At 74.5% G+C, this 112,461-nt stretch carries 113 protein-coding genes, 1 other RNA gene and 1 pseudogene (1 of these 115 only partly in view); 82 read left to right on the forward strand and 33 right to left on the reverse strand.

All coding sequences use genetic code 11. The features are described from left to right. Positions 1-1,038, forward strand: the 3' portion of a protein-coding gene (locus tag AC4OR8_RS07370; protein ID WP_492164890.1) for a transcriptional regulator. Its footprint begins 207 nt before the window's first position; only the last 1,038 of its 1,245 coding nucleotides appear in the window; its start codon lies beyond the left edge, outside the window; it ends in the stop codon at positions 1,036-1,038. Positions 1,039-1,388: 350 nt separating this feature from the next. Here AC4OR8_RS07370 and AC4OR8_RS07375 read toward each other — a convergent pair whose 3' ends face one another. Both AC4OR8_RS07375 and AC4OR8_RS07380 read right to left on the reverse strand, forming a co-directional pair. After that, complete coding sequence (locus AC4OR8_RS07375; RefSeq protein ID WP_492164891.1) at positions 1,389-1,883, reverse strand: HNH endonuclease signature motif containing protein; 495 nt, start codon at positions 1,881-1,883, stop codon at positions 1,389-1,391. Then, on the reverse strand, positions 1,793-2,710 hold the full coding sequence (locus tag AC4OR8_RS07380; protein ID WP_492164892.1) for a hypothetical protein: 918 nt from the start codon (positions 2,708-2,710) through the stop codon (positions 1,793-1,795). Before AC4OR8_RS07380 ends, AC4OR8_RS07375 begins: the two co-directional genes overlap by 91 nt. Positions 2,711-3,157: 447 nt before the next feature. On the opposite strand from AC4OR8_RS07380, the gene AC4OR8_RS07385 reads away from it, so the two are divergent. The 8 genes from AC4OR8_RS07385 to AC4OR8_RS07420 all read left to right on the forward strand — a co-directional run bounded on the left by AC4OR8_RS07385 (position 3,158) and on the right by AC4OR8_RS07420 (position 11,144). Next, complete coding sequence (locus tag AC4OR8_RS07385) at positions 3,158-3,679, forward strand: (2Fe-2S)-binding protein (protein ID WP_492164893.1); 522 nt, start codon at positions 3,158-3,160, stop codon at positions 3,677-3,679. Continuing rightward, positions 3,676-6,207 carry a xanthine dehydrogenase family protein molybdopterin-binding subunit gene (locus AC4OR8_RS07390; RefSeq protein ID WP_492164894.1) on the forward strand — a complete coding sequence of 844 codons (2,532 nt, stop codon included), beginning with the start codon at positions 3,676-3,678 and terminating at the stop codon, positions 6,205-6,207. Before AC4OR8_RS07385 ends, AC4OR8_RS07390 begins: the two co-directional genes overlap by 4 nt. Beyond that, positions 6,204-7,058, forward strand: coding sequence for an FAD binding domain-containing protein (locus tag AC4OR8_RS07395; RefSeq protein WP_492164895.1), 855 nt, complete (start codon positions 6,204-6,206; stop codon positions 7,056-7,058). Before AC4OR8_RS07390 ends, AC4OR8_RS07395 begins: the two co-directional genes overlap by 4 nt. Then, the gene (locus AC4OR8_RS07400; RefSeq protein ID WP_492164896.1) at positions 7,055-7,822 is read left to right on the forward strand and encodes an SRPBCC family protein; all 768 of its coding nucleotides are present in this window, start codon (positions 7,055-7,057) and stop codon (positions 7,820-7,822) included. Before AC4OR8_RS07395 ends, AC4OR8_RS07400 begins: the two co-directional genes overlap by 4 nt. A 137-nt stretch (positions 7,823-7,959) precedes the next feature. Further along, positions 7,960-8,382, forward strand: a complete 423-nt coding sequence (locus AC4OR8_RS07405) for a lycopene cyclase domain-containing protein (RefSeq protein ID WP_492164897.1) — start codon at positions 7,960-7,962, stop codon at positions 8,380-8,382. Beyond that, positions 8,382-8,714, forward strand: a complete 333-nt coding sequence (locus AC4OR8_RS07410; protein WP_492164898.1) for a lycopene cyclase domain-containing protein — start codon at positions 8,382-8,384, stop codon at positions 8,712-8,714. The genes AC4OR8_RS07405 and AC4OR8_RS07410 overlap by 1 nt, the downstream gene beginning before the upstream one ends. Continuing rightward, positions 8,711-9,505 carry a class I SAM-dependent methyltransferase gene (locus AC4OR8_RS07415; protein WP_492164899.1) on the forward strand — a complete coding sequence of 265 codons (795 nt, stop codon included), beginning with the start codon at positions 8,711-8,713 and terminating at the stop codon, positions 9,503-9,505. The genes AC4OR8_RS07410 and AC4OR8_RS07415 overlap by 4 nt, the downstream gene beginning before the upstream one ends. Position 9,506: 1 nt before the next feature. Next, on the forward strand, positions 9,507-11,144 hold the full coding sequence (locus AC4OR8_RS07420) for an FAD-dependent oxidoreductase (RefSeq protein WP_492164900.1): 1,638 nt from the start codon (positions 9,507-9,509) through the stop codon (positions 11,142-11,144). Between the two features lie 409 nt (positions 11,145-11,553). Here the strand turns inward: AC4OR8_RS07420 and AC4OR8_RS07425 are convergent, their stop codons facing one another. The 4 genes and pseudogenes from AC4OR8_RS07425 to idi form a co-directional block, all read right to left on the reverse strand. After that, on the reverse strand, positions 11,554-13,485 hold the full coding sequence (locus AC4OR8_RS07425) for a DUF5914 domain-containing protein (RefSeq protein WP_492164901.1): 1,932 nt from the start codon (positions 13,483-13,485) through the stop codon (positions 11,554-11,556). Next, positions 13,482-15,173 carry a phytoene desaturase family protein gene (locus AC4OR8_RS07430; protein WP_492165313.1) on the reverse strand — a complete coding sequence of 564 codons (1,692 nt, stop codon included), beginning with the start codon at positions 15,171-15,173 and terminating at the stop codon, positions 13,482-13,484. The genes AC4OR8_RS07425 and AC4OR8_RS07430 overlap by 4 nt, the downstream gene beginning before the upstream one ends. Next, positions 15,167-16,114: pseudogene (locus AC4OR8_RS07435) on the reverse strand (polyprenyl synthetase family protein); the annotation flags it as partial. The gene AC4OR8_RS07430 and the pseudogene AC4OR8_RS07435, both read right to left, overlap by 7 nt. Beyond that, positions 16,111-16,722, reverse strand: a complete 612-nt coding sequence (gene idi, locus AC4OR8_RS07440) for an isopentenyl-diphosphate Delta-isomerase (RefSeq protein WP_492164902.1) — start codon at positions 16,720-16,722, stop codon at positions 16,111-16,113. The gene idi and the pseudogene AC4OR8_RS07435, both read right to left, overlap by 4 nt. 230 nt (positions 16,723-16,952) lie before the next feature. Between idi and AC4OR8_RS07445 the strand changes: the two genes are divergently transcribed. Together AC4OR8_RS07445 and AC4OR8_RS07450 are read left to right on the forward strand one after the other, a co-directional pair. Beyond that, on the forward strand, positions 16,953-17,738 hold the full coding sequence (locus AC4OR8_RS07445; RefSeq protein ID WP_492164903.1) for an ABC transporter ATP-binding protein: 786 nt from the start codon (positions 16,953-16,955) through the stop codon (positions 17,736-17,738). Position 17,739: 1 nt separating this feature from the next. Further along, positions 17,740-20,352, forward strand: coding sequence for an ABC transporter permease (locus AC4OR8_RS07450; protein ID WP_492164904.1), 2,613 nt, complete (start codon positions 17,740-17,742; stop codon positions 20,350-20,352). A 31-nt stretch (positions 20,353-20,383) separates the two neighbouring features. Here the strand turns inward: AC4OR8_RS07450 and AC4OR8_RS07455 are convergent, their stop codons facing one another. The 6 genes from AC4OR8_RS07455 to AC4OR8_RS07480 all read right to left on the reverse strand — a co-directional run bounded on the left by AC4OR8_RS07455 (position 20,384) and on the right by AC4OR8_RS07480 (position 25,915). Continuing rightward, positions 20,384-21,715: an MFS transporter gene (locus tag AC4OR8_RS07455; RefSeq protein ID WP_492164905.1), complete on the reverse strand. Its 1,332-nt coding sequence runs from the start codon at positions 21,713-21,715 to the stop codon at positions 20,384-20,386. Positions 21,716-21,896: 181 nt separating this feature from the next. Then, positions 21,897-22,304 (reverse strand): LapA family protein, encoded by a 408-nt coding sequence (locus AC4OR8_RS07460; protein WP_492164906.1) that lies wholly within the window; start codon positions 22,302-22,304, stop codon positions 21,897-21,899. A gap of 82 nt (positions 22,305-22,386) precedes the next feature. Continuing rightward, entirely contained in the window at positions 22,387-23,268 is an 882-nt protein-coding gene (locus AC4OR8_RS07465; RefSeq protein WP_492164907.1) for an aldo/keto reductase, read from the reverse strand. Then, positions 23,265-24,707: an NADP-dependent phosphogluconate dehydrogenase gene (gene gnd, locus AC4OR8_RS07470; protein ID WP_492164908.1), complete on the reverse strand. Its 1,443-nt coding sequence runs from the start codon at positions 24,705-24,707 to the stop codon at positions 23,265-23,267. Before gnd ends, AC4OR8_RS07465 begins: the two co-directional genes overlap by 4 nt. Positions 24,708-24,789: 82 nt before the next feature. After that, positions 24,790-25,404 (reverse strand): alpha-ketoglutarate-dependent dioxygenase AlkB, encoded by a 615-nt coding sequence (locus AC4OR8_RS07475; protein ID WP_492164909.1) that lies wholly within the window; start codon positions 25,402-25,404, stop codon positions 24,790-24,792. A gap of 67 nt (positions 25,405-25,471) precedes the next feature. Next, positions 25,472-25,915, reverse strand: a complete 444-nt coding sequence (locus AC4OR8_RS07480; protein WP_492164910.1) for an SRPBCC family protein — start codon at positions 25,913-25,915, stop codon at positions 25,472-25,474. 135 nt (positions 25,916-26,050) lie between these two features. Between AC4OR8_RS07480 and AC4OR8_RS07485 the strand changes: the two genes are divergently transcribed. Further along, on the forward strand, positions 26,051-26,773 hold the full coding sequence (locus AC4OR8_RS07485) for a GntR family transcriptional regulator (protein WP_492164911.1): 723 nt from the start codon (positions 26,051-26,053) through the stop codon (positions 26,771-26,773). Between the two features lie 28 nt (positions 26,774-26,801). Here the strand turns inward: AC4OR8_RS07485 and AC4OR8_RS07490 are convergent, their stop codons facing one another. Beyond that, positions 26,802-27,161, reverse strand: coding sequence for a DUF8819 family protein (locus tag AC4OR8_RS07490; RefSeq protein WP_492164912.1), 360 nt, complete (start codon positions 27,159-27,161; stop codon positions 26,802-26,804). A 95-nt stretch (positions 27,162-27,256) separates the two neighbouring features. On the opposite strand from AC4OR8_RS07490, the gene AC4OR8_RS07495 reads away from it, so the two are divergent. The 8 genes from AC4OR8_RS07495 to AC4OR8_RS07530 all read left to right on the forward strand — a co-directional run bounded on the left by AC4OR8_RS07495 (position 27,257) and on the right by AC4OR8_RS07530 (position 39,353). Continuing rightward, positions 27,257-27,682 (forward strand): hypothetical protein, encoded by a 426-nt coding sequence (locus AC4OR8_RS07495; RefSeq protein WP_492164913.1) that lies wholly within the window; start codon positions 27,257-27,259, stop codon positions 27,680-27,682. After that, the gene (locus AC4OR8_RS07500) at positions 27,679-28,419 is read left to right on the forward strand and encodes a hypothetical protein (RefSeq protein ID WP_492164914.1); all 741 of its coding nucleotides are present in this window, start codon (positions 27,679-27,681) and stop codon (positions 28,417-28,419) included. Before AC4OR8_RS07495 ends, AC4OR8_RS07500 begins: the two co-directional genes overlap by 4 nt. Further along, positions 28,416-28,850 (forward strand): hypothetical protein, encoded by a 435-nt coding sequence (locus AC4OR8_RS07505; protein ID WP_492164915.1) that lies wholly within the window; start codon positions 28,416-28,418, stop codon positions 28,848-28,850. The genes AC4OR8_RS07500 and AC4OR8_RS07505 overlap by 4 nt, the downstream gene beginning before the upstream one ends. Before the next feature lie 113 nt (positions 28,851-28,963). Beyond that, the gene (locus AC4OR8_RS07510; protein WP_492164916.1) at positions 28,964-33,883 is read left to right on the forward strand and encodes an NAD-glutamate dehydrogenase; all 4,920 of its coding nucleotides are present in this window, start codon (positions 28,964-28,966) and stop codon (positions 33,881-33,883) included. 88 nt (positions 33,884-33,971) lie between these two features. After that, positions 33,972-34,541: a SigE family RNA polymerase sigma factor gene (locus AC4OR8_RS07515; RefSeq protein ID WP_492164917.1), complete on the forward strand. Its 570-nt coding sequence runs from the start codon at positions 33,972-33,974 to the stop codon at positions 34,539-34,541. After that, positions 34,538-35,614 carry a hypothetical protein gene (locus tag AC4OR8_RS07520; RefSeq protein ID WP_492164918.1) on the forward strand — a complete coding sequence of 359 codons (1,077 nt, stop codon included), beginning with the start codon at positions 34,538-34,540 and terminating at the stop codon, positions 35,612-35,614. The genes AC4OR8_RS07515 and AC4OR8_RS07520 overlap by 4 nt, the downstream gene beginning before the upstream one ends. 119 nt (positions 35,615-35,733) lie before the next feature. Next, positions 35,734-37,533: an ABC transporter ATP-binding protein gene (locus AC4OR8_RS07525; RefSeq protein ID WP_492164919.1), complete on the forward strand. Its 1,800-nt coding sequence runs from the start codon at positions 35,734-35,736 to the stop codon at positions 37,531-37,533. Further along, complete coding sequence (locus AC4OR8_RS07530; RefSeq protein ID WP_492164920.1) at positions 37,530-39,353, forward strand: ABC transporter ATP-binding protein; 1,824 nt, start codon at positions 37,530-37,532, stop codon at positions 39,351-39,353. Before AC4OR8_RS07525 ends, AC4OR8_RS07530 begins: the two co-directional genes overlap by 4 nt. Here the strand turns inward: AC4OR8_RS07530 and AC4OR8_RS07535 are convergent, their stop codons facing one another. Continuing rightward, the gene (locus AC4OR8_RS07535) at positions 39,354-40,115 is read right to left on the reverse strand and encodes a sulfite exporter TauE/SafE family protein (protein ID WP_492164921.1); all 762 of its coding nucleotides are present in this window, start codon (positions 40,113-40,115) and stop codon (positions 39,354-39,356) included. Positions 40,116-40,122: 7 nt separating this feature from the next. After that, positions 40,123-40,905 carry a FadR/GntR family transcriptional regulator gene (locus AC4OR8_RS07540; protein WP_492164922.1) on the reverse strand — a complete coding sequence of 261 codons (783 nt, stop codon included), beginning with the start codon at positions 40,903-40,905 and terminating at the stop codon, positions 40,123-40,125. 105 nt (positions 40,906-41,010) lie between these two features. Here AC4OR8_RS07540 and AC4OR8_RS07545 point away from each other — a divergent pair, with 105 nt between their 5' ends. From AC4OR8_RS07545 to AC4OR8_RS07555, 3 genes are read left to right on the forward strand one after another with little or no spacing between them, the layout of a single operon-like run. Continuing rightward, a complete protein-coding gene (locus AC4OR8_RS07545; protein WP_492164923.1) occupies positions 41,011-42,330 on the forward strand; it encodes an SLC13 family permease in 1,320 nt (439 codons plus the stop codon). Between the two features lie 13 nt (positions 42,331-42,343). Then, the gene (locus AC4OR8_RS07550) at positions 42,344-43,591 is read left to right on the forward strand and encodes a CaiB/BaiF CoA transferase family protein (protein WP_492164924.1); all 1,248 of its coding nucleotides are present in this window, start codon (positions 42,344-42,346) and stop codon (positions 43,589-43,591) included. After that, the gene (locus AC4OR8_RS07555) at positions 43,588-45,042 is read left to right on the forward strand and encodes a carboxyl transferase domain-containing protein (protein ID WP_492164925.1); all 1,455 of its coding nucleotides are present in this window, start codon (positions 43,588-43,590) and stop codon (positions 45,040-45,042) included. The genes AC4OR8_RS07550 and AC4OR8_RS07555 overlap by 4 nt, the downstream gene beginning before the upstream one ends. 110 nt (positions 45,043-45,152) lie before the next feature. Here AC4OR8_RS07555 and ku read toward each other — a convergent pair whose 3' ends face one another. Beyond that, complete coding sequence (gene ku / locus AC4OR8_RS07560) at positions 45,153-46,178, reverse strand: non-homologous end joining protein Ku (RefSeq protein WP_492164926.1); 1,026 nt, start codon at positions 46,176-46,178, stop codon at positions 45,153-45,155. 127 nt (positions 46,179-46,305) lie between these two features. On the opposite strand from ku, the gene ligD (AC4OR8_RS07565) reads away from it, so the two are divergent. The 4 genes from ligD (AC4OR8_RS07565) to AC4OR8_RS07580 all read left to right on the forward strand — a co-directional run bounded on the left by ligD (AC4OR8_RS07565) (position 46,306) and on the right by AC4OR8_RS07580 (position 49,747). Next, complete coding sequence (gene ligD, locus AC4OR8_RS07565; RefSeq protein WP_492164927.1) at positions 46,306-47,235, forward strand: non-homologous end-joining DNA ligase; 930 nt, start codon at positions 46,306-46,308, stop codon at positions 47,233-47,235. Next, entirely contained in the window at positions 47,232-48,152 is a 921-nt protein-coding gene (ligD, locus tag AC4OR8_RS07570; RefSeq protein WP_492164928.1) for a non-homologous end-joining DNA ligase, read from the forward strand. The genes ligD (AC4OR8_RS07565) and ligD (AC4OR8_RS07570) overlap by 4 nt, the downstream gene beginning before the upstream one ends. Positions 48,153-48,230: 78 nt before the next feature. Further along, on the forward strand, positions 48,231-48,917 hold the full coding sequence (locus AC4OR8_RS07575; RefSeq protein WP_492164929.1) for a response regulator transcription factor: 687 nt from the start codon (positions 48,231-48,233) through the stop codon (positions 48,915-48,917). Between the two features lie 44 nt (positions 48,918-48,961). Further along, positions 48,962-49,747: an HAD-IIA family hydrolase gene (locus AC4OR8_RS07580; RefSeq protein ID WP_492165314.1), complete on the forward strand. Its 786-nt coding sequence runs from the start codon at positions 48,962-48,964 to the stop codon at positions 49,745-49,747. 36 nt (positions 49,748-49,783) lie between these two features. Here AC4OR8_RS07580 and AC4OR8_RS07585 read toward each other — a convergent pair whose 3' ends face one another. Further along, positions 49,784-50,944, reverse strand: coding sequence for an alcohol dehydrogenase catalytic domain-containing protein (locus AC4OR8_RS07585; protein ID WP_492164930.1), 1,161 nt, complete (start codon positions 50,942-50,944; stop codon positions 49,784-49,786). Between the two features lie 115 nt (positions 50,945-51,059). Next, the gene (locus AC4OR8_RS07590; protein WP_492164931.1) at positions 51,060-51,656 is read right to left on the reverse strand and encodes a TetR/AcrR family transcriptional regulator; all 597 of its coding nucleotides are present in this window, start codon (positions 51,654-51,656) and stop codon (positions 51,060-51,062) included. Positions 51,657-51,702: 46 nt separating this feature from the next. Here AC4OR8_RS07590 and AC4OR8_RS07595 point away from each other — a divergent pair, with 46 nt between their 5' ends. Next, entirely contained in the window at positions 51,703-52,620 is a 918-nt protein-coding gene (locus AC4OR8_RS07595; protein ID WP_492164932.1) for an oxygenase MpaB family protein, read from the forward strand. A gap of 112 nt (positions 52,621-52,732) precedes the next feature. On the opposite strand, the gene AC4OR8_RS07600 is transcribed toward AC4OR8_RS07595, so the two are convergent. Continuing rightward, entirely contained in the window at positions 52,733-53,485 is a 753-nt protein-coding gene (locus AC4OR8_RS07600; protein WP_492164933.1) for a hypothetical protein, read from the reverse strand. A 345-nt stretch (positions 53,486-53,830) separates the two neighbouring features. Between AC4OR8_RS07600 and AC4OR8_RS07605 the strand changes: the two genes are divergently transcribed. The 13 genes from AC4OR8_RS07605 (at position 53,831) to AC4OR8_RS07665 (ending at position 63,630) form a co-directional block, all read left to right on the forward strand. Beyond that, on the forward strand, positions 53,831-55,096 hold the full coding sequence (locus AC4OR8_RS07605) for a TadA family conjugal transfer-associated ATPase (protein WP_492164934.1): 1,266 nt from the start codon (positions 53,831-53,833) through the stop codon (positions 55,094-55,096). Further along, positions 55,096-55,953, forward strand: coding sequence for a type II secretion system F family protein (locus AC4OR8_RS07610; RefSeq protein WP_492164935.1), 858 nt, complete (start codon positions 55,096-55,098; stop codon positions 55,951-55,953). Before AC4OR8_RS07605 ends, AC4OR8_RS07610 begins: the two co-directional genes overlap by 1 nt. Beyond that, positions 55,950-56,897: a type II secretion system F family protein gene (locus AC4OR8_RS07615; RefSeq protein WP_492164936.1), complete on the forward strand. Its 948-nt coding sequence runs from the start codon at positions 55,950-55,952 to the stop codon at positions 56,895-56,897. The genes AC4OR8_RS07610 and AC4OR8_RS07615 overlap by 4 nt, the downstream gene beginning before the upstream one ends. A gap of 41 nt (positions 56,898-56,938) precedes the next feature. After that, positions 56,939-57,154 (forward strand): hypothetical protein, encoded by a 216-nt coding sequence (locus AC4OR8_RS07620; RefSeq protein WP_492164937.1) that lies wholly within the window; start codon positions 56,939-56,941, stop codon positions 57,152-57,154. A gap of 65 nt (positions 57,155-57,219) precedes the next feature. Then, positions 57,220-57,591, forward strand: a complete 372-nt coding sequence (locus tag AC4OR8_RS07625) for a TadE/TadG family type IV pilus assembly protein (protein WP_492164938.1) — start codon at positions 57,220-57,222, stop codon at positions 57,589-57,591. Beyond that, complete coding sequence (locus AC4OR8_RS07630) at positions 57,588-58,067, forward strand: hypothetical protein (protein WP_492164939.1); 480 nt, start codon at positions 57,588-57,590, stop codon at positions 58,065-58,067. The genes AC4OR8_RS07625 and AC4OR8_RS07630 overlap by 4 nt, the downstream gene beginning before the upstream one ends. 20 nt (positions 58,068-58,087) lie before the next feature. Next, complete coding sequence (locus AC4OR8_RS07635; protein WP_492164940.1) at positions 58,088-58,501, forward strand: pilus assembly protein TadG-related protein; 414 nt, start codon at positions 58,088-58,090, stop codon at positions 58,499-58,501. 78 nt (positions 58,502-58,579) lie between these two features. Beyond that, a complete protein-coding gene (locus AC4OR8_RS07640) occupies positions 58,580-59,059 on the forward strand; it encodes a sigma-70 family RNA polymerase sigma factor (protein WP_492164941.1) in 480 nt (159 codons plus the stop codon). Beyond that, entirely contained in the window at positions 59,056-59,868 is an 813-nt protein-coding gene (locus tag AC4OR8_RS07645) for a hypothetical protein (RefSeq protein WP_492164942.1), read from the forward strand. The genes AC4OR8_RS07640 and AC4OR8_RS07645 overlap by 4 nt, the downstream gene beginning before the upstream one ends. Positions 59,869-59,952: 84 nt before the next feature. Further along, on the forward strand, positions 59,953-60,717 hold the full coding sequence (locus AC4OR8_RS07650; RefSeq protein ID WP_492164943.1) for an alpha/beta fold hydrolase: 765 nt from the start codon (positions 59,953-59,955) through the stop codon (positions 60,715-60,717). 478 nt (positions 60,718-61,195) lie between these two features. After that, positions 61,196-61,819, forward strand: coding sequence for a ScbR family autoregulator-binding transcription factor (locus tag AC4OR8_RS07655; protein WP_492164944.1), 624 nt, complete (start codon positions 61,196-61,198; stop codon positions 61,817-61,819). A gap of 214 nt (positions 61,820-62,033) precedes the next feature. Next, on the forward strand, positions 62,034-63,356 hold the full coding sequence (locus AC4OR8_RS07660) for an APC family permease (RefSeq protein ID WP_492164945.1): 1,323 nt from the start codon (positions 62,034-62,036) through the stop codon (positions 63,354-63,356). A gap of 61 nt (positions 63,357-63,417) precedes the next feature. Beyond that, positions 63,418-63,630, forward strand: coding sequence for a hypothetical protein (locus AC4OR8_RS07665; RefSeq protein ID WP_492164946.1), 213 nt, complete (start codon positions 63,418-63,420; stop codon positions 63,628-63,630). Positions 63,631-63,635: 5 nt separating this feature from the next. Here the strand turns inward: AC4OR8_RS07665 and AC4OR8_RS07670 are convergent, their stop codons facing one another. Then, a complete protein-coding gene (locus tag AC4OR8_RS07670) occupies positions 63,636-64,655 on the reverse strand; it encodes an App1 family protein phosphatidate phosphatase (protein WP_492164947.1) in 1,020 nt (339 codons plus the stop codon). Between the two features lie 62 nt (positions 64,656-64,717). Here AC4OR8_RS07670 and AC4OR8_RS07675 point away from each other — a divergent pair, with 62 nt between their 5' ends. Next, the gene (locus AC4OR8_RS07675) at positions 64,718-65,284 is read left to right on the forward strand and encodes a P-loop NTPase family protein (protein WP_492164948.1); all 567 of its coding nucleotides are present in this window, start codon (positions 64,718-64,720) and stop codon (positions 65,282-65,284) included. An 80-nt stretch (positions 65,285-65,364) separates the two neighbouring features. Continuing rightward, entirely contained in the window at positions 65,365-65,850 is a 486-nt protein-coding gene (locus AC4OR8_RS07680) for a CAP domain-containing protein (RefSeq protein ID WP_492164949.1), read from the forward strand. Positions 65,851-65,853: 3 nt separating this feature from the next. On the opposite strand, the gene AC4OR8_RS07685 is transcribed toward AC4OR8_RS07680, so the two are convergent. Both AC4OR8_RS07685 and AC4OR8_RS07690 read right to left on the reverse strand, forming a co-directional pair. Then, positions 65,854-67,020, reverse strand: coding sequence for a zinc-dependent alcohol dehydrogenase (locus tag AC4OR8_RS07685; protein WP_492164950.1), 1,167 nt, complete (start codon positions 67,018-67,020; stop codon positions 65,854-65,856). 9 nt (positions 67,021-67,029) lie between these two features. Further along, positions 67,030-67,659 (reverse strand): hypothetical protein, encoded by a 630-nt coding sequence (locus tag AC4OR8_RS07690; protein WP_492164951.1) that lies wholly within the window; start codon positions 67,657-67,659, stop codon positions 67,030-67,032. Between the two features lie 93 nt (positions 67,660-67,752). Here AC4OR8_RS07690 and prfB point away from each other — a divergent pair, with 93 nt between their 5' ends. Together prfB and AC4OR8_RS07700 are read left to right on the forward strand one after the other, a co-directional pair. Then, the gene (gene prfB, locus AC4OR8_RS07695) at positions 67,753-68,868 is read left to right on the forward strand and encodes a peptide chain release factor 2 (protein ID WP_492164952.1); all 1,116 of its coding nucleotides are present in this window, start codon (positions 67,753-67,755) and stop codon (positions 68,866-68,868) included. A gap of 47 nt (positions 68,869-68,915) precedes the next feature. Continuing rightward, entirely contained in the window at positions 68,916-70,172 is a 1,257-nt protein-coding gene (locus tag AC4OR8_RS07700; RefSeq protein ID WP_492164953.1) for a cation:proton antiporter, read from the forward strand. 13 nt (positions 70,173-70,185) lie between these two features. Here the strand turns inward: AC4OR8_RS07700 and AC4OR8_RS07705 are convergent, their stop codons facing one another. Next, positions 70,186-70,902 carry a hypothetical protein gene (locus tag AC4OR8_RS07705; protein WP_492164954.1) on the reverse strand — a complete coding sequence of 239 codons (717 nt, stop codon included), beginning with the start codon at positions 70,900-70,902 and terminating at the stop codon, positions 70,186-70,188. A gap of 77 nt (positions 70,903-70,979) precedes the next feature. Here AC4OR8_RS07705 and ftsE point away from each other — a divergent pair, with 77 nt between their 5' ends. The 9 genes from ftsE to AC4OR8_RS07750 all read left to right on the forward strand — a co-directional run bounded on the left by ftsE (position 70,980) and on the right by AC4OR8_RS07750 (position 78,036). After that, positions 70,980-71,669: a cell division ATP-binding protein FtsE gene (gene ftsE, locus AC4OR8_RS07710; protein WP_492164955.1), complete on the forward strand. Its 690-nt coding sequence runs from the start codon at positions 70,980-70,982 to the stop codon at positions 71,667-71,669. A gap of 129 nt (positions 71,670-71,798) precedes the next feature. After that, a complete protein-coding gene (gene ftsX / locus AC4OR8_RS07715) occupies positions 71,799-72,713 on the forward strand; it encodes a permease-like cell division protein FtsX (RefSeq protein ID WP_492164956.1) in 915 nt (304 codons plus the stop codon). Between the two features lie 53 nt (positions 72,714-72,766). Continuing rightward, positions 72,767-74,023, forward strand: coding sequence for a M23 family metallopeptidase (locus AC4OR8_RS07720; protein WP_492164957.1), 1,257 nt, complete (start codon positions 72,767-72,769; stop codon positions 74,021-74,023). A 77-nt stretch (positions 74,024-74,100) separates the two neighbouring features. Next, the gene (gene smpB / locus AC4OR8_RS07725; protein WP_492164958.1) at positions 74,101-74,580 is read left to right on the forward strand and encodes an SsrA-binding protein SmpB; all 480 of its coding nucleotides are present in this window, start codon (positions 74,101-74,103) and stop codon (positions 74,578-74,580) included. Positions 74,581-74,587: 7 nt separating this feature from the next. Continuing rightward, positions 74,588-75,496 carry an amidohydrolase family protein gene (locus AC4OR8_RS07730; protein WP_492164959.1) on the forward strand — a complete coding sequence of 303 codons (909 nt, stop codon included), beginning with the start codon at positions 74,588-74,590 and terminating at the stop codon, positions 75,494-75,496. Positions 75,497-75,505: 9 nt separating this feature from the next. Further along, complete coding sequence (locus AC4OR8_RS07735) at positions 75,506-76,150, forward strand: maleylpyruvate isomerase family mycothiol-dependent enzyme (RefSeq protein ID WP_492164960.1); 645 nt, start codon at positions 75,506-75,508, stop codon at positions 76,148-76,150. Continuing rightward, entirely contained in the window at positions 76,140-76,676 is a 537-nt protein-coding gene (locus AC4OR8_RS07740) for a hypothetical protein (protein ID WP_492164961.1), read from the forward strand. Before AC4OR8_RS07735 ends, AC4OR8_RS07740 begins: the two co-directional genes overlap by 11 nt. Further along, positions 76,669-77,039: a transfer-messenger RNA gene (gene ssrA / locus AC4OR8_RS07745) on the forward strand. The genes AC4OR8_RS07740 and ssrA overlap by 8 nt, the downstream gene beginning before the upstream one ends. A 139-nt stretch (positions 77,040-77,178) precedes the next feature. Next, positions 77,179-78,036: a hypothetical protein gene (locus AC4OR8_RS07750; protein ID WP_492165315.1), complete on the forward strand. Its 858-nt coding sequence runs from the start codon at positions 77,179-77,181 to the stop codon at positions 78,034-78,036. Positions 78,037-78,398: 362 nt separating this feature from the next. On the opposite strand, the gene AC4OR8_RS07755 is transcribed toward AC4OR8_RS07750, so the two are convergent. Beyond that, entirely contained in the window at positions 78,399-78,830 is a 432-nt protein-coding gene (locus AC4OR8_RS07755; RefSeq protein WP_492164962.1) for an organic hydroperoxide resistance protein, read from the reverse strand. Between the two features lie 117 nt (positions 78,831-78,947). On the opposite strand from AC4OR8_RS07755, the gene AC4OR8_RS07760 reads away from it, so the two are divergent. Beyond that, positions 78,948-79,562: a TetR/AcrR family transcriptional regulator gene (locus AC4OR8_RS07760; protein ID WP_492164963.1), complete on the forward strand. Its 615-nt coding sequence runs from the start codon at positions 78,948-78,950 to the stop codon at positions 79,560-79,562. Positions 79,563-79,618: 56 nt separating this feature from the next. Beyond that, complete coding sequence (locus tag AC4OR8_RS07765; RefSeq protein ID WP_492164964.1) at positions 79,619-80,734, forward strand: DNA glycosylase AlkZ-like family protein; 1,116 nt, start codon at positions 79,619-79,621, stop codon at positions 80,732-80,734. On the opposite strand, the gene AC4OR8_RS07770 is transcribed toward AC4OR8_RS07765, so the two are convergent. Beyond that, the gene (locus AC4OR8_RS07770) at positions 80,731-81,546 is read right to left on the reverse strand and encodes a hypothetical protein (RefSeq protein WP_492164965.1); all 816 of its coding nucleotides are present in this window, start codon (positions 81,544-81,546) and stop codon (positions 80,731-80,733) included. The two genes, AC4OR8_RS07765 and AC4OR8_RS07770, sit on opposite strands and share 4 nt — an antisense overlap. 54 nt (positions 81,547-81,600) lie before the next feature. On the opposite strand from AC4OR8_RS07770, the gene AC4OR8_RS07775 reads away from it, so the two are divergent. Then, complete coding sequence (locus AC4OR8_RS07775) at positions 81,601-82,461, forward strand: acyl-CoA thioester hydrolase/BAAT C-terminal domain-containing protein (RefSeq protein WP_492164966.1); 861 nt, start codon at positions 81,601-81,603, stop codon at positions 82,459-82,461. Between the two features lie 31 nt (positions 82,462-82,492). On the opposite strand, the gene AC4OR8_RS07780 is transcribed toward AC4OR8_RS07775, so the two are convergent. Continuing rightward, entirely contained in the window at positions 82,493-83,740 is a 1,248-nt protein-coding gene (locus tag AC4OR8_RS07780; protein ID WP_492164967.1) for an acyl-CoA dehydrogenase family protein, read from the reverse strand. Between the two features lie 164 nt (positions 83,741-83,904). Between AC4OR8_RS07780 and AC4OR8_RS07785 the strand changes: the two genes are divergently transcribed. The 5 genes from AC4OR8_RS07785 (at position 83,905) to AC4OR8_RS07805 (ending at position 89,177) form a co-directional block, all read left to right on the forward strand. After that, complete coding sequence (locus tag AC4OR8_RS07785; protein ID WP_492164968.1) at positions 83,905-85,104, forward strand: glycerophosphodiester phosphodiesterase; 1,200 nt, start codon at positions 83,905-83,907, stop codon at positions 85,102-85,104. Positions 85,105-85,229: 125 nt separating this feature from the next. Next, positions 85,230-86,636, forward strand: coding sequence for a M15 family metallopeptidase (locus AC4OR8_RS07790; RefSeq protein WP_492164969.1), 1,407 nt, complete (start codon positions 85,230-85,232; stop codon positions 86,634-86,636). Beyond that, entirely contained in the window at positions 86,629-87,075 is a 447-nt protein-coding gene (locus tag AC4OR8_RS07795) for an HIT family protein (RefSeq protein ID WP_492164970.1), read from the forward strand. Before AC4OR8_RS07790 ends, AC4OR8_RS07795 begins: the two co-directional genes overlap by 8 nt. 129 nt (positions 87,076-87,204) lie before the next feature. Further along, the gene (locus tag AC4OR8_RS07800; RefSeq protein ID WP_492164971.1) at positions 87,205-87,966 is read left to right on the forward strand and encodes an SDR family NAD(P)-dependent oxidoreductase; all 762 of its coding nucleotides are present in this window, start codon (positions 87,205-87,207) and stop codon (positions 87,964-87,966) included. 128 nt (positions 87,967-88,094) lie between these two features. Next, entirely contained in the window at positions 88,095-89,177 is a 1,083-nt protein-coding gene (locus tag AC4OR8_RS07805) for a DUF3048 domain-containing protein (RefSeq protein WP_492164972.1), read from the forward strand. Positions 89,178-89,209: 32 nt separating this feature from the next. Here the strand turns inward: AC4OR8_RS07805 and AC4OR8_RS07810 are convergent, their stop codons facing one another. Beyond that, complete coding sequence (locus AC4OR8_RS07810; RefSeq protein WP_492164973.1) at positions 89,210-89,920, reverse strand: TetR/AcrR family transcriptional regulator; 711 nt, start codon at positions 89,918-89,920, stop codon at positions 89,210-89,212. A gap of 164 nt (positions 89,921-90,084) precedes the next feature. Between AC4OR8_RS07810 and AC4OR8_RS07815 the strand changes: the two genes are divergently transcribed. From AC4OR8_RS07815 to AC4OR8_RS07835, 5 genes are all read left to right on the forward strand, one after another. Further along, positions 90,085-90,633 (forward strand): hypothetical protein, encoded by a 549-nt coding sequence (locus AC4OR8_RS07815; RefSeq protein ID WP_492164974.1) that lies wholly within the window; start codon positions 90,085-90,087, stop codon positions 90,631-90,633. 99 nt (positions 90,634-90,732) lie between these two features. Continuing rightward, positions 90,733-91,287 (forward strand): YqgE/AlgH family protein, encoded by a 555-nt coding sequence (locus AC4OR8_RS07820; RefSeq protein WP_492164975.1) that lies wholly within the window; start codon positions 90,733-90,735, stop codon positions 91,285-91,287. Between the two features lie 86 nt (positions 91,288-91,373). Further along, the gene (locus AC4OR8_RS07825) at positions 91,374-91,643 is read left to right on the forward strand and encodes a DUF3039 domain-containing protein (protein ID WP_492164976.1); all 270 of its coding nucleotides are present in this window, start codon (positions 91,374-91,376) and stop codon (positions 91,641-91,643) included. Continuing rightward, positions 91,640-93,466, forward strand: coding sequence for a DEAD/DEAH box helicase (locus AC4OR8_RS07830; protein ID WP_492164977.1), 1,827 nt, complete (start codon positions 91,640-91,642; stop codon positions 93,464-93,466). The genes AC4OR8_RS07825 and AC4OR8_RS07830 overlap by 4 nt, the downstream gene beginning before the upstream one ends. Before the next feature lie 24 nt (positions 93,467-93,490). Next, positions 93,491-94,204, forward strand: coding sequence for an IclR family transcriptional regulator (locus AC4OR8_RS07835; RefSeq protein ID WP_492164978.1), 714 nt, complete (start codon positions 93,491-93,493; stop codon positions 94,202-94,204). Between the two features lie 25 nt (positions 94,205-94,229). Here AC4OR8_RS07835 and AC4OR8_RS07840 read toward each other — a convergent pair whose 3' ends face one another. Then, positions 94,230-94,712, reverse strand: coding sequence for an Lrp/AsnC family transcriptional regulator (locus AC4OR8_RS07840; protein WP_492164979.1), 483 nt, complete (start codon positions 94,710-94,712; stop codon positions 94,230-94,232). Positions 94,713-94,794: 82 nt separating this feature from the next. Between AC4OR8_RS07840 and hppD the strand changes: the two genes are divergently transcribed. The 5 genes from hppD (at position 94,795) to AC4OR8_RS07865 (ending at position 100,623) form a co-directional block, all read left to right on the forward strand. Then, the gene (hppD, locus tag AC4OR8_RS07845) at positions 94,795-96,006 is read left to right on the forward strand and encodes a 4-hydroxyphenylpyruvate dioxygenase (protein WP_492164980.1); all 1,212 of its coding nucleotides are present in this window, start codon (positions 94,795-94,797) and stop codon (positions 96,004-96,006) included. 83 nt (positions 96,007-96,089) lie between these two features. Further along, a complete protein-coding gene (locus tag AC4OR8_RS07850; protein WP_492164981.1) occupies positions 96,090-96,755 on the forward strand; it encodes a hypothetical protein in 666 nt (221 codons plus the stop codon). A 134-nt stretch (positions 96,756-96,889) separates the two neighbouring features. Next, positions 96,890-97,423 carry a DUF1697 domain-containing protein gene (locus AC4OR8_RS07855; RefSeq protein ID WP_492164982.1) on the forward strand — a complete coding sequence of 178 codons (534 nt, stop codon included), beginning with the start codon at positions 96,890-96,892 and terminating at the stop codon, positions 97,421-97,423. 118 nt (positions 97,424-97,541) lie between these two features. Next, the gene (locus AC4OR8_RS07860) at positions 97,542-99,401 is read left to right on the forward strand and encodes a bifunctional metallophosphatase/5'-nucleotidase (RefSeq protein ID WP_492164983.1); all 1,860 of its coding nucleotides are present in this window, start codon (positions 97,542-97,544) and stop codon (positions 99,399-99,401) included. Between the two features lie 430 nt (positions 99,402-99,831). Continuing rightward, the gene (locus AC4OR8_RS07865) at positions 99,832-100,623 is read left to right on the forward strand and encodes a hypothetical protein (RefSeq protein WP_492164984.1); all 792 of its coding nucleotides are present in this window, start codon (positions 99,832-99,834) and stop codon (positions 100,621-100,623) included. A gap of 133 nt (positions 100,624-100,756) precedes the next feature. Here AC4OR8_RS07865 and AC4OR8_RS07870 read toward each other — a convergent pair whose 3' ends face one another. Genes AC4OR8_RS07870 through AC4OR8_RS07880 form a run of 3 tightly spaced genes read right to left on the reverse strand, consistent with a single transcriptional unit; the run spans position 100,757 to position 103,415 of the window. Further along, positions 100,757-101,542 (reverse strand): enoyl-CoA hydratase-related protein, encoded by a 786-nt coding sequence (locus AC4OR8_RS07870; RefSeq protein ID WP_492164985.1) that lies wholly within the window; start codon positions 101,540-101,542, stop codon positions 100,757-100,759. After that, positions 101,535-102,089: an isochorismatase family protein gene (locus tag AC4OR8_RS07875; RefSeq protein WP_492164986.1), complete on the reverse strand. Its 555-nt coding sequence runs from the start codon at positions 102,087-102,089 to the stop codon at positions 101,535-101,537. The genes AC4OR8_RS07870 and AC4OR8_RS07875 overlap by 8 nt, the downstream gene beginning before the upstream one ends. A gap of 9 nt (positions 102,090-102,098) precedes the next feature. Then, positions 102,099-103,415: a nicotinate phosphoribosyltransferase gene (locus tag AC4OR8_RS07880; RefSeq protein WP_492165316.1), complete on the reverse strand. Its 1,317-nt coding sequence runs from the start codon at positions 103,413-103,415 to the stop codon at positions 102,099-102,101. A 35-nt stretch (positions 103,416-103,450) separates the two neighbouring features. Between AC4OR8_RS07880 and clpS the strand changes: the two genes are divergently transcribed. From clpS to AC4OR8_RS07930, 10 genes are all read left to right on the forward strand, one after another. Next, positions 103,451-103,747: an ATP-dependent Clp protease adapter ClpS gene (gene clpS, locus AC4OR8_RS07885; protein ID WP_492164987.1), complete on the forward strand. Its 297-nt coding sequence runs from the start codon at positions 103,451-103,453 to the stop codon at positions 103,745-103,747. Beyond that, on the forward strand, positions 103,744-104,328 hold the full coding sequence (locus AC4OR8_RS07890) for a DUF2017 domain-containing protein (protein WP_492164988.1): 585 nt from the start codon (positions 103,744-103,746) through the stop codon (positions 104,326-104,328). The genes clpS and AC4OR8_RS07890 overlap by 4 nt, the downstream gene beginning before the upstream one ends. 10 nt (positions 104,329-104,338) lie before the next feature. Next, the gene (locus AC4OR8_RS07895; protein ID WP_492164989.1) at positions 104,339-104,806 is read left to right on the forward strand and encodes an NUDIX hydrolase; all 468 of its coding nucleotides are present in this window, start codon (positions 104,339-104,341) and stop codon (positions 104,804-104,806) included. After that, positions 104,803-106,128 (forward strand): PQQ-binding-like beta-propeller repeat protein, encoded by a 1,326-nt coding sequence (locus AC4OR8_RS07900; RefSeq protein ID WP_492164990.1) that lies wholly within the window; start codon positions 104,803-104,805, stop codon positions 106,126-106,128. The genes AC4OR8_RS07895 and AC4OR8_RS07900 overlap by 4 nt, the downstream gene beginning before the upstream one ends. A gap of 75 nt (positions 106,129-106,203) precedes the next feature. Then, positions 106,204-106,659 carry a M67 family metallopeptidase gene (locus AC4OR8_RS07905; RefSeq protein ID WP_492164991.1) on the forward strand — a complete coding sequence of 152 codons (456 nt, stop codon included), beginning with the start codon at positions 106,204-106,206 and terminating at the stop codon, positions 106,657-106,659. 70 nt (positions 106,660-106,729) lie between these two features. Beyond that, on the forward strand, positions 106,730-107,002 hold the full coding sequence (locus AC4OR8_RS07910) for a MoaD/ThiS family protein (protein WP_492164992.1): 273 nt from the start codon (positions 106,730-106,732) through the stop codon (positions 107,000-107,002). Between the two features lie 113 nt (positions 107,003-107,115). Beyond that, complete coding sequence (locus AC4OR8_RS07915) at positions 107,116-107,670, forward strand: NYN domain-containing protein (RefSeq protein WP_492164993.1); 555 nt, start codon at positions 107,116-107,118, stop codon at positions 107,668-107,670. A 21-nt stretch (positions 107,671-107,691) separates the two neighbouring features. Next, entirely contained in the window at positions 107,692-108,639 is a 948-nt protein-coding gene (locus tag AC4OR8_RS07920; RefSeq protein ID WP_492164994.1) for a PLP-dependent cysteine synthase family protein, read from the forward strand. 141 nt (positions 108,640-108,780) lie between these two features. Further along, complete coding sequence (gene murI, locus AC4OR8_RS07925) at positions 108,781-109,599, forward strand: glutamate racemase (RefSeq protein ID WP_492164995.1); 819 nt, start codon at positions 108,781-108,783, stop codon at positions 109,597-109,599. Next, on the forward strand, positions 109,596-110,426 hold the full coding sequence (locus AC4OR8_RS07930) for an MBL fold metallo-hydrolase (RefSeq protein ID WP_492164996.1): 831 nt from the start codon (positions 109,596-109,598) through the stop codon (positions 110,424-110,426). Before murI ends, AC4OR8_RS07930 begins: the two co-directional genes overlap by 4 nt. Before the next feature lie 47 nt (positions 110,427-110,473). On the opposite strand, the gene AC4OR8_RS07935 is transcribed toward AC4OR8_RS07930, so the two are convergent. Continuing rightward, positions 110,474-111,166, reverse strand: a complete 693-nt coding sequence (locus tag AC4OR8_RS07935; RefSeq protein WP_492165317.1) for a response regulator — start codon at positions 111,164-111,166, stop codon at positions 110,474-110,476. 35 nt (positions 111,167-111,201) lie between these two features. After that, positions 111,202-112,377: a sensor histidine kinase gene (locus tag AC4OR8_RS07940; protein WP_492164997.1), complete on the reverse strand. Its 1,176-nt coding sequence runs from the start codon at positions 112,375-112,377 to the stop codon at positions 111,202-111,204. Positions 112,378-112,461: the final 84 nt, after the last annotated feature.

Below are 112,461 nucleotides of genomic sequence, written 5' to 3' on the forward strand. Positions count from 1 at the left end.
CTGGCCGTGGCGGTGGAGCGGGTGGAGTCGGAGCTGCGGCGCACCGCCGAGGACGGCGACCTGGTGGTGGCCGTCACCGACCCGGAGACCCGCATCCTGTGGACGTACGGCGGCCGGGTGATGCGCCGCAAGGCCGAGACGGTGAACTTCGTGGCCGGGGGGCGCTGGGACGACCGCTCCGCCGGCACCAACGCCCTCGACCTCGCCAACCGCCTCGACGCCCCGAGCATGGTCTTCAGCGCCGAGCACTACGCCTCCGTGGTGCACAACTGGGTCTGCTGGGCGGCGCCGCTGCACGACCCGGTCACCGGCCGCCAGCTCGGCGTGCTCGACCTGTCGACCACCTGGGACCGCACCCACCCCATCGGCATGGCCACGGCGCGGGTGATGGCGCGGCTCATCGAGGGCGCGATGCCGCGCTCGCGCCGTACCGACGCCGGCGACGCCGCGCTCGAGGAGACCGGTGACCCCGGCCTGGTGATGACGCTGCTCGGCACGGCGGAGTCGCGGCTCGACGGTCACCGGCTGCTGCTCAACCGGCGTCAGACGGAGGTGCTGGCGCTGCTGGCGCTGCACCCCGGCGGGCTGTCGCTGGAGCAGCTGCACGCGATGGTCTACGGGGACCAGGCCGTCACGTTCTCCACGCTCAAGGCGGAGGTGTCGCACCTGCGCGCCGCGCTCGGCGGACAGCTGTCGTCGCGGCCCTACCGACTGCTGATGCCGGTCGCGACCGACGTCGAGCAGGTGCTGGCGCTGCTGCGCCGGGGCCACGTGCGCGCGGCCGTCGACGCCTACGGCGGCGACCTGCTGCCCGGCACCGGCTCCCCGGCCCTCTCCGAGCTCGGCGACTACGTCGCGGTGTCGCTGCGCGAGGCCCTCCTCGCCGACCCCCAGCCCGACGCCGTGCTCCGCTACGGCGAGCTCGCGCCGTACGACACCGAGGTCGTCGAGGCGTGCCTGCGGGTCCTGGCCCAGCACGACGGCCCCCACCCCGCCGTCCCCCTGCTCAAGGGCCGCCTGGCCGCCGCCGACTCCTGACCCTCGCCTCGCTGGTCGAGGTGGATCGAGACCACCCGACCGACCGCTAGTTCCCCGCCTTGGGGCAGATTCCAACGCTGGCTGCGGGGGTTTCGACACGGGCGCTAGCGCGCCCTGCTCAACCAACGATGAGGGGCCGGGCGCTGCGCGCCGTACTCGCCAACGAACCCCGGCCCGCTTCGTGGTTGAGTGCCGAGGAGCGCCAGCGACGAGGTGTATCGAGACCACGCAACCGTCCGCTGGGGCTTGCCCAGGGCAGGTCCCAGCGCGGGCGGCGGGGGTTTCGACACGGGCGCTAGCGCGCCCTGCTCAACCAACGAACGGGCAACTCCCCGACGAGCAGCGGCCGGTCAGGTGAGGTGGGTGGTGCCCGAAGGGTCGACGGCGTAGCGGTGCCCGTGGGGACTGGTCCACTCGTACGCCGCGGCCGCGATGCGGGTGTAGGTCCAGCCGTCGTGGGTCTTGGCCCGGTGGTGGCGTCTGCACAGGCAGGCGAGGTTGTCGGTCGTTGTTTGGCCTGGTGGGCCGCCGTCGGCGAGTGCCCGGTACGGGGTGATGTGGTCGACGTCCGCGGACCGGGCCGGGCGGGTGCAGTGCGGGAAGCGGCAGGTGCCGTCGCGCTGCACGACCTGCTCGCGCAACCGGTCGGGGACCTCGTAGGCGTCGTTGGCGATCTGGTCCGCCAGGTCCAGCACCGGGCGGACGGTCACCGCAGTACCGCTGCTGGCGCACCAGGTCCTCACCTGCTCGGCGGTCACAAAGCCGCGGGTCTTCTCCACCCGCACCAGGTGCAGGTCGGAGTCGTCGGCGAGGGCGGCGTCGCTGAGGTGGACGTGCAGCACCACCTGGCCGCCGGACGTCGTCTGCGCGGCGTGGACTCGGGCTCGGTGTCGTCGCGGGTCAGGTCGAGTGCGGTCTGGGCACGGGCGATCTCCCCGACCGCCATCGCGCGGCGGGCGTCCAGCGACTCGGTGCAGCCCAGGTCGGCCAGCTGCGCCGCGCAATGCGCGACGGCGGCATCCAGGTCGAGCGCGTCGGCCAGGTCGAGGTCACCCTGCACGTGCATGGTGCCGAACACTGAGACCTGCGAGGTGTCCACGTCGAAGCACCGGTCGTCCGCGGCCTTCGCCGCTCGTGCTCGCGCCTGCTCAGGGTCGTGACGGACGATCGCCTCCTCGACCAACCGATCCAGCGCACGGAACCCGATCTTCGACGCCACCGGCGCCACGTGGCGGTCCACGAACGCCGCAGCATCGGGAGACAAGGCGAGGGTCTGCTCGGCCACGCGACGCGCCCGCCACACCTGCACGTCGCCCGCGGTCACCCGGGACCAGAGACGCGGCAGGCGGTGGGCGATCTCGAGGGCATGGCCGACGTACCGCATCCCGGCGTCACTGCTCATGCCCAGCGTGGCCGCCAGCTCGATGACGGCGAACTCCGAGACCAACGGCGCGCCGTCGCCCGCCACCGCCAGCTGCTGGTCGGTCCCGGGGACCGCCGCGGCGAGGTCACGGTCGTCGGGCTCCAGCTCGTTCGCCGCGGCCCACTTCACCGCCGTGGTCAGCAGACCCACCTCGGCAGCGTCCGCAGCCTGTCGGTACGACCTCGCGCGCTCCAGCAGCGAGCCTGCTGCGGGCCCCTGGCGGCGGGGGTGGAGGGCGGTCGAGGTCATGACCTCATTCTACTCGAACACACGTTCGATTGCAGCAGTTCTCCACCGGCTCGATGGCCGAGTTGCGGGGTCTCGATACACCTCGTCGCTGGCGCTCCTCGGCACTCGACCAACGAGGGGCCGGCGCTCCTCGGCAGTCGACCCGACGGACGAGGAGCACGGTCGCACCCACCGCCGGGTCTCGACACGGGCGCTGCGCGCCCTGCTCGACCAACGGGAAGGCCGGGCGGTGTGCGCCCTGCTCGGCCAACGGGAGGGCCGGGCGCTGTGTGCCCCGCTCGACCAACGGGAGGGCCCGGCGGTTGACCGACGAGGCGTCGGGGGTCTCGGCGCGCCTCGTCCAACGACGGCCCGGGGCGGGGGAGGGGCGGCACCAACCCGGCACCAACCCGGCACCAACCCCGGGGTCCTAGCGTGACCTGGACCACACCACCCCAGGGAGAGTCCATGACCCGGATCAACCTCACCGTCGACGGCGACCGGGTCGTCGACGACGTCGAGCCGCGGATGCTGCTCGTGCAGTACCTGCGCGAGCGTCTCGGCAAGACCGGCACCGTCATCGGCTGCGACACCAGCAACTGCGGCGCCTGCACGATCCACCTCGACGGCACCAGCGTGAAGTCCTGCAACGTGCTCGCGGTGCAGGCCGACGGCTCGGAGGTCACCACCATCGAGGGCCTGGCGAAGGACGGCGAGCTGCACCCGGTGCAGGAGGCGTTCCGCGAGTGCCACGGCCTCCAGTGCGGCTTCTGCACGCCCGGGATGATCATGCAGAGCGTCGACCTCCTGGCGGGCAACCCCGACCCCACCGAGGAGCAGATCCGCGTGGGTCTCGAGGGCAACCTGTGCCGCTGCACGGGCTACCACAACATCGTGAAGTCGGTGCAGCACGCCGCTGCTGCCCAGAACGCCCAGGACGCAGCCGCCGCCGGCACCACCGTGGCCCAGCCCGCGGGAGGTGCCCAGTGACGCTCACCGAGGACGAGCTGACCCAGGCCGCGCCCGACCCGGCCAAGGAGATCGGCCGCGACCGGCGCCGCAAGGAGGACCAGCGGCTGATCACGGGCCGCACCCGCTGGACCGACAACATCGTGCTGCCCGGCATGGTGCACGTCGCCATGGTGCGCAGCCCCTTCGCCCACGCCACCATCACCCGCATCGACACCAGCGAGGCCAAGCAGGCCCCGAACGTCGTCAGCGTGATCACCGGCGCCGAGGTGGCCGAGGAGCAGGGCGGCCTGCCGAACGCCTGGCCGATCACCCCCGACCAGGTGACGCCCGTGCACCCCCCGATCGCGGTCGACCGGGTGGTCTTCGCCGGCGAGGTCGTGGCCGTCGTGGTGGCCCGCAGTGCCGCGGAGGCCCGCGACGCCGCCGAGCTGGTCGATGTCGACTACGACGAGCTGCCCGCAGCGCTCGAGCTGAAGGCGGCCGCGGAGGCGACCCCCGAGAACGGCGGCGCGCTGGCCCACCCCGAGCTCGGCACCAACAAGTCGGCGTTCTGGGTCTTCGACTCCGGCGAGGCCGGCACCGGCGGCGACGTGGAGGCCGCGATCGCGGCGGCCCGCACCGACGGCGTGGTCGTGGAGCGCGAGTTCCGCCAGCAGCGGCTGATCCCGGCGTTCATGGAGCCCCGCTCCACCGTCGTCGACCCGACCGGTGAGCAGATCACCATGTGGTCGGCCACGCAGATCCCGCACGTGCTGAAGTTCCTGCTCGCCGCGGTCACCGGCGTCTCGGAGTCGAAGATCCGGGTGATCGCGCCCGACGTCGGCGGCGGCTTCGGCGGCAAGCTGCAGACCACCCCGGAGGAGTTCATCACCTTCCTGCTGGCGCGCCGCCTGGGCAAGCCGGTGAAGTACACCGAGACCCGCTCGGAGTCGCTGATGGCGGCCCACCACGGCCGCGACCAGTGGCAGAAGCTGACGCTGGCCGCCGAGAAGGACGGCAGCGTCACCGGCCTCAAGGTCGAGCTCCTCGCCGACCTCGGCTCCCACGTGTCGCTGATCGGCGGCGGGGTGCCGGTGCTGGGGGCGTTCATGTTCAACGCCATCTACAAGTTCCCGGCCTACCGGTTCGCCTGCCAGACCGTGCTGACCAACAAGACCTGGACCGACGCCTACCGCGGCGCGGGACGGCCCGAGGCCACCTTCGGCATCGAGCGGATGATGGACGAGCTCGCCGCCGAGCTGGGCGTCGACCCGCTGGTGGTGCGGGAGAAGAACTGGATCACCGCGGAGGAGTTCCCGTTCACCACGGTGGCCGGGCTCGAGTACGACTCCGGCAACTACGAGGCCGCCACCGAGCGGGCCAAGGAGATGTTCGGGTACGACGAGCTGCGCGCCGAGCAGCAGCGCCGCCGCGACGCCGGCGACCCCGTGCAGCTCGGCATCGGCGTCTCGACGTTCACCGAGATGTGCGGCCTGGCGCCCTCGCGCGTCCTGGGCTCGCTCGACTACGGCGCCGGCGGCTGGGAGCACGCCAGCGTGCGGATGCTGCCGACGGGCAAGGTCGAGCTGCTCACCGGCGTCTCCGGGCACGGGCAGGGCCACGAGACGGCGTTCAGCCAGATCGTGGCCGACCGGCTCGGCGTCGCCTTCGAGGACGTCGAGGTGCTGCACGGCGACACCCAGGTCGCGCACAAGGGCATGGACACCTACGGCTCCCGCTCCTTGGTGGTGGGGGGCGAGGCGATCGTGAAGGCAGCCGACAAGGTGATCGAGAAGGCCAAGGTCATCGCCGCCCACATGCTGGAGGCCTCCGTCGACGACCTCGACTTCTCCGGCGGCCGCTTCAGCGTGCGCGGCACCGACCAGGGCGTGGCGATGGCCGAGGTGGCGATGGCGACGTTCGCGGCCCACGACCTGCCCGACGGCGTGGAGCCGTCGCTCGACTCCGACGCCACCTTCGACCCGGTCAACTTCAACTACCCCCACGGCACCCACCTGTGCGCGGTGGAGGTCGACACCGAGACCGGTCAGATCACGATGCGCAAGTACTCCGCGTGCGACGACATCGGCACGATCATCAACCCGCTGATCGTCGAGGGCCAGCTGCACGGCGGGCTGGTGCAGGGCATCGCGCAGGCCCTGTGGGAGGAGGCGGTGTACGACGACGCCGGCACGCTGGTGACCGGCTCGTTCGTCGACTACCTGCTGCCCACGGCCGCCGACACGATCAGCTTCGACCTCGACCACACGACCTCCCCGGCGACCACCAACACCCTCGGCACCAAGGGCGTGGGGGAGGCCGGCACGATCGCCTCCACCCCGGCGGTGGTCAACGCCGTCGTCGACGCCCTGCGCCCGCTGGGCGTCACCGACGTACGCATGCCGTGCACGCCGGAGCGGGTCTGGAAGGCGATCGCCGAGGCCGAGGGCAGGGCCTCGCGAGGCGGACAGCACGCCGAGACCGTCGGGGCGGCCGCGCCGCACTTCGACGCCTCTACCGGCATGGAAGGCACCGTCGACCGCACGACCGGAGGAGCGGACGCATGATCCCCGCACAGTTCGACTACCTGGCCCCCACCACCGTGGAGGAGGCCGTCAGCGCGCTGGTGGCACACGGCGACGAGGCGAAGATCCTGGCCGGCGGGCAGAGCCTGCTGCCGGTGCTGCGGATGCGGCTCAACGCCCCGGAGATGGTCATCGACCTCAACCGGATCCCGTCGCTGCAGGGCATCCGGGACGAGGGCGACGCGCTGGTGATCGGCGCGATGACCCGGCACGCCGACGTGGAGCACGACCCGCTGGTGGCCGAGCACGCGCTGCTCGTCCACCGCGCCGTCGAGCACCTCGCCGACCACCAGATCCGCCACCGCGGCACGTTCGGCGGGGCGCTGGCGCACGCCGACCCCGCCGGCGACCTGGGCGCCCCGGCGCTCGCCCTCGGCTCGCAGTTCGTCATCCAGGGTCCGGGCGGGTCGCGCACCGTGCCGGCCGACGAGTTCTTCGTCGACCTGTTCGAGACCGCCGTCGGCGAGGACGAGATCCTCACCGCCGTGCGGGTGCCGAAGCACACCGGGTGGGGCGCGCACTACGAGAAGTTCGTGCGGGTGGCCCACCAGTGGCCGATCGTGGCGGTCGCCGCGACCGTGCGCACCGAGGGCGACACCATCGCCGACGTGCGCATCGGGCTGACCAACATGGGCTCCACGCCGCTGCGTGCCCGGGCGGTGGAGGACGCGCTGCGCGGCCAGCCGCTCACCGAGGAGGTCGTGCGCACGGCGTCCGCGCTCGCCACCGAGGGCACGGCGCCGCCGTCGGACCTCAACGGCGACTCCGCCTACCGCAGCCACCTCGCGGTGGTGCTGACGCGCCGCGCGGTGCTCACGGCTGCGGGGGCGTGACGCCGGTGGACCTCACCCACCGCTTCACCGTGCCGACCGGCGTGGAGGAGACCTGGGCGCACTTCCAGGACATCCAGGGCCTGGCCGAGTGCTTCCCGGGCGCCACCGTCACCTCGGTGGAGGCCACCACCTTCACCGGGTCGTGCAAGGTCAAGCTCGGACCCATCGCCCTGGTCTACACCGGCTCCGGCACCTTCGTGGAGAAGGACGAGACCGCCCACCGCTTCGTCGTCGACGCCAAGGGGAAGGACAAGCGCGGCAACGGCACGGCGGGCGCCAAGGTGACCCTGTCGATGACCCCGGCCGGCAGCGCCACCGACGTGGAGGTGCTGACCGACCTCGCCGTCACCGGCAAGCCGGCGCAGTTCGGCCGCGGGGTCATGCAGGACGTCTCCGACAAGCTGCTCGGGCAGTTCGTCGCCTGCCTCGAGCAGCGGCTCAGCGGACCCGCCACCGACCCCGCCACCGACCCCGCCGCCGGGGAGCCGACGGCCGCCGACCAGGCGGTCGCCGCGGCCCCCGCGCCGCCGGGCGGCGACGCACCGATCGGCGACGCCGCGGCCGCGGCCACGGGGATGGCGCCCCCGCCCGCAGCCCCGGCGCCCCCGGCGCCTGCTGCGGCGTCCCGTCCGGCGCCGCCCCAGGACGACGCGCTCGACCTGGGCGCAGCCGTGGTCCCGGTGCTCGCCCGGGCGTACGCCGGGCCGCTGCTCGGCGCCGTCGCGGTCCTGCTCGTGCTGCGGTGGCTGCTGGGCCGCCGGTGACCCGGGCGCGGTGACCGGCCGGGCGGTGACCCGGCCGGTGGTGACTCTGGCCGTCGGGGGGAGATGCCGCTCCCGCCCCTGATCTAGAGTCACCGCGAGGGGGCCGCAGCCGGCCCCGCAGCTGACCAGGGGAGCGCGTGGACCAGTACCAGTACCTGCTGCTGCTCGGCGGCTGCCTGCTGATCACCCTGCCCCTCGAGGTCGTGCTCGGCGCGCGCGTGTGGCGCCGTCCGCTGCGGCTGCTGGTGACGCTGCTGCCGGTCGTGGTCGTCTACTCGGTCTGGGACGTGCTCGCCATCGAGAGCGGCATGTGGGACTACAGCGAGCGCTACACGACCGGCGTCCTGCTGCCCTTCGCCATGCCCGTGGAGGAGCTGGCGTTCTTCGTGGTCATCCCGATCTGCGCCCTGCTGACCTACGAGGCCGTGGGCAACTCGCTGGCGGGCTGGCGCGCGCTGCGCGACGGGGCCGGGCTGCGCGAGGCGCTGCGGGTCGTGCGCGCCGGCGGCGACGACCGCCGTGCCGCCCCGGTCGACGCCCACGCGGGCGGGGCCGCCTGATGCTGCTCTACACCGTGCCGGCCGTGGCGTCGGTGGTGGTCGTGGTGCTGCTCGAGGTGCTGTGGCTGCGCACCGGGATCTTCCGCCGCTGGCAGTACTGGCTCTCGATGGCGATCGTCCTGGGCTTCCAGGTGCCGGTCGACGGCTGGCTCACCAAGCTCTCCGACCCGATCGTGCTGTACGAGGAGGCGGAGATGACCGGGGTCCGGGTGCCGTGGGACATCCCGGTCGAGGACTTCGCCTTCGGCTTCGGCATGGTCACCCTGGCCATGCTCGTCTGGATCCGCCTCGGTGACCGCGAGCGTCACCGCACCCCTCAGGAGACCGCGTGACCACCACGACCCGCCCCGCCGAGACCACCGCGCCCGCGGTGGACGTCGACGTGGACGCCGTGCCGACGGCCTTCGACGGGGTCGCCTCGACCTACGACCTGATGGTCGCGCTCAACCCCGGCTACCACGCCCACCTGCGCGCCTCCGCCGACGTGCTGGTGGCCTCGCTGCCGCGTCCCGCGGGCCGGCCGGTGCGGGTGGCCGACCTCGGCTGCGGCTCGGGCGCCAGCACGGCCGCGCTGGAGGCCGCGCTGCGCGACGCCGACCTCGACTACGAGCTGGTCGGTGTCGACGGGTCGGCCGGCATGCTCGCCCAGGCCCGCCGCAAGCCGTGGCGGGGCGTGGTCCGCTTCGTGCAGGGCAACGCAGAGACCCTCACCCCGGCCTCGCTGGGCGGCGACCGCCTGCCGTACGACGGCGTGTTCGCGGCGTACCTCTTCCGCAACGTGGAGGCCCGCGACCGCCTCGTCGCGCAGGTGCGCGACCTGCTGGTGCCCGACGGTGCGCTCGTCGTGCACGAGTACAGCGTGAAGGAGAGCCGCGCGGGCCGGGCCAAGTGGGACGTCGTGTGCTGGGGCGTGGTGGTGCCGCTGGGGCTGCTCACCGCCCCCCGCAGCGGCATCTACCGCTACCTGTGGCGCAGCGTGCTCGACTTCGACGGCGCCGAGGAGCTGCGCAGCCGCCTCGTCGCCGGCGGCTTCGACCGGGTGCGCAGCCGCACCTTCGGGGGCTGGCAGCGCGACGTGCTGCACACGTTCCTGGCCCGGCGTCCCGCCGCGTTCGGCGGCTGAGGTGCGCCTCGGGGGCTCCTCGGCCCGCCCGACGTCCGGCGCGAGCGCGCCCGGCGACCCCGGCGGCTGGCGCCCCGGCGCCGACCGGCGTGCGGTGTGGCACCCGCCGGTCGCGGCCGGCCGCGACGACGACGGCGGGCGCCACCACGTGGTGGTCGTCGGCGGCGGGGTCGCCGGCCTGGCCGCCGCCACCGGGCTCGCCGAGCGCGGCGTGCGGGTCACCGTGCTCGAGGCCGGTGCGCAGCTCGGCGGGCGGGTGGCCGCCTGGCCCACCGAGGCCGACGGGGGCGCCGCCACGATGAGCCGCGGCTTCCACGCCTTCTTCCGCCAGTACTACAACCTGCGGGCGCTGCTGCGCCGCACCGACCCCACCCTCGACCGGCTCCGGGCGGTGCAGGACTACCCGCTCAGCCTCGCCGGCGGCCCCACCGACTCCTTCACCGACATCCCCCGCACCCCGCCGCTGAACATCATGGCGTTCGTGGCGCGCTCCCCGAGCTTCCGGCTGCGCGACCTCGCCGCCGTGGACGTCGACGCCGCGATGGGCCTGCTCGACGTCGCCTTCCCGCGCACCTTCACCGACCACGACGGCACCAGCGCCGCCGAGGTGCTCGACCGCCTGCGCTTCCCCCACGACGCGCGTCACCTCGCCCTCGAGGTGTTCGCCCGCAGCTTCTTCGCCGACCCCCGTGACTTCTCCGGTGGCGAGCTGGTGGCGATGTTCCATGCCTACTTCCTCGGCTCCTCCGAGGGACTGCTCTTCGACGTGCCCGTCGACGACTACGACACCTCGCTGTGGGCGCCCCTGGGGGCCTACCTGCACACCCGCGGGGTGGAGGTGCGCACCTCCGCGCCCGCCGAGGCGCTGCACCTCGCCGACGGCGGCCCCGGCGGCTCCGGCGGACCTCTGGTCGTCGAGGTCGGCGGGACGTCGCCGGGCGAGGTCGTGGCCGACGCGGTGGTGCTCGCCACCGACCGCGCGCCGCTGCAGCGTCTCGTCGGCTCCGCGCCGTGGCTCGGCGACGAGCGCTGGCGCACGGCGCTGGCCGGGCAGGCCGCGGCGCCCCGCTTCGCGGTGTGGCGGCTCTGGTTCGACCGGCAGGTGGATCCCGGCAGCTCGCCGTTCCTGGCCACCAGCGGCTACGGCCCCCTCGACAACGTCTCCGTGCTCGAGCTGTTCGAGGACGGCGCCGCCCGCTGGAGCCGGCGCCACGGCGGGTCGGTCGTGGAGCTGCACGCCTACGCCGTGCCCGACGCGCCCGACGGCCCCGACGACGACGCGCTGCGGGCGCAGCTGCGCGCCGAGCTCGCGCGGATCCACCCCGAGCTGGACGGCGCCGCCGTGCTGCACGAGGAGTGGCTGGTGCGCCGCGACTGCCCCATGGTCGGCACCGACCCCTGGGCCGAGCGCCCCGGCGTGGTCACCCCCGACCCGCGCGTCGTGCTCGCCGGCGACGGCGTGCGGTGCGCGCTGCCGGTGGCGCTCATGGAGCGCGCCGCCACCACCGGCTGGCAGGCCGCCGACGCCCTCCTCGCCGGCTGGGACGTCGCCGGCCACGGCGTCTGGAGCGTCCCCGTCACCCCCCGCCACCGCGTCGTCCCCACCCTCCGCCGCGGCCTGGCCAAGGTCCGCCGCTAGCGGGCACGCGCAGCGCCTGACCCCGTTCGTCGGTCGGCAGGGCGCGCAGCGCCCGTGTCGAACCCCCGCAGCCCGCGTTGGGACTCGCCGTGCGCCAGTCCCAGCGGACAGGTGGCGTGGTCTCGATACACCTCGTCGCTGGCGCTCCTCGGCACTCGACCACCGAGAGGCGCCCGTTCTTCGGTCGGTAGGGCGCGCAGCGCGTGCCCCGTTCGTTTGGGCGGCTGGGCGCGCGCGCGACCCCGTTCGTTGGTTGAGCAGGGCGCGCTAGCGCCCGTGTCGAAACCTCCGCAGCCCGCGCTGGTACCGGCCGTGGCCGGGTCCCAGCGGCCGTTGGCGTGGTCTCGATACACCTCGTCGCTGGCGCTCCTCGGCACTCGACCACCGAGGAGGCGGCGCGGCCCCTCCGTCAGACGCCGTACGACTCCCCGCGGGAGCGGAGCTGGTAGGAGCGCTCGGCGTAGACCATGTCGTCGACCCAGAGGCGGCGGGCGGTGGACCGCATGGCCGGGCGCAGGAGGGGGGCGAGGTGGCGGGCGACGGCGAAGCCGGCGCGGTCGGAGGTGGCGACCGTGGCCTCCACCATCATCGTGCGCGGGTTGCCGGCGGCGTCGTGCCCGAGCGGGGTGGCGTGGGTCTCCACCACGCTGCCGGTGCCCTCGCCGTCGACGATCGTCATCACGATCGTGCGGGCGTCGGGGCAGGCAAACTCCGCGCGCACCGGCACGCCCCACGTGCGCGAGACCCGGAAGGTGACGTCGACGGTGAGCAGCTCGTCGGTGGTGGCCGACTCGTCGACGCTGAGGTGGCTGAACGCGTAGGGGTGGAACCAGGAGCCGTGCCAGGGGTCGAGCCGGTTGGCGAGGATGTCGCGCGGCTCGCAGGTGCCGGCCACCTCGACGACCGCCGCCACCGAGGCGGCGGGGTCGGGGCGGCGGGTGATCGCGGGGGCGGGCGCGGTGACCTCGCCCTGGGTGGGGATGCACACCCACAGCAGCACGCCGTCGTCGAGCGCCGCGTACGGCGTCCAGCCGGCGGCGCCGCCGGGGGGCAGGGACAGGCCGTGCCACCGGCACACGACCGCGTCACCCATCACCTCGCAGTCGGTGAGCAGCGCGCCGAGGTGGGGGCACGAGCCGGGGCCGGCCGCCACCCCGGTCGACGTGCGCCACAGCACCACCTCGCGCCCACCGACGCTGCGGGTCAGCGAGCGCTCGCCGAGGTCGCTGCTCGCGCCCACGCAGTACCAGCCGCCCGGGTCGGCGGCCAGGGCGGCCTCGAGCGAGCGGCGGATGCGGGCGGGCTTGGCCTCGCTCCACGACGGCGTGAGCTCGGTGCGCCGCGGCATCGGCCGCAGCTCCAGCGGCACCCGCGGCCGCACCGGCGCGGGCGACGTGCGGGCCTCCGGGGCGGGGGCGACCGGTGTCGCGCCGGGCCCGCGGCTGCCGAACGCCCGGGCGGCGACGGTGGCCTTGCGCCAGGTCGGCACCCGCACGCGGGAGGTGAACACGTCGTAGTCGGCGGCCTCGATGCGGTCGAGGATGCCGGAGTAGAGCACCCGGGCGGTGCGCACGCAGCGCTCCGAGGCGCCGGGCAGGTGCGGCAGGCCGGCGTCGGCCTCGCGGTAGAGCTCGCGGTTGCGGGCGACCTCGAAGCGCATCAGCTCGCGCCACTCGGGGGTCACCGCGCGCACCGCGGGGTCGGCGCCGAAGCGCTGCAGGTCCTCCTGCGGCAGGTAGACGCGGCCGCGCCCGAGGTCCTCGTCGACGTCGCGCAGGAAGTTGGTCAGCTGGAAGGCCAGCCCCAGCCGGCGCGCCGGCTCGTACGCCGCCGGGCTGGTCGGCTGCAGCACCGGCAGCATCATCTCGCCGATGACGGCCGCGGAGCCCTCCATGTAGTCGCACAGGTCGTCCCACGTGTCGTACGTCGTGGTGTGCAGGTCCTGGGCCATCGCGCCGAAGAACCGGTCGAAGCACTCGGGGTCGATGCGGGTGTCGATCACGGTGCGCGCCACCGCGGCCAGCACGGGGTCGTCGCTGGTGCCGGTGGCCACGGCGTCCTGGAAGCGCCGGCGGAACGTCTCGAGGGCGGCGGTGGTGGCCGGCACCCGGTCGCCGCGGGTCGCGCCGGCGTCGTCGACGATGTCGTCGGCGAGGCGGCACAGCGCGTAGACGGCGTGCACGTGGCGGCGCTGCGGGGCGGGCAGGATCGCCGCCCCCCAGTAGTACGTCGTGCCGTGGCGGCGGGTGAGCTCGGCGCAGCGGCGGTAGCCCTCGCGCAGCAGGTCCTGGCGCTCCTGCTCGCCGGAGGGTGCGGTGGGGGTGGGGAGGGTCGCGGTCATCGGCCCACCCGCTCGGCCGCCGGTCGCGCGGGGCGCGCCGGGGAGGGCAGGTAGGTGGTCACCCGCTCCGCGGCGAGCCGGCCCGACACCAGCACCATCGGCACGCCCACGCCGGGCGTCGTCCCGGAGCCGGCGAAGAACAGCCCCGGCACGCGCTTCTCGACGTTCGGCGGGCGGAACGGGCCGGTCTGGGGGAACGTGTGGGCCAGTGCGAACGGCGTGCCGCGCTCCATGCCCATGCGCTCCCAGTCGAGCGGGTCGACGAACTCCTCGGCGACGATGTCGGTGGGGTAGCCCTCCCGCTCGAGGAAGCGCAGCAGCGACTCGCGCATCGGCTCGCGGTGGCTGCGCCAGTCGACGACGCCGTCGAGGTTCGGCACCGGCTCCAGCACGTAGAGGGTGTGGGCGCCCTCGGGGGCCAGGCTGGGGTCGCTCATCGACGGCACGGTGACCAGCCGCGACGGGTCGGGCATCAGCTCGCCACGCTTGATCAGCGCGTCGAAGGAGCTGTCCCAGGCGTCGGCGAAGTGGATGTTGTGGTGGTGCACGCCCTCGGGCAGCGCACCGCGCGCGCCGACGTGCCAGACCACGGCCGAGGGGGAGTACTTGCCCTTGCGCACGGCGCGGTGGGGCTTGAGGTCGGGCAGCAGGTGGGCGTAGGCCACCGGCAGGTCGAGGGTGCACACGACGGCGTCGGCCATGATCCGCTCGCCGCCGTCGACCTCCACCCCGGCCACGGCGCCGTCGCCGCGGCGCAGCAGTCGTGTCACCGACGTGCCGTAGCGCAGCTCGGCGCCGCCGTCGGAGGCCGCCTGGGCCAGGGCCACCGGCACCTGGCTCATCCCGCCGTCGGGGAACCAGACGCCCTCGATGCAGTCCATGTAGGTGATCACGGCGTAGAGCGCCAGCGCGCTGGAGGGCGGCAGGCCGGCGTACATGGCCTGGAAGGTGAACAGCCGCTGCAGGCGGTCGTCGTCGAAGCGGCGGCGCACGGCCGGGCCGAGACGGCCGAAGCCACCCATCGCCACGAGGCGCGCGGCCGCGCCGGGGGAGGCGAGCAGGTCGAGCGGCGAGTCGAAGTTCTTGTCGATGAAGTGGGGCATCTCGACGTCGTAGAGCTTGCGCAGCCAGTCGACGAAGCCGTCGAAGGCCTGGGCGTCGTGGGCGCCGCTCTTCGCGGCGATCTCCTCGCGCATGGCCTCGTGGCCGTACTTGACCAGGATCTCGCTGCCGTCGGAGTAGCTCGCGCGGTAGCCGGGGTCGAGGCGGCGCATGGGCAGCAGGGTCTCGAGGTCGCCGCCGGCGGCGGAGACCACGTCGTCCAGCAGGCCGCGCATGGTCAGCACGGTGGGGCCGGTGTCGAAGGTGAAGCCGTCGCGGTGGATGCGCCCGGCGCGCCCGCCCGGGATGGGCTCGCGCTCCACGACGGTGACCTCGTGGCCGCTGCCGGAGAGGTGGCAGGCGGTGGCGAGGCCCGCGAGGCCGCCGCCGATGACGACGACGCTGCTCACTGCTGCCTCCACGCGACGCGACCGGCCACGGCGGTGAGTCCCTCGACGCCGTCGGCGCTGAGCACCGTGGGGTCGAGCCGGTCGACCGCCTCGCGCACCCGCTGGTCGACCAGCACCTCGATCTCGTCTCGCACTCCTGTGCTCACCATGGCCTCCTCGAGCGTCGTCACATCGGATTCGTCGTGCTGGTGGGTGCGCACCCGCGCCAGGGCGCGGGCGGCGGCACCGTCGAGGCGCTGCTCGGCCAGGGCCAGCAGCACCGTGGCCTTGCCGGCGCGCAGGTCGTCGGCGACGGGCTTGCCGGTCACCGCGGGGTCGCCCCACACCCCGAGCAGGTCGTCGCGCAGCGCGAACGCCTCGCCGAGCAGGTGGCCGTAGCCGCTGAGCGCCCGCAGCGCCGACGCCTCGGCCCCGGCGAGCGTCGCACCGAGCTCGAGCGGGCGCTGCACCGTGTAGGCCCCCGACTTGGCGCGGGCGACCTCGAGGGCGCGCTCCAGCGCGTCGGGGCCGTGGCCGGCGGCGGCGCCGGACAGGTCACGGGCCTGCCCGCGCACCAGCTCCACGCAGGTGCGCCACCACAGGCGTCGTACGTCGGGCGCCAGCCCGGCCACCAGCGCGTCGGCCTCCGCGTGGCCGAGGTCGCCGACCAGCACCGCGACGCTCTCGCCGTAGCGCGCGGCGTCGTCGCGGCCGCCGGCGGCGACGTGGCGCTCGCGGGCGGCGAGGTGGGCCGCGGGCCGGCCGCGCCGGGTGGCCGAGCCGTCCATCACGTCGTCCTGCACCAGCCCGAAGGCGTGCAGGAGCTCGAGGGCCGCGCCGAGGCGCACCAGCTCGGGGTGGCCGACCTGGCCCGGGTCGCGCTCGGCGCCGCCGGCGGCGACCCAACCCCAGTGGGCCAGCAGCGGGCGGAAGCGCTTGCCGGCGCCGAGGACGACGTCGGCCAGCAGCTCGGGCAGGTCGTCGGCGCCGAGCACGGCGTCGTCGGCGGTGCTGGCGCCGTGCCACTCGTGGGCCAGCGCCGCCATGCACGTGGTGAGCAGGCCGTCGACGGCAGCGAGGGTGTCGGTCGCCGACGGGGCGGCGGTCGCGGTGTCCGGCACCACCGACAGCGACCTCATCGGGTCCCGCCGCCGGGGTGGGCGAGGCTCGGGGCGCGGTCGCCCAGCACCTGCTCGGCGAGGTCGGGGCCGAGCTCGCGGGCCTGCAGCACCAGCCACGGGCTGAACGCGACAGGGGCGCTGGTGACGGCGGCGTGCAGGTCGGCCCACGGGATCCAGGCGTGCTCGGCGACCTCGCTCGGGTCGGGGTCGAGGGCGAGGTCGGGCTCGACGACGGTGACGTGCACCGGGCACACCTCGTGCTCCACGACGCCGCTGGCGTCGACGGCGCGGTAGCGGAAGTCGGGCAGCACCGTGACCACGTCGTGCACGGTGGCGCCGAGCTCCTCGGCCGTGCGCCGGCGCACGGCGTCGGCGACGGCCTCCCCGGGCCGCGGGTGGCCGCAGCAGGAGTTGGTCCACACCCCGGGCCACGCCTGCTTGCCGAGCGCGCGGCGGGTCACCAGCGTGCGGCCGTCGGGGTCGAGCAGGTGCAGCGAGAACGCGAGGTGCAGCGGCGTCGTGGTGGTGTGCACGGCCAGGCGCGGGGCCTGCCCGGTGGGCCGGCCGTCGTCGTCGAGGAGCACCACCGCGTCGTGCTCGGCGGCGGAACGGGCAGGTGGTGCCATCGTGGGGACCTCTCGGCAGGGTGTGCGGCGGCCGGCGGGTCGCGGTGGCCACCCCGGGCTGCTGGGTCGACGGTAGCCCCCGGTTCCCCACCCGCTCACACCCTTGTGGTCATGGTGCGCCCGGGGTCCTGCTGCTCTCTCCTGGCGCTCCCCCACGTGTCGGCCGCGTGTCCGCCGTGCGTACGTCGGGGCGCGTGGCGCGGGTTGTCGGCGTCGGTCACAGTGGGCCCATGACCACCCCACCCGCCGTCGCGCCGGGGCGGGCGGCCGCGGCGACCGTGCGCCACCTGACCAAGGTCTACGGCACCGGCGAGGCCGCCGTGCGCGCCCTCGACGACGTGAGCCTCGACCTGCTGGCCGGGGAGTTCACCGCGGTGATGGGCCCCAGCGGCTCGGGCAAGTCGACGCTGATGCACTGCTGCGCGGCGCTCGACACCGCCGACAGCGGCTCGGTCGTGGTCGGGGAGCACGACCTGTCGCGCCTCGGCGACAAGGAGCTGACCCGGCTGCGTCGCGACGACATCGGCTTCGTCTTCCAGTCCTTCAACCTGGTACCGACGCTGACTGCGCAGGAGAACGTCGTGCTGCCCCTGTCGATCGCCGGGCGCCGGCCCGACCCGGCGTGGTTCGACGAGGTCGTGGAGACCGTGGGGCTGCGCGGCCGCCTCCACCACAAGCCCTCCGAGCTGTCGGGCGGCCAGCAGCAGCGCGTCGCGGTGGCCCGGGCGCTGGTGAGCCGCCCGCGCATCGTCTTCGCCGACGAGCCCACCGGCAACCTCGACTCCCGCTCGGGCGCGGAGGTGCTCGAGCTGCTGCGCCGCAGCGTCACCCAGCACGGCCAGACCGTCGTGATGGTCACCCACGACCCCGTCGCGGCCGCCTGGACCGACCGGGTGGTGTTCCTCGCCGACGGGCGGGTGGTGGAGGAGATGCGCGCGCCCACCCGCGACGCCGTGCTGGCCGTGATGACCCGGGTCTCCGACGTGTCGCCGCCGCCCCGGCCCGGGGCCCGCTGAGGTGTGGCGCGCGACCCTGGCCAGCCTGCTCGGCCGCAAGTGGCGCCTGCTCTCGAGCGCGTTCGCGGTGGTGCTGGGCGTCGCCTTCGTCTGCGGCACCCTCGTGCTCTCCGACACCCTCGGCAAGAGCTTCACCGCACGCTTCGCCTCCAGCGTCGGCGACGTGGTCGTGCAGCCCCGCAGCGACCTCGACGTCGATCCCACCATCGCGACCGCCCCCACCGTGCCGGCCGGGGCCCTCGACGCGCTCGCCGACCTGCCGGGAGCGGCGCGCGTCGACGGGCAGGTCAGCGCCGGCGGGGTCTACGTCATCGACGGCGACGGCAAGCTGGTCGGCGGCCAGGGCCCGCCGGCCCTCGGCGGCGCGTGGTCGCAGGCGCCCGCGGCGGGGGGCCTGCAGGGGCTCGAGATCACCGCGGGCCGTGAGCCGGAGCAGGCCGGCGAGGTGGTCCTCGACGACGTGACGGCCGAGCGCGCGGGCTACGCCCTGGGCGACGAGGTGCTGCTCAACCTCAGCACCTCCAGCGACCCCACGCTGCGCGCACGCCTGGTCGGGCTCACGGCGTACGTCGACGGCGGCTCGCTCAACGGCTCCACCCTCGCACTGTTCGACCTGGCCACCGCCCAGGACCTCTTCCTCGACGGCCGCGACGCGTTCACCTCGGTGTGGGTCACCGCCGCGGACGGCACCTCGCAGGCCGAGCTGCGCACCGCGGTGGCCGAGCGGCTCGCGGCCGCGGGGGCAGGGGAGGGCCTGGAGGCGGTGGAGGGCCTGGAGGCGGTGGAGGGCGACGTGCTGGCCGAGGAGCAGGCCAGCCGGCTGCTGGAGGCGCTGGGCTTCCTCACCACGTTCCTGCTGATCTTCGCCGGCATCGCGCTCGTCGTCGGGAGCTTCCTCATCGTCAACACCTTCTCGATGCTGGTCGCCCAGCGCAGCCGCGAGCTGGCGCTGCTGCGGGCCCTGGGCGCGTCGCGTCGGCAGGTGACCCGATCGGTGCTGGTGGAGGCGCTGCTCCTGGGCCTGGTCGGCTCCGCGCTCGGCACGGCGCTGGGCTACGCCCTGGCGCTCGGCATCCGCGAGGTGTTCGCGTCGTTCGGCATCGACCTGTCCGGCACGGGCCTGGTGTTCGCGCCGCGCACCGTGCTGGCGTCGTTCGGCGTCGGGGTGCTGGTGACCCTCGCCGCGGCCTGGCTGCCGGCGCGCCGGGCCTCCCGGGTGGCGCCCGTGGAGGCGCTGCGCGACGACGTGGCGCTGCCGGAGTCGGCGCTGCGCCGCCGCTGGCAGGCCGGGTTGGCGCTGGTGCTGCTCGGCGGCGGCGCGTTGGCCGTCGGGCTGCTGGTGGTGCCCCCGTACGTCGGGTGGTGGGTCGGGCTGGGCGTGCTGGCGGTGCTGCTCGGCGTGGCGGCCGCCAGCCCCGTGCTGAGCCGGCCGTTCCTGGTGCTCGCCGCACGGGTGCTGGGGCGGGTGTTCGGCTCGGTGGGCCGGCTCGCCGGGCAGAACTCGCTGCGCAACCCGCGGCGCACCACCGCCACCGCCTCGGCGCTGATGATCGGCCTCGCGCTGGCCGGCACGATGGCCATCGTCGGCGCCTCGGCCAGCGCCACGGTCGACGAGACCATCGCCGAGCAGTTCGTCGGCGACTACGTCGTCAGCGGTCCGCTGCAGCGCCCGATCAACCCCGCCGTGGCCGACGAGATGGCGCAGGTCGAGGGGGTGAGCGCCGTCGTGCGTCAGCGCTACGCGCCGGTGCGGGTGGGGGATCGCACCACCGGCATCAGCGCCGTCGACCCGGAGGTGCTCGTGCGCGCGGTGTCGCTCGACGTGCTGACCGGCTCGCTGGCCGACCTCGGCGACGACCGGGTGCTGCTGACCGACGAGTACGCCGAGGAGGAGGGCCTCGCCGTCGGCGACGACGTCGCGGTCACCTTCCCCGAGGGCGAGCGGCGCCTCGAGGTCGTCGGCACCTACGAGGCGACGCCGTTCGTGCCGTTCCCGCTGCTCACCTCGCTGACCACGCTCGAGGACGCCGGCTACCCCGCGGCCGACAACCTGGTGACCGTCGAGGTCGGCGACGGCGCCGACGGCGCCGACAGCTCCGACGCCGGCGACCCGGCCGGGGTGCAGGAGCGCCTGGAGGCGGTGGTGGCCGACCTGCCGACGGTCACGGTGCTCGACCAGAACGAGTTCGCCGCGCAGCAGCGCGAGCCCATCGACCAGCTGGTGCGCATCGTGTTCGCGCTGCTCGGCCTGGCGCTGGTCATCGCCGTGCTCGGCATCGTCAACACCCTGGCCCTGTCGATCCTCGAGCGCACCCGCGAGGTGGGCCTGCTGCGCGCGATCGGGGTGAGCCGGGCGCAGCTGCGCGCCATGGTGACGCTGGAGTCGGTGGTGATCGCGGTGCTCGGCGCGGTGCTGGGTGTGGTGCTGTCGGTGGTCTTCGGGATGGCGCTGATGCGCTCGCTGCGCGACGAGGGCCTCGACGTCATCGACGTGCCCTGGGGCCAGCTGGGGCTGTTCCTGGTCGCGGCCGTGGTGGTGGGTGTGCTCGCCGCCGTGCTGCCGGCGCGCCGGGCCGCCCGCCTCGACGTGCTGCGCGCGATCTCCCGGGAGTGAGCCGGGGCCCCGGAGCGTCGTGGCGGCGGGCTCAGTCGCCGGTGCCGGCGGCGGTGCCGGTGCCGGCGGCGGCGGGAGCCGGGGTGCGCACACCGTTGGTGGCGGGGTCGAGCTGGGGCTCCAGGCGCAGCACCGCCAGGGCCGAGCAGAGCAGGCAGCCCACGACCAGCATCGCGATGTAGACCTCGCTCAGGTCGTGACCGATGAGGAACCCCGTCACCGGCGGGGCGATCACGGCGGCGAGCTGGAACGACGCCGAGCTCAGCGCGTTGTAGCGCCCCCGCAGGTGGTCGGGGGCCAGGTCGTTGACCAGCGCCGGGATGGTCGGCTGCAGGAGGGTCTCGCCGAGGGCGAACACCGAGGCGCAGGCGGCCACCAGCAGGGTGGCGCCGAGGGTGCCGGCCACCAGGCCGGTGCCGCCGAGCAGCAGCCACGACAGCGCCCACACCACGCCCATCACCGCGATCACGCGGGTGCGCCGGTAGCCCTCGATGCGCTGGAGCACCACCAGCTGCAGGACCACGATGACCAGCGTGTTGGCCGCGAACGCGAAGCCGAGGCCGCGGGTGGAGACCTCGCCGACGGCGCGGGCGAACGCCGGCATGCCGGTGTTGAGCTGGGAGTAGCCGACGAACGACGACACGAAGCCCAGCGCCATCACCGACGCCACGGCCGGGCGGCGCAGCACCACCAGGTAGCCGACGGACTCACCGGCGGTCACCGGGTCGTGGGCCGGGCGACCGGCGACGTGGCGCAGCGGCACGGCCAGCACGAGCAGGGCGGGCAGGTAGCTGGCGGCGTCGGCGAGGTAGATGACCTGGAAGGTGATCGCCCGCTCGACGTCGACGAAGACCCCGCCGACGATGCCGCCGATCCCGATGCCGAGGTTGAGCAGGGTGAAGTTGAGCCCGAAGTAGCGCTGGCGCACCGAGGCGGGGACGACCGCGGAGATGAAGCTCTGCGAGGCCGGGAACGAGACCCCGAACGCCACGCCGTTGAGCGTGAGGGCGACGCCGGCCACCGCCAGGCTGGAGGAGAACGCCAGCAGCGTGTTCCCGGCCACCAGCATCAGCAGCGAGGCCATCAGGATGCGCCGCGCGCCGAGCCGGTCGATCGCGGCGCCACCGGGGCCCACCACGAGGAAGCCCACGAGCGGCGGCAGCGCCAGGAGCAGGCCGACGTCGGCGAGCGCGAAGCCGCGCACCTCGACGAGGTAGACCACCTGGAACGGCAGCACCAGGCCGGTGCCGAAGAACTCCAGCACCACCACCGACAGCAGCAGCCGGCCCTCCCGCGGCAGGTCGTGCCAGAAGGACGCGAGGGTCGGGCGGTCGGGCCGGGGCGCGGGGGAAGCGGTGCTCATCTCGTGCCTGAGTCTCGCAGGCGCCACCGACGCCGCGCACGCGGGATTCGGACGTCGCCGTGCCCGCCGCGCCGCAGTCCCGGCCGCAGTCCCACGCGCAGTCCCACGCGCAGTCCCACGTACGCCGCCGGCCCCGCCGTCCGGGGTGGACGACGGGGCCGGCGGGTGCGGGTCGCGGGGATCAGCGGCGCTTCTCGGCCTTGCCCTCGCGCTTGACGCGGTGGCGCAGCTGGAAGATGCGCATGGAGCCGATGATGCCGGCCAGCAGCATGCCGGCGACGGTCGCGATGAGCAGCGCCGCGGCCTGCGGCACCTCCGCCTCCCACGGCAGGAACGCCACGGTCACGGTCTCGGTGTTCTGCACGATGAAGATGATGATCAGCACCAGCACGACGATCAGGGCGATCAGCCCCGCCCACAGCCCGCTGGTGCGGGAGCGGCGCAGCGGGTCGTGGTTCTTCGACGTGCCGCCGTCCGGCTGGTGACGCCGGTCGTCGACGGGCAGCGCCTCGCCGCGGGGTGCGTCGGTGCCGGTCGTGTCGCCGGTGCCGTGCGTGGTGGGCGTGGGGTCGGTCGGGCCTGTCGTCATGGTGGTCCTCCGGTGTCGCGGTGGGTGTGGCCGTCGCTGCGGCCGTGGGTGTCGCTGGTGTGGCGGTGGCGCGGGGCCCGGGTCAGGCCGTGGCGCGGGCCAGGGCCTCGAACTCGTCGTCGGTCAGCTCGATGCCGGCCGCGGCGGTGTTCGACTCCAGGTGCTCGACGCTCTTGGTACCCGGGATCGGCAGCATCACCGGCGAGCGGCGCAGCAGCCACGCCAGCGCGAGCTGCGACGGGGTGGCGTCGTGCTCCTGCGCGGCGGCGGCCAGGGGGCCGTCCTCCTGCGACAGGGCGCCGGTGGCCAGCGGGAACCACGGGATGAAGCCGATGTCCGCGCGCTCGCAGTGCTCGAGGAGGTCCTCGGCGCTGCGGTCGGCCAGGTTGTAGAGGTTCTGCACCGTCGCGATGGTCGCGACCTGCTGGGCGGCCTGCAGCTGGGTGACGTCGACCTCGGAGAGGCCGAGGTGGCGCACCTTGCCCTCCTGCTGCAGCTCGGCGAGCACGCCGACCTGCTCCTCGAGGGGGACGTCGGGGTCGACGCGGTGGAGCTGGAACAGGTCGATGGCCTCGACGCCGAGGCGGCGCAGGCTCAGCTCGCACTGCTGGCGCAGGTACGACGGGCGTCCCACGGGGATCCACTCGCCGGGACCGGTGCGGGTGAGGCCGGCCTTGGTGGCGATGACCACGTCGTCGGCGTACGGGTGCAGCGCCTCGCGCAGCAGGTCCTCGGCCACCTCGGGGCCGTAGGAGTCGGCGGTGTCGAAGAAGGTGGTGCCGAGCTCGACGGCGCGGCGCAGCACGGCGACGGCGCCGTCGTGGTCCTTCGGCGGGCCCCAGACGCCCTCGCCGGTGAGCTGCATGGTGCCGTAGCCCAGACGGACGACGGGGAGGTCGCCGCCGATGCGGAAGGTGCCCGAGGGACGGGCGCTGGTGGTCTCGGTGCTGGACGTGTCGGTCATGTCATCTCCTGCTCGGAGCGGTCGCCCGCCCAGGTCGTGTGGAAGGTGCCCTCGCGGTCGACCCGCTGGTAGGTGTGGGCGCCGAAGTTGTCGCGCAGGCCCTGGATCAGCGCGGCGGGCAGGCGCCCGCGGCGCAGGCCGTCGAAGTAGGCCAGCGACGAGGCGAACGCAGGGGTCGGCACGCCGGCCTGCGCGGCGGTGGCCACCACGTCGCGCCAGGAGTCGACGCCCTGGGTGACGGCCTCGGCGAAGTACGGGGTGGTCAGCAGCGTCGTCAGGTCGGGCTCGTCGCTGTAGGCCTCCTTGATGCGGTCGAGGAACTGCGCGCGGATGATGCAGCCGCCGCGCCAGATCGTGGCCACCTGCCCGAGGTCGACGTCCCAGCCGTGCGCCTCGGCGCCGGCGGCGATCTGGTCGAAGCCCTGGGCGTAGGCGACGACCTTGGAGGCGTAGAGCGCGGCGCGCACCTGGTCGACGAACACGTCGCGGTCGATCTCGACCTTGTGGGCCTCGGAGGTGGTGGAGAACATCTCGCGGGCGGCCTCGCGCTGCGCGACGTGGCCCGAGAGGCTGCGCGCGAAGGTGGCCTCGGCGATGCCGGTGATCGGCACGCCGAGGTCGAGCGCGCTCTGCACGGTCCAGCGTCCGGTGCCCTTCTGCTCGGCCTGGTCGAGCACCACGTCGACGAACGGCTTGCCGGTGGCGGCGTCGGTGTGGCGCAGCACGTCGGCGGTCATCTCGATGAGGAACGACTCGAGGTCGCCGCGGTTCCACTCGTCGAAGACGTCGGCGATCTCGGCGGGCTCGAGGCCCGCCACGCTGCGCAGCAGGTCGAAGGACTCCGCGATCAGCTGCATGTCGGCGTACTCGATGCCGTTGTGCACCATCTTCACGAAGTGCCCGGCGCCGTCGGGGCCGACGTGGGCGGAGCACGGCGTGCCGTCGACCTGGGCGGCGATCGACTCCATCACCGGCCCGAGGTGGGCGTAGGCGTGGTCGGACCCGCCGACCATGATCGAGGGCCCCGCGAGGGCGCCCTCCTCCCCGCCCGAGACGCCCATGCCGACGAAGTGCAGGCCCAGCTCCTCCAGCGCGTGCTGACGGCGCAGGGTGTCGGCGAAGTGGGCGTTGCCCGCGTCGACGACGATGTCGCCCTCGTCGAGCAGGGGGGCCAGCTCGTCGATGACGGCGTCGGTGGCCTCGCCGGCCTTCACCATCACCAGCACCGTGCGGGGGCGGCTGATGGAGGCGACGAAGTCCTCGAGGGTCTCCGACGGCACGAAGTCGCCCTCGTCGGAGAACTCCTCCATCAGCCCGGTCGTGCGGGCGGCGCTGCGGTTGTGCACGGCGATCGTGTGGCCGTGGCGGGCGATGTTGCGGGCGAGGTTGCGGCCCATGACGGCGAGGCCGGTCAGGCCGATCGTGGCTCGTGGCTCCATGGCACTACGCAACCACGCCTCGAGGGACGCTGTTCCCCGCAAAGGGGTGAGTGGCGCGCCGTCACCGGGCCCGGGTCGGGGCTCAGAACACGTTGAGCGGGCGGAACTGCACCGAGACCCGGGGCCCGGCGCAGGCCACCTTCGGCACCGCGTGCTCCCAGGTGCGCTGGCAGGAGCCGCCCATCACCAGCAGGTCGCCGTGGCCGGTCTCGAACGTCAGCGTCGGCCCGCCGCCGCGCGGGCGCAGCTGCAGGCGCCGGGGGTCGCCGAGCGACACGATCGCCACCATCGTGTCGTGGGTGCTGCCGCGCCCGATGGTGTCGCCGTGCCACGCGACGCTGTCGCGGCCGTCGCGGTAGTAGCAGCAGCCCGCCGTGCGGAAGGGCTCGCCCAGCTCGTCGCGGTAGTGGTCGCTCAGCGCGTCGCGAGCGGCCTCGAGGCCGGGGTGGGGCAGGGCCTCGCCCACGAAGTAGGTGTGCAGCAGGCGCGGCACGTCGACGAGGCGGTCGTACATCTGGCGCCGCTCGGCGCGCCACGGCACGTCGCCGACCAGGGTGGCGAACACGTCGTCGGGCTCGGGCAGCCAGCTGCGGTGCACGTCGACCCACGCACCGTGGTCGAGCCGGTGGCGCTGCACCGCCGACAGGTCGAGGGCGTCGGTGGCCGGCGCCTCGAACAGCGACGACTGGAAGTCCATGCGCCGATGCTAGCGCCTCGGGTCGAACACGCGTTCGACGTGCGACCGTGCGGGGTGCGGCGTGTCGTCAGGAGGTGTGGTTGAGCAGGGTGCGCGTCATCTGCTCCACGGTCTCGTCGGCGAGGGCGTCGAGCTTGCGGCGCAGCAGCACCGGGGCCACCAGCGACACCAGCCGGCCGAACTCGAAGTCGGCACGGTAGTGCACCTGCGTGGCCGAGCCGTCGCCCGCCCGGGTGAACGTCATCGTGTCGTACGTCGTGGCCGTGTCGTTGGTGCCGCGGAAGCGCAGCCGGCGGGGCTCGTCGACCTCCACCGTCTCGTAGGTCAGCTCCACCTGGCGGCCCAGGAACTCCGACCGGTTGGCATAGGTCGTGCCGACGCCGCCGTCCCCCGCGGTGCGGGTGGTCGAGACGGTGCCGGGGTCCCACGCCTCGGTGTGGGTGAAGTCGGCGAGGTAGGTGAAGACGGCCTCGACGGGACGGGGGACGGTGAAGGTGCGCTCGACGTGCATGGGGCGAGCCTAGGAGCACCCCGGGGGCGGCGGGCGGTCCGCGTCCCACCGGGCGGCCCACCGGGCGTCCCAGTGGGTGTCCCCGTGGGGGACAACAGCGGGACAGGCCCCCCGGGGCGTCCCTATGCTCGCGACGTGGACCACGTGGGGGTGTCTGACGGGCGCGGGCTGAAGCACGTCGCCGTGCGCGAGTACGTGCGGTCGCTGGTGACGGGGTGCGCCCCGGGCTCGGCGGCGCCGTCGGAGCGCGAGCTCGTGCAGCGGTTCGGGGTGGCGCGGATGACGGTGCGCCAGGCCATGGACGCGCTGGTCGCCGAGGGGCTGCTCGAGCGGATGCCCGGGCGCGGGACGTTCGTGGCGAGCCCGCGGCCCGCGCCGCACCGACGCATCACCGGCTACACCGAGGAGATGGCGCGCCGTGGCCTGCTCGGGGAGTCGCAGACCCTGCTGGCGCGCCGCGAGCAGGCCGGCCCGGGGGTCGCCCGCGCGCTGGGCCTCACCGAGGGCGACCCCGTCATCCACTGGCGGCGCCTGCGCCGGGCCGACGGCAGCCCGATGTGCCTCGAGGACGCCTACCTCACCGAGGTGCTGCTGCCGGGGTTCCTGCAGAGCGGGATGCCGACCAGCCTGTACGAGGCGCTGGAGGCCCGCGGGCTGCGCCCCACCTGGGCCGAGGACTCCGTCGCCGCCGACCTGGCGAGCCCCGAGGAGTCGGCGCTGCTCGAGGTCGGCCCCGACACGGTGGTCCTGCGGCACTCGCGCCGCGCGCTGGCCGGTGACAAGGTCGTGGAGGTCTCGCGCAGCGTCTACCGCGCCGACCGGTTCACCCTGCGGGTGCAGCTCGGCGCCGAGGACTGAGCCCGGTCCGTCGCGCGCGCCGGGCCGGTCAGGCCGGGCGCCACTCGCCGAGGCGGCCCAGCGCGGCCACGGCCACCCCGGTCTCCTCGCACACCCAGCGCGGGTCGGGGCCGCCGAGGTCGGGCTGGATGTAGAGCGAGTGCTCGTCGACGTCGGGGCAGCCCAGGCACAGCGGCCAGCGGCCCACGGTCTCCAGCAGCGCGTCCTGCACGTCCTGGGCGACCAGGCCGGCGACGTACTGCGACCCCTCGGGCCACTGCTCGGCCCACCACAGGCGCGCCGAGACGGCGTCCTCGAGGGCCGAGACCGCGTCCGGGGTGGCGTGGTCGCGGGCCAGGAGGTCGGCCAGCACCCGTGCCCTGGCATCGAACAGCAGCACATTGTCCACAGGCCCATCATGCTCCCGTTTCAAAGCACGCCCCGAGCGGGCACGTCCTGGGGGTGGGTGCGTCCGGCGCCCACGACTACTCGGGAGGTGGACGGATGGGACTTGTCGACGGTGGGACGCTGGCCGTGGAGAGCTGGGCCGACATGTGGCAGGTGACGGCGACGATGGACGCGGTCGCCGACCAGGAGGGCGCGGTCGTGGCCCACGCCCAGGAGTGGGTGGCGCGCCGCGACGGCTTCGCTCCCAGCCCGGTGTGCGTGCTGCAGCCGCTGGCGCTGGGGATGGACCTGCTGCACGCCGCCTTCGGCCGCCTCGACGAGGAGTTCTCCGCCGGCTGGGCCCACACCCGGGCCGCGCTGGTGGAGGCCCTCGGCGCCCTGGAGGCCTCCGACCTGGCCGCCGCGGGGCAGGCCGCCGCGGTCGGCGCCGACGTCGCCGCCACCGACCTCGCGGGCCTGCTCGGGGTCCCGGCGGGTCCGGCGGGTCCGGCGGGCCCGGCTGCGGGCGAGGTGGCGTCGTGAGCGCCACGCCGCTGGTCGACCCGTCCCTGCCCGCGCCCGCCGAGCGCGACCCCGAGCTGCGCCACGACGCCACCTTCGAGTCGTGGGACCGCGCGTTCTCCGCGATGCGCGACACCGTCAACCTCGGCGTGCGGGTGCTCAACCACGCCGGCGCGGGCCTGCCCCTGCTGCCCGGGGGCAGCCTGGAGGACCTCGTCGTCACCCCGCTCAGCGGTGACTACACCGCCATCCGGCAGAACGCCGACGCCTGCGCCACCAGCGCCGAGGCGTGGACCACCGTCGCGGGCAACCTCGACCGGCTGGCCCTCCACGTCGCCGTGGGCTGGCAGGGTCTGGCCGGGCTCGCGTGCGCGGGGCGGCTCGAGGCGTTCGCGCTGGCCGGGCGCGGCATCGGGCTGGCCGTCGGCAGCGGGGCGGCGGTGTTCGAGTCGGTCGCCGACGCCTGCGAACGGCTCGGCGTCGAGGTGGAGCACCTCGTGGTCGAGCTCGGCAAGGCGCTGGCGCGGCTGGTGCGCAAGCTGGCGACCCGGGCGTCGGGGCCGGGCGGCTGGGCGGCGTTCGGCCTCGAGCTGGCCACGAAGGGACTCGACGCGGTGATGGACGTCGTCGACGACGTCCGCCTGGTCGTCGACCTCGTCGACCGGCTGCTCGAGCTGGTGGAGGTCGTGCCGCAGTGGGCCGAGCAGCAGCGCCAGCGCCTGGCGGTGCTCGCCGAGCTGCCCGGGATGCTGCCGTGAGCGCCGACCCGGAGGCCCGGCTGGCGCAGGTGCTGGCCCGGGCCGAGGCGACGCTGCGCCGGGCCCGGCGCCTCGACCGGGGCTCGCTGCCCGCCGGGGTGGACGCGGCCATGCGGCGGGCCGCCGACGGCGGGACTCCGGCGCAGCGCCGGCTGGCCGACGACGTCGCCCGCGGTGCCACCACGTGGGAGACCGTGTGGCGCGAGCCGGGCGCCCACGGGCGTGCGGGGGTCGGGCTGGTGCGGGCCGCGGTGGTGGCGGTGGCGCAGGCGACGACCGCCGAGGTCACCGCGACCGACAGGCCCCGACGCGCCTCACCGCCGGGCGTGCTGGGCGCGCCCGACCGGCGTCCCGGTGGCCCGGGCACGACCGGCGGCCCCGCTGGGGGGAGGGCCGCCGGTCACCCGGGCGCCGGGCCCGGGGGCCGCTGAGCCGGCCCGCCGTCCCGCCCCGACGTCCGCCCCCACGTCTGCCCCGGCGTCCCGCCCTGACGGGGCGGCGGGGCGCGTTGTGGGGGTGCCGTCGGGAGTCCTAGGGTCGGTGCGTGTCAACGCCGACGCACGATCCCGACAAGTCCGACCTCCTGGCCGCCGCTGCTGCGGTGGCCCGCACCGGCACGGGATCGGGCGGCCCGCCGCACGACGACGTGGGCGAGCTGCTGGCGGCCTACTACCGCCACGTCGCCGCCGAGGACCTCGCGGGTCGCAGCGACGTGGACGTCTACGGCGCGCTGGCCTCCCACTTCCGCCTCGCCTCCGACCGGCCGCAGGGCACCGCCGCCGTGCGGGTGCACACCCCGACGCTGGCCGAGCACGGCTGGTCGGCGGGCGGGCGCACCGTCGTGGAGGTCGTCACCGACGACATGCCGTTCCTGGTCGACTCCCTCACCATGGAGCTGGCCCGCCGGCTGCGCGACGTGCACCTCGTGGTGCACCCCCACGTCGACGTCGTGCGCGACATCACCGGCGCCCTGCAGCACGTCGAGGTCGTCGACGACGGCGCCGTGCGTCCGGCCGGCGAGGCCCAGCGCGAGTCGTGGATGCACGTCGAGATCGACCGGGTGCCCGACGGCCCGCGTCGCGGCGACGGTGCCGACGGCGGCGCCGATGACGGGGAGGTGCACGCGGAGGCGCTGGTCGCCGACGTCCAGCGGGTGCTGCGCGACGTGCGCGAGGCGGTGGAGGACTGGTCGCGCACCCGCGGGCGGATGCTCGAGGTCGTCGACGAGCTGCGCGCCGACCCCCCGCCGCTGGACGCCGACGAGGTGCGCCAGGGTGCCGAGCTGCTGGAGTGGCTCGCCGACGACCACTTCACCTTCCTCGGCTACCGCGAGTACCGCCTCGAGCGCGACGGCGACGACGAGCTGCTGCGCGCCGTCCCCGGCACCGGGCTCGGCATCCTGCGCGCCGACCAGGACCGGTCGACGTCCTTCGGCCGGCTGCCCGAGGCGGTGCGGGCGCGGGCCCGCGAGAAGACGCTGATGGTGCTGGCGAAGGCCAACTCGCGCTCCACCGTGCACCGACCGGCCTACCTCGACTACGTCGGCGTCAAGTCCTTCGACGCCGCCGGCGAGGTGGTGGGGGAGCGCCGCTTCCTCGGCCTGTTCTCCTCCACGGCGTACGCCGAGTCGCTCACCCGCATCCCGCTGCTGCGCGAGCGCGCCGCGGCGGTGCTGCGCCGCAGCGGCTTCGACCCCCGCAGCTACGCCGGGCGGGCGCTGATGGACACCCTGGAGACCTACCCGCGCGACGAGCTGTTCCACACCAGCGTCGAGGAGCTCGCCCCGCGCGCCGAGGCCGCGATGCACGCGCGCGAGCGCCGCGCGGTGCGCACGATCATCCGCCGCGACACCTACGGCCGCTACGTCTCGGTGCTCGTCTACCTCCCGCGCGACCGCTACAACACCGCGGTGCGCGAGCGCTTCTCGCAGATCCTGCTCGACCGGCTGCACGGCGACTCGGTGGAGTTCACGGTGCGGATCAACGAGTCCACCACCGCCCGGGTGCACTTCGTGGTGCACCTGCCCGCCGAGGTGCTCGAGGGCCCCGCGCTGCCCGACGTCGACACCACCGACCTGGAGCGGCGCCTCTCGGAGGCCAGCCGCAGCTGGCGCGACGACTTCGCCGCCGCCGTGGTGGCCGAGCACGGCGAGGGCGCCGGCTCCCGCCTCGGGCGGCGCTACGTTGACTCCTTCCCGGAGGCCTACAAGGAGGACTTCTCGGCCCGCACCGCCGCGATCGACCTCGGCCGCCTGGAGGCCATCACCGGCGACGAGGGCCTCGACCTGTCGCTCTACCAGCCCCTGGACGCCGGTCGCGGCGAGGCGCGGCTCAAGGTCTACCGCGTCGGTGAGCCGCTGAGCCTGTCGCGCGTGCTCCCGATGCTGTCGTCGCTGGGCCTCGAGGTCGTCGACGAGCGGCCCTACCGCCTCGACGGCCTGGAGCGGGCGTCGTACGTGTACGAGTTCGGCCTGCGCTACGGCCGTGAGCTGCCCGAGCACGCCCGCGACGACTTCGAGGACGCGCTGCGCGCGGTGTGGGACGGCCGCAGCGAGATCGACGGCTTCAACACGCTGGTGCTGGCCGCCGGTCTGGAGTGGCGCCAGGCGATGGTGCTGCGGGCCTACGCGCGCTACATGCGCCAGGGCGGCTCGCCGTTCGGCCAGGACTCCGTGGAGGCGGCGCTGCGCGACAACGTCGACCTGACCCGGCTCGTGGTGCAGGTCTTCGAGGCCCGCTTCGACCCGGCCCGGCGCGAGGCCGACGGTGGTCGCGAGGGCGAGCTGGTCGCCCGCTTCGAGCGGGCGCTCGAGGACGTCGCCAGCCTCGACCACGACCGCATCCTGCGCTCCTACCTCGCCCACGTGCGGGCGACGCTGCGCACCAACTACTTCCAGCGCGACACCGACGGCCGGCCCAAGGCCTACCTGTCGCTCAAGCTCGACCCCCGCGGCGTCCCCGACCTGCCGCAGCCGCGGCCCCGCTTCGAGATCTTCGTGTACTCCCCGCGCGTCGAGGGGGTGCACCTGCGCTTCGGCTCGGTGGCCCGCGGCGGCCTGCGGTGGTCCGACCGGCGCGACGACTTCCGCACCGAGGTGCTCGGCCTGGTCAAGGCGCAGATGGTGAAGAACACCGTGATCGTGCCGGTGGGCGCGAAGGGCGGCTTCTACGCCAAGCAGCTGCCCGACGCCGGCGACCGGGAGGCCTGGCTGGCGGAGGGCGTGGCCTGCTACACCACGTTCATCCGCGGCCTGCTCGACCTCACCGACAACCTCGTCGACGGCGCCACGGTGCCGCCGGCCGACGTCGTGCGCCATGACGGCGACGACTCCTACCTCGTGGTCGCCGCCGACAAGGGCACCGCGACGTTCTCCGACATCGCCAACGGCATCGCCGCCGACTACGGCTTCTGGCTCGGCGACGCCTTCGCCTCGGGCGGCTCGGTGGGCTACGACCACAAGGCCATGGGCATCACCGCCCGCGGCGCGTGGGTCTCGGTGCAACGCCACTTCCGCGAGCGCGGCGTCGACTGCCAGCGCGAGGAGTTCACCTGCGTCGGCATCGGCGACATGAGCGGCGACGTCTTCGGCAACGGCCTGCTCTGCTCGCCGACCACCCGTCTCGTGGCGGCCTTCGACCACCGCGACATCTTCCTCGACCCCGATCCCGACCCCGCGGCGTCGTACGCCGAGCGGCAGCGCCTCTTCGCCCTGCCCCGCTCGAGCTGGCAGGACTACGACACGTCGCTGATCTCGTCGGGCGGCGGCGTGTGGTCGCGCTCGCTGAAGTCGGTGCCGGTCAGCGAGCCGGTGCGCCGGGCGCTCGGCCTGGCCGACGACGTCGAGCGGCTCGCGCCCACCGAGCTGATGCGCGCGATCCTGCGCGCCCCGGTCGACCTGCTGTGGAACGGCGGCATCGGCACCTACGTCAAGGGCTCGGAGGAGACCCATGCCGAGGCCGGCGACAAGGCCAACGACGCCATCCGCGTCGACGGTCGCGAGGTGCGGGCGCGCTGCGTGGGGGAGGGCGGCAACCTGGGCCTGACCCAGGCCGGTCGCATCGAGTACGCCCTCGCCGGCGGCCAGGACGGCGGCGGCGCGATCAACACCGACTTCATCGACAACTCCGCCGGGGTCGACACCTCCGACCACGAGGTCAACATCAAGGTGCTGCTCGACCGGGTGGTGGCCGCCGGCGACCTCACCACGAAGCAGCGCAACGAGCTGCTGGCCGAGATGACCGACGAGGTCGCCGCGCTGGTGCTCGCCGACAACTACGACCAGAACCTGGCCCTGGCCAACGCCGCCGACCACGCCCCCGCGCTGCTGCACGTGCACGAGGACTGGATGCGCCGCCTCGAGCGCGACGGCGTGCTCGACCGGGCCATCGAGGGGCTCCCGTCGAGCCGCGAGGTGCGCCGCCGCCTCGACCGCCGCGAGGGGCTCACCGTGCCCGAGCTGGCGGTGCTGATGGCATGGACCAAGATCGTGCTGGCCGACGCGCTGCTCGACTCCGACCTGCCCGACGACCCCTACCTCGGCACCGACCTGCTGGGCTACTTCCCGACCCCGATGCGCGAGCGGTTCGCCGCCCAGATCCAGGACCACCCGCTGCGCCGCGAGATCATCGTGACGCAGGTGGTGGGCGACCTGGTCAACGGCGCCGGGATGACCTTCTGGCCCCGGCTGGGCGGCGAGACGGCGGCCGGCCCCGCCGACCTCACCCGGGCCAACTTCGTGGCCCGCGAGATCTACGGCTCCCTCGGCCTGCGCGAGGAGCTGGCCGGGCTCGACAACACCCTCGACGCGCGGCTGCAGACCCGGATGCGCCTGGAGATGCGCACCCTGGTCGAGCGGGCCTCGCGCTGGCTGGTGGTCAACCGCCGACCGCCGCTGGACAGCTCCGCGACCGTCGAGCGGTTCCGCGACGCGGTGCAGACCACGATGGCGCGTCTGCCCGAGCTGATGACCGGCCGCGAGCTCGAGGCGTTCCAGGGCCGGCGCGACCGGCTGGTCGAGCAGGGCGTCGACGCCGACCTCGCCACCCGGGTGGCGGTGCTGCAGCCGGCGTACGTCGTGCTCGGCGTCGTGGACGTGTCGCTGCGCGACGACCTCGACCCGGTGGAGGTGGCGCGGGTGCACTTCGCGCTGGGGGAGCGGCTGGGCCTGCCCGCCCTGGTGGAGCGGATCCTGGCCCTGCCCCGCGACGACCGGTGGCAGACGATGGCCCGCGCCGCGCTGCGCGACGACCTGCACGCCGTGCACGTGCAGCTCACCGGCCAGGTGCTGGCCGCCACCACGCCGGAGGGCTCGGCGACCGCCCGCATCTCGACGTGGGAGGACGACGAGGCCGCGCTGGTGGGCCGCGCCGCGACCACGCTGCAGGAGATCTGCTCCGACGACACCGCCGACCTCGCCCGGATGTCGGTCGCGCTGCGCGTCGTGCGGGGGCTGCTGGCGACCTGAGGTGGGCCGACGGGGCGCAGGCACGGGCACGGGAGACGAGGGGCGCGCACGGCACAACCTCGCGCCGCCCTCGTCGCATCACCAGGGCGTGAGGACACCGACCGACGACACCGCGGCCACCCTCGGCGCACCCGGGAGCGGTCGGCAACGGGACCACGCCGACTTCGACGCGTTCTTCGCCGCCACCTGGCCGCGCCTCTACCGCACCACCTACGCGGTGGCCGGGGACGCCGGTCACGCCGAGGACGCGCTGCAGGCGGCCTACGCCCGCGCCTTCTCGCTGTGGGGCAGGGTCAGCCGCACCGACCACCCCGAGGCCTACGTGCGGCGGATGGCGGTCAACGAGGTGCTCGGCGCCCGGCGCCGGCTGTGGTGGCACCGCGAGCGCCCGGTCGGTGAGCCCGACGGGGTCGCGGGGTCCCCGGTCGTCCCGGCCGTCGACGACGTCGTGGTCACCCACGACGCACTGTGGTCGGCGGTCGCCACCTTGGCCCCACGCCAGCGCGCGGTCATCGTGCTGCGCTACTACGAGGGACTCACGGAGCGGGAGATCGCCGACGTGCTCGGGTGCAGCCCCGGCACCGTGAAGTCGCAGGCCTCGGCCGCCCTCACCCATCTGCGCCGCCACGCGGCCACCACCGACGGAGGCCTGACGTGAGCACCCCCCTGACCGAGACCCTGCGCGAGCACCTCGAGGCCGTCGACGTCCCCGCGGCCGACCTCCGTGCGGTGCGCGCCCGCGGGGCACGGCTGCGGCGGCGCCGCGCGGCGGGGAGGGTCGGCGCCGCGGCCCTCGGGGTGGCGGCCGTGGTGGGCCTGGCGAGCAGCGTGGTGGGCCTGCCCGGCGGGCCCGGTGCCGAGACCGCCACCGACCCCGGGGTGCCGGCCCTGGGTGCCCTCGACTACGGCGACGGCCTGCGGGCCTACGCCGACCCGGGTGGCGAGGTGCACCTGGGCGGGCGCGCCTTTCCGGCCGACCGGCTCAGCGGACTGGACACCGACGCCGCGGCCACGCCGGCCGGCATCGTCTACTACGCCGACGGCGTCCCGCTGCTGCTGGGCGAGGACGGGACGTCGCGGCCACTGGAGCCCGACGCCGAGCCGGGCGGGTCGGTGCGCGGGGCGAGGGCCGACTCGGCGCAGCCGTGGGTCGCCTATGGCGCGAACGTCGACGGCGTGGAGACGGTGGTGGTGCGTGACCTGGCCGACGGCCGGGAGGTGGCACGGATCGAGGTGCCTGCAGACACCACGATCGACGCGCTCGACGACGGCCTGGTGGTGTTGCGGACCGACGACGGCACCCGCACCTGGCGGGCGACCACGGGCGAGCTCCTGGAGCTGGCCGGCCCGGGCACGCGGGTCGCCGACCTCCGAGGTGGCGTGCTGCTGGTCGACGGCCCGCCCCCCGACGGACCCGGTGCCGACGGCCTGCGGGTCGTGCGGGGCGCCGTCGACGCCCAGCTCACCTTCGACGGGCGACACGTCCTGTCGTGGTCGAGCACCTTGGAGCCGACCGGTCCGGGCGCTCCCGTCGTCCTCGAGCGCGGCCCCGCCGGGGGCGGCTACGCCTTCTGGGCGTTCGACACCGACGGCTCGGTGCTGGTCGCCGTGCCACGCTCGAGGGGTGGCGCCGACGTCTACGACTGCACGGTGCCCGACGGGTCGTGCACCGAGCTCGCGCCGCTCACCGGCCGCTCGGGCGACCCGGTCTTCGTGGGCGTCGACATGTGAGAGGGACCGGACGTCCGGAGCGGGCCTCCGCGCCGCGTCCAGGACCGCCGCACCGCGGCGCGGCGCCCGGCCGGAAAGGATTCGCCGGGCGTCGGTGGGGCGACCTAGGCTGATTGACGATGTCAACGAGTCTCGGGTCCGCCGCTCACGTCCCCGACCCCGACGTGCCGCCCCCGGCCGACGTCCGGTCGCTGCTGCGCCTGCGTGGCTACCTGCGCCCCCACGCCGTGGCGCTGGCGATCATGCTGGTGACGAGCCTGACGGTGGTGGGGCTGTCGATCGCGATCCCGCTGGTCACCAAGGCGCTGATCGACGGGCCGATCGCCGAGCGCGACGCCGACGCGATCCTGCCGCTGGGGCTGCTGGCGCTGGGGCTGGGCGTGCTGGAGGCGGTGCTGATCTTCTGGCGGCGCTGGGTGCAGTCCAACGCCGTGCTCGGCATCGAGACCGCGATGCGCCACGACCTCTACGCCCGCCTGCAGCAGCTGCCGATGGCGTTCCACGCCCGCTGGGGCTCGGGCCAGCTGCTCTCGCGCGCCACCACCGACCTCTCCGCTATCCGCCGGTTCAGCGGCTTCGGCGTGCTGTTCCTGCTGGTCAACGTGGTGCAGCTGGTCGCCACCACGGTGGTGCTGCTGCAGATGTACTGGCCGCTCGGGCTGGTGGTCGCCACCGCGGCCGCGCCGATCGTGTGGCTGTGCATGCGCTTCGAGAAGGGCTACGTCGTGGTGTCGCGGCGGGTGCAGGACGAGCAGGGCGACCTGGCGACCCGCGCCGAGGAGGGCGCGGTCGGCATCCGCGTGATCAAGTCCTTCGGCCGCAGCGGCCACGTCAGCGCGTCGTACGACGACGCCGCCCGCACCCTGCACGCCACGAGCATGGACAAGGTGCACCTCTCGGCGCGCTTCTTCACCTTCCTGGGGGCCATCCCCAACCTCGCCGTGGCGGTGGTGCTGCTGCTGGGCGCGATCGGCGTGGGCCGCGGGGCGCTGACCCCCGGCGAGCTGGTCGCCTTCATCACCCTGATGCTCTCGCTGGTCTGGCCGATCGCCTCGCTCGGCGTCATCCTCGCGATGGCGCAGGAGGCGATGACCGCCGCCGCCCGCATCCTGGAGATCTTCGACACCGAGCCCGCCATCGTCGGCGGCACCCGCCGCATCGAGCACCCCCGCGGCCACCTGCGCTTCGAGCACGTCGACTTCGCCTTCCCCGACGCCCCCGACGAGCCGGTGCTGCGCGACGTCTGCCTCGACGTCGCCCCCGGGGAGACGGTGGCGCTGGTCGGCGCAACCGGGTCGGGCAAGACCGTGCTGACCGCGCTGGTGCCGCGGCTGTGGGACGTCACCGGGGGCCGGGTCACCCTCGACGGCGTCGACGTGCGCGAGCTCGACCTGGCCCACCTGCGCTCGCTGGTGGCCACCGCCTTCGAGGAGCCCACGCTGTTCTCGATGAGCGCGCGGGAGAACCTCACCCTCGGTCGCGCCGACGCCTCCGACGACGACGTCGCCGAGGCGCTGGAGATCAGCCAGGCCCAGTTCGCGCACGACCTGCCGTGGGGCCTCGACACCCGCATCGGCGAGCAGGGCCACTCGCTCTCGGGCGGCCAGCGCCAGCGCCTGGCGCTGGCGCGCGCCGTGCTGGCCCGCCCGTCCGTGCTGGTGCTCGACGACACGCTCTCCGCGCTCGACGTGCACACCGAGAAGCTGGTGGAGGAGGCGCTGGAGCGGGTGCTCGGCTCCACCACCGGCCTGGTGGTGGCCCACCGCGCCTCCACCGTGCTGCTCGCCGACCGGGTCGCGCTGCTGCAGGACGGCACGATCACCCACGTCGGCGAGCACCGCGAGCTGCTGGCGGGCGTGCCGGCGTACGCCGCGCTGCTCTCCGCCGACGCCGAGCTGGGCGACGCGGTGTCGGCGTGAGCGCGCCCACCGACTGGCGCGGCGCGGCCGAGGTCGACGCCGACGAGGCCGCCGAGCAGATGACCGGCGCCACGGGCGGCTCGCGCCGGCTGCTCGGCGAGCTGCTGCGGCCCTGGAAGCGCGCCATCCAGCTGCTGGTGCTCATCGTCGTCGTCGAGAACGCCGCCCGACTGGCCATCCCCTACCTGGTCAAGGTCGGCATCGACAGCGGCATCCCGCCGATCCGCGAGGACGACGACCTGGGCGTGCTCGGCCTGGTGGTCGGGGCCGTGCTGGTGGCGACCGTGGTGCAGGCGATCACCCGCCACCTGTTCCTGGTGCGCTCGGGGCGCATCGGCCAGGACGTGCTGCTGGAGGTGCGCCGCCGGGTGTTCCGCCACTTCCAGGCGCTCAGCCCGGCCTTCCACGACGGCTACACCTCGGGCCGGGTGATCTCGCGGCAGACCTCCGACGTCGACGCCATCTACGAGATGCTCGAGACCGGCTTCGACGGCCTGGTGACCGCGGCGCTGACGCTGGTCGGCACGGCCGGCATCCTGCTGTTCCTCGACGTCGAGCTGGGCCTGGTGGCGCTGCTGTGCGGCCCGTTCCTGGCGTGGCTGACCAACTGGTTCCGCAAGGCCTCGGCGCGCAGCTACCGCACGACGCGCGAGAAGGTGGCGCTGGTCATCGTGCAGTTCGTGGAGTCGATGGGCGGCATCCGGGCGGTGCAGGCCTTCCGCCGCGAGCAGCGCAACCAGGAGATCTTCGACGACGTCAACGAGCAGTACCGCGCGGCCACGCTGGTGGCGTTCCGCCTCGTCGCGTGGTTCATGCCCGGCATCCGCCTGATCGGCAACGTCACCATCGCGGTGGTGCTGCTCTACGGCGCCCACCTGGCCTACCAGGGCGAGGTGACCGTCGGCGTGCTGGCGGCGTTCCTGCTCTACCTGCGCCAGTTCTTCGAGCCGATGATGGAGATCTCGCAGTTCTACAACACCTTCCAGTCCGCCTCGGCCGCGCTGGACAAGCTGGCCGGCGTGCTGGAGGAGGAGCCCGACGTCGCCGAGCCCACCGACCCGGTGGCCCTCGACACCGCGCGTGGCGAGCTGCGCCTGGAGGGCGTGGAGTTCGCCTACGTCGACGGCCGGCCCGTGCTGCCGGGCCTCGACCTGGTGGTGCCGGCGGGGCAGACCGTCGCGCTGGTCGGCACCACCGGGGCCGGCAAGACCACGCTGGCCAAGCTCGCCACCCGCTTCTACGACCCCACCGCCGGGCGGGTGCTGCTCGACGGCGTCGACCTGCGCGACCTGTCGTCGACCACCCTGCGCGACCACGTCGTGATGGTCACCCAGGAGAACTACCTGTTCTCCGGCACCATCGCCGACAACATCCGCTTCGGGCGCCCCGACGCCACGATGGAGCAGGTCGTCGCCGCCACCACCGCCCTGGGGGCGCACGGCTTCATCTCCGCGATGCCCGACGGCTACGACACCGACGTCGCCAACCAGGGCGGCCGGCTCTCCGCGGGCCAGCGCCAGCTGGTCGCGTTCGCCCGGGCGTTCCTCGCCGACCCCGCGGTGCTGATCCTCGACGAGGCGACGTCGTCGCTCGACGTGCCCTCGGAGCGCCTGGTGCAGCGCGCCCTGCGCACCGTGCTGGCCGGGCGCACCGCGGTGATCATCGCCCACCGCCTCTCGACGGTGGAGATCGCCGACCGGGTGCTGGTGATGGAGCACGGGCGCATCGTCGAGGACGGCGCCCCCGCCGACCTCGTCGCGGCCGGCGGCGACGGGCGCTACTCCGCGCTGCACGACGCGTGGGCCGCGTCGCTGGCCTGATCAGAGCAGCAGGACCGCCGCGGCCACCCCGGCCACCACGATCAGTGCGCGCAGCAGGGTCGGCGGCAGCCGCCGGCCGATGCGAGCGCCGACGTACCCGCCGCCGACCGAGCCCAGCGCGAGCAGGCCGATCACGGCCCAGTCGAGGTCGGCGACGGCGACGAACACGACGGTCGCCACCAGGTTGCCGGCCATCACCGCGAGGGTCTTCAGCGCGTTCAGCACCCGCATGTCCACCTCGAGCCCGAGGCCGAGCACGGCCAGCGCCATCACCCCGGAGCCGGCGCCGAAGTAGCCGCCGTACACGCCGGTGAGGGTGCAGAAGAGCCGGGTGAGCGGCGACATCGTGGTGCGGTGCAGGGGGGTGTCGCCGGTGTGGCGGGCGCGCACCCACGCGGAGAGTCGCGGCTGCACGCCGACCAGCAGGCAGGTCATCAGGATCAGCCACGGCACCACCGCGCCGAACACCTCGGCGGGCAGGGCCAGCAGCAGCACGGCGCCGGCCACCGCGCCCAGCCCGCAGGCCGCGGCCACCGCCCGGGCCAGCGCCGGCTGCTCGCGCAGCTCGGCGCGGTAGCCCACCGAGCCGCTGACCGCGCCCGGCAGCAGGCCCACGGTGTTGGAGGCGTTGGCCACCACCGGCGGCACGCCGAGGGCCACCAGCACCGGGAAGCTGAGCAGCGAGGCCACGCCCACGGTGGAGGTGAGCACGCCGGCCCCGAGCCCGGCCGCGAGCACCGCCAGCTGCTCGAGCGGCGTCACCGCCGGCTCACCGCTGCTCCTCGCGCAGCACCGCGACGTCGCTGACCATCTCCACGTGGGCGTGCATCGCGGCCGAGGCCGCCGCCGGGTCGCCCGCGGCGATCGCGTCGGCGATGGCGCGGTGTCCGGCGAGGGAGTCGCGGGGGCGCCCGGGCTGCGAGAGCGACTCGATGCGCGACTCCCTGACCAGGTCGCTGATCTCGCCCATCAGCCGCGCCAGCAGCAACGAGTGGGCGGCGGCGGTGACCGCGCCGTGGAAGCGCTCGTCGCCCTCCACGCCGCGCCCGCCGGCGTCGATGTCGTCCTCCATCGCCGCCAGGGCGTCGCGGATGCGGGCGAGGTCGTCGTCGGTACGGCGGGCCGCGGCCAGCGCGGCGATCTTGGTCTCCAGGGCGTCGCGGGTCTCGATGATCTCGGGCAGCCGGTCGGCGTGGGCGCGGATGGCGTCGGTGATGCGGGTGGCGCCCGACGCATCGGTCACCACGGTGCCGTCGCCGTGGCGCACGGCCACCACGCCGATCACCTCGAGGGCCACCAGCGCCTGGCTGAGCGTGGCCCGGCTGACGCCGAGGCGTGCGGCCAGCTCGCGCTCGGCGGGCAGCCGGTCGCCGGCGCCCAGGCCGTGCTGCGAGATCCAGCCGGTGATCTGCTCGGCCACCTGCTCGTAGAGGCGGGTGCGGGCCAGCCGGCCGGGCAGGGGGGTCGCGGCCGGGGCGTCGGGGAGGCCCTCCGCCGGGCTGTCGGCGGGGGCGTCGGCGCGGTCGTCGGGCCACCGCGGTGCGTCGGACATGGGGGCAGCCTATTGACGAATGGCACACCGGCCTATTGGCTAGGCCACTGAGCCAGATGTGATTGCGGTCACCAGGGCCGTCGGCTCCAGGAGGAAGGCACAGGAATGGGACCGGAATGGGTAGCGATCATCGCGCTCGTCGCGCTGTTCGTCATCGGCACGGTGCTGCCGATCAACATGGGAGCGCTGGCCTACGTGGCTGCGTGGCTCGTGGGCATGTACGCCCTCGACCTGGAGGAGAAGGAGATCCTCGCCGGCGTCAGCGGTGACCTCATCCTCACCCTGATCGGGGTGACCTACCTCTTCGCGATCGCGCGCAACAACGGCACGGTCGACCTCATCGTGCGCAGCGCGGTGCGGGCCGTGGGCGGACGGGTCGCGCTGATCCCGTGGGTGATGTTCTTCGTGACCGCGCTGCTCACCGCGATCGGCGCCGCCAGCCCGGCGGCCTGCGCGATCATCGGCCCGATCGCCCTCGGCTTCGCCGGGCGCTACCGCATCAGCCCGCTGATGATGGGCATGTTCGTCGTGCACGGCGCCCAGGCCGGCGGCTTCTCGCCGATCAGCATCTACGGCACCATCACCAACTCCGTGATGGAGGACGCCGGCCTGCCCTCCAGCGAGATCGCGGTGTTCCTCTCCAGCCTCGTCGTGAACTTCCTGCTCGCCGTCGTGCTGTTCGTCGTCCTCGGCGGGCGCGAGCTGATGAGCCGGCGCATCGAGCCCGGCGAGACCGACACCCTCGACGACGACCTCCACCGCGGCGGGCGCTCCGTGGCCGCCCGCGGCACCGGCACCACCACCGAGTCGCCCACCCAGGCCGTCGGCGTACGTCGTGACCAGGTGCTGACGCTGGTGGCGTTCGTGGCCGTGGCCGTGATCGCGCTGGTCTTCGACAAGAACATCGGCTTCGTGGCGATCACCGCGGCGGTCATCCTCGCGATGCTCTCGCCCAACGAGCACAAGGACGCCGTCAAGCAGATCGCCTGGCCCACCGTCCTGCTGGTCGCCGGCGTCAGCACGTACGCCGCGATCCTCACCGCCGCCGGGTCCCCGGAGTTCGTCGGCACCTGGGCCGCCGGTCTCGGCGCGGTCGCCATCGGTGCCCTGATCCTCTGCTACGTCGGCGGCGTGGTCTCGGCGTTCGCCTCCTCCACCGCCCTGCTGCCGGTGATCATCCCGATCGCGGTGCCGCTGATCGCCGACGGCGGCGTCAGCGCGGCGCTGTTCGTCGCGGCCCTCGCGGTGAGCTCGACGATCGTCGACGTCAGCCCGTTCAGCACCAACGGCGCGCTGATGCTCGCCAACCGCCCCGACACGATCACCGAGCCGGTGTTCTACAAGCAGATCCTGACCTACAGCGTGATCGTCGTGGCCGTCGGACCGCTCCTGGTCTGGGCCGCGCTCGTGCTGCCCCAGTGGTGAGAGGACCCACCTGATGAGCACCCCAGAGACCCCCACCGGCCCTCCGACCGGCGCGCCGCTGTCCGACGTGCTGGTGGTCGACCTGACCCGCGCGCTGGCCGGGCCCCACGCCACGATGATGCTGGGCGACCTCGGCGCCCGCGTGGTCAAGGTGGAGACCCCGTCGGGTGGCGACGACACCCGCGGCTGGGGCCCGCCGTTCGTCGGCGAGCCCGAGGCGCGGGAGTCGACGTACTTCCTCTCGGCCAACCGCAACAAGGAGTCGATCGCCCTCGACCTCAAGGACGACGCGGAGGGCGGCGACCGCGAGCTGCTGCTGCGCCTCGTCGACCGCGCCGACGTGCTGGTGGAGAACTTCCGCACCGGGGTGCTGGAGCGCCTCGGCCTCGGCATCGCGACCCTGCAGGAGCGCAACCCGCGCCTGGTGGTGCTCTCGATCACCGGCTTCGGCCACGACGGCCCGGAGGGCGGGCGCGCCGGCTACGACCAGATCGCCCAGGGCGAGGCCGGCCTGATGTCGCTGACCGGGTCGGGCCCCGAGGACCCGCAGCGGGTCGGCACCCCCATCGCCGACCTGCTCTCGGGCATGTACGGCGCCTACGGCGTGGTCGCCGCCCTCAACGAGCGCCACCGCACCGGGCGCGGCAGCGTCGTGCGCACCTCGCTGCTGGCCTCGGTGGTCGGGGTGCACGCCTTCCAGGGCACCCGGTGGACCGTGGCCGGCGAGGTGGGCCGCGCGCAGGGCAACCACCACCCGTCGATCTCGCCCTACGGGCTGTTCCGCTGCCGCGACGGCTCGGTGCAGATCGCGCTGGGCAGCGAGGGGCTGTGGAAGCGGTTCTGCGCCGGCTTCGGCCTCGACCCCGACGCCGCCGGGCTCGCCACCAACTCCGAGCGCGTCGCCGTGCGCGAGCGGGTGGTGGAGGTCGTGGAGGGCGTCTTCGCCGACTGGGACGCCGAGCCGCTGCTGGCGCGGCTCGCCGAGGTGGGGGTGCCGGCGGGCAAGGTGCGCAGCCTCGACGAGGTCTACGCCTGGGACCAGACCCGCAGCCAGGGCCTGCTCGTCGACGTCGACCACAGCACCCTCGGCCCGCTCACCCTCCCCGGCCCGCCGCTGCGGTTCTTCGACGGCGACGGCACCGAGGTCACCCGCCGCGACCACACCGCGCCGCCGGTGCTCGACGAGCACGGCGCCGCCCTCCGGGCCTGGCTGGACGCCGACGGGCCGGCTGACGGGGTCGGCGGGGGAGCGGGCGCGTGAGCGAGCGCTGGACGGCACGCGAGCTGCTGGAGCTCGTGCTCGACGACGGCTCCTTCGCGTCGTGGGACGTCGCCGTCGACACCTCCCACCACCCCGCCGACTACCGCGCGGCGCTGGAGCGGGCCGCCGCGAAGGCCGGCACCGACGAGTCGGTGGTCACCGGGCGGGGCCTGATGCGCGGGCGCCCGGTGGCGGTGCTGGCCGGGGAGTTCGGCTTCCTGGCCGGATCGATCGGCACCGCCGCCGCCGACCGCATCACCGCCGCGGTGCGCCGGGCGACCGCCGAGGGGCTGCCGCTGCTCGCGACCACCGCCTCCGGCGGCACGCGGATGCAGGAGGGGACGCCGGCCTTCGTGCGGATGGTGGAGATCTCGCGGGCGATCATGGCCCACCGCGCCGCCGGCCTGCCGTACCTGGTCTACCTGCGCCACCCCACGATGGGCGGCGTCTTCGCGTCGTGGGGCTCGCTGGCCCACGTCACGGTGGCCGAGCCGGGCGCGCTGGTGGGGTTCCTCGGGCCCAAGGTCTACGAGGCGCTGCACGGCGAGCCGTTCCCGGCCGGCGTGCAGACCGCGGAGAACCTGTCGGCGCGCGGGGTCATCGACGCCGTGGTGCCGGCCGAGCAGCTGCCGGCGCTGGTCGACCACGCCCTCGCCGTGCTGGTCGACGCCCCCGACGTCCCGGCGCTGCCGCGCCGCGAGGGCGAGGCGGCGGGCGACGGCTCGGCGTGGGAGTCGATCGGCATCACCCGGGCCCCCGGCCGGGCAGGCGTGCGGGACCTGCTGCGCCACGCCGGCACCCGCACCGTGCGGCTGCGCGGCACCGACGAGGGCGAGCTCGACGCCACCGTGATCGTGGCGCTGACCCGCCTCGACGGGCAGCCGTGCGTGGTCGTCGGCCAGGACCGCACCCGCCAGTCGCCGCAGACGCCGATGGGCCCGGCCGCGCTGCGCGAGGCGCGTCGTGCGATGCGGCTGGCCGAGGAGCTGGGCCTGCCGCTGGTCACCGTCATCGACACCCCCGGTGCGGAGCTGTCGCAGCGCGCCGAGGAGGGCGCCATCGCCGGGGAGATCGCGCGCTGCATCGCCACGATGACCACGATGACCGTGCCGACGGTCTCGGTGGTGCTCGGCCAGGGCTGCGGCGGCGGCGCGCTGGCCCTGCTCGCCGCCCAGCAGGTGGTGGCCGCCGAGCACGCCTGGCTGGCCCCGCTGCCCCCCGAGGGCGCCAGCGCCATCGTGCACGGCGGCGACACCTCCCACGCCGCGTCGATGTCGGAGCAGCAGCAGGTCCGCGCGGTCGACATGCTGCGCGCCGGCACCGTCCACCACGTCGTCCCCGAGCACCCCTCCGACACCCCCCGCGACCTCGCCGTCGCCGTCGCCGCCGAGGTCGCCGTACGCCTCCACGCGGTGACGGAGGGGGTGCGGGTTTCACCAGCCAGCCGGTGAAACCCGCACCTGTCGGCCGTCGCGTGGGTCGACAGGTGCGGGTCCGGGCCGACAGGTACGGCGATCCGCGGCGGCCGCGCGAACCCGGCGTACCGGGACCGGGACCGGGGTCAGCTGGCCTTCTTCGCCGCCGTCTTCCGGGTGGTGGTCTTCTTCGCGGCGGTGTCGGCCGTCTTCGAGGCGGTCTTCTTGGCGGGGGTCTTCTTCGCAGGGGCCTTCTTCGCCGCGGACGTCGACTTCGCCGCGGCCCGCTTGGACGGGGCCTTCCTCGCCGGCGTCGCGTCCGCCGACTCGCTGTCGTCGTCCGCCGACTCGTCCTGGGCGTCGCCAGAGGAGCCCGCCGACCCCGAGGAGCCCGACTCGCCGCGCGCCGTCTTCGCGGCCTCGACCGAGCGCTGCAGCGCGGCCAGCAGGTCGACGACCTCGCCGGAGGACTTGGTGGAGGTGGGGGTGCGCTGGATGTCGCCGCCCTCGATCTTGGCCTTGACCAGCGCCTCGACCGCCCCGGCGTAGTCGTCCTCGAACTCGCTGGCGTCGAAGTCGCCGGCGAGGGTCTCCACCAGCATGGTCGCCATCTTGACCTCGCTGTCCTTGACCTCGCCACTGTCGACGGAGAAGTCGGGGGTGCGCACCTCGTCGGGCCACATCATCGTCTGCAGCACGATCACGTCGTCACGCACCCGCAGCACCGCGATCGTGGTGCGCTGGCGCAGCGCCACGGTCACCACCGCCATCCGGTCGGCGTCGACGAGGGCCTGGCGCAGCAGGGCGTACGGCTTGGCGCCGGTCTTCTCCGGCTCCAGGTAGTAGCTCTTCTCGAACAGCAGCGGGTCGATCTGGTCGCTCGGCACGAACTTCTCCACCGCGATCTCGCGCGACGACGTCGCCGGCAGCTCGGCCATGTCGTCCTCGCTGAGCACGACCATCTCGCCGTCCTCGGTCTCGTAGCCCTTGGCGATGTCGGCGTAGGCCACCTCCTCGCCGTCGATGGCGCACACGCGCTGGTAGCGGATGCGGCCGCCGTCCTTGGCGTGCACCTGGCGGAACGACACGTCGTGCGACTCGGTGGCGGCGTAGAGCTTGACGGGCACGCTGACCAGGCCGAAGGAGACCGCGCCCTTCCAGATGGCTCGCATGTCGGGTCCTGTCGTCCGGGGGCGGGTGGTGCGCGAGGGGTGGCGCGGGGAGGTGGAGCGTGTCGCTGGTGTGACGGGTGTGGTGCCGAGTATTCATCGGCGCGGCCGACTCGGGAAGGATGGACCCATGCTGCCGATGCTCGCCACACCCGGGAAGGTCCTGCCCACGGGCGAGGGCTGGACCCACGAGGTCAAGTGGGACGGCGTGCGCGTGCTCGCCGACACCGCCGGGGGAGCGGTGCGGATGACCAGCCGCAACGACAACGTGGTCACGGTGGCCTGGCCCGAGCTGGCCGGCGACCCGCTCGCGGGGCGTGACCTGCTGGTCGACGGCGAGGTGATCGCGCTGAACGACGCCGGCCTGCCCGACTTCCGCGTGCTGCAGGACCGGATGCACGTGCGCAAGGCCCCGGCCGCCGCCCGCCTGGCCGAGCAGCTGCCGGCCACCTACATGGTCTTCGACCTGCTGCGCCTCGACGGCCGCCCGCTGCTCGACGAGCCGCTCGAGCGGCGCCGGGAGCTGCTGGCGGGGCTGGTCGCCGACGGCCTCGACCCGGCCTGGCAGGTGCCGGCGGCGTACGACGACGGCCAGATGCTGCACGACGCCACCCACGCCCAGGGCCTGGAGGGCATCGTCAGCAAGCGGCGGTCGTCGCCGTACACGCCGGGGGCCCGCAGCCCGCACTGGCTGAAGAAGGCCCACCGCCACCGGCTGTCGTACGTCGTGGGCGGCTGGCGCCCCCAGGAGGGCACCACCGACCGGCTCGGCGCGCTGCTCCTGGGGGAGCCGACGCCCGACGGGCTGCTCTACCGTGGCCGCGTGGGCAGCGGGATCGGCGGCCGGGCCGCGGCGGTGCTCTCCGAGCTGCTCGCGCCGCTGGCGCGCGAGCGCAGCCCGTTCGCCGACGAGGTGCCGCGCATCGACGCCCGCGGGACCCACTGGGTGGAGGCGGTCGTCGTCGTCGACGTGGACACCCACCACACCTCGCGCGCCGAGCGGCTGCGCCAGCCGTCGTACCAGGGCGTGCGCGGCGACCTCTCGCCGGAGGACCTGTGAGCCCGGCCGCGCGCGACGAGGTGCGCGTGGAGGTCGACGGGCGCACGCTGGTGCTGAGCAACCTGGCGAAGGTGCTCTACCCCGCCACCGGCACCACCAAGGGCGAGGTGCTCGACTACTACGCGCGCATCTCGCCGGTGCTGCTGCCCCACCTCGCCGACCGGGCGGTCACCCGCATCCGCTGGCCCCACGGCGTGCAGGGCGGCAGCTTCTACGAGAAGAACGTGCCGCCCGGCACGCCGGCGTGGGTGCGCACCGCCACCGTGTCGACCACGGGCAGCCGCGGGGCGAGCCGCAACGGCGACACGCTGGTCTTCCCCGTCGTCGACGACCTGGCCACCCTCACCTGGCTGGGCAACCTGGCGGCCCTCGAGCTGCACGTGCACCAGTGGACGGTGGGCCGCAACGGCCGCCCCCGCAACGCCGACCGGCTGGTGGTCGACCTCGACCCCGGCGAGGGTGCCGGGCTGCACGAGTGCGCGCAGGTCGCGCTGATGGTGCGCGACGAGCTGGCCGAGCGCGACCTGGCCGTGCGCCCGGTCACCAGCGGCAGCAAGGGCCTGCACCTGTACGCCGACCTCCCCGGCCGGATGCGCCCCGACGACTCCTCGGCGCTGGCCAAGGAGGTCGCGGAGACCCTGCAGAAGCGCCACCCGGCGCTGGTGACCGCCACGATGACCAAGGCCCGCCGCTCGGGCAAGGTGTTCCTCGACTGGTCGCAGAACGCCGGATCGAAGACCACCCTGTCGCCCTACAGCCTGCGCGGGCGCGAGCGTCCCACGGTCGCCACGCCGCTCACCTGGGCCGAGGTCGAGGCCGGCGCCGACGACCCGCTGGGGCTGGATCAGGTGCGTTTCGAGGAGGTCCTCGACCGGGTGGCCGACCTCGGCGACCTGTTCGCGCTCGACGCCGGCTGACCGGCGCCGCGTCCGCGTCCGCGTCCGTGCCGGGAGTGTGGCGTCGGCCACGCGACGACCGACCCTTAGGGTGGTCCCATGCCGCGTGTGCTGGTCGTCGAGGACGAGGAGGACATCGCCTTTCCCCTCGTCCGGACGCTGGAGCGCGAGGGCTACGACGTGGTCTGGGTCGACAGCGGCCAGAAGGCCCTCGACGACCTCTCCACCGGCACCACGCCCGCCGACGTGGTGATCCTCGACCTCGGGCTGCCCGACATGGACGGCCTCGAGGTGTGCCGCCGCGCCCGCGAGGCCGGCTACCTCGGCGCCATCATGATCGTCACCGCCCGCGCCGCCGAGCTCGACCGCGTCGTCGGCCTCGACTACGGCGCCGACGACTACGTCGCCAAGCCGTTCGGTCTCGCCGAGCTGCAGGCGCGGGTGCGGGCGCTGCTGCGCCGTACGTCGGGCCCGCGCGGCGCGGAGGAGAACCCCCTCGGCCTGCGCATCGACGGCGACGCCCGGCGGGTGTACTCGGGCAGCGCGGAGGTGCCGCTCACCGGCAAGGAGTACGACGTGCTGACGATCCTGGCCGCCCAGCGCGACAAGGTGGTCTCCCGCGGCCGGCTGATGGCCGACGTGTGGGACGAGAACTGGTTCGGCTCCACGAAGACCCTCGACGTGACGATCGGCCGGCTGCGCCAGAAGCTGGAGAGCGTCGGCGCGGTCGAGAAGGTCGTCGCGGTGCGCGGCGTGGGCTTCCGCCTCGAGAGCCCGCAGGGGTGAGCGCGGTGGGCGGCGAGCGACCGGTCGAGACCTGGCTGACCGACATGGACGGCGTGCTGGTGCACGAGGAGGTGCCGATCGCCGGCGCCCAGGAGTTCATCGAGCGGCTGAAGAGCTCGGGGCGACGGTTCCTGGTGCTGACCAACAACTCCATCTACACCCCGCGCGACCTGCGCGCCCGCCTGCTCGGCAGCGGCATCGACGTGCCGGAGGACGCGATCTGGACCTCGGCGCTGGCCACCGCCCAGTTCCTCGCCGACCAGCGTCCCGGCGGCACGGCGTACGTCGTCGGCGAGGCCGGGCTCACCACGGCGCTGCACGACATCGGCTACGTGATGACCGACCGCGACCCCGACTACGTCGTGCTGGGCGAGACCCGCACCTACTCGTTCGAGGCGATCACCCGCGCGATCCGCCTCGTCGACGCCGGCGCCCGGTTCATCGCCACCAACCCCGACGTGAGCGGACCCAGCCAGCAGGGCGTGCTGCCGGCCACCGGCTCGGTGGCGGCGCTGATCAGCACCGCCACGGGCCGCCAGCCGTACTTCATCGGCAAGCCCAACCCGCTGATGATGCGCAGCGCGCTCAACCGCATCGACGCCCACTCCGAGACCACCGTGATGGTGGGCGACCGGATGGACACCGACATCATCTCCGGCCTCGAGGCGGGCCTGCGCACCGTGCTGGTCACCACCGGCTCCACCCGGCGCGACCAGGTGGAGACGTTCCCCTACCGGCCCACCCGCGTCGTCGACTCCATCGCCGACCTCGTCGACCTGGTCGGGGAGGGCGTGCAGTCGCCCGGGGCCGAGGCCGCCGAGGCCGACTGAGCCGCTCGGCCTCGTCGGCCCCGTCAGCCCTGCAGGTCAGGGGGCGGTGGCGGCGCTGCGGGGGTCGATGAGCACCTTGGCGTGCCGCTCGGGGTCGCCCAGCGCGGCGAACGCGGCGGCGACGCCGGCGAGGCCGACGGTGCCGGTGACCAGGGCGGAGGCGTCCACCTCGCCCTCGGCGAGCAGGTGCAGGGTGTCGCGGAACTCCAGCGGCGTGTAGCCGAGCACGAAGCGCAGGTCGAGCTCCTTGTTCACCGCCATCGCCGGGCGGAGGGCGTCCTGGCCCATGCAGACGCCCACGACGACCACCCGGGTGGCCAGTGGCGCGCTGGAGACGACGCTCTCGAGCATGCCGGGCACGCCGACGCACTCGAAGACCACGGGGCGCTTCGGGTCGGTGGCGCCGATGTGGTCGGCGGCGCGGTAGACGTGCGACCAGCCGGGCAGGCGGCGCAGCTTGTCCATCGAGTCGACGGCGAGGTCGAGCAGGTCGGGGGCGGTGGTCAGCCACCCGCGGGCGCCGGCGGCCTCCCACGGCGACTCCACGGTCGGGTCCACCACCACGTCGGCGCCGCAGGCGCTCGCCAGGGCGCGGCGCCCGGCCGAGGGGTCGCTGGCGACGACCGTCTGCACGCCGCGGGCGCGCAGGTGGGCGATCACGGCGAGCCCGACCGGGCCGCAGCCGAGCACGACCGCCACGTCGCGCTTGCCCACCTCGCTGCGGTTGACCGCGTGCAGCGCCACCGCCATCGGCTCGGTGAGCACCGCGACGTCGGGCGCGAGGCCGTTCGGCACGGGGAACGTCATGGACGCCTCCACCAGCACCCGCTCGGCGTACCCGCCGGGCGCCAGCGGCGACAGCCCCGTCAGGTGCACCCCGCCGCGGGCGCGCACCAGCGGGAACGACACCACGTGGGTGCCGGGACGCAGCTCCCGGCCGCCGGCGCCGCGAGCCTGCTCGACGACCTCGCCGCAGAACTCGTGGCCCAGCACGACGGTGGTGTCGGAGCGCATGAAGTCGGTGTAGTCGAGCTCCTCCATCACCTCGTTGAGCTCGTCGGCGTGGTCCTTCGCGTGCAGGTCGGAACCGCAGATGCCGCAGCGCAGGACGTCCAGCACCAGCTGACCGCGGGCCGGGCGCGGGTCGGGCACGTCGGCCACCTGCAGGTGACCGCCCGCGCAGGTCACGGCCCTCACCGGGCGCTCCGGGCGGTGGGTGCAGCCGTCAGGCGGGCCGGGGGCGGCGTGGCGGGGGAGTCGGGGCGCATGGGGTGAGCATGCCCCGTGTCGGGGTCGGGCGCTGCGGGACCGGTCAGCGGCGCACGACGGCGAGCACGGCCCGGGCGACGGCCGGGGCGAGGTCGTCGGTGGCGAGCGGGCGCGCCGACAGGCGGTCCTCGTCGAAGAGCGCCTGGGTGGCGCCGAGGGAGAACAGCAGCCGCCACGCCGCCTCGGCGCACGCGGGGGTGGTCGCGAAGCGGGCCTCGAGCCAGCCGGTGACGGCGGCCGCCAGACGGTGGGTGGCGGCGGTGCCGGGTGGTCCGAGGCGCGGATCGGTGCGGCCCTCGACGACCAGCGTGCGCAGGGTGGCGCGCTCGTCGGCGAAGATCCGCAGCGCGGCCCGGGCCAGCAGGTCGAGCGCCGCAGCGTCGTCGGGCTCCTTGTCGGCCTCGGCGAAGGCGGCCGCGGTCTGCTCCTCGAGCCGGGTGAGCGCCCGGGCCTGGGCCGCGACGAGCAGTCCGGTGCGGTCGCCGAAGCGGTGGTAGAGGGCGCCGTTCGAGGTGCCGGCCGCGCGGGCCACCGCAGCCACCGTCACGACGGCCGGGCCACCGGCGGCGAGCAGGTCGAGGGTGGCGGTGAGCATGCGGTCGGCCGACGACTCGCTGCGCGACTGCAGGGGGGTCCTCACCCGCACACCGTAGCGAGAACAGAGCGGTTGCTCTAGTTTGGCTCGCATGAGGTCCTTCTCCTGGCGCGGGCAGCGGTTCGGCGGCGTCCCGCGCGACCACTGGCAGCGCGCGGCCGCCGCGCTCGACCCCGAGGTCGACCACGTCGAGATCTACCGGATGCTGGCGGTCTACGAGTTCCCGTGGGACCTCAACCAGGCCCTGTCCTTCGCGCTGTTCCGCACCTACGCCGTGCCGGGCATCGGTCGCCTCCTGGACGCCACCGGTGCGTTCACCACCGCCACCCAGCGTCGCTACGACGACACCGCGCTGCTGCTGGAGGTGCCGTTGCTGAAGGGGTTCGCCGACCCCGAGGCCCGCACCGCGCTGCGGCGCGTCAACCAGATGCACCGCGCCTACGACATCCCCGACCACGAGATGGCCTACGTGCTGTCGACCTTCGTGGTGGTGCCGAAGCGGTGGCTCGACGACTACGGCAAGCGACCGTTCACCGACGGTGAGCTGCGCGCGTCGGTGAACTACTACCGCGAGCTCGGCCGCCACCTCGGCGTCCGTGACGTGCCCGACGACTACGCCGGCTTCGCGCGGCTGATGGACGACTACGAGGCCGCGCACTTCGGGCCCGACCCCGGTGGGCGCCGGGTCGCCGACGCCACGACGGCGCTGGTGCAGACCTTCTACCCGCGCCCGGCGGCAGCGGCCGTCGAGGTGTTCTCCCGGGCGTTGATGGACCCGCCCCTGCGCGAGGCGTTCGGGTACGCCGCGCCGCCGGCCCCCGTGGTGGCCGCCTCCCGCGCGGCCCTGCGGGCCCGCGGCCGGCTGCTGCGCCGCTTCCCGGCCCGCACCACCGCCCGTACGGCCAACGACCTGCCCTGGGTGCGCAGCCACCCCGACGGCGTCGACGTCGCCACGCTCGGCACGTGGCCGGTGCCGGGGGTTGGCGGGTGCCCGGTGCGGCACGGGTGAGCACGGTACGGGCCGGGCCCGGTGCGGGGACTGGGAGACAGGGTCTCGGCGTGGTCAACGGAGGGGCACACGTGTGCCCCTCCGTGGAGCAGCGATCCGACCGGTCCTGAGGTCAGCCGGCGGCGGGCACGTAGTCGGTGGAGTCGCCGCTGACGACCACGTAGAAGCGCTTGCGGTCCGCAGCCGTGGTGACCGAGCCGTCGCTGAGGCGCGGGCTGACCACGAGGTGCTGGGCGTCGTCGGTGCCCGACGGGGCGCAGACGACGACGCCGGCGATCCCGCACCGGGTGGCGGTGATCTCGCCGGAGAACTCGGGGTTGTTGTCGGCGCCGAGCGCCCGGCCGTTGCGGACGGTGTCGCCGTTCTGGTCCACCTGGTTCTGCAGCGCGATGGTGGCCACCACGGCGTTGTCGGAGAGGTCCTCGCCGGCGTCGACGTAGACGTTGCCGACGGCGCCGGCGGGAGTGAGGGGGTCGGCGTCGTAGCGCGACACCACGGTGAACCCGCCCGACTGCGCCTCGATCGCGCCCGTCGCGTCGACCAGCAGCCACCGGCCGGTACCGGCCGGGCCCGCCGGGCCCGCCGGGCCCTCGGGACCTACCGGACCCGGCTCGCTCTGGGCGCCGCCGCCCACCAGCGCACCGTCGCGGAAGTCGCGGGCGCGCAGGGTGCCGTCGCGCACGTCGGCCGAGCGCACCGTGTCGTTGCGCAGGTCGCGGCTGCGCAGCGAGTCGTCGACGACGTCGCCCGAGCTGATCATGGCGGCGGCGTACGACGTGCCGCCGCTCGCGGCGACGAGGGCGAGGGCGGAGACGGCGAGCCACGGGCTGGGACGGCTCGGGCGGGGGACGGAGGGGAGACGCATGGGTGGCCCTTCGGCTGCGGGGGAGGTGGAGCACGCCCGGTGGCGTCCGGCGCAGCCTACGAGCGCGCTGCCACTCCTGATCTGCGATCGACGAAGACCGTCCCGCTGACCCGTCATCTCGACGATCGAGCAGCACCCGCCCCGTTCGTCGGTCGAGCAGGGCCCGCTAGGGCTCGTATCAGACCCCCTCCGCCCCTCGGACCACACCAGCACCAACTCGCCGCGAAACAGGTTCTCCACAGTTTGAAGTCGACCGGTCGCGGCAACGCTGCCCGCTACGTAGCGTGAGCTGCGGGCGGCATCGGGGCCGCCCCACGCGACGACTCCACTCGGGACGGAGGCCGCATGGCGATCACGGCCGATGCGCGCGGCGACCTGGTCGACCAGCTCGACCTGCGGGTGCGCGAGGTGGTGCGGCGCGAGGGTGTCGACCCCCAGCGCGACGCCCCGGTGGTGCGTCGCATCGCCGAGGGCGTCGTCCGCGCCCACGACGAGCGCAGCCTGACCGGGATGGTCGCCCCGGTCGCCGACATCGACGCCGTGGTCGGGGAGCTGGTGGCCCGGGTCTCGGGCTTCGGTCCGCTGCAGGCGTTCCTCGACGACCCCTCGGTGGAGGAGGTGTGGATCAACGACCCGACGCGGGTGTTCGTGGCCCGCAACGGCCGCCACGAGCTGACCAACCTGATGCTGACCACCGCCCAGGTGACCGAGCTGGTGGAGCGGATGCTGAAGTCCAGCGGACGCCGGATCGACGTCAGCAGCCCGTTCGTCGACGCGATGCTGCCCGAGGGTCACCGCCTCCACGTCGTGCTGGAGGGCATCTCGCGAGGGTTCACCGCGGTCAACATCCGCAAGTTCGTGCTCCGCGCGGCTCGGCTCTCCGACCTCGTCGAGCTCGGCAGCCTCACGCCCCGCGCCGCGGCGTTCCTCGAGGCGTCGGTCCGCGCAGGGCTCAACATCCTCGTCGCCGGCGGCACGCAGGCGGGCAAGACCACGATGCTCAACTGCCTGGCCGCGGCCATCCCCGGCGGTGACCGCGTGGTCTCCGCCGAGGAGGTGTACGAGCTGCGCTTCCCCCACCCCGACTGGGTGCCGCTCCAGACACGGCAGTCGGGGCTGGAGGGCACCGGCCAGATCAGGCTGCGCGACCTGGTGAAGGAGAGCCTGCGGATGCGGCCCAGCCGCATCATCGTCGGCGAGGTGCGCGCCGAGGAGTGCCTCGACCTGCTGCTGGCGCTGAACGCGGGCCTGCCCGGCATGTGCACCATCCACGCCAACAGCGCCCGCGAGGCGCTGGTGAAGATGTGCCTGCTGCCGCTGCTCGCGGGGGAGAACATCGCGGCGCGCTTCGTCGTGCCGACGGTGGCCTCGTCGGTCGACCTCGTGGTCCACCTCGGCGTCGACGGCCGGGGGACACGCCGCGTCAACGAGATCGTCGGGGTGCCGGGGCGCGTCGAAAGCGACGTGATCGAGACCGAGCCGGTGTTCACCCGCAGCGGCGGCGAGCTGCGCCGCGGGCACGGCTCGGCGCCGCGGCCCGAGCTGTTCGAGCGGGCCGGGATCGACGTGCACCACATCCTGTCCGCCGACGACCCGCTGCGCAGGCCCTGATGGGCGCGCTGGTCGGCCTGGGCGTCGGTGTCGGGCTGATGCTGATCTGGTCGGCGTTCACCCTGCCCCGCACCACCGCCGGCCCCAGCGAACGGCGTCCCGGGCGCGTCGAGGTCCTGCTGGCGCGGGCCGGCCTCGCCGACGTCGCGGTCACCGGCTTCGTGCTGCTCTGCGTGGCGGTGGGATCGGTGTCGGCGGTGGTGGTGCAGGTGGCGTCGCGCACCCCACCGGTCGCGGTCGCCTTCGGCGTGATGGGCGCCTACCTGCCGCTGGCGGTCGTGTCGGGGAGGGCCCGGCGGCGGCAGGCGGAGTTCGCCGAGGTATGGCCCGAGGCCGTCGACAACCTCGCCTCCGCGGTGCGCGCCGGGCTGTCGCTGCCCGACGCGCTGGCCAATCTCGCCGTGCGCGGCCCGGAGCCGCTGCGCGAGGCGTTCGCCCAGTTCGCCCTCGACTACCAGGTCACCGGACGCTTCGGCGAGTGCCTCGACCGGCTGAAGGTCCGGCTGGCCGACCCCGTCGGCGACCGCGTCGTCGAGGGGCTGCGGGTGGCTCGCGAGGTGGGCGGCGGCCAGCTCGGTCGGCTGCTGCGCAACCTGTCGGGCTACCTGCGCGACGACGCCCGCACCCGCTCCGAGCTGCAGTCGCGCCAGGCGTGGACCGTCAACGGCGCGCGCCTCGCGGTGGCCGCGCCCTGGCTGGTGCTGCTGCTGATGTCGTTCCAGACCGACGTCATCCGCCGCTACGCCTCGCCCGCCGGCGTCGTCGTGCTGGTCATCGGCGCGGTCACCTGCGTGGTGGCCTACCGGCTGATGATGCGCATCGGCCGGCTGCCCACCGAGCGGCGGATCCTGTCGTGACCCCGACGACGTGGGGCGCCGTGCTCGCGGCCGTCCTCGCCTCCGGGCTGCTGCTGGTCGCGGCCCGCGTGCAGGCCGTGCGCCGACCGCGGCTCGGGCCGCGGGTGCTGCCGTACGTGCGCGACCTGCCGCAGGCCGGCCGCAGCGTCGGGCTCGGCCCGGTGGCGCCGACGTCGGCGCCCGGCTCCGTGGTCGCCCGGGTGTTCGGGCCGACCGTGCGCTCGTTGGCCGACACCGTCGAGCGGGTCCTCGGCGGCGCCACCTCGGTGCGCCGCCGCCTCGAGCGCGCCGGTCTCGACCGCACCGTCCACGAGCTCCGCATCGAGCAGGTGCAGTGGGGGCTGGCCGCGTTCGGTGTGGCCGCCGCGTGGGGTCTGCTGCAGGCGCTGTCCGACCCGACCGGGGTCGCCCGCTCCGCAGTCGTCTGCGTCATCGCGTTCGTGCTCGGCGTGCTCGCCCGGGACAACCACCTGTCCAGCCAGGTGCGCCGGCGCGAGCGACAGGTGCTCGCGGAGTTCCCGACCGTCGCGGAGCTGCTCGCGCTGGCCGTCGCCGCCGGCGAGAGCCCTGTGGGCGCCCTCGACCGGGTGGTCGCCCGCAGCGGGGGAGCGTTGTCGGAGGACCTCGGCCGGGTGCTGGCCGACGTCCGCACCGGCGAGCCCGTCGGTGCGGCCTTCGACCGGCTCGCCGCGAGCAGCGGGCTGCCGCTGGTGTCGCGCTTCGCCCAGGGCATCGCGGTGGCCGTGGAGCGCGGCACGCCGCTGGCCGACGTCCTGCACGCCCAGGCCGCCGACGTCCGCGAGGCCGGGCGCCGCGAGCTGATCGAGTCGGCCGCGCGGCGCGAGGTGCTGATGATGGTGCCCGTCGTGTTCCTGGTGCTCCCCGTGACCGTCCTGTTCGCCTTCTGGCCCGGGGTCGTCGGCCTCAGCCTGGTGGCCCCCTGATCGACGCCCCACCTGCTCCACCCTCTCGGAAAGGAACCACGATGCCCCCGCTGTCCCTCCTGCTGACCCGGCTCTGTGCCGTCCTCCTCGCTCGGGCCCGCGTCCCTGCAGGTCACCGCGTGCACGGCGACCGCGGCGACGTGCCCGGCTGGGTGCTGGTGACGGTGATGACCGCCGGCCTGGTGGTCGCGCTGTCGGCCGTCGCCCAGGACCAGCTGACCGCCCTGCTGCGAGACGCGCTGAACTCGGTGAAGTAGCCGTGAGCGCGGCGCGGTGGGATCGACGCGCTCGCCCGCGCCGACCGGACCAGGACGGGGCGGCGGTGGTCGACTTCGTGCTGGTCCTGGTGGTGCTGGTGCCGGTGGTGCTCGGGATCCTGCAGGTCTCGCTGACCCTGTTCGTGCGCAACACCCTTGCCGCAGCGGCGGCCGAGGGAGCGCGGGTGGCCGCCACGGCCGACCGGGCCGGTGGCGACGGGGAGGCCGCGGCGCGCCGGCAGGTGGCCGAGGTGGTGGCCGGGCGCTACGCCCAGGACGTGCGGGTGGAGCAGGTCAGCATCGACGGCGCCCCGGCGTACCGGGTGGTGATCCAGGCGCGGGTGCCGGCGCTCGGGATCGGTGGACCGGCCGTGCAGCTCGACGTCGCCGGTCACGCGGTGGAGGAGCCGGTGGTGGCGCCGGCGGGTGCGCCGTGACGCGACCGCGGCTGCGGCCCGGCCGCCTCGGCCGCCTCCGCCACCGGCCCGCCCAGGACGGCACCGCCGTCGTGGAGCTGGTGTGGCTCGGGGTCATCCTGCTGGTGCCGGTGGTGTGGATCGTGCTGAGCGTCTTCGAGGTGCAGCGCGGGGCACTGGGGGTCAGCGAGGCCGCCAGGGCGGCGGGTCGGGCCTACGCCCTGGCGCCGGACGACGCCGCGGGCCGCTCGCGTGCGGAGGCCGCGGCGCGGCAGGCGCTGGTCGACCAGGGGCTGCCGGGTGCGCCGGTGTCGGTGCAGGTGAGCTGTGCGCCGTACCCCGACTGCCACAGCCCGGGGTCGGTGATCACGGTGCGGGTGGGGTCGGGGGTGCGCCTGCCGCTGCTGCCCGACGTGCTGGGGGGTGGTGCGCCGAGCTTCGCGCTGGACGCGAGCCACACGGTGCCGATCGGCCGCTACCAGGAGGCCGACGAGTGAGGCGCGACGACGACGGGCAGGTGAGCCTGCTGATCGTGGGGTTCGCCTTCGTGCTGCTGATGGGGGTGGCGATGGTGGTGGACGCGACCGCTGCGTACCTGCAGCGCTCGGGGCTCAACACCCTGGCCGACGGGGCCGCGTTGACCGCCGCCGACGCCGGGGCGGGTGGTGAGGAGGTCTACACCGACGGGCTGGGCGAGGAGCGGTTGCGGCTGACCGAGGCCGCGGCGCGGGCCGCGGTGGTGGGCTACCTGCAGCAGGTGGGGGCGTACGGGCAGTACCCGGGTCTCGACGTGGCGGTGTCGGTGGACGCCGGGGCCCGGGAGGTGACGGTGCGGGTGGAGGCCCCGCTCGACCTGCCGTTGACGGTGCCGGGCTCGCCGGGGACGGCGACCATCGGTGCGACCGGCTCGGCGGTGGCCAGCATCGGGTGAGACCGGTGGTCGGGGCGCGACACTCGCACGAGGCCGGGAAGGCCTAAAGGGACGGAGCGGCCGGTGCGTCAGGGTGGTGTGAGCAGCGAGGAGTTCGTCGAGTTCTACACCGCGCAGAAGGACCGGTGCCTGCGGGCGGCGGTCGCCAGCGGCATGGAGCCCGGCCGCGCCGAGGAAGCGGTCGCCGAGGCGTTCGCCCGGGCGTGGTCGAGGTGGCGCGCCGTGCGCGTCATGGAGCACCCCACCGCCTGGGTGGTGCGCACCGCGATCAACCAGGACATCTCGTGGTGGCGCTCGCGTCGCCGCGAGGTGTTCGTCGACGTCGTCGCCGCGGAGCCGGTCACCGACGACCACGGCCGCGTCGACCTCGTCGCCGCCGTGCGCCGGCTGCCGCCCCGCCAGCGCGAGGTCGTGGTCCTGCGCTACCTGCTCGACCTCGACACCCGCTCGACCGCCCAGGTGATGGGCGTCGCCCCCGGGACCGTCGGTGCTCACCTCCACCACGCCCTCGCATCGCTGCGGGAGCACCTCACCACCTCCGAAGGGACACCGCTGTGAACGACGAGCTGGAGCGAGCGCTCCGCGGCAGCACCGCACACCTCACCCTGGACACCCCCGTCACCGACGTCCTCGCGCGCGGCGACCGGGTGCGCCACCGCCGGCGTCGGGCCGTCGCCCTCGGGGCCACGGGGGTCGCCGCGGTGGCGGCGTTCAGCACCGCCGCCGTCGTCGCCCAGCCGCCGGACGAGCGTCGGCCCGTCGAGGCGGTCGACCCCGCCGACCCCGCCCGGCCCGCCGCGGTGCAGGTCGCGTCGTGGTCGGGCCCGACCGCCGACCTGTCGGCCGACCAGATCGCCGCGGTGCAGGCGGCGTGCGCCGCCTCGGCGAGGGGCAGCGGGTTCTCCGAGCCGGGCTGGCGCCTGCCCGGCACCACCCCGCCGGTCGCCGCCGAGCAGCGGGGCGACGTCGTGCTGACCCACTTCAGCAGGGGACGCGACTACGCCAGCTGTGCGCTGGAGCCCGCCGACGACGGCACGTTCCAGGTGACGGGGCAGAGCGCCGGTGTGGCGCAGCCCGTCCCCGACGGGCGGTACCTGTCGCTGGTCACCTCCGGCGCGGCCGACCCCGGGCCGCTCGGCGGCACCCTCGTCGACGCGTACGCCGTCGTCCGCACCGCGCCCGACGTGGCGCAGGTCGAGGTCGCCGTCGGCGGCGACACCTACGACGGCAGCCTCGCCGACGGCCTCGCCTTCTTCTGGTTCGACGACGGCTCGCTGACCCAGGACGAGCTCGACCGGGCGGTCGTCACGGCCCTCGACGCCGACGGCGACGTCCTGCGCCGCTCCGACCCCGGCGAGGTCTGGTAGCGACCGGGCCCGCCCTGCGGCCGGCCGACGACACCGACCGCCCGGTCGGCCGTTGTGCCGCAGCCGCCGGGGTACTGGCCGCCTGTGGACCACCCCGGCAGCACCCCCGCCCCCGGCCGGGTGGTCGTCGTGCCGGGCCTCGGCCTCGACGCGCGCTCCTGGCGGCCGGTCGCGCAGCGGCTGCCGTGGCCGGTGACGGTGCACCCGCTCCCCGGCTACGGGCTCCCCGCGCCCGCCGGCGCCGACCTCGCCCCCGCCACGCTGGCCGCCCAGGTGGTCGACGGCCTGCCCGCGGCGGACGACCGCTCGCCGGTCGTGCTCGTCGGCCACTCCTCGGGCGCCCAGGTCGCGGCACACGTGGCCCGGCTGGCGCCCGACCGGGTGGCCGCCCTCGTCCTCGTCGGCCCCACGACCGACCCGCGGGCGGCGGGGTGGCCGGCGCTGGTGCGGCGCTGGGTCGCCACCGGGGTGGGGGAGGACCCCCGCCAGGTGCCGGCCCTGCTGCGCCAGTACCGCCGTACCGGGCTGGCCTCGATGGCGCGGGCGCTGGACGTCTCGCGCCGCGACGACGTGCGCCGCACGCTCGCGCAGGTGACCTGCCCGGTGGTGGTGGTGCGCGGGCCGCGCGACCGGATCTGCCCGGCCGACTGGGCCACCGGCCTCGACCGGCGGCAGGTCACCCTGGACCGGGGCGCCCACATGGTCCCGCTCACCCACGGGGGCGCCGTCGCCGGCGTCCTGACCGGGCTGCTGTCGGCGGCCGCCTCACGCCCGGTGCAGTCAGAGCACGGACCGTCGGGCCGGTCACGTCGGGACGGCGGGCGCATGGGACGTCGAGGTGAGCCCTGACCAGGCGGCGACGTCCAGGACGTGGTCAAGGGAGATGAAGTCGACGTCGCGCTCCCACCGTGCCCGGTCTTCGTCGGCCGGACGGTTGGCGTGGACGGCCTCGCGGCTCACGGTCTTCGTGTGGTCGCGGAGGGCTTCATCGTCACCCAGGAACTCGCGCAAGGTGCGAGGGGCGTTGCCGGCCAGGACGACGGCACCGCCGCGGTGGGCAGCACGCACCGCTTCCGGTGCGGTCGTGACCCACCTAGGGCGGCCAGCCCACGGGCGAGGTCCTTCGCCGAGGTACAGGTGTGCCGGGCCAGCTCGAACGGCGTCGCGTACAGCTCGGTCCCACGAGGTGTCCTCGTGGCGAAGAAGTCGGCAACCCCGGCTCAACTCCCGGTTGACCCGTCGGAAGAAACCGCTCGGACGGTCGGTTCTACTACCATGGGCGTCGCCGCTCGGCGGTTGACTGCCCAGGACAGGAGAGTTCGCCAGGATGGCTGTGCAGGGACGTGCTCTCGAGACCAGGGCGACGGTCTTGGCCGCCGCCGCGCGCGTGTTCGAGGACAAGGGCTACGCCCTCGCGACCGTGGCCGACATCCTGGCCGAGGCGCAGGTGACCAAGGGTGCGCTGTACTTCCACTTCGCCTCCAAGGAGGCGCTCATGCACGCAATCGTCGACGAGCAGAGCAACTGGCGCCAAGGCGTGGGGCTCGACCTCGACAACCCGGTGCAGGCGGCCATCGACCTGAGCTACGCGTTTGGTCGGGCCCTCCGGGACGACGTCCTGGTCCGGGCCAGCATCCGGGTCACCATCGAGCAGAGAACCTTCGGGTTCCGCGACGCACGACCCTACGAAGAGTGGATGGACGCTGCCACCCAGCTCCTGTCGCTGGCCCAGGACAAACGCCACCTCGTCGATGGCGTCGACGTGGGCGACGCCGCGAGCTTCATCACCGCGGCGATCTCCGGCGTCCAGCTCGTGTCCGAAGCGGTCGCCTCCCGGGCCGATCTCGACCACCGCCTCGAGGTCCTGTGGAACCTCACGCTCCCGGGCCTGGTCGTGCCCCGGGTGCGCCGCCGCTTGATCCTGCGACCTGGAGGTGGGCCTGCTCAGTAGCAGCGGGTGTCGAGGTCGAGGCGGCGACATTTCCCTGACTAGCTACGCGAGCCTTGTAAACAAACCGCCCGCGTGGTTTTGTTGTGGGGACGTGGCGGATCAAGCGCGGGAGACCGGAGGAGATCGAGCTGATGACCTTGCTCACGATGACCTTCGGACCCGCGCTGTGTGCTCAACCACGACGGCGGGCCGCCCTGGACCGGAGAGGCGCAAGATGACCGAGGCGCAGCCGGGCGCCGAGGCGACATCCGGGCCGGCGACCGGGTCCTCCGAGCCGCGGGGCCTGACCCGGTGGCAGGCGGTGCCCCTCGCGATCGGATCGGTCGCCGGCTCGGGGATCCTCTTCCTCCCGTCGGCCGTCTACGCCCGCGCCGGGCAGAACAGCCTCCTCGTGTGGGTCGCCGCGACGCTGCTGTGCCTGCCGATGCTCTTGATGTTCGACGACATGGTGCGCACCAACCCCGAGGGACGAGGTATCGAGTCCTTCATCAGGACCGGGCTCGGTGACGCCTTCGCGCGCTGCGTCCCCATCATGTTCACCGCGCTGGTCATCGTCGGGCTGCCGTCGGGGGCCTTCGTCGCGGGCCGCTACGTCGCGCTTGCGCTCTCGCTCGACGAGGTGGTCGTCATCGCGGTCGCCGCCGCGGTGCTGCTGGCTGCCGTCGTCGTCAACTCCGCCGGAGTCCGGGCGAGCACCCGGGTCCAGACCGTCACGACCTGGGCCCTGGTGCTGATCGCCAGCGTGCTGCTGCTCAGCGCGATCCCGTCGGCCGACAACGTCGGTCGCGTGGTGCCGGACGGGCAGGGTCTGAGCCTGGTGCTCCCGGGGGTGCTGCTCGCCTTCTGGGCCTTCGCCGGCTTCGAGAACCTCACGTTCCTGGCCCACGAGTTCAGGGAGCCCGCCAGGGACTTCCTGCCGGTCAGCGCGATCGCGCTGGCCGTCTACGGCGCCTTCACGGTGTTGCTGACGGTCGCCATCGCGGTGGTCGTGCCGCGCAGTGACGTCGACCAGGTCGTGGGGCTGCTCCAGCTCGCCGAGGGCACCGGCCTCGGCCGGGCCGTGGTGCTGCTGGTGACCGCGATCGCCTGCTGCGCGATGCTGCTCAACGCGGTTGCCTGGGTGTGGGGGGTGTCCCAGCTGGTCCGGGACGCCGCCGAGGACGGGATGCTGCCCGCCCGCTTCGCGGCCACCCACGACGGGGTCGCCCGGCCGGCGTTGGTGCTGATCGCGGTGCTGTTCGTCCCCGCCTCGGTGGTGCTGGCCGTGCGGCCCTCCCTGGTCGTGGAGCTGACCGCGACGGCGAGCGGCATCTTCATGCTGCTCTACATCCTGAGCATCTTGTCCTACGTGCGGGTCCGCGGGCTGACCCTCCGATCGGTGCTGAACCTGGTCCTCATGGTCGTCATCGTGGTGAGCCTGGTGCAGTCGGCGTGGGAGGCGCTGTACGGCGTCGCGGTGCTCGCGCTGGCCCTGGGGCTCCAGGTCCTACGGCGCAGGCGCCAGTCGGGCCGAGCCTCCGGGTCCCGGCCGGCATGACGATGGAGTCGGTGTTCGCCTCACACGGGCGACGACCGCGGCGATCTCCCTCGTCTGCGCGGTGGTCTGCCTCCTCGTCACTGCCACCACGGGCGTCTCGTCGGGTGCGTCGTGGTGGTGGGCGCTCGCGCTCGCCCCGGCGCCGGCCCTCGGCCTGCTCCTCGGCGTGCGACTGCGACGCCGCACCGTCGAGGCGGTCTTCCGCCCGGTCGTCCAGGTCCTCGTCGCCGTGACCGGCGTCAGCGTCCTGGCGCACGTGGTGCTCGCGGGCTGAGCCGGTCAGAGCAGGCCGAGGCCGACCGCGTGCCGGCGTACGGCGTCGCTGTCGGCGGCGAGCACGAACGGCACGTCCTCGGTCCAGGCGCCGGTGACCTGCTCCACCCGCCCGTCGCCGGTGTCCACGCGCACCTCGCGGATGTAGATCGCGATGATCCGCCCGGGGTTGGCGCGCACGACGGCGGCGTAGATCTCGGGGTCCTTCTCGCCCGAGTCGCCCAGCAGCACGAACCGCAGCCGCGGGTGGAGGTCGAGGACCTCCTGGAGGCGCCCCGCCTTCTGCTCGCGGCCGGCGGCGGTGCCGAGCAGGTCGCGCAGCAGCACCGGCCCGATCGGGAACGCCCGATAGCGCAGGAACGACATCAGGAAGCCGTGCAGGTTCCAGGGGCTGGAGGAGACGTAGAAGACGGGGTTGGTGCCGGCCGCGAGGTCGACGTACAGCTCCGGAGCGCCCGGGAACGGCGTGCGGGTGAGGGCGGAGCCGGTGACGGTCTGCCGGATCATGTGACCGACGCGCTGCACGCCGGTCTGCAGGATCGTGTCGTCGACGTCGGAGAGCACCCCGAACGCCGCGTCGCCGCGCGGCACCAGCACCTCTAGCGGCGTGGTGCGCGGGTCGGTGAGGCCGCGGTAGGTGCCGGCCAGTTCGACGGTGCCGCGGGTCCACGGCGAGGTGAGCCGGCCGGCCTCCGGCTCCAGGCGCACCTGGAAGTAGCCGTCGGCGTCGGTGACGGTCTCCACCGTCGTGCCTGCGACGGTGACCCGCAGCGGCACCCCCGGCAGGTCGTCGGTGAGGAACTGCCGCACGGTCCGGCGCACGGCGGCGACGACGCCCTCGCCCTCCACGGCCTCGGAGGGGTTGGGGTCGTCGAGGACGCGGCCGCGCACCACCACCCCGTGGTCGCTGCCGTGGCCGAGGTAGGTCTCGATGCGGAGGTCGACCGGCGTGCGGGTGCGGGCCCGGCGCAGCCGCGTCCCGTCCCATGCCTGCTCCAGCCCGCGGACCCAGCGACTCGCACTCATGGGCCCACCCTAGGCAGCGCAGGCCTACGGCGGGGGCGGTCCCGGCCTGGCACGATGCACCGGTGCGCCCCCGACGACTCCACGTGACCGGCGCCAGCGGCGCCGGCACCACCACGCTGGCGCGTGCGGTCGCCGACGCCTGGGCCGTGCCCCACGTCGACGCCGACGACTACTTCTGGCTCCCCACCGACCCGCCGTACGCCGCGAAGCGGCCCGAGGCCGAGCGGGTGGCCCTGATGGAGCAGGTGGTGCTGCCGCGGCCCGCGTGGGTGCTCTCCGGCTCGATGCTCGGCTGGGGCGACGCGGTGGTGGCCCGCTGCGACGCCGTGGTGTTCCTGACCCTCGACCCCGCCGAGCGGATGCGGCGCCTCGAGCAGCGGCAGCGGGTGCGCGCCGCCGGGCAGCCGGTCGACGAGCCCGCGCTGGCGGCGTTCCTGGCCTGGGCCCGCGGGTACGACGACCCGACCTTCGACGGCCGCAGCCGGGCGCGCCACGAGGAGTGGCTCGCCACGCTGGGCTGCCCCGTGCTGCGCCTCGACGCCGTCGCCCCGCGGGAGTCGCTGCGCGACGGGGTGCTCGCCTGGGAGCCGCAGCCGGGAGCGGCAGCCGGAGCGCCCACCGCCCGGTGAGCCGACCCCACCCGTCCGGCACCCGTCGTTCCACCGATCGGCCGGTGCCGCCGGAGTCGTGACGTCACTACGGTGACGCCGTGATCCTCCGCCACCGTGTGCTGACCGCCCTGGCCACCCTCGTGCTGACCGCCCCCGCGGTCGGCGCCGCGGGCGCCGGGAGCGCGGCCGGCGCGCAGGCCGGCGACGAGGCGGAGGCCCAGCGCAAGTACCAGGCCTCGACGGTGCGGCACACCAACGCCGAGCGCTCGGAGCGCGACCTGGCCACGGTGAAGCGGCAGCGCTGCGTCCAGCGGTTCGCGGTCGCGCAGGCGAAGAGCATGGCGCGCCGGGAGGTGATGGACCACCAGCCGCTGCCGCCGGTGCTGCAGGAGTGCGACCTGAGCCTGGTGGGGGAGAACGTCGCCTACGGCTACCCCAGCGGCAAGGCGGTCGTGGCGGCGTGGATGGACTCGCTGACCCACCGCCTCAACATCGTCAACCCCGCCTACCGCCTCATCGGCGTGGGCGCGCGCCGCGGTGACGACGACCGCTGGTACGTCTCCCAGGTGTTCGGGCGCGCCTGACGCTCACGGCGTGAAGACGACCCGCAGGCAGCCGTCCTTCTTCTCCTTGAACAGCTCGTAGCCGCGCGGGCCCTCCTCGAGCGACATCCGGTGGGTGGTGAGCACCGTCGGGTCGAGGCGGCCCTCGGCGACGTGGGCCATCATCTCGGGCATGTAGCGCTGGCCGTGCTGCTGCGACGAGCGCAGCGTCAGGCCCTTGTTCATCACCACGCCCATCGGGAACTTGTCGGTGAGCCCGTAGACCCCCAGCACCGAGACCACGCCGCCCTTGCGGCAGGCGATGATCGACTCGCGCAACGCCTGCGCGCGGTCGGTCTCCAGGCGCAGGGCCTGCTTCACCTTGTCGTAGGCGTACTGCGGGCCGGTGCCGTGGGCCTCCATGCCCACCGCCTCGATGCACGCGTCGGGGCCGCGGCCGCCGGTGGTCTGCTTCAGCTCCTCCAGGACGTCGGTGGCGGTGTAGTCGAGCACGTCGAGCCCGAGGACGTCGCGGGCCACGGCGAGCCGCTCGGGGATGCGGTCGATGACGATGACTCGCCCGGCGCCCATCAGCCGCGCGCTCGCGGCGGCCATCAGGCCCACCCCGCCGGCGCCCCACACCGCGACGGTGTCGCCCTCGGTGATGTCGCAGAAGTCGGCGCCCATGTAGCCGGTCGGCACGGCGTCGGAGAGGTAGAGCGCCTGCTCGTCGGTGATGCCCTCGGGCACCGCGAAGCAGTTCTGGTCGGCGTGCGGCACGCGGATGTACTCCGCGTGGCTGCCGGCGTACCCGCCGAAGGCGTGGGTGTAGCCGTAGATGCCGGCGGTGGGGTAGCCCATCTCCGGCACCTGCAGCTCCGGGTGGGGGTTGGTGTTGTCGCAGGCCGACCACAGGTCGTGCTCGCAGAACCAGCAGGACCCGCAGCCGATGAACGACGGCACCGTCACCCGGGTGCCGAGGCGGGTGCGCTCCACCGCCGACCCGACCTCGACCACCTCACCCATGAACTCGTGGCCGAGCACGTCACCCTGCCGCACGGTCGGGATGTAGCCGGAGATGACGTGCAGGTCGGAGCCGCAGGTCGTGGTGCGCAGCACCCGCAGGACCACGTCGTGGGGGTTGACGATGGTCGGGTCGGGCACGGTCTCGACCCGCAGGTCGTCGACGCCGTTCCAGCACAGGGCGCGCACGGGCCCTCCTCAGCTCTCGTCGGACGGGGCAGGACGGGCGGACGGGTTCTCGGCCAGCGTGGCGACCTCGCCGGACTCCACCAGCGCCTGCAGCCGGCGCAGGCTCTTCATCGCCACGGTGCTGACGGTCAGGCGCAGCGCCGTGCCGGCCGGCCCGGGGGGCAGCGGCACGGTCAGCTCGAGGTGCACCTCGGTGCCGCGGCCAGGCGGCGCCGGCACCAGGCGTACGACGCCGCGGTGGGCCGGTGCGTGGTCGTCGGTCTCCGGCACCACCGCCTGGAAGCGCAGCGGCTCGGTGCCGGAGCCGGGGCGCACGTGCACGTCGGTGGTTCGCTGGACCCCGCCCGGCAGGCGCAGGGTCCAGCGCTGCCGGTCGGGGCCGGTGGTCACCACGTGCAGGTCGGGCCCGTCGCTGACGGCACCGAGCCCGGTGAGCACGTCGGGGTCGGCCAGCAGCGCCGACAGCTCCTCGAGCGGGCGCCCGATCGTCACGGCCTGTCGCACGACGCCCTCGCCGCCCGGCCCGCCGGCGGCGCCGATGCCGAGGCGGCGGCCCACGGGGCCGGCGACGGCGGCTGCGCGCGAGCGGGCCCGGCCCGCGAGTCCGGTCGCTCCGCGGTGGGAGGGCTGGGTGGTCATGGCGGGGCGGTACCCCGCAACCCCCGTGCCATGCGTGGGCGGGGCCAGGTCCGCGAGTAGGTGTGGGCCGTCGGCGCGACGTAGCCTGAGGGTGTGGCACTGGACTACGACACCGAGCTCAAGCAGCTCCAGGCGACCATGCGCACCATCGAGCAGGTGCTCGACATCGACGAGATGCGCAAGGAGATCGTCGACCTCGGCGAGCAGGTCGCCGCGCCCGACCTGTGGGACGACCAGGCCAACGCGACCCGGGTCACCGGTCGCCTCTCCGACCTGCAGGGCCAGGTCGACCGGTTCGCCGCCCTCAGCGAGCGCATCGAGGACCTCGGCATCATGGTCGAGCTCGGCACCGAGGAGGGCGACGCCGACTCCCTGGCCGACGCCGAGCGCGAGCTGGCCCGCATCAAGAAGGCCGTCGAGGGCCTCGAGGTCCGCACCCTGCTCAACGGCGAGTACGACGCCCGCGAGGCCCTGGTGACGATCCGCTCCGGCGCCGGTGGCGTCGACGCCGCCGACTTCGCCGAGATGCTGCTTCGCATGTACACCCGCTGGGCCGAGCAGCACGACTACTCCGTCGAGGTGTTCGACACCTCCTACGCCGAGGAGGCCGGGCTGAAGTCGGCCACCTTCGCGGTGCACGCGCCCTACACCTACGGCACCCTCAGCGTGGAGTCGGGCACCCACCGGCTGGTGCGGATCAGCCCCTTCGACAACCAGGGCCGCCGCCAGACGTCGTTCGCGGCCGTCGAGGTCGTGCCGGTGCTGGAGCAGACCGACGAGATCGACGTGCCCGACGAGGAGATCCGCGTCGACGTCTACCGCTCCGGCGGACCCGGCGGGCAGTCGGTCAACACCACCGACTCCGCCGTGCGGCTCACCCACATCCCCACCGGCACGGTCGTCAGCTGCCAGAACGAGAAGAGCCAGCTGCAGAACAAGGCCAGCGCCATGGTCGTGCTGAAGGCCAAGCTCCTCGCGCGCAAGAAGGCCGAGGAGAAGGCCCACCTCGACGGGCTGCGCGGCGACGTGCAGGCCTCGTGGGGCGACCAGATGCGCAACTACGTGCTGAACCCCTACCAGGTCGTGAAGGACCTGCGCACGACGTACGAGTCCGGCAACCCCTCGGCCGTCTTCGACGGTGATCTCGACGGGTTCCTCGAGGCCGGCATCCGCTGGCGCCGGGGCGCAGAGAAGGCTGACGCGAGCTGACTGCCGACCTGACCTACGTCGTCGCGGGGCTCGCCCTGATCCTCGCGGTGACCCTGCCCGGGCTGCTCGGCCGCGGTGCTGTCTCGCCACCGATGGTGCTGGTCGGCGTGGGGATGCTGCTCGGGCTGACGTCGCTGCCCGACGCGCTCCCGCTCGACCCCCAGGAGAACCGCGGGGCCATCGAGCACGTCGCCGAGCTGACCGTGCTGGTGGCGCTGATGGGCGTGGGCCTGGCCGTCGACCGGCCGCTGTCGCTGCTGCGCCCCTCCAGCTGGCGAGGGTGGAACCCGACGTGGCGCCTGCTCGGCATCACCATGCCGGTCTGCATCGGCGCGACGTTCCTGCTGGGCTGGTGGGCCGGCCTCGCGCCGGCCGCGGCCCTGCTGCTCGGTGCCGTGCTGAGCCCCACCGACCCGGTGCTGGCCTCCGACGTGCAGGTCGCCGGCCCCCAGATCGAGGCCGAGCACGAGGACGAGGTCGACGAGTCCGACGAGGTGCGGTTCACCCTCACCTCCGAGGCCGGCTTCAACGACGGCCTCGCCTTCCCCTTCGTGTACGCCGCGATCCTGCTGGCCACCGAGGGCGCGGTCTCGAACTGGGCGCTGGAGTGGGTGGGGTTCTACCTGGTCGCGAAGGTCGTCATCGGGGTGCTCGTCGGCATCGCGGTGGGCTGGGCGCTGGCCAAGGTCGCCTTCCGCTCCGAGTCGCACGCCCTGCGCCTGGCCGAGCGCGGCGAGCCGCTGCTCGCGGTCGCGGCCCTCGCCACGGCGTACGGCGTCGGCGAGGTGCTGGCCGGCTACGGCTTCCTGTCGGTGGTCACCTGCGCGATGGCGTTCCGCTCGGTGGAGCGCAACCACTCCTACAACCGGGCCATGCACGAGGTCGTCGAGCGCCTCGAGCGGCTGCTCACCCTCTTCGTGCTGCTGGTGCTCGGCATCGCGCTGACCCGCGGGCTCCTGGAGAGCCTCGACTGGCGCGGCGTGATGATCGGCCTGGCGCTGATCCTGGTCGTGCGGCCGCTGGCCGGCCTGGCCGCCCTCGGCGCCTGGTCGACCCCGCGCGGGCGCGCCGGCGCGCTGACGCTCCCGGAGGCCGGTGCGGTCGCGTTCTTCGGGGTGCGCGGCGTCGGCTCGATCTACTACCTCGCGTACGCCGCCGGCGAGGCGCCCCAGCTGGGCAGCGACTGGCTCTGGTCGACCGTCGGCTTCACCGTGGTGGCCTCGGTGCTGGTGCACGGCGTGCTCGCGGGCCCGGTGATGCGGCGCCTCGACCTCGGCCGCGACAACGTGCCCGACCCAGTCTGAGCCGGTCGTCCGCCTACGGGCCGTCGGTGGGTGCCGACGGCGACGACGAGGCCGCGGCGCCCTGGGCCACCGCGGCGCACCACCGGCTGCCGCGCTCGAGCAGCTCGGCACGGTCGGTGCGACCGGGAAGGGTGAGGGTGCAGCTCAGCCAGGCGTCGCCGAGCAGCCCGGCGTGCTCCACCCGCACGGCGGGGCCGTCGGCGCAGACGAGCCCGACCGACGGTGCGCCGTACGGCTCCGCGCGCCGGGGCGGTCGGCAGCCCTCGGCGTCGGTCCGCGAGCGCGCCAGCTGCTGCGCGCTGCCGCGGGTGACCGGCGGGGCCAGCACCCATGCCCGGGCCGCGGCGCGCCCCGCACCGCTCCAGGTGCAGCCGTGCTCGTGGACGACGTCGCGCAGGCCGGGGGCGACCTCCACCACCTCGCCGTTGCCGTAGGAGTCGCTCTCCTCCGGCTCGGCGCCCAGCGCCGCGCTCACCGCGGCGGGGTCGACGGCGGGGCAGAAGTCGGCGCGGGCCACGGTGAGCGCGCCGGTGTCGAGGTCGTCGAGGTCGAGCGGCGGCGCGCTCGGCGAGGGGGAGCCCGACGCCGACGGCGTGCCCGACGCGTCGCCGCCGTCCCCGCCGTCGCCACCGTCGCCCGTGCAGCCGGCGACGACGAGGACCGCCGCCAGCACGGCCGCCGGGGCCGCGGCCGGGGCGGACACGGGCCGGAGGCGTCGGTGGAGCGGCATGTGAGCCACGATACGAGCGCCGCCGGGTCGGGCGGCGACGTGTCCCGGGGGTGGGCGCCTCGCGTACGCTCCTTCGGGTGATTCGCTTCGAGAAGGTGACCAAGACCTACCCCGGCACGGGCGCCCCCGCCCTCGACCAGGTGAGCGTCGACGTCGAGAAGGGCGAGTTCGTCTTCCTCGTCGGTGCCTCCGGCTCCGGCAAGTCCACGGCCCTGCGGCTGGCGCTGCGCGAGGCGCGGCCGACGTCGGGGCGGGTCTACGTGGCCGGCAAGGAGATCAACCGCCTGGCCGGCTGGAAGGTGCCGCGGCTGCGGCGCCAGATCGGCACCGTGTTCCAGGACTTCCGGCTGCTGCCGAACAAGACGGTGGCCGAGAACGTCGCCTTCGCCCTCGAGGTGATCGGCAAGTCGCGGCCCGAGGTGCGCCGCGTCGTGCCGGAGACCCTCGAGCTGGTGGGCCTGGAGGGCAAGGCCGACCGGATGCCCGACGAGCTGTCGGGTGGGGAGCAGCAGCGTGTCGCGATCGCCCGCGCGTTCGTGAACCGCCCGATGATCCTCATCGCCGACGAGCCCACCGGCAACCTCGACCCCACCACCTCGGTGGGCATCATGAAGCTGCTCGACCGGATCAACCGCACCGGCACCACCGTGGTCATGGCCACCCACGACCACGGCATCGTCGACCAGATGCGCAAGCGCGTCGTCGAGCTGGAGGACGGCCGCGTGATCCGTGACCACGCCCAGGGCGTGTACGGCTTCCAGCACTGACCTCGACCTGACCCGACCTGACCCGTCCCCGACCGGGACCCGACACGTCCCCGGACACATCCCCGGCGCACCCCGAGCCCACCACCGCGGGCCGCGCGTCCGGACCACCACAGGAGTCCTCCTCCCCTCATGCGCTACGTCTTCTCCAACCTCGCCCAGGGCCTGCGACGCAACCTCTCGATGCACCTGGCGGTGATCCTCACCCTCTTCGTCTCGCTGACGCTGGTGGGCCTGGGCCTGCTGGTGCGCGCCCAGGCCGAGAAGGCCGTCGACCAGTGGGGCAGCGAGCTGCAGATCACGGCCTTCCTGTGCCGTGACGACGACCCCGACCCCAACTGCCAGAGCGCGGTCGACGAGACGCAGAAGGAGGAGATCGCCCGCGCCGTCGAGCAGAGCCCGGAGGTGCAGTCGTACTACTTCGAGTCGCAGGCCACGGCGTTCGACAAGGTCAAGGACCTCTACGGGCCCGAGCAGGCCGACCGCTTCGAGGGACCCAACGCGATCCTCACCGAGGCCGACATGCCCCAGACGCTGTGGATCACGCTGGAGGACCCCGACGAGTACCAGGGCGTGACCAGCGCGATCGTGGGCCTCGACGGCGTGGCCTCCATCCGCGACCAGCGCGACACGATCGCCCCGCTGCTGCGCATCATGGACGCGATGCAGATCGGCTCCCTCGGCGTCGCGGTGTTCCTGGTGGTGGCCGCACTGCTGCTGGTGGGCAACACCATCCGGCTGGCCGCGCTGGCCCGGCGCCGCGAGATCGGGATCATGCGCCTGGTGGGCGCCTCCACGATCTACATCGCGCTGCCGTTCCTGCTCGAGGCCGTGGTGACCGCGCTGATCAGCGTGGCGCTCGCGCTGGCCGCGCTCGCGGCGTTCATGTTCTTCGGGGTGCGCCAGCGCTTCACCGACTACCTCGGCTTCATCCCGTGGATCGGGTACGACGACTACGTGGTCGCCGCGCTGGTCGTGCTGGTGCTCGGGCCGGTCCTGACGCTGCTGCCGACACTCCTGCTGACCCGCAAATACCTCAAGGTGTGAGCGCGCCGGGTTACCGTCGGGGTGCTCTCTTCCCCGACAGCTGAAGGCAGACCGTGCGCTACTTCCCCAGCGCCTCTCGCCGTCGCCTCGCCGTGGTCCTCGCGACCGCGGCGCTGGCTTCCGGTGCCGTGGCCGCCCCGATCGCCCACGCCGACGACGAGCTGGAGAAGCGTCAGGCCCAGGTCGAGAAGCAGATCGACCACGCCCACGACGACCTCGAGGAGTCGAGCTCGGCCATGCGCCGTGCCCAGGGCGCCCTCGACGCCGCGCAGGCCCGCCTCGACGACGCCGTCGCCGAGCTCACGGCGGTGCGCGAGAAGCTGGACGCCGCCCGCGAGCGCGACGACGAGATGGCCACCGAGCTCGCCGGCGCCGAGCAGCGGCTGACCACCGCCGAGGCCGAGCTCGTCGACGGCCAGGAGGCGCTGGCCGACCAGCGCACGCTGCTCACCGACACCGTCAACGAGGTCTACCGCCAGGGCGACCCCCAGCTGATGGCGCTGTCGGCGCTGCTGAACTCCAGCTCGCCGGCCGACCTCACCCGCCAGGAGTCGGCCGACAGCATCATCGCCGGCAACCAGACCTCGGCCTACGACGACCTCGACGCCGCCGAGGTGCTGCTGCAGGTGCGCGAGGACCAGCTGACCGACGCCCGCGACGACGTCGCCGACCAGCGCGAGGCCGCCGCGGCCCACCTCTCCACGATGCGCTCGCTGACCGCCCAGGCCGTCGCGGGGCGCGAGAAGGTGCGCGAGATGGTCGCCGACCGCCGCGACGCCCGCAGCGAGGCCGGGCGGGTGCTGGCCGCCGACCGGGCCCTGCTGGCCGAGCTGCGCAACGAGGAGGCGCGGATCAAGCAGCGCATCCTCGCCGCCGCCCGGGCGGCGCGCGGCAGCAGCGTCAGCGCCGACGCCGACGGCTTCCTGGCCCCGCCGGTCTCCGGCCCGGTCACCTCGCCGTTCGGGATGCGCGTCCACCCCATCTACGGCTACCGCGGCCTGCACGACGGCACCGACTTCGGCGTCGCGTGCGGTGAGCTGATGCGCGCCCCCGCCGCCGGCACCGTGATCTCCCGCTACTTCTCCTCGGTCTACGGCAACCGGCTCTACCTCAACCTCGGCCAGGTGAACGGCAAGAACCTCACCGTCGTCTACAACCACGCCTCCGGCTACCGCGTCGGCCCCGGCGACCGGGTGGGCGAGGGCGACGTCGTGGGCCGGGTCGGCGACACCGGCTGGTCGACCGGCTGCCACCTGCACTACAGCGTGCTGGTCAACGGCGACCCCGTCGACCCGATGCGCTGGATGTAGCCCGCGGCTCCTCCGTGCGGCCTGGCGGCCGCTCGCCCGGGCGAGCGGGCGTTGGCCCGCTCTGGGATGATGGTCCGATGGTCAAGGAGCAGGGGCGCAAGCTGGTCGCGCAGAACAAGAAGGCGCGCCACGACTACCTCGTCGAGGACGTCTTCGAGGCCGGCATGGTGCTGCAGGGCACCGAGGTGAAGTCGCTGCGCCTCGGGCGCGCCTCCCTCGTCGACGGCTTCGTCGACATCGACCGCGGCGAGGCGTGGCTGCACGGTGTGCACATCCCGGAGTACTCCCAGGGCACCTGGACCAACCACTCCGCGCGCCGGAAGCGCAAGCTGCTGCTCAACCGCGTCGAGATCGACAAGATCGAGCGCCGGGTCAACGAGAAGGGCCTGACGATCGTGCCGCTGTCGCTGTACTTCGTCGACGGCCGCGCCAAGGTCGAGATCGCCACCGCCAAGGGCAAGAAGTCGTGGGACAAGCGCCAGGCCCTCGCCGAGCGCCAGGCCGTCCGCGAGACCGAGCAGGCCGTGGGCCGCCGGCTCAAGGGCATGGGCGACTGAGGCGCGGGTGGCCGACCTCGCCGCGCTGCGGGGCGACGTCCCCGCCGTCCGGGCGTTCTGGGAGGGCCTCGGCCTGCCCGGGCTCGTCGACGTGCACGTGCACTTCCTGCCGCCGGGCATCGAGCGCGCGGTGCACGCGCAGTTCGACCTCGCCGGACCGAAGATCGGCCGGGAGTGGCCTATCCGCTACCGCGTCCCGGTCGAGGACCGCGTCACGCTGCTGCGCGAGATGGGTGTGGCCCGGTTCTCGGCCCTGCCCTACGCCCACAAGCCGGGCGTGGCGACGTACCTCAACGACTGGGCGGCCGGGTTCGCCGCCGACGTGCCCGAGTCGCTGTGGTCGGCGACGTTCTACCCCGAGCCCGGCGTCGCGTCGTACGTCGCGGCGGCGCTGGAGGCCGGGGTGGAGGTGTTCAAGCTGCACCTGCAGGTGGGGGAGTTCCACCTCGACCACGAGCTGCTGCGCCCGGTGTGGGGCCTGCTCGAGGACGCCGGGGTGCCCGTGGTGGTGCACGCGGGGTCGGGCCCGGTCGGCAACGAGTTCACCGGGCCGGCCTCGACCGTGCGGGTGCTCGAGCGCCACCCGCGCCTCGCGCTGGTCGTCGCCCACATGGGGGCGCCGGAGTGCGCGGAGTTCCTGGCGCTGGCCGAGCGCCACGAGCGGGTGCACCTCGACACCACGATGATGTTCACCGACTTCTTCGGCCACGACTACCCCGCCGACCTGCTGCCGCGCCTGGTCGACCTCGGCGACAAGGTGCTGCTGGGCAGCGACGTCCCGACGATCCCCTACCCCTACGTCGAGCAGCTCGAGGGCCTGGCCCGGCTCGACCTCGGCGACGACTGGCTGCGGGCGGTGTGCTGGCACAACGGCGTGCGCCTCTTCGGGACCGCGCGAGGGGCGTCGCCCCGCTAGCCTCGGCGCATGGACGAGGAGCTGGTGTGGACCCGCCTCGGCGAGGAGCGGCGCTCGTTCGCCGACCTGCTGGCCGGGCTCGACGACGCGCAGTGGGACACCCCCAGCCTGTGCGCGGGGTGGAGCGTCGCCGAGGTCGCCACCCACCTCACCGTCGGGCCGACGGGGTCGATGAGGCAGTTCGCGACCGCGATGCTCAAGGCCCGGGGGCGCTTCGCCGAGGCCAACCGGGTGATGGTCGCGCGCCGGATCGGCCGGCCGCGCCAGGCGATCGTCGACGACGCCCGGGCCTGCGTCGACAGCCGGTTCAGCCCACCGGGCATGGACTGGCACGCCCCGCTCACCGACTTCCTGCTGCACCGCCTCGACGTCGTCGTGCCGCTGGGGCTCGTCGCGCCGCCGGCGCTCGACCTGTGGCCCGCCGCGCTCGACCTGCTCGTGGGTCCGCGCGCCACGCCGGGGTTCCTGCCCAAGGGCCTGCCCGCCCTGTCGCTGCACGCCACCGACGCCGGGTGGCGCCACGGCGAGGGGCCGCTGGTCGAGGCGTCCGCGGAGGCGCTGGCCCTGGCCGTCTCGCGCCGGCCGACCGCACGCCTCGACGAGCTCGCCGGGCCCGGCACCGACACGCTGCGGGGGTGGGCGCGTGGGCGCTGACCACGTGCACGAGCACGGCGGGGTCCTGCTGACCTGGAACCCCGGGCCCCACGACGACCGCCGGTTCACCCGCCTGCAGTGGCACGCCGCGCTCGTCGCGCCCCACCGCCGGGGCGAGGTGGTCGTCACGACCTGGGGCGTGGGCCGCCACGTCAACGGCTTCGCCCCCGGCCAGCCGGCGTACCTGCTGCGCCAGGGGGCCCACGGGCGCGGGGTGGTGGCCACCGGCGTCCTGCTCGGCGGGCCGTTCCCCGACCCCGCGGCCACCCGCAACCTGGTCGAGGTGGAGTGGCGCACGTCGGTGCCGGTGGCCGACGCCCTGGAGGTCGCCGAGCTGCAGCGGGCCGCGCCGGCGTACGCCTGGCACCAGGTGTGGTCGTCGGGCCGGCACCTGCCCGACGAGGTCGGCGCGGCCGTCGCCCGCGCCTGGGCCGAGCGCCTCGAGGACGTCGCCGGGAACGGCGGTCGCGACCGCGGGGCGGTGCCGGGTAGAGTGGTCGGTGCACGACAACTCAAGAGGGGCTGATCGGTTTCGACTTGGGACGTTAGTTCCAGAAGAAGCGGGTCGAGGAGCCAACGTCATCTCGTAAACGATCGTTGGAAACCTATAACTGCCGACGCTAAGCGCAGTTCCTTCGCTCTCGCCGCCTGAGCGGTGATCGAAGCGTCAGACCGGGCATCCGTCTCCGTCCCGGACCCTGGCGTCATCTAGGAGACTTGCTGCTCAACCCCTGTCAGGGGGGTTGATCGGGACTCAATCCTGACTGGGCCTGTCGGCGACGTGTCTGTGCGAGCGCCGGGGCCGAGAAAAGCGATCTCACCGACTGCACCCGGAGAAGACCTGGTTCGACGCTCGAGGACGCGGGTTCGATTCCCGCCAGCTCCACACCGACGAGGACGGCGCCCCTGCGAGGCGCCCCCTCAGCCCTCTTGGCCACACGACGCCCGGAGCCCGCCAGGGCCCCGGGCGTCGTGCTGCGCGTGCCGACCCGCGGGCGACCCCGTTCCACGGCAGGGTGGGGGCCGTGATGACGAGCAACGCGGTGACCGACCGGCTCGACCGCTCGACCCGGCTCTTCTGGCGCGCCGTGGGCCGCCCGGTCGACCTCGACGGCGAGGAGCGGTGGCTGCGGGCTCCGGTGAGCGCGGCCTCGCTGGTCGCCGACGGGTGGCTCCGCTCGGCCGCCGAGGCGGTCGGCGGCGAGGTGCACGAGGACGTGCCCGGGGCGGGACTGGTCGCCGACCTGGCCCACCTCGACGGCGCGACGTTCCGCGCCGCCGACCTGCGCCCGGAGGTGCGCGACTTCTACGAGCACACCTCGCAGTGGCGGATGGAGGTGTGGACCCAGTGGAACCCCGTGTTCCAGCCCGGCGGCGAGGTGATCAGCCGGGTCTGGGGACGCCGGGTGCAGCAGCTCGCGCTGCCCATGCGGCCCCTCGACGTCGCTCTCGGCATGGACAGCCGGGTCGCCACGATCGTCGACGCGGCCGGCGAGCAGCAGGCCGCGGGCTGGATCCGTACCCTGCGCTCCACCGGCGAGTACGTCTTCAGCGGCTGCTACTCCGAGCGCACCCTGCCCGGCAGCGACCAGCCCAGCGTGCACGTCGCGTTCCCGCTCGAGGCCGGCAACGTGCAGGTCTTCCTGCGTCCCCGCGTCCTGCCCGGCGGCGGGCTCGAGCTGAGCTCGCCGTCTGGCCGGTTCGGCGAGGACGGTGCCTACGTGCTGGTCGAGGTCGGCGGGCGCACCCACGCCGCCCGGGCGCCCATCCACGAGACCTTCCGCGTGTACGTCGACGCCGAGGGCGTGCTGCGCACCGACCACGACCTGCGGCTCTGGTCGGCCCCGGTCGTGCGGCTGCACTACAAGCTCAGCCGGCGCCCCTGAGCTGGATCCCCTCGACGCGAGCGCCACCGGCGCCCTGCTCGACCAGCGAGCTGCTGCTCGTTGGTCGAGTAGCCGAGGAGCGCCAGCGACGAGGCGTATCGAGACCCCTGGTCGGGTCTGAGCACGGCCGTCGGGGGTCTCGATACGAGCGCTGGCGCGCCCTACTCGACCAACGAAAGGCGGTACGTCCGCCGTGCCCGACCACGCAACGCCCCTCGTTGGTCGAGTAGCCGAGGAGCGCCAGCGACGACGCGTATCGAGACCCCCTGTCCCCGCTGCGACCACCGGTCAGCGCGCTGCAGACGCGCAGGAGCCCCCGGCCGACCGGCCGGGGGCTCCTGGGTGTGACGCGGGGGAGCGGGTCAGGCGACCTCGATCTCCGTGACCACGTCGACGTTGCCCTTGGTGGCGTGGGTGTAGGGGCAGATCTGGTGGCCGGTGTCGACCGCCTTCTGCGCGTCCTCCTGGCTCACGCCGCCGCCGAACTCCACGACGAGCTTGACCGCGAGGCCGAAGCCCTTGTCGGCGCGGGGGCCGATGCCGACCTCGGCGGTGACCGCGACGTCCTCGAGGGTGACGCCGTGCTCCTTCGCGCCGGCCTTCAGCGCGCCGAGGAAGCAGGCGGCGTAGCCGGTGGCGAAGAGCTGCTCGGGGTTGGTGCCGCCACCGGCGCCGCCCATCTCCTTCGGCACGACGAGCTCGACGTCGATGGCGCCGTCGCTGGTGGAGGCGTGGCCGTTGCGGCCGTCTCCGGTCGCGGTCGCGGCGGCGGTGTAGGCGATGCTCTCGGGCATGTGGTGCTCCTTCGGGTCGGGGTGCGAGGGACCTGTGGTGCAGTCGCTCTCCATGTAGACTAACCAGTACGTCCACATGCTTCAAGCGCCGTGTCCACGCCTCGAGGAGGCCCGCCCGTGCCAGCCCCCACCCCGCCGGTCACCGTGACCGGGCGCCTGGTCGCGCAGACCCCGCCCGACCTCGCCCCCCGCGAGCGGATCCTCGCCGCGGCCGCCCGGCAGTACTACGCCGACGGCATCCGCACCGCGAGCGCCGACCGGCTGCTCGCCGAGGCCGGCGTCTCCAAGGTGACGCTCTACCGGCACTTCCCGACCAAGGACGCGCTGGTGCAGGCCTACCTCGAGCAGGTCGCCGCCGACGAGCGCGACCGCGTCGTCGCCCACCGCGCCGCCCACGCCGACGACCCCGCCGCCACCCTGCGCTGGTACGCCGGGGCCGTGGGCGCGATGGCCTGCGGGCCAGGGTTCCGCGGCTGCCCGTTCCTCAACGCCACCGCCGAGCTCGCCGACCCCGCCCACCCGGGCCGCCAGGTCGTCACCCGCCACCGCGCCTGGCTGGCCGGGCAGGCCCGTGAGCTCGTGGCCGCCCTCGGCGTGGAGCGTCCCGACGAGCGCGCCGAGCAGCTGCTGATGCTGCGCGACGGCGCCATGGTGGCCGGCCCGGCCGCCGACGACCCCGCCCGGGTGGCGCGCCAGCTGGTCGAGGCCGGGCGCGCCGTCCTCGGCTGCTGAGCGGCTCCCCAGGATCGGCGCCGCCGACCGGGGGCGGTGGCCCCTAGGGTCGACGCATGGCCGCGGTCCACCACCTCAGCCGCCGCGACGCGTGCCGCGTGGCGGTGCGTGCCCAGCTGCTCGACGCGCCGCGGCCCACCGACGTGCTCGACGTCGTCCACCACCTCACCCGCGTCCAGCTCGAGCCCACGGCGGCCGTCGCGGCCAGCGCCGACCTGGTGCTGTGGAGCCGCCTCGGGGCCGGCTACCGCCCCGCCGAGCTGCGCGACCTCGCCGACCAGCAGCACCTCGTCGAGCTGCGCGGCTTCCTGCGCCCCGCCGACGACCTCGTGCTGCTGCGCGCCGAGATGGCGCACTGGCCCGGCCCCGGCGAGCTGCGGCCCTGGCAGCACGAGCTGCGGGCCTGGGTCGAGGACAACGACGGCTGCCGCCGCGACCTCCTCGAGCGGCTCCGCGCCGACGGCCCGCTGCCGCTGCGCGAGCTGCCCGACACGTGCGTGCGGCCGTGGCGCTCCACGGGGTGGACCGACGGCAAGAACGTCGAGCGCCTGCTCGACCAGCTGGTGCAGCGCGGCGAGGTGGCCGTGGCCGGTCGTGAGGGCCGCGAGCGCCTCTACGACCTCGCCTCGCGGGTCTACCCCGACGACCCCGTGCCGAGCCTCGAGGAGGCCGAGCAGCTGCTGGCCGGTCGGACGCTGGCGGCCCTCGGCATCGCCCGGGCCCGGGCGCTGGGCTCGAGCACGGTGGGGGAGCCGGCGGTGGTCGAGGGCGTGCGGGGCGCCTGGCGGGTCGACCCCGCGCTGCTCGCCGACGCTGCCGACGACGCGGCCGGGGGAGGGCGCGGGCCGCGCACGGCCCTGCTCTCGCCGTTCGACCTGCTGCTCGCCGACCGCCGCCGGATGACGGAGCTGTTCGCGTTCGACTACGTGCTGGAGATGTACAAGCCGGCCGCCCAGCGGCGCTGGGGCTACTACGCGCTGCCGGTGCTCCACGGCGACCGGCTCGTCGGCAAGCTCGACGCCCGCGCCGAGCGTGACGCCGGCGAGCTGCAGGTCAACGCCGTCCACCTCGACGTCGAGGCCACCGCCGACCTCGTCGACGCGGTCGACGCCGAGGTCGACGACCTCGCCCGCTGGCTCGGGCTGGGCGTCGTGCGCCTCGACCGGTCCTAGTCGCCGCCCCGGGCCGGGGTGCGGGCCCGCGCCGCCACGGCGTCCGCCTCCGCGAGCACCGCGCAGTGGGCCTCGGCGGCGCGCGGGTCGGCCAGCCGGGCCCGGGCGCGCCGGTCGGCGTCGAGCCACCGCAGCACGGCCTCCACCTCCGCCCGGCTCCAGGCCAGCCCCACGACCGACACCAGCAGCGGCGCGTCGGAGCCCGCCTCCGAGCGCAGCCGCAGCGCCACCGCGCTGGAGCGCACCGGCCCCGGGCCGAGACCCACCACGTCGGCCCACCGCACCGGTGAGGGCGTGGACAACAGGCCGAGCCGGACGACCGCGTCGGCGCCCAGCAGGGTGTGCGGGCGGCCCCGCAGCGCCTGCCAGGTCATCCACAGCGCCATCACCCCGAAGCACGGACCCAGCAGGAGCAGGACGGCGGGGTCGCGCCGCCCCGACCCGGCGGCGTCGGTGACCACGGCCCCCCAGCCCAGCGACGTCGTCGCCACCGCCGCAGCCCAGGTGGCCACCACCACCGCCGCCGCGTGGCCGCGCCGGGTCGGCAGCCGTACCGCCACCCCGTCGTCCCACGGCGCCAGGGAGGCCGCGGCGCCGCGGTGACGCGGCAGGGCCACGGCAGCCGTGGCCGACACCACGCTCACCAGCAGCGACACACCGGCCAGCCGCCAGACCCCCGAGCCCGCCGCCGACAGGGCCACCCCGGCCACGACGGCGCCGACCAGCACCATCGCGGCGCACGCCAGCCCCAGCCACAGCCGGGTGCGGGCCACCGGGCGGCCGCCGGGCCGGCGTCGAGGTGCGTTCGCCACGGGCGACATCCTCGCCCACGCCACGGACGGGCGTGCGCGTGGAAGGCTGCCGGGATGACCCGACCCGTCGCCACGACCCCCGCTGACGTCGACGTCGACGTCGACGTCGACGTCGACGCCACGGGCGAGGCGTGGGTGCGCCCCGACGTCCCGTGCGGCACGGGCGTGCTGGTGCTGACCGGCTCGAGCGGCCGGGTGGACGCCGGTCGCGCGCGGCTGCTGGCGCGCCACGGGGCGCAGGCGCTGGCCCTGCGGTGGTTCGGTGGGCCCGGTCAGCGACCCGCGCCCCACGAGGTGCCGCTCGAGACGTTCACCGGTGCGCTCGACCGGCTGGCACCCACCTGCGACCGCCTCGCGGTCGTCGGCACGTCGTTCGGCGCGGAGGCCGCCCTGCTCACCGCCGTGCACGACCCGCGGGTCGACGCGGTGGTGGCCTGCTCGCCCAGCGCCGTGGCCTGGGCCGGCCTCGCCGACGGGCGCTGGTCGTCGCACTGGACGTGGCGTGGGACGCCCGTGCCGTACGTGCCGTTCCTCGACGGGTGGGAGCCCGACCGGCAGCCGCCGGAGTTCCGCGGGCTGTACCGGCTCAGCGCGGCCGCCGACGCCGAGGTCACCGCCGCTGCCACCATCGCGGTGGAGCGCACGGCCGCCGAGGTGGTGCTGGCCGCGGGCGGCGACGACCGGGTGTGGCCCGCCGTGGACGCCGCCCGGGCGATCGCGCAGCGCCGGGCGCGCCGGGGCCTGCCCACCACCGTGGTCGAGCACGCCAGCGCCGGCCACCACGCCGTGCTGCCCGGCGAGGAGCGCCCCGCCGGCGGGGTGACGATGGCCCGCGGCGGCACCCCGGAGGCCGACGCCGCGCTCGGTGCGCTGCTGTGGCCCCACCTGGTCGGCGCGCTGCGGCTGCGCACCTGAGCGGCGCGCCTGAGCAGCGCACCTGAGGACGTCAGAGGCCGACGGGTCCCGGCGGCAGCACCGGCTCGCGACCGAGCTCGGCCTTGCCGATCGCGCGCAGGTGCACCTCGTCGGGGCCGTCGAAGAGCCGCATGGCGCGGTGCCAGGCGTACATCGCGGCCAGCGGGGTCACGTCGGTGACGCCGGCGCCGCCGTGCACCTGGATGGCCCGGTCGATCACCGCGGTCGCGGCGCGCGGCACGGCCACCTTCGCCATCGCCACCAGCGACGCGGCCGCCTTGTTGCCCTCGGTGTCGATGACCTGGCAGGCGCGGTGGCACAGCAGGCGGGCCTGGTCGATCTCGAGGCGTGACTCCGCGACCTGCTGACGCACCACGCCCTGGTCGGCGAGCGGGGCGCCGAAGGCCGTGCGCTGCTGGGCGCGCGCCACGAGCAGGGCCAGCGCCCGCTCGGCCGCGCCGAGGGCGCGCATGCAGTGGTGGATGCGGCCCGGGCCGAGGCGGGCCTGGGCCGCGGCGAAGCCGCCCCCCTCCTCACCGACCACGTCGGCCACCGGCACCCGCACGTCCTCGAAGGTGACCACGGCGTGGCCGTGCTGGTCGTGGTGGCCGAAGACCGGCAGGTCACGCACGACGGTGACCCCGGGGGCGTCGCGCGGCACCAGCACCATCGACTGCTGGCGGTGGCGCGCGGCCCCGGGGTCGGTCTTGCCCATCACCACGAAGAGCGCGCAGCGGGGGTCCATCGCCCCGCTGGTCCACCACTTTCGCCCGTTGACGACGTACTCGTCGCCGTCGCGCTCGATGCGGGTGGCGATGTTGGTGGCGTCGCTGCTGGCGACGTCGGGCTCGGTCATCGCGAACGCCGAGCGGATCTCGCCGGCCAGCAGGGGTCGCAGCCAGCGCTCCTGCTGCGCGGGGGTGCCGAGCAGGTGCAGCAGCTCCATGTTGCCGGTGTCGGGGGCCTGGCAGTTGATCGCCTCCGGGGCCAGGTCGTTGCACCAGCCCGACAGCTCCGCGATCGGGGCGTACTCGAGCTGGGTGAGGCCCGACTCCGCCGGCAGGAACAGGTTCCACAGCCCCTGCTCGCGGGCCACCGCCTTCAGCTCCTCCACCACCGGCGGGACGGCGTGGCCGTCGGGGCCGTCGGCGCGGCGCTGCGCGGCGTACGTCGCCTCGGCGGGCAGCACGTGGTCGCGCATGAACGTCCGCATCCGCTCGTGGAGCTCGACGGCACGCGCCGACGGGGTGGCCAGCAGGACGGCGGGGTCGGGGTGCACGGGGCTCCTGGGGATCGGCCCGGGCAGGCGCCCGGGGCTGCGGTCAATATGCCCGCGGCCCGGGAGGGGCACAAGCGGGGCACCCGGCAGGCGACCACGACCGGTCGCCCGGCGTTCACCTGCGGCTCGCCCGGACGCCCCGGCGCTCACCTACCGTGCGGCCCATGACCCCTCGGACCGCCCGCACCAGCCCCCGCCCCGTCCTCGCCGCCGTCGCCGGCCTCACCGCCGCCGCCGTGCTCGCCGGCCCCGCGCTGCTCAGCCCCGCCCAGGCCGACCCCGTCCGCGGGCTCGAGCAGGAGCGCGCCGGCCAGGCCGGCCAGTCGACCGCCGACGACGCGGTGCGTCAGCTGCGCACCCCGCTCGTCGTGGGCCACCGCGGCGCCTCGGGCTACCGCCCCGAGCACACCCTGGCCTCCTACCGCCTCGCGATCGCGCTGGGCGCCGACTACATCGAGCCCGACCTCGTCCCGACCAAGGACGGCGTGCTGGTCGCCCGCCACGAGAACGAGATCAGCGGCACCACCGACGTCGCCGACCACCCCGAGTTCGCCGACCGCCGCGCCACCAAGACCATCGACGGCCGCCAGGTCACCGGCTGGTTCACCGAGGACTTCACCCTCGCCGAGCTGCGCACCCTGCGCGCCGTCGAGCGGCTGCCCGGCGTGCGCCCCGACAACACCCGCTACGACGGCCGGTTCCAGGTGCCGACGTTCACCCAGGTGCTTCGCCTGGTCGAGCAGGCCTCGAAGGAGGAGGGCCGCCGCATCGGCATCGCCCCCGAGACCAAGCACCCCACCTACTTCGACTCCATCGGGCTCTCGCTCGAGGAGCCGATGCTGCGCGAGCTGAAGCGCTTCGGTCTCGACAAGGCCCGCAGCAAGGTGCTGATCCAGTCCTTCGAGACCAGCAACCTCAAGCAGATCAACCGCCGCACGGAGGCCCCGGTCGAGCAGCTCCTCGACGCCTCCGGCGCGCCGTACGACCTGGTCGACGCCGGCAAGGACACCACCTACGCCGACCTGGTCACCCCCGAGGGCCTGGCCCGGATCAGCCGCTACGCCGACTGGGTGGGCCCGAACAAGGACCTGGTGCTCCCGCGCGACTCCACCGGTGCGCTCACGCAGCCCACCGCGCTGGTCCACGACGCCCACGAGGCCGGCATGCGCGTCGTGGTGTTCACCGTGCGCGACGAGAACCAGTTCATGGCCACCGACTTCCGCCGCGGCACCGACCCCAACGCCACGGGTGACGTGTTCGCCGAGGCCGACGCCTTCCTCGACGCCGGCGTCGACGGCATCTTCGCCGACCACCCCGACTCCGTGGTCTTCGCCCGCGACGCCTGGGTCGCCGAGCGCGACTGACCGCCGCACCCCCGGGCGCGCGACGCCCTGCGACGACGCCCTGCGACCACGGTCGCGGGGCGTCGTCGTACGTGGGGCCGGTCGTACCGGCTGCGGGACGGCCGCGGAGTCGGCACACTGGCCGCATGTCTCCCGGGTCCCGCCTGCGCCTGCTCGTCGTCCTCGTCACCACGGTGCTCGTCGGGGTCGCGCTGCCCGCCAGCGCGGCCGACCCCATCGTCGACCCCGCCTCCACCGTGGTGGTCATCGACGACACCGAGGCCAGGTACGCCGGGACCGCCGTCCCGATGCGAGCCACCCTCCTGGACGAGCGGGGTCCACTGGCCGGTAACGAGCTGATTGTCGAACGGCGCCGCGACGGCTCCTGGATCGAGGTGACGCGCGTGGTCACCGCCGAGGACGGCTCAGCGACGTTCGACGTGGTGCTGGCCCGTTCGCGCGCGGACAACGTGATCAGGGTGCAGTTCGAGAACAACGACACCCACTGGGGGTCCTCGGCCGCGAGCCGGCCGGCGTTGCGCAAGCGCGCCGCGACCCTCGACGTCGCCGGCCCCGGCTCGGTGGTGGACGAGCGCACGGTCGACCTGACGGTGCGCTGGGCGACCCGCAGCGGCATCCCGGTGGCGGGGCGGGTGCAGGTGCGCTCCAAGGCGCGCGGGGCGAAGCGCTGGGGCGACGCCCGGGTCGTGCGCACCGACGCCGAGGGCCGCGGGTCGCTCACCGTGCGCCCGCGGGTCGACACCCTCTACCGCGCCACCGCGCCCGGTCAGGACTGGCTGGAGCGCTCGGTCAGCCGAGCCCACCTCGTCGACAACCGCCCGCCCGGCACCCCGGTGCGGCTGCCCGCGGCCGCGCCGGCGCCGCGCGTCCACCTGCCCCGGCAGGCCCGCGCCACCACCGCCGGGGCCGACCCCGTGACCACCCGGGTGCCGAACGCGGTGTGGAACCAGATGACCGGACGCAGCTGGCACCGCGGCTGCCCCGTCGGCCGCGCCGGGCTGCGGCTGCTGCGCATCAACTACTGGGGCTTCGACGGCTACCGCTACCGCGGCGAGCTGGTCGCGGCCGCCGGTGCCGTGGGTCAGATGTCGGGCGCCCTGTCGCAGATGTACCGGCGGGGGCTGCCGATCCGCTCGATGTACCGCGTCGACCGCTTCGGCTGGTCCTCGCGCCTGCGCGGCGCCGACGACTACCGCTCGATGGCCGCCGACAACACCTCCGCCTTCAACTGCCGCGACGTCGTGGGCCGCCCGGGCATCCGCTCGCCCCACGCCTCGGGCCGCTCGCTCGACGTCAACCCCTGGGAGAACCCCTACCGCTCGGCGGGCGGCACGGTGCCGAACACCTGGTGGCCCTCGCGGTCGCACCCGCGGGTGGCGTGGCGCTCGGCCTCCCACCCCGTGGTCGCCACGATGCGCGCCCACGGCCTGCGCTGGACCTACGGCGTCGCCGACGCCCACCACTTCGACGCCACCGCCGGCCGCGGCCGGCTCGTCACCGACCCGCGCTGCGTGGGGATCATCTGTGACTGACGCCGAGCGTCCCTCCGCACCGGTGCGGGCCGCGGGCTGCGTGTTCTGCGCGGTGGTCGCGGGGGAGTCGGCGGCCGACCGCGTGCTCGAGACGGAGTCGTTCGTGGCGTTCCTCGACCAGCGCCCGGTGTTCCACGGCCACGTGCTGCTGGTGCCGCGCACCCACGTGGAGACGCTGCCCGACCTGCCCGCCGAGCTGCGCGACGGGTTCCTGGCCGCCGCCCAGCGCCTGGCCACCGCCGTGGTGGAGGGCCTCGGCGCCCAGGGCAGCTGGGTGTCGGTCAACAACACGGTCAGCCAGTCGGTGCCCCACCTGCACCTCCACGTCGTCCCGCGCACGAAGGGCGACGGCCTGCGGGGGTTCTTCTGGCCCCGCACGCGGTACGCCGAGGGCGAGCGCGCCGCCACCGCCGCCCGCCTGCGGGCCGTGCTGGACTGAGGCCCGCCCGCAACGACCGGGACCGACCGGCCCCCGGTCGCGCCTCCCGGGCCCGCGCGGGTGTCCTAGGGTGACCGGCGTCGTGCACCAGCCGCCCGCTGCGGGCGCTCACACCAGGAGGACACCAGCATGGGTCGATTCGACGGACGCGTGGCCGTGGTCACCGGAGCCGCACGCGGCATCGGGCTCGGCACCGCCCAGCGCTTCGCGCAGGAGGGCGCCGCGGTGGCGATCATCGACCTCGACGAGGCGGCGGCGGCGGAGTCCGCGGCCACCCTCGGCACCCGGGCGGTGGGCGTCGGCTGCGACGTGAGCGACAAGGCGTCGGTGGAGGCGGCCGTCGCCCGCGTCGTCGAGGAGCTCGGCGGGCTGCACGTGCTGGTGAACAACGCCGGCGTCACCCGCGACAACCTGCTGTTCAAGATGACCGAGGTCGACTGGGACCTGGTGATGGGCGTGCACCTCAAGGGCGCGTTCCTGATGTGCCAGGCCGCGCAGAAGCACTTCGTGGAGCAGCGCTACGGCAAGATCGTGAACACCTCCAGCACCTCCGCCCTCGGCAACCGCGGCCAGGCCAACTACTCCGCGGCCAAGATGGGCCTGCAGGGCTTCACCAAGACCCTCGCCCTCGAGCTCGGCTCGTTCGGCGTCAACGTCAACGCGGTGGCCCCCGGCTTCATCGCCACCGACATGACCGACGCGACCGCGGCCCGGCTCAAGATGGACGTCGACGAGTTCCGCCGCCTCAGCGCGGAGGCCAACCCCGTCAAGCGCGTCGGCCACCCCGAGGACATCGCCGCCGCCGTGACGTTCCTGGCCAGCGACGAGGCCTCCTACATCACCGGGCAGACGCTGTACGTCGACGGCGGGGCCACCCTGTCCCGCGGCTGAGCCCGACCGCCGCGCGCCGGGCGCGCCTCCCGAGGGGAGGCGCGCCCGTCTCGCACACTGGGTCGGGTCCGCTGCTTAGTCCACCGACTCAGTAGAGTTTCCTGCTCCTTCCCCGAACGGAGACCGTCGTGCGACCTCACGCCACGTCCCCCCGCACCGCCCCCCAGTCCCAGGCCCAGTCCCAGGCGCAGCCCTCGCGGCGTACGCCGCTGACCCGGCCGCTGGCCCTGCTCGCCATCGCCGGGCTGCTGCTCGCCGGCTGCGGGGGAGGCGGCGGCGAGGGCGGCGAGGACGGCGGGCGGGCGCAGGACGTGGCGAACGGGGCCACCCTCGAGTCGACCTGGCCGCTCACCGGCCTGCCCGTCGAGGGCGAGGAGTCGGCCAGCCAGACCCACCCGGTGATGGTGCTGAAGATGGACAACACCTCCTCCAGCGCCCCGCAGGTCGGGCTCGGCGACGCCGACCTCGTCGTCGAGGAGCTCGTCGAGGGCGGGATGACCCGGCTGGCGGCGTTCTTCTACTCCGAGATCCCCGGCACCGTCGGCCCGGTGCGCTCGATGCGCGCCAGCGACATCGGGATCGTCTCGCCCGCCGACGCCGCGGTGGTCACCAGCGGTGCCGCGCCGGTGACGATCGGGCGGATCAAGAAGGCCGGCATCCCGTTCTTCGTCGAGAAGGACAAGGGGTTCTTCCGCGACCCCGACCGCACCGCGCCCTACGACCTGTTCACCGACCTGCGCGCCACCACCACGTTGGCCGAGGGTGAGGAGGAGCGGCCCGACGACTACCTGCCGTGGGGCACCGCCGACGACCTGCCGGCCGGTCAGCCGGCCCGCAGCCTCGACGCCCGCTTCTCCGACAGCCACACCACGAGCTGGGCCTACGCCGACGGCGGCTACACCAACGAGAACTCCTTCGCCGGTCAGGGTGACGAGTTCCCCGCCGACACCGTGCTGGTGCTGCGGGTCGCGGTCGGCGACGCGGGCTACCTCGACCCCGCCGGCAACACCGTGCCGGAGACGACGTTCGACGGCCGTGGCGAGGCCATGCTGTTCCACGGCGGCACGCTCGTGCGCGGCACCTGGTCGAAGGCGGGCCTGGGCCAGCCGCTTGAGCTGTCCACGAAGGCCGGGCCGCTGGAGGTGCCGGCTGGACGCACCTGGATCGAGCTGGTGCCGGCCAAGGGCGGCTCGGTCACCTTCGCGAAGTAGCCGCGGGCCGGGCGCGCCTGCGGGCGGGCGGCTCAGGCCGGCGGTACCGGCCCGAGAGGGCCGGTCGGCAGCTCGACGCCGGCGTCGGCCAGCGCCTGGAACCCGGCGATCATGAAGCCGATCGCGGCCTCCACCCGAGCGGCAGCGGCCACGGGGTCGTCGGAGCCGGCCACCGACTCACCGGCCGAGGCCATCGCGCCGAAGAAGATGCGCGAGAAGGTCTGCAGCATGTCGTCGTCGAGCTCCCACGGCCCGGCGCCCAGCACCGAGCGCATGATCTCGAGGACGTTGGCGTACGTCGAGCGCTCCTCCTGCTCGCGGTAGCGCTCGTAGCCCAGCACCGCCGGGCCCTCCTGCACCACGATGCGGCGGTAGCCCGGGCGCTGCACCACCTCGAGGAAGGTGCGCAGGCCCGCGCGGGCCTTGTCCCACGGGTCGCGCTTGCCCTTCAGCACCGCCTGGATCTCGCGGGCGGCGTCCGCCTCCACCCGCTCGAAGACCGCCTCGAACAGCGCCTGCTTGCCGCTGAAGTGGTGGTAGAGCGCGCCCTTGGTGACCTGCGCGCCGGCCACGATGGAGTCCAGCGAGCTCGAGGCGTAGCCGTGCTCGGTGAACATCTGCTCGGCCACGTCGACCAGCGCGCGCTTGGTGGAGGCGGAGTACTGCTGGCGCCGGCTCGCACCCGGGACCCCCGGCACGCCGGGCACCTTCGGCACCAGCTTCGAGACGGACGACTTGGCCATGGGGCCAGCCTAGGCGCGCCCGGCGTGACGCCGGTCATGGGGCGTGGGCGGGATCACCCGACGAGCGGCGAGGATCACCTCCCAGCGCCTGGATACCGACGGTATGTGTCCCTACAGTGGGTACGTACCCACGGTACGTGAACGTGGACGACAGAGGAGCCACCATGACCACCCTTCGCCACCGCGGAGAGACCCTCCGCACCGTGATCGCCGTCGCCGACACCCGCCGCGACGGCCTGCTGCCCTACGACGTCGACGGGGTGGCCGCGGCCTTCCCCGACGAGCTCGACCTGCTCGGCGCCCTGCTGCTGCGCTGGCACACCCGGCTGACCGGTCGCATCGACCGCGAGCTGATGAGCCAGCCCGTCGACCTCGAGCAGGCCGTGGTCGACGCCTGGCGCGGTGCCGCCGACGACATGCCCGGCGTCCGCGCGATCATCGACCGTCACCGCGCCGCACCGCTCGACGACGTGATGGCGACCGCCCTGGCCAAGGCCACCGCCAAGGAGCGCCACGTGCTCGCGGTGATGGCGGGCCAGGCCGGCACGAACGCCACCGCCGCCGGCGTGCGCGTCGGCGCCCGCATCGAGGAGCGCGCCCGCGCCGGCTGGCGCCCCGGGCAGACCACCGGGTCGGGCACCGTCACCGCCGTACGACCCGGCGACCGCGTCTCCGGTCTGCTCGGCCGGCTGCGCGCCGCGCTGGCCGCCTGAGGCCTTGCCGCCCCGTTCCCGGGCTGTCCGGACCCTCACCCGCACGGCACTCGCCGTGCGGGTGAGGCCGTCACGGGCACGGGCGTCGATGATGGAGCCATGACCGACCCCGGGCCCGGCACCCTGCTGGTCGCGGCAGCGCGGCTGGTCGACCCGCACTTCGCCGACACCGTCGTGCTCCTGCTCGACGCCGACAGTGACGGCGCCGTGGGCGTCGTGCTGAACCGGCCCACCCCGATCGACGTCTCCGCCGTGCTCGCCGGCTGGGGCGACGTGGTCTCCGAGCCCGACGTGCTCTTCGAGGGCGGCCCGGTGAGCACCGACGGCGCCCTGGCGGTGGGCCTGTCGGCCACCTCCGAGCCGCCGGTCGGCTTCCGTGCGGTGCTCGACCGGCTCGGCGTGGTCGACCTCGACGCGCCGGTCGAGGTGGTGGCCGCCGGCGTCACCGACCTCCGGGTCTTCGCCGGGTACGCCGGCTGGGGCGCCGGCCAGCTCGAGGCCGAGGTGGCCGGCGGCGACTGGTACGTGGTGCCCGGCACCGCCGACGACGTGTTCCGCGCCGACACCACCGACCTGCGCCGCGACGTGATGCGCCGCCAGCCCGGCGAGCTGGCGTGGGTCTCCACCCGTCCCGGCGACCCTACGCTGAACTGATCCGGGCTCCTGCGGGCTCCTGCGGGCTCCAGCGGGATGGCCCGGGGCGTCGCCGGGCGTCCCCGGGCTCGCCTACACTTCTCTGCGTGAGCTTCGGATTCGGGACCGGTACCGCGGTCGAGGAGGACGTCCGTCAGGACGAGCGCACCGTCCCGACCGACGACGGTGACCACGAGCGGTTCTCCCACTACGTGGAGAAGGACAAGCTGACCGAGGCGATGGTCATGGGCACCCCCGTGGTGGCGCTGTGCGGCAAGGTGTGGGTGCCGAGCCGGGCGCCGGAGAAGTTCCCGGTGTGCCCCGACTGCAAGGACGCCTGGGAGAACCTCAAGGACGACGCGGGTTCCGACGCGTGAGCGGCGGCCCCGAGCCCGCCCCCCACCTCGTCCCGCTCAGCCCGGCCTTCCCGCAGCGCGCCGCCTGGGGCACCGCGCCGTCGCTGCGCGCGTGGCAGCAGGCCGCGGTGGAGCAGTACTTCGCCGCCCTCCCGCGCGACTTCCTCGCCGTGGCCACGCCCGGCGCGGGCAAGACGACCTTCGCCCTGTCGGTGGCCGCCGAGCTGCTGGGGCGCCGGATGATCGACCGGATCACCGTCGTCGCCCCCACCGAGCACCTCAAGCTGCAGTGGGCAGAGGCGGCCGCCCGCGCCGGCATCCCGCTCGACCCGACGTACTCCGCCGGCAAGGGCCGCACGTCGCAGGACTACGTCGGCATCGCCGTCACCTACGCGGGCGTCGCGGTCAACCCGCTCGCCATGCGCATCCGCACCGAGCGGTTCAAGACGCTGGTGATCCTCGACGAGGTGCACCACGCCGGCGACGCGCTGTCGTGGGGCGAGGGGGTGCGCGAGGCCTTCGAGCCCGCCGCGCGCCGGCTCGCGCTCACCGGTACGCCGTTCCGCTCCGACATCAACCCGATCCCGTTCGTCACCTACGCCCCCGGCGACGACGGCGTGCCGCGCTCGGTGGCCGACTACACCTACGGCTACGCCCACGCGCTGGCCGACCACGTCGTGCGCCCGGTGCTGTTCCTGGCCTACTCCGGGGAGATGACCTGGCGCACCCGTGCCGGCGACGAGGTGGCCGCGCGCCTGGGCGAGCCGCTCACCAAGGACCTCACCAATCAGGCCCTGCGCACGGCCCTCGACCCCTCCGGCTCCTGGATCCCGTCGGTGCTCGCCGCGGCCGACAGCCGGCTCACCGAGGTGCGCCGCCACGTGCCCGACGCCGGCGGCCTGGTGATCGCCACCGACCAGGTCTCCGCGCGCTCCTACGCCAAGACGCTGCGCCAGATCACCGGCGAGGCCGCCACCGTGGTGCTCTCGGACGAGAAGGCGGCGTCGAAGAAGATCACCGCCTTCGCCGAGGACGGCTCGCGCTGGATGGTGGCGGTGCGGATGGTCTCCGAGGGCGTCGACGTGCCGCGCCTGGCCGTCGGCGTCTACGCCACCACCACCGCCACGCCGCTGTTCTTCGCCCAGGCCGTCGGCCGGTTCGTGCGGGCCCGCACCCGTGGCGAGACCGCGTCGGTGTTCGTGCCGTCGGTGCCGCGGCTGCTCGGCTTCGCCTCCGAGCTGGAGGTGGAGCGCGACCACGTGCTGGGGCGCCGCGTCACCGACGAGGACGACCTGTTCGCCGCCGAGGACGACCTGCTCGCCCAGGCCAACCAGGCCGAGTCGGCCTCCGCCGAGGAGGACGGGCTGCCCTTCGAGGCGCTCGGCTCCGAGGCCCGCTTCGACCGGGTCCTCTACGACGGCGGCGAGTTCGGCCACGCCGGCGAGGTGCACGTCGGCTCGGAGGAGGAGATGGACTTCCTCGGCATCCCCGGCCTGCTCGAGCCCTCCCAGATGCGCGAGCTGCTCCAGCAGCGCCAGAGCGACCGCGCCCGCAAGCAGGCCGCCGCGCCGCCGCCCGCGGCACCCTCTGCTGCGGCTCCGTCGTCGGACCGGGCGCCCGACTCGGTGGAGCAGGTCAGCACCCACGAGCAGCTCGCCGTGCTGCGCCGCGAGCTCAACGGCCTGGTGGCCGCCTGGTTCCACCGCACCGGCCAGGCCCACGGCATCACCCACGCCGCGCTGCGCCGCGAGTGCGGCGGCCCCGCCGCGGCCGTCGCCGACGCCGAGCAGCTGCGCGCGCGCATCGACCGCGTGCGCGACTGGGCCGCCCGCAAGTCGGGCTGAGCACCCGCACCTAGACTCGCCACCATGTCGGCCGAGACCTCCCAGACCCTCGACCGGGGCCTGCGCGTGCTCGACGTCCTCGCCGTCTCGCCGGGCGGGCTCACCGTCACCGAGCTGTCGGCGGCGCTGGCGGTCAACCGCACCGTGGTCTACCGGCTCGTCAGCACCCTCGAGCAGCACGCGCTGGTGCGCCGCGACCGCCGCGGGCGCCTCCACGTCGGCCTGGGCGTGCTGCACATCGCCTCCGCGGTGCACCCGGTGCTGCGCGACGTCGCGCAGCCGGTGCTGCGCCGCCTCGCCGAGGCCGTCGGCTGCACCGCCCACCTCACCGTCGCCGAGGGCAAGGAGGCCCTGGCCATCGCCGTGGTGGAGCCGTCGTGGACCGGCTTCCACGTCTCCTACCGCGTCGGCACCCGCCATCCGCTGCTGCAGGGCGCGGCCGGCAAGGCGATCCTCGCCGGGCGCGCCGAAGGGCCGCGACCGGCGTACGTCGTCACGCTCGGCGAGCTGCAGACCGGTGCGCAGGGCCTGGCCGCCCCGCTCGACGTCGACGGCCTCGAGGGCAGCGTCGGCATCGTCAGCCTCGGCGACGTCGACGAGCGCGACGTCGCCGCCCACGTCGTGGAGGCCGCCGCCGAGCTCACCCGGGCGCTGACCCCCGCCCCGCCCGAGGAGGCACCGCCCGCGGCGACCGCCCCGGTCGCCCGCCGGCCCCGGCGCAGCTCCTCGCTGCGCTGACCCCTCGCCCCGACCCGGTCCCGAGCTACTCCTGGGTCGACTCGTCCTCCGTCGAGAGCCGCGCCAGCGGCAGCACCCGGTATGGCACCTGCGTGGCCAGGGCGATGGTGGTCGACGAGCGCACGATCTGGGGGTGGCGCAGCGCGAGGTCGATCACGCGCTGCAGGTCGGCGTTGGAGCGGGCGACGACCCGCACGATCAGGTCGGCCGCGCCGGTGGTGGTGTGGGCCTCCAGCACCTCCGCGATCGCGGCGAGGTGGGCGCCGACGGCGTCGTGGGCGCCCGGCTCCTGGCGCACCTCGAGGGTGAGGAACGCCGTCACCGGCCAGCCGAGCGCCTCGGGGGAGAGGTCGGGGCCCCAGCCGGTGACCACGCCGCCGGCGACGAGGCGGTCGAGGCGGGCCTGCACGGTGCCGCGGGCCACGCCGAGGCGACGCGACGCCTCCAGCACGCCGATGCGCGGCTCGGCGGCGAACAGGTCGAGCACCCTGCGGTCGAGCTGGTCCACGGGCGGCCTCCTGGATGTGCAGGTTGTCCAGCGTGTCGACGTACTGTTGCACAAGATGCCCGGCCTGCCCAGGCTGGCGGGCATGACCACCACGCCGCACCGCGCCCTCACCCCCGACGAGCTCCGCGCCGACCTCACCCTCGAGCAGCTGCAGCAGCTGGTCGGCCTGGTCGAGCACGACCCCAGCCGCGACCCGTTCCCGGTGACCGCGCTCGACGCCGTGGTGTTCGTCGTCGGCAACGCCACGATGGCGGCGTCCTGGTACCAGCTGGCGATGGGCATGGAGCTGGTGGCCTGGGCCGGGCCCGAGACCGGCTCGCGGGAGACCACGTCGTACGTGCTGCGCTCGGGCAGCGCCCGGTTCGTGCTCACCGGCGCGGTGCACCCCGACAGCGCGCTGGCCGACCACCACCGCCGCCACGGTGACGGCGTCGTCGACCTCGCCCTCGAGGTGCCCGACGTCGACCGCTGCATCGCCCACGCCCGCGCCTGCGGCGCGCAGGTGCTGGAGGAGCCCCACGACGTCACCGACGAGCACGGCACGGTGCGCACCGCCGCGATCGCCACCTACGGCGAGACCCGGCACACCCTGGTCGACCGCAGCCGCTACGACGGCCCCTACCTGCCCGGGTTCGTCGCGCGCGCCGGCACCGTGGTGAAGCGCGACGACGAGCCGCGCCGGCTGTTCCAGGCCGTGGACCACTGCGTGGGCAACGTCGAGCTCGGCCGGATGGACGAGTGGGTCGACTTCTACCACCGGGTCATGGGGTTCACCGACATGGCGGAGTTCGTCGGCGACGACATCGCCACCGAGTACTCCGCCCTGATGAGCAAGGTGGTGGCCAGCGGCAACCACCGGGTCAAGTTCCCCCTCAACGAGCCGGCCGTGGCGAAGAAGCGCTCCCAGATCGACGAGTACCTCGACTTCTACGCCGGCCCCGGCTGCCAGCACCTCGCCCTGGCCACCGGAGACATCCTGCGCACCGTCGACGTGATGCGCGCACGCGGCGTGCAGTTCCTCGACACCCCCGACTCCTACTACGACGACCCCGCGCTGCGCGCCCGCATCGGGGAGGTGCGGGTGCCGATCGAGGAGCTGAAGAGCCGCGGGATCCTGGTCGACCGCGACGAGGACGGCTACCTGCTGCAGATCTTCACCAAGCCGGTCGGCGACCGCCCCACGGTGTTCTTCGAGCTCATCGAGCGCCACGGCTCGCTCGGCTTCGGCAAGGGCAACTTCAAGGCGCTCTTCGAGGCCATCGAGCGCGAGCAGGACCGCCGCGGCAACCTCTGAGGGCGCACGGCGACCAATCCGGGTGGGGGGTGTCACCGAACAGGTGGTGTCAGCTCCCTTCGCACCACCCCGAGGACGTCGCCATGTCGCTGCTCACCACCGCCCGTCGCCGGGCCGCCGCCGTGGCCGCCCTGGTCCTGCTCGCCGCACCGCTGAGCGCCTGCGGTGACGACGAGGGCGGCGCGGGCAACGCCCCGGCCGCGGTGGCCTCGCTCGACGCCGTGAGCGGACGCACCACCGCGATCAAGCTCGACAAGGGCTTCGTGAAGGCCCTCGGTGACCGCGGCGTCGCGCCGGGCGTCGTCGGCGGCGCGAAGCTCACCAAGGGCTCGCTGGTCTTCCCGATCACCGGCGGCAACGTGACCCTCTTCGAGCCCGGCCAGGTCTCGCCGTACGTCATCGGCCAGCTGCAGCACGAGGGCTCGGGCCTCACCCTGAGCGCGGGCGGCACCACCGTGCGGCTGTCGAACCTCAACGTCGACCCCGGCGTCTCCCGCGTGTACGGCGACGTGGCGGTCAACGGCAAGACCGCGGTGACCAGCGCCTTCCTCTTCCAGCTCGACGGGCGCACGCTCAAGCCGCCGAAGCTCACCGACGCCACCGCCGTGCTCACCGGCACCCAGGTGAAGATCTCCCCGGTGGCCGCGAAGCTGCTGAACGCGACCTACCAGCTGAAGGGGAAGACGACCATCCCGGCGAACTTCCTCGTCGGCGTCGCCACGATCACGGTCGCCCTGCCCAAGGGCTGACCACCGGCCGGCACGTCCGGCCCACCGACCCGCTGGACGGCCTTCCGTGGGGGAGCACGCGCCCGGAGCCTGCGGCTCCGGGCGCTGCTTCGTCCTGGGGTGCACCGCCGGGTCGCGCGGGCCAGGATGGGGCCATGACCACCTGGATCGCCTTCCTGCGGGCCATCAACCTCGGCGCCGTGCGCAAGTTCCCCAAGACCGACGTCGCGGCCGCGGCGCAGGCCGCCGGTGGCACCGACGTGCTCACCCACCTCAACACCGGCAACCTGCGCCTCGACCTCGACGCCACCTCGCGCAGTGACGTGGAGGCCCGGCTGGAGGAGGCGTTCCTCGCCGACCGCGGCTTCGCCGTGCCGACGATCGTGCTCGCCCCCGACGAGCTGCTCGGCGTGGCCGCCGACGTGGAGCGCCTGGGCGCCGACCACGACGGCCCCCACTACGTCTCGTTCCTCAAGCACGAGCTCACCGCCGAGGGGGTCGCTGCGGTGGAGGCGCCCGGGCGCGAGGGGGAGTCGGCGCACGTCGTCGGCCGGGCGGTGCACCTGCTGGTGCCGCGCGACGTCCGCTCCTCGCGGCTGGGCAACGCGCTGGTCGAGCGGCACCTCGGCGTGGCCACCAACCGCAACGCGACCGTCGTGCGCACCCTGGCGCAGCGGTGGTGCGGGTGACGCGCAGGTGTCGATCCGGTGACGGGACCCGAGCCGTGTCGACCGGCGTCGGTGCGGTGGGGTAGACAACGCTGGGCCGGTCGTCCGGCGGGCCCACCGTCCTCGGGAGGAACCTCCGTTGTCGCACGCCTCGTCCGCTTCTCGCCGCACCGTCCTGACCGGCGCTGCCGCCCTCGCCGCCGCCGGCTACGTCGCCACCCCGGCCGACGCCACCCCCGGCGTCCCCGCCAAGCCGCGCGGTGACGACCACGTGCGCCTCACCGTGCTCGGCACCACCGACCTGCACGGCAACGTCCTGAACTGGGACTACTTCAAGAACGCCGAGTTCGCCAACGCCGCCGGCGACGACATCGGCCTCGCCAAGGCACGCACCGTCATCGAGGCCGTGCGCGCGAAGCGCGAGGGCCAGGGCCCGGTCCTCACCCTCGACGCCGGCGACACCCTGCAGGGCACGCCCCTGGCCTACTACTACGCGCGCATCGAGCCGATCTCGGCCACGGTCGAGCACCCGATGGCCGCCGCGATGAACCTCGTCGGCTACGACGCCGCCGCGCTGGGCAACCACGAGTTCAACTACGGCATCCCGTTGCTGCGCACCTTCGAGTCGCAGCTGAACTTCCCGCTGCTCGGTGCCAACGCCGTCGACGCCGCCACCGGGCGCCCGGTGTTCCCGCCCTACGTCGTCAAGACCTACGCCACCGGCACCGGCAAGCGGCTCAAGGTCGGCGTGCTGGGGCTGACCAACCCGGGCATCGCGATCTGGGACAAGGCCAACGTCGAGGGCAGGATGGAGTTCCCCGGCCTGGTCCAGCAGGCCCGCAAGTACGTGCCCGAGATGAAGAAGAAGGGCTGCGACGTGATCGTCGTGGCCGCGCACTCCGGTGCCGACACCTCCTCGTCGTACGGCGACGCGCTGCCGTTCCCCGAGAACGCCGCCTCGCTGGTGGCCCAGAAGGTGCCCGGCATCGACGCGATCCTGGTGGGCCACGCCCACAAGGAGATCTCCGAGCGCTACGTCGAGAACGAGAAGACCGGCCAGCAGGTGCTGCTGTGCGAGCCGCTCTACTGGGGCATGCGGGTCGCGGTGATGGACCTCGAGCTGCGCCTGGTGCGCGACCGCAAGGGCCGGCCCTCGCGCTGGCAGCTGCTCGGCGCCCGCTCGCAGACGCTGAACTCCAACACCGTCGACGCCGACCCCGAGATCGTCGCCGCCGTGCGTGCCTCCCACGACCAGGTCGTCGAGTACGTCAACACGCCCGTCGGTGAGTCGCTGGAGCGGCTGCCCGCGGCCCGCGGCGTGGTCGAGGACGTCGCGATCATCGACTTCGTGCAGTACGTGCAGGCCCAGGCCGTCAAGGAGGACCTGACCGGCGCCGACGTGGGCCTGCCGGTGCTGTCGATCGCGGCGCCGTTCAGTCGCTCGGCGGTGTTCCCGGCCGGCGACATCACGGTGCGCGACGTCGCCGGGCTCTACGTCTTCGACAACACGCTGCTCGGGGTGCGCATCACCGGCGCCGAGCTGAAGGACTACCTGGAGTTCTCGGCGCGCTACTTCAAGCAGCTCGCCTCCGGTGACACCACCGCCACGATCGCCGAGCTCACCAACGCGGTCACCGCGGTGGCCCCCAACGGCACGCCGGACTACAACTTCGACTCCGTCTTCGGCCTCGACGCGCCGCTGACCTACGACATCGACGTCAGCGCCGAGCCCGGTTCCCGCATCGTCGGCCTGTCGTACGGCGGGGTGCCGGTCACCGGCGCCCAGCAGTTCGTGATGGCGGTCAACAACTACCGCCAGTCCGGCGGCGGCGGCTTCCCCGCCGTCTCCACCGCCCCGGTCGTCGTCAACGGCCAGCAGGAGATCCGCCAGCTGCTCATCGACTGGGTGCTCGCCAACGAGGTCATCGACCCCGCCGCCTTCGCCTCCGTCGACTGGCGCCTGGTCAACGGCTCCACCCCGGTCACCATCACCGACTGACCCCCGCCCGCCGCCTGTAACGCGCAGTTGTCCTCTCTTCCACCCCGTCACGACGGGGTGGAAGAGAGGCAAACCCCGCGTTACACGTGCCAGCCGGCCCGGAGCCCGACGGACCGTGAGTCGTCCACAGCCGGGCCGACCAAGGTGGCGGTCCACACACCCGCGGCGCCCGGTGCTGGGCTGCGACCCGATCGGCCACCGTTGCCGGGTGCCTCCTGCCCTCGCCGAGATCCTCCTGCACCAGCACGGCGTGATGCTTCGTCGTCAGGCCTTGGCGAGCGGCGTGCCGGCGGTGGTGATCGACCGACAGGTGCGAACCGGCGAGTGGGTCGTCGTCAGACGAGGGGTCTACGCCACGCGCACGACGTGGGAGCGCGCTGACGACCTGGTGGGGCGCCCTCTTCTGCGAGTCCACGCGGCCAGTGTCGCGATGTCGATGCCTCACGTGGTCAGCCACACCTCGAGTGCGCGGCTGCTGGGCCTGGCCGTCCTCCGCGACGAGCCGGAGCTCGTGCACGTCACCCGCTTCGGACACCTGGGTGGCCGCACCAAGCACGGGGTGTGTCACCACCAAGCTCCCTTCGTCCCCGACCAGCTGCAGTTCGTCCGCGGCCTCCCCGTGCTCGACGCGGCGAGGACTGTGGCCGACGTGGCCCGGCACTCCGATCTTCGGCACGGCCTCGTCGTCGCCGACGCCGCACTTCGATCGGGTGTCGCGAGGTCGCAGCTGCACGACGCGGTCGCTCCGATGACGTGCTGGCCGGGGGTGACGGTGGCCCGGTCGGCCGTCGGCCTCGCCGATGCCGGGGCCGAGAGTCCCGGTGAGACGTTGTCCCGGCTGCTCCTCACCCACCTCGGCCTCGGACCTGTGGAGACCCAGTTCGGGCTCCGGCTCGACGGTCGGGACGTGTGGTGCGACCTGCGCATCGGGCGGCACGTCGTGGAGTTCGACGGTCGGGTCAAGTACCGCCGGGAGGCCGAAGGCGGGGTGTCCGCGGTCGCCGCGGAGGAGGTCGTGTGGAAGGAGAAGCGGCGACAGGACCGCATCACCAGCCTGGGTCTCGGCATGACCCGCCTGACCTGGTCCGACCTGACGGCGCAGCGGTGGCGCGCGACGCAGACGCGGGTGGCCGGGGAGATCGCGGCGACCCGGGCTCGCTGCGGCGACGACCTGTCCGACCTGGCGCCGTACCGCCTCGGCAAGCGTCACCCGGCCGCCTAGGCCCGGCCACTCCGCTCACCGTGCCCGCTCGGCCGGTGGGACACCTGTAACGCGCAGTTACCCGTTCTGCTGCCCCGTCACGACGGGGCAGCAGAAGTGACAACTGCGCGTTTCAGCTGGGGGCGGGGGCGGGTCAGTCGCCGCGGAACACCGGGCGGCGCTTCTGGGTGAAGGCGCGCATGCCCTCGGTGGCGTCGGCGGTGCGCATGAGCACGGCCTGGCCGAGGCGCTCGCGCTCGAGGGCGGCGTCGAGCTCGGCGAGGGTGGCGGCGTTGACGGCCTTCTTCGTGGCGGCCATCGCCAGCGGCGGGCCGGCGGCGAGGCGGGCGGCGAGCCGGTCGACGAGGTCGGGGAAGTCGGCGTCGGTGGCGAGGTGGGTGACCAGGCCGGCGTCGTACGCCTCGCGGCCGGTCAGCGGCTCGGCGAGCAGGCCCATCCGCATCGCCCGGGCGCGCCCGATCGACGCCGCGACCGTGGCCGACGCGCCGCCGTCGGGCATGAAGCCGATGCGGGCGAAGGCCAGCAGGAACGACGCCGACTCGGCGGCGACGACGAGGTCGGCGGCCAGGGCCAGCGAGCAGCCGACGCCGGCGGCCACGCCGCCCACCGCGGCCAGCACCGGCTTGTCGAGGGCGACGACCGCGCGCACGAGCCGGTTGGCGCGGTCCATCGAGGTGATGTCGAACCCGGCCACCGGGTCGTCGCCGACCATCTCGGCACCGGTGGAGAACGCCGCGCCGGCGTCGGCGAGCACCACCACCCGGACGTCGTCGCGCGCCGTCGCCCCCTCGAGCTCGGCGCTCAGCCGCTCGACCAGCTCGGGCGACAGGGCGTTGTGCACGCGGGGCCGGTCGACGGTCAGCCGCAGCACGCCCGCCGCGACCTCCACCCGCAGGTCGGGGCCCGGCAGCTCAGGCACCGGCCACCCCGGCGTGGCGCAGCGCGTCGAGCGCGGCGGAGGTGGTGGCGGGGGCGACCCCGGCGCACAGCTCGGGCAGCAGGCGCACGGCGAAGCCCTCGGTGACCGCGTCGAGGGCGGTGGCGCGCACGCAGTGGTCGGTGGCGATGCCGCAGACGTCGACGGCGTCGACGCCGCGGGTGCGCAGCCAGTCGGTGAGGGTCTCACCGGAGCCGGCGCGCCCCTCGAAGCCGGAGTACGCCGCCTCGTGCTCGCCCTTGCGGAACACCGCCTCGAGCCGGGAGGCGTCGAGTGCGGGGTGCAGCTCGACGCCGGGCGTGCCGACCTCGCAGTGCACCGGCCACGAGTCGACGTAGTCGGGCTCGCTCGACCAGTGGGCGCCGGGGTCGACGTGGTGGTCCTGGGTGGCCACGACGTGGTCGTAGCCGTGGTCGCCGGCGAGCAGCGAGGTCACCCCCGCCGCCACGGCGGCACCGCCGGTGACCGCCAGCGAGCCGCCCTCGCAGAAGTCGTTCTGGACGTCGACCACGATCAGCGCACGCGTCATGCCACGAGCCTAGGGGGCTGCCTCCACCACGGTCGGCACCACCGGCTCGCCACGGGTCATCGACTGCGCGGCGAGGGGCAGCTCGGCGCGCGAGCGGTGGTGGCGCTCCCGCGCGGCCTCGAGCGGCTCGCGGCCCACCACCTCGCCGCCCCGCACCAGCGGCAGCATCAGCGGCCGGTCGTCGCCGTCGTCGAGGGGGGCGTGGCCGATGCCGACCACCTCGGCCTGCGCGACGCCGTCGGTCCCGCGGCGCCGCAGCGCCCACTTGCGACCGCCCACCGAGGCCTTGTCGGGGGAGCGCTTGGCCACCGGCTGCAGCGCGCCGCCGGCGTCCTCGCGGGCCACCAGCTTGTAGACGAAGCCGCAGGTGGGGTGGCCGCTGCCGGTGACCAGCTGGGTGCCGACGCCGTAGCCGTCGACGGGGGCGGCGGCCAGCGCCGCGATGGCGTACTCGTCGAGGTCGCTGGTCACCACGATCCGGGTCTCGCGCGCCCCGAGCGCGTCGAGCTGGTCGCGCACGCGGTGGGCGAGCACGCCGAGGTCACCGGAGTCGAGCCGCACGGCGCCGAGGTCGGTGCCGGCCACCTCCACCCCGAGCCGCACGGCCTCCTCCACGTCGTAGGTGTCGACCAGCAGCGTCGTGCCGACGCCCAGCGAGTCGACCTGCGCCCGGAACGCGTCGCGCTCGGTGTCGTGCAGCAGCGTGAAGCTGTGGGCGCTGGTGCCGGTGCTCGGCACGCCCCAGCGGCGGCGGGCCTCGAGGTTGGAGGTGGCGGTGAAGCCCGCGACGTACGCCGCCCGTGCCGCGGCGACCGCGGCCTGCTCGTGGGTGCGCCGCGAGCCCATCTCGATGCAGGGCCGCCCGCGCGCGGCGGTGGTCATCCGCGAGGCCGCGGAGGCGATCGCGGAGTCGTGGTTGTAGATCGACAGCAGCAGGGTCTCCAGCAGCACCGCCTCGGCGAAGCTGGCCTCGACCACCAGCAGCGGGGAGTGCGGGAAGTAGGTCTCGCCCTCGCCGTAGCCCGACACGTCGCCACGGAAGCGGTAGGACGCCAGCCACTCGCGGGTGCGGTCGTCGACGACGCCGTCGAGCGCGGCCAGCACGTCGTCGTCGAAGCGGAAGTCCTCGATCGCCTCGAGCGCGCGGCCGACGCCGCCCACCACGCCGTAGCGGCGGCCCTCGGGCAGCCGGCGGGGGAACAGCTCGAAGACCGAGCGGCGCTCGGCGGTGCCCGACGACAGGGCCGCCTGCAGCATCGTCAGCTCGTAGTGGTCGGTGAGCAGGGCGGTGGAGGGCCGGGCCGGCGGGCGGGTCACGGGGCTCAGCGTAGGGGTGTGCGGTGCTGTGCGAGCATGGAGACGTGTCCGCTCCCAGCCCCGTCGAGGTCGAGCCGACCCTCACCCCGGAGTCGTCGACGCTGCCGTCGACACCGTGGGTGACCATCGTCTGGAACGACCCGGTCAACCTGATGTCCTACGTCACCTACGTCTTCCAGCAGCACTTCGGCTACAGCCGCAGGAAGGCCACGAAGCTGATGATGGAGGTGCACGAGGACGGTCGCTCGACGGTCAGCTCCGGCACCCGCGAGGACATGGAGCGCGACGTGCAGGCCATGCACGAGTACGGCCTGTGGGCCACGATGGAGAAGCAGTCGTGAGCGGGTTCGCCCGTCACCGCCGCAGCCGCCTGGTCTTCGCCAACTTCACCGGCTTCGAGGCCGACCTGCTGCGCTCGCTGGCCTCCCAGCTCGTCGAGCTGCTGCGCAACGAGGCCGCCGTGCCGCGCGAGGACCAGGACCCGTTCGAGGCGATGATGGACTTCTCCGGGCCCGAGACCGAGCCCGAGGACCCCGTGCTGGCGCGGCTGTTCCCGACCGCCTACCGCGACGACGCCGAGGCCGCCGCGGAGTTCCGTCGGTTCACCGAGGGCGGGCTGCGCGACGGCAAGGCCGCGGCCGCCAGCGCGATCATCGACGGCCTCGAGGAGGCCGGGCTGCCGCCCGAGCTCACCGAGGACGGCCTGGTCATCGACGTCGAGCTCGACGAGGACACCGCCCGCACCTGGATGCGCTCCTTCACCGACCTGCGCCTCGCGCTGGCCACCCGCCTGGGCGTCGAGGACGGCGACGAGGCCTACTGGGAGGCGCTGCCCGACGACGACCCGCGCGCGCAGGCCCACGACATCTACGACTGGGTCGGCTACCTGCAGGAGACCCTGGTCGGGGCGCTCTCACGATGAGCGCGCGCTGATGGCGATCCCGCCGTACGTCGCCGACCTGCGCGCCCTGGTCGGCACCCGCGAGCTGTGGCTCCCGGGGGTCACCGCGGTGGTGGTGCGCGACGGCGAGCTGCTGCTGACCCGCCGCGTCGACAACGGCGAGTGGGCCCTGGTCACCGGGATCGTCGACCCCGGCGAGGAGCCGGCGGTGGCCGCCGCGCGCGAGGCGCTCGAGGAGTGCTGCGTGGAGGTGAGCGTCGACCGGCTGGCGTCGGTGTCGGTGAGCCCCCGGGTCGTGCACGCCGGCGGCGACCGTGCGGTCTACCTCGACCTCACCTTCGCCTGCTCGTGGGTCTCCGGGGAGGCGAAGGTCGGCGACGACGAGAACCTCGAGGTGCGCTGGTGGCCCCTCGACGCACTGCCGCCGATGCAGCCCTTCCTCCACGAGCGGCTCGACGCGGTGCTGGCCGGCCACGTCGCCGCGGCCTTCCGCACGTGACCCGGCCCCGCCCGGCGCGTCGCCTCCTGGCGGCCCTCGCGGTGTCGGCGGCGGTGCTCACCACGGGCTGCTCCGGTGACCCGGCCGGGCCGACGGCGGGCACGGCGGGCACGGAGGACTCGGTGAGCGCGGCGAGCAGCGAGGCCGCGGAGGCCGCCACGTCGGCCCCGGCCGTGCGGATCGGCGACGCGCAGTGGACCAGCCTCGACTCCTCCGCGCGCGGGGCCGTGCCGGCCGGCGTGGGGGAGCGCTCGGTGCTGGTGCGGGGCGCGGCCGCCGGGGACGGGCCGCTGGTGGAGGTGGTCGACCGCGCCACCGGCGGCGTGCGCTGGTCGCTCGGCGGTAGCAGCAGCGGCAGCACCGGCGGCAGCACCGGCGGCAGCGCCGGCGGCAGCGCCGGCGACCCGGTGCGCGCCGACGGACGCCTCCTCGACCTCGACCCCACCGACGCCCGCCTCGGCCGCGGCCCGCAGGTGCCGGTGGTCGCGCCGTACGTCGTGCGCGGCGGACCCGCGGCGGGCGAGCGCGGGGTGGCGGCGCTGTCGCAGGACGACGGAAGCCTGCAGTGGCGCTGGGCGCCCTCCGGCGGGTCCGGCGCCGTGCGCACGGTCGGGCTCGGACCCGACGCCGTCGTGGTGGAGGTCGCCGCGCCCTCGGGCCGTGCCGGCGCGGCCACCCTCGTGGGGCTCGACCCCACGAGCGGGGCCGTGGCCTGGCGGGTGCGGGGACTGACCGGCTCGGCGGTGGCCGGCGACGTGGTGGTGGCCGCGGCGCCCGCGCCCCGGAGCGGCCCGCAGCGTGTCGTGCTGCTCGACGCCGCCACCGGCCGCGAGACCTGGCGCGCCCCGCAGCCCGGCTACTTCGCCGGCGCCACCGACGACGTGTACGCCCTGACCGTCGACGGGCAGGCCGGGGCACTGCTGGTGGACGGCGCCACCGACAGCACCGAGCAGCTGCAGACCGCGGTCGCCGCCGGGCCGGCGGTCGGCGGCGACGCGCTGCTGGCCTGGGTGGAGGCCGACCACAGCACCGGTGCCGTCGAGCTGGTGACCCTGGCCTCGGGGGAGGACCGCCCGGTCACCGCCCCGCTGCCCGAGGCGGTGCTCACCGACCCCTCGCCCCGCCTGCTCGGCACCACCCAGGGCCACGTCGTGGTGCAGGGCGCCGACGGCGTCTGGCTGCTCGACCGCGCCGGTGCCGTGGCCGGTGAGCAGGTGGCGGGCCGTCTCGACCGGGTGCTGCCCGACGGGCTGGTGCTGGTCACCGGCACCGCCGATGGCGCCCCGACCTACGAGGTCGTGGGGCTCGAGCCGGCTCCGTGACCCGGGATCGTCCGAGGCCCGGGCCGGCGGGCGCCGGGTCGTGCCCGGGCGCCGCGGGGGCCTAGGCTGGACGTCGTGCTGACCATCGACCGGGCCACCCACGACGCGATCGTCGCCCACGCCAAGCGCGACCACCCCGACGAGGCGTGCGGGGTCGTGGCCGGTCCCGAGGGCAGCGACCGCCCGGAGCGGCTGGTCGAGATGGTCAACGCCGCGGGCAGCCCGACGTTCTACGAGTTCGACTCCACCGACCTCTTCCAGCTCTACAAGGAGATGGACGAGCGCGACGAGGTGCCGGTGGTCGTCTACCACTCCCACACCGCCACCGAGGCCTACCCCAGCCGCACCGACATCGGCCTCGCCAGCGAGCCGGAGGCCCACTACGTGCTGGTCAGCACCCGCGACTGCTCCACCCCCGAGGGGAATAACGACGGTCCCGTGGAGTTCAGGTCCTACAGGATCGTCGACGGCGAGGTGACCGAGGAAGAGGTCGTGGTCGTCGACGTCCTGCCTCCCGCGCCGAGCGCCTGAGCCACCTGCGCGACCGTCCGGCAGCACCCACCAGCGTCACCCACCGCCCAGCACCAAGGAGCCCGCACCCATGGCCATCGAGGTCCGCATCCCGACCATCCTGCGCACCTACACCGGCGGCGAGAAGGCCGTGCACGGTGACGGCGCCAGCCTGACCGCGCTGATCGACGACCTCGAGGCCCACCACCCCGGCATCAAGGGCCGCCTGATCGAGAACGGCGACCTGCGCCGCTTCGTCAACGTCTACATCAACGACGAGGACGTGCGGTTCATCGGCGGCCTGCAGGCCCCGCTGAGCGACGGCGACCAGGTCGTCGTCCTCCCCGCGGTCGCCGGGGGATGACCCCGGACGGGGGAGCGGACCCGGTGGCGGCGGCCGAGCCGGTCACCCGGCTCACGAGCCGCACCCGCACCCGCCCGCCGACAGGCCCCGCCCCCGACAGGACCGACGACACCATGAGCGAACGCCGCACCTTCGTCCTCGTCGACGGGGAGAACATCGACGCGACGCTCGGCAACTCCCTGTTCGGGCGCCGCCCGACCCCGGAGGAGCGGCCCCGCTGGGAGCGGGTCACCGCCTTCGCCGAGGAGGAGTGGGGCCAGCCGGTCACCGGGCTGTTCTTCCTCAACGCCAGCAACGGCCACCTGCCGGCCAGCTTCGTGCAGGCGCTGCTCGCCCTCGACTACCGCCCGGTCCCGCTGTCGGGCCGCTCCGACGAGAAGGTCGTCGACATCGGCATCCAGCGCACGCTGGACGCGCTGCTCGGCCGCGACGCCGACGTCATGCTGGTCAGCCACGACAGCGACTTCGCACCCCACCTGCAGCGCCTGCTCACCGGCGAGCGCCGCGTCGGCATCATGGCGCTGCGGGAGTACACCTCCACCCACCTGTCGGCCCTCGACCTCGACGTGTTCGACCTCGAGGACGACGTCGCGGCGTTCAACGTGCCGCTGCCGCGGGTGCGCATCATCGACCTCGACGCCTTCGACCCCGAGACCTTCCTGCGGTAGCCCCCGCGGGCCTGGAGACCCATGCGCTACGACAACCTGCTCGCCTCCGTCGGCGGCACGCCCCTGGTGGGCCTGCCGCGGCTCTCGCCGAGCCCCGACGTCCGGCTGTGGGCCAAGCTCGAGGACCGCAACCCCACCGGCTCGATCAAGGACCGGCCGGCGCTGCGGATGATCGAGGAGGCCGAGAAGGACGGCACGCTGCGTCCGGGCTGCACGATCCTGGAGCCGACGTCGGGCAACACCGGCATCTCGCTGGCCATGGCGGCCAAGCTCAAGGGCTATCGCATCGTGTGCGTGATGCCGGAGAACACCTCCGAGGAGCGCCGCCAGCTGCTACGCATGTGGGGGGCGGAGATCATCTCCTCACCCGCCGCCGGCGGCTCCAACGAGGCCGTGCGGGTGGCCAAGCAGGTCGCCGCCGAGCACCCCGACTGGGTGATGCTCTACCAGTACGGCAACGCCGCCAACGCGCTGTCGCACGAGGAGGGCACCGGACCCGAGCTGCTCGCCGACCTGCCCTCGATCACCCACTTCGTCGCGGGGCTCGGCACCACCGGCACCCTGATGGGCACCAGCCGCTTCTTCCGCCGGGCCAAGCCCGGGGTGCGGATCGTGGCGGCCGAGCCGCGCTACGGCGAGCTGGTCTACGGCCTGCGCAACCTCGACGAGGGCTTCGTGCCCGAGCTGTACGACGCCGACCTGATCGACACCCGCTTCTCGGTCGGCCCGCGCGACGCCGTGCGCCGCGTGCGCGAGCTGCTCGAGCTCGAGGGCATCTTCGCCGGCGTCTCGACCGGCGCGATCCTGCACGCCGCGCTGGGCCAGGCCGCCAAGGCGGTCAAGGCCGGGGAGAGCGCCGACATCGCGTTCATCGTCTGCGACGGCGGGTGGAAGTACCTGTCCACCGGCGCCTACGAGGGCACCGTCGACGAGGCCGAGGACCGTCTCGAGGGCCAGCTCTGGGCCTGAGCGGGCCCCCGGCGTCCCCGCCTCGGCGGCGACGCCGTCCCGCCCCGGACGACGGGGCGCACCACCACCGTCGACGTGACCTGCGTCGCCGCGGCGGGTGGGGCCGTGCGGCTGCGGCGTCGAGGACATAGCCTTCCTGTCGTGCCCGTCCCCGCAGCCGACGCCGACGCCCCCGTCGGCATCTTCGACTCCGGGTTCGGCGGCCTCACCGTGGCCCGGTCGGTGATCGACCAGCTGCCCCACGAGTCGGTGCTGTACGTCGGCGACACCGCCCGCCAGCCCTACGGCCCCAAGCCGATCGGCGAGGTGCGCGAGTACGCCCTGGAGTGCCTCGACCACCTGGTCGAGCAGGGGGTGAAGGCCCTGGTCATCGCGTGCAACTCCGCCAGCGCGGCGATGCTGCGCGACGCCCGCGAGCGCTACGACGTCCCGGTGGTGGAGGTGATCCTGCCGGCCACCCGCCGTGCCGTCGCCGCGAGCCGCACCGGTCGCATCGGGGTCATCTGCACCCGCGCCACGGCCGAGTCGATGGCCTACGACGACGCCTTCGCCGCCGCACCGCACGTCGAGCTGACCACCCGGGCCTGTCCCCGGTTCGTCGACTTCGTCGAGGCCGGGGTGACCAGCGGTGACGAGCTCCTCGCGGTGGCCCACGAGTACCTCGACCCGCTGACCTCGGCCGGCGTCGACACCCTGATCCTGGGCTGCACCCACTACCCGCTGCTCACCGGCGTCATCTCCTACGTGATGGGCGACGGCGTCACGCTGGTCAGCAGCGCCGAGGAGTGCGGCAAGGACGTCTACAAGATGCTGCTGCGCACCGGGCTGGCCCGCAGCGGCGGCGACGCCACCCACACGTTCCTCACCACCGGCTCGCCGGCGGAGTTCGAGACCATCGGCCGGCGCTTCCTGGGCCCCGAGATGTCGGCGGCCAGCCAGTTCGCCGGTGGTCTCGCGTGAGCGGGCCCCTGGCCCAGGAGTCGGCCCAGGAGTCGGCCGAGCAGCCGGCGTGGCGTCGGCCCCGGCTGACCGTCGTCGGCTGCTCCGGGTCCTACCCCGGCCCCGACTCCCCGGCCAGCTGCTACCTGCTGGAGGCCGAGCACGACGACGGCAGCGGCCTGCGCACCTGGCGGGTGCTGCTCGACCTCGGCAGCGGCGCGCTGGGCGCCCTGCACCGCCACGCCGACCCGCTGGCGATCGACGCGGTGCTGCTCAGCCACCTGCACGCCGACCACTGCCTCGACCTGTCGGGCTACTACGTGCTGCGCAAGTACCACCCCAGCGGCCCGCAGCCGCAGCTGCCGGTGTGGGGTCCCTCCGACACCGCCGACCGGATGGCGCGCGCCTACGACCTGCCCGTCGACCCCGGCATGCGCGAGGAGTTCGACTTCCGCACCTGGCCCGCGCAGGTGCAGGTGGGGCCGTTCGTGGTGCGCGCCGTGCCCGTCGACCACCCCGTGGAGGCCTACGCCCTGCGGGTCGAGGTGGCCGGGGCCGTGCTGGCCTACAGCGGCGACACCGGCCCCTGCGCCGGTCTCGACGAGGCGGCCCGCGGGGCCGACCTGCTGCTGGCCGAGGCGTCGTTCCGCACCGGCGACGACAACCCGCCCGCGATGCACCTCACCGGCCGGGAGTGCGCCGAGGCCGCGCGGCGCAGCGGGGCGGGTCGCCTCGTGCTCACCCACGTCCCGCCGTGGTTCGACCCCGCCCACATGCTCGCCGAGGCCGTTGCCGCGTGGGACGGGCCCACCGAGCTGGCCGTCGCGGGCGCGACGTACGAGCTGTAGGCCGGTCAGAGCAGGTCGATCGGCGCAGGTCGATCGGCGCGGGCCGGTCAGAGCAGGCCGGCGTCGTGCACGCAGATCGCGATCTGCACGCGGTTGGTCACGCCGAGCTTGTCGAAGAGCCGCGAGACGTGCGCCTTCACCGTCGGCACCGACAGGTGCAGGGTCGCCGCGATCTCGGCGTTGCTGTGGCCGCGGCCCACGCAGGTGGCGACCTCCAGCTCGCGGTCGGTGAGCCGGGCCAGGCGGGCGCGGGCCTCGCCGGCGCGTCCGGCGGGGGCGTCGCTGCGCAGCCGCTCGACGAGGGTGCGGGTGATCGACGGCGACAGCATCGCCTCGCCGGCCGCGACCCGGCGCACCGCGGCCACCAGGTCGTGGGGCGGGGTGTCCTTGAGCAGGAAGCCGTCGGCGCCGGCGCCGAGCGCGCCCATCACGTGCTCGTCGGCGTCGAACGTGGTCAGCACGATGACCCGTGGCGGGGTCGTGCCCGGGGGGCGGGCCTCGGGGCGCAGCAGCGCCCGGGTGGCGTCGAGGCCGTTGAGCCGCGGCATCCGGATGTCCATCAGCACGACGTCGGGCCGCAGCGCGGCCACCAGGTCGAGGGCCTGGCGACCGTCGGTGGCCTCGCCCACCACCAGCAGGTCCTGCTGCCCGCCGAGCATCAGCCCGAGCGCTGAGCGCACGAGCGGGTCGTCGTCGACCACCAGCACCCGCACCGGCGCCTCCGACGGCGGCGCGCCCAGGACGGCGGCGGGACCGGCCGGGCCGGCCGGGGGAGTCAGGCCGCCCACGGCAGCCACCCGTGCAGCAGGAAGTCGTCGACGTCGCGACGGTGGTGGAGGCGACCGCCGCGCAGCTCGGCGCGCTCGGCCAGGCCCACCAGGCCCAGGCCGGCGCCGGGGGTGCCGGCGTCGGGGGAGACGGTGTCGGTGAAGCCCAGCGGGTTGCGCACCCGCACGTCGATGCCGTCGCGCGGGGAGCCGCTGATCCTCACCGAGACCCGCGCGCCGGGGGCGTGCTTGCGGGCGTTGGTGATGCCCTCCTGCACGATGCGGAAGACGGTGCGCCCCACGATGTCGGGCACGGCGTCGCGGTCGGTCACGGTGTCGTCGAGGCCGACGTTCAACCCCGAGGCGCGGGCCTCCTCCACCAGCGCCGCGACGTCGGCGTACGTCGGCTGCGGGGGCTCCAGCAGGTCACCGCCCTCGTCGCGCAGCACGCCGAGCACGCCGCGCAGGTCGGTGAGGGCCTGGTGGGCGGTGTGCTGGATGACCTCGGCGCTCTCGCGCATCTCGTCGGCGCTCAGGTCGCGGCGGAACGACAGCGCGCCGGCGTGCAGGGAGATCTGCGAGATGCGGTGGGCCAGCACGTCGTGCATCTCGCGGGCGATGCGGGAGCGTTCGTCGGTGCGCGCCTTGCCCGCCCGCAGGTCCTGCTCGGCCTCGGCGCGCTCGGCGCGGTGGCGCAGGGTCCAGACCAGCTCGCGCCGCGAGCCGATGTACATGCCCCAGCCCATGCTCGCCCCGACCGCCACCACGGTCGCGACCAGCGAGAGCCACAGCGGGCTCTGCGCGAGCTGCGGCTCGACGACGACGTACACCATCGACGCGACCACGCCGACGAGCGAGACCGCCACGATGGGCAGGAAGCGGCGCCGCGAGGCCAGCGACACCGCGGCCAGCGTGGCCGGCCCCGCCGAGACGCCGGAGACCGCCGCTGCGGCGTTGGTGAGCAGGGCGACGGCCACCGGGAAGCGACGGCGCCAGAAGACCAGCACGTAGGTGAGCAGCCCGACGCCGAGGTCGACGGCGAAGAGCACCGGGGCGACGTCGAGCTGGGCCACGGCGTACTGCGGCCACACCACGGCGCTGATCAGCACGCACAGCACCAGGCGCCACGCCTGGTGCCACCAGGTCAGGGGAGGCTGGTACTCCTCCGGGCTCGGGCGCTGCACGGCCTCAGCGTAGGGGGCCCCGGCCCGGTCGCGCAGGGTCGGAGGTCGTGGCCACCCCCTACTTTGGTCTGGGCGGTCCTGGAC

The sequence above is a fragment of the Nocardioides sp. FY1077 genome (assembly GCF_058681775.1).

Coding starts and splice junctions, on each gene's coding strand:
- AC4OR8_RS07380 (WP_492164892.1), bottom strand. CDS start 2,710: ATGACCTCGACCGCCCTCCACCCCCGCCGCCAGGGGCCCGCAGCAGGC.
- AC4OR8_RS07525 (WP_492164919.1), top strand. CDS start 35,734: ATGTCAACGAGTCTCGGGTCCGCCGCTCACGTCCCCGACCCCGACGTG.
- AC4OR8_RS07910 (WP_492164992.1), top strand. CDS start 106,730: ATGGCCATCGAGGTCCGCATCCCGACCATCCTGCGCACCTACACCGGC.
- AC4OR8_RS07895 (WP_492164989.1), top strand. CDS start 104,339: ATGGCGATCCCGCCGTACGTCGCCGACCTGCGCGCCCTGGTCGGCACC.
- AC4OR8_RS07815 (WP_492164974.1), top strand. CDS start 90,085: ATGACCACCCTTCGCCACCGCGGAGAGACCCTCCGCACCGTGATCGCC.
- smpB (WP_492164958.1), top strand. CDS start 74,101: ATGGTCAAGGAGCAGGGGCGCAAGCTGGTCGCGCAGAACAAGAAGGCG.
- AC4OR8_RS07595 (WP_492164932.1), top strand. CDS start 51,703: ATGAGGTCCTTCTCCTGGCGCGGGCAGCGGTTCGGCGGCGTCCCGCGC.
- AC4OR8_RS07410 (WP_492164898.1), top strand. CDS start 8,382: ATGCTGCTCTACACCGTGCCGGCCGTGGCGTCGGTGGTGGTCGTGGTG.
- AC4OR8_RS07550 (WP_492164924.1), top strand. CDS start 42,344: ATGAGCACCCCAGAGACCCCCACCGGCCCTCCGACCGGCGCGCCGCTG.
- AC4OR8_RS07605 (WP_492164934.1), top strand. CDS start 53,831: ATGGCGATCACGGCCGATGCGCGCGGCGACCTGGTCGACCAGCTCGAC.
- AC4OR8_RS07705 (WP_492164954.1), bottom strand. CDS start 70,902: ATGCCGCTCCACCGACGCCTCCGGCCCGTGTCCGCCCCGGCCGCGGCC.
- AC4OR8_RS07475 (WP_492164909.1), bottom strand. CDS start 25,404: ATGGACTTCCAGTCGTCGCTGTTCGAGGCGCCGGCCACCGACGCCCTC.
- AC4OR8_RS07750 (WP_492165315.1), top strand. CDS start 77,179: ATGACGAGCAACGCGGTGACCGACCGGCTCGACCGCTCGACCCGGCTC.
- AC4OR8_RS07790 (WP_492164969.1), top strand. CDS start 85,230: ATGTCTCCCGGGTCCCGCCTGCGCCTGCTCGTCGTCCTCGTCACCACG.
- AC4OR8_RS07835 (WP_492164978.1), top strand. CDS start 93,491: ATGTCGGCCGAGACCTCCCAGACCCTCGACCGGGGCCTGCGCGTGCTC.
- AC4OR8_RS07915 (WP_492164993.1), top strand. CDS start 107,116: ATGAGCGAACGCCGCACCTTCGTCCTCGTCGACGGGGAGAACATCGAC.
- idi (WP_492164902.1), bottom strand. CDS start 16,722: ATGGCACCACCTGCCCGTTCCGCCGCCGAGCACGACGCGGTGGTGCTC.
- AC4OR8_RS07480 (WP_492164910.1), bottom strand. CDS start 25,915: ATGCACGTCGAGCGCACCTTCACCGTCCCCCGTCCCGTCGAGGCCGTC.
- AC4OR8_RS07580 (WP_492165314.1), top strand. CDS start 48,962: ATGGACGGCGTGCTGGTGCACGAGGAGGTGCCGATCGCCGGCGCCCAG.
- AC4OR8_RS07775 (WP_492164966.1), top strand. CDS start 81,601: ATGACCCGACCCGTCGCCACGACCCCCGCTGACGTCGACGTCGACGTC.
- AC4OR8_RS07785 (WP_492164968.1), top strand. CDS start 83,905: ATGACCCCTCGGACCGCCCGCACCAGCCCCCGCCCCGTCCTCGCCGCC.
- ligD (WP_492164927.1), top strand. CDS start 46,306: ATGCTGCCGATGCTCGCCACACCCGGGAAGGTCCTGCCCACGGGCGAG.
- AC4OR8_RS07655 (WP_492164944.1), top strand. CDS start 61,196: ATGGCTGTGCAGGGACGTGCTCTCGAGACCAGGGCGACGGTCTTGGCC.
- AC4OR8_RS07575 (WP_492164929.1), top strand. CDS start 48,231: ATGCCGCGTGTGCTGGTCGTCGAGGACGAGGAGGACATCGCCTTTCCC.
- AC4OR8_RS07445 (WP_492164903.1), top strand. CDS start 16,953: ATGACCACCCCACCCGCCGTCGCGCCGGGGCGGGCGGCCGCGGCGACC.
- AC4OR8_RS07455 (WP_492164905.1), bottom strand. CDS start 21,715: ATGAGCACCGCTTCCCCCGCGCCCCGGCCCGACCGCCCGACCCTCGCG.
- AC4OR8_RS07600 (WP_492164933.1), bottom strand. CDS start 53,485: ATGCGTCTCCCCTCCGTCCCCCGCCCGAGCCGTCCCAGCCCGTGGCTC.
- AC4OR8_RS07735 (WP_492164960.1), top strand. CDS start 75,506: ATGGACGAGGAGCTGGTGTGGACCCGCCTCGGCGAGGAGCGGCGCTCG.
- AC4OR8_RS07495 (WP_492164913.1), top strand. CDS start 27,257: ATGGGACTTGTCGACGGTGGGACGCTGGCCGTGGAGAGCTGGGCCGAC.
- gnd (WP_492164908.1), bottom strand. CDS start 24,707: ATGGAGCCACGAGCCACGATCGGCCTGACCGGCCTCGCCGTCATGGGC.
- AC4OR8_RS07820 (WP_492164975.1), top strand. CDS start 90,733: ATGACCGACCCCGGGCCCGGCACCCTGCTGGTCGCGGCAGCGCGGCTG.
- AC4OR8_RS07460 (WP_492164906.1), bottom strand. CDS start 22,304: ATGACGACAGGCCCGACCGACCCCACGCCCACCACGCACGGCACCGGC.
- AC4OR8_RS07810 (WP_492164973.1), bottom strand. CDS start 89,920: ATGGCCAAGTCGTCCGTCTCGAAGCTGGTGCCGAAGGTGCCCGGCGTG.
- AC4OR8_RS07395 (WP_492164895.1), top strand. CDS start 6,204: ATGATCCCCGCACAGTTCGACTACCTGGCCCCCACCACCGTGGAGGAG.
- ftsX (WP_492164956.1), top strand. CDS start 71,799: ATGCGCTACGTCTTCTCCAACCTCGCCCAGGGCCTGCGACGCAACCTC.
- AC4OR8_RS07875 (WP_492164986.1), bottom strand. CDS start 102,089: ATGACGCGTGCGCTGATCGTGGTCGACGTCCAGAACGACTTCTGCGAG.
- AC4OR8_RS07670 (WP_492164947.1), bottom strand. CDS start 64,655: ATGAGTGCGAGTCGCTGGGTCCGCGGGCTGGAGCAGGCATGGGACGGG.
- AC4OR8_RS07865 (WP_492164984.1), top strand. CDS start 99,832: ATGTCGATGCCTCACGTGGTCAGCCACACCTCGAGTGCGCGGCTGCTG.
- AC4OR8_RS07620 (WP_492164937.1), top strand. CDS start 56,939: ATGCCCCCGCTGTCCCTCCTGCTGACCCGGCTCTGTGCCGTCCTCCTC.
- AC4OR8_RS07545 (WP_492164923.1), top strand. CDS start 41,011: ATGGGACCGGAATGGGTAGCGATCATCGCGCTCGTCGCGCTGTTCGTC.
- AC4OR8_RS07465 (WP_492164907.1), bottom strand. CDS start 23,268: ATGACCGACACGTCCAGCACCGAGACCACCAGCGCCCGTCCCTCGGGC.
- AC4OR8_RS07920 (WP_492164994.1), top strand. CDS start 107,692: ATGCGCTACGACAACCTGCTCGCCTCCGTCGGCGGCACGCCCCTGGTG.
- AC4OR8_RS07540 (WP_492164922.1), bottom strand. CDS start 40,905: ATGTCCGACGCACCGCGGTGGCCCGACGACCGCGCCGACGCCCCCGCC.
- AC4OR8_RS07800 (WP_492164971.1), top strand. CDS start 87,205: ATGGGTCGATTCGACGGACGCGTGGCCGTGGTCACCGGAGCCGCACGC.
- AC4OR8_RS07850 (WP_492164981.1), top strand. CDS start 96,090: ATGTCGCTGCTCACCACCGCCCGTCGCCGGGCCGCCGCCGTGGCCGCC.
- AC4OR8_RS07690 (WP_492164951.1), bottom strand. CDS start 67,659: ATGACCACCCAGCCCTCCCACCGCGGAGCGACCGGACTCGCGGGCCGG.
- ku (WP_492164926.1), bottom strand. CDS start 46,178: ATGCGAGCCATCTGGAAGGGCGCGGTCTCCTTCGGCCTGGTCAGCGTG.
- hppD (WP_492164980.1), top strand. CDS start 94,795: ATGACCACCACGCCGCACCGCGCCCTCACCCCCGACGAGCTCCGCGCC.
- AC4OR8_RS07855 (WP_492164982.1), top strand. CDS start 96,890: ATGACCACCTGGATCGCCTTCCTGCGGGCCATCAACCTCGGCGCCGTG.
- AC4OR8_RS07765 (WP_492164964.1), top strand. CDS start 79,619: ATGGCCGCGGTCCACCACCTCAGCCGCCGCGACGCGTGCCGCGTGGCG.
- AC4OR8_RS07610 (WP_492164935.1), top strand. CDS start 55,096: ATGGGCGCGCTGGTCGGCCTGGGCGTCGGTGTCGGGCTGATGCTGATC.
- AC4OR8_RS07755 (WP_492164962.1), bottom strand. CDS start 78,830: ATGCCCGAGAGCATCGCCTACACCGCCGCCGCGACCGCGACCGGAGAC.
- AC4OR8_RS07385 (WP_492164893.1), top strand. CDS start 3,158: ATGACCCGGATCAACCTCACCGTCGACGGCGACCGGGTCGTCGACGAC.
- AC4OR8_RS07425 (WP_492164901.1), bottom strand. CDS start 13,485: ATGACCGCGACCCTCCCCACCCCCACCGCACCCTCCGGCGAGCAGGAG.
- AC4OR8_RS07660 (WP_492164945.1), top strand. CDS start 62,034: ATGACCGAGGCGCAGCCGGGCGCCGAGGCGACATCCGGGCCGGCGACC.